The sequence below is a fragment of the Oceaniovalibus sp. ACAM 378 genome (genome assembly GCF_008085915.1).
Lineage (GTDB): Bacteria > Pseudomonadota > Alphaproteobacteria > Rhodobacterales > Rhodobacteraceae > Oceaniglobus.
The window spans coordinates 1-113,822 of record NZ_VSJK01000008.1 but is presented as its reverse complement, the minus strand read 5'-3'; the positions used below and the strand labels follow the sequence as shown (position 1 = coordinate 113,822).

Here is a 113,822-nt window from a genome sequence, read left to right as displayed (position 1 = left end):
CGCTGATCGCTTGGGCCGGTGACGATAGGGTTGCCATGGTCGTGATCGACGGCGCAGGCGACAAGGCTTTCTGCGCAGGCGGCGACATCGCCGAGATGTATGCAAGCGGACGGGCGGGGGATTACGCCTATGGTCGACGCTTCTGGCGCGATGAATATGCGATGAATGCGCGTCTGGCGCGATTCCCCAAACCTGTGGTCAGTTTCCTGCATGGGTTCACCATGGGCGGCGGGGTCGGCCTTGGATGCCACGCCAGCCACCGTATCGTCTGTGAGACCTCACGCATTGCCATGCCGGAATGCGGTATCGGGCTGGTGCCTGATGTCGGTGGGTCGCTGTTGCTGGCGCGGGCACCCGGGCGACTGGGCGAATATCTGGGAACGACTGCGACACGGATGACGGCGGCGGATGCGATATATGCCGGATTTTCAGATTACTTTATCCCGGCAGATGACTGGCCCGACCTGATCGCGCAGCTTGAGGCGGCGGGCGATCCTATGGCGATTGAAAAGGCTGCGCGTGCGCCCGGCGACAGCACGCTTGCGACTGATGCCGCCCAGATTAACCAACTGTTTGCAGCCGAGCGGGTGCAGGACATCCTGAATGCGCTTGCCGCAACCCAAACCGATCTTGCCCATAAGTGCACCGAAGCTCTGGCGCGGGTTTCACCGCTGTCGGCGGCGGCGGCACTGATGCTGGTGCGGCGGGTGCGTGGGCTGGACACCATCGGTCACGCGCTTGAAATGGAGTACCGTTTCACCCACCGTGCGATGGAGCATGGCGATTTTCTGGAAGGTATCCGTGCGGCGATCATCGACCGCGACCGGCTTCCGCAGTGGCGCTTTACGGATCACATCGCAGCGCATGAGGCAGCCCGCGCGATGCTGCGGCCATTGGGTGACGCATCCTTGAAACTGGAGGGACGGGCATGAAGATCGGGTTTATCGGACTGGGAAACATGGGCGCTCCCATGGCGCGAATTCTTGCGCAGGCAGGGCATGACGTGACCGGATACGATGTGGCCGGGGTGACTGTGGACAGTGTCGCAGAGGCCACCGATATCGCGGCAACGGCAGATCAGGCCGATGTTGTGATCACCATGCTGCCGAACGGCGCGATCCTGAGCGATGTGGCGGCTGTGTTGCATCCGGCGATGACTCGCGGGGCCGTGCATCTGGATTGCTCGACCGTCGATGTGGAAAGCGCACAGGCCGTGGACGCATCGGCGCGCGATGCCGGGCTGGCCGCGCTTGACGCACCGGTGTCGGGCGGGGTTGGCGGCGCGGCGGCGGGCACGCTGACCTTCATGATCGGTGGCGATTTGGCCGCCGTTGAAACCTGCGGTCCGCTGTTTGATGCCATGGGATCACGGGCGGTACATTGCGGCGCAGCGGGCATGGGTCAGGCGGCCAAGATCTGTAACAACATGATCCTTGGCGTCACGATGATCGCCACCTGCGAGGCATTCGCGCTGGCCGACAAGCTGGGGCTGGGGCGACAGGCGATGTTCGATGTGGTTTCCACATCCTCGGGGTCATCCTGGTCGATGAATACCTATTGCCCAGCGCCGGGCATCGGGCCCAAGTCACCGTCCGACAACGGCTATGTCCCGGGATTTACTGCCGATCTGATGCTCAAGGATCTGCGGCTCAGCCAACAAGCGGCGGTTGCGGTGGATGCCGATACGCCCTTGGGCCATGCGGCACAGGAGCTCTATGCGCGGTTCGTCGAAGACGAAGACGGTGCCGGGCGCGATTTTTCGGCCATGCTGCCGCGGTTTGAATCCCGTCGTCGCGGCGGCTGATCCCAACGAAAAGGGCCGCCCGAAGGGACGGCCCTGATTGTGTTTTCGACAAGAATTACATGCGCGAAGCGACGTTTTCCCAGTTGACCAGATTGTCGAGGAAGTTGGTCAGATAAGCAGGGCGCTTGTTGCGGAAGTCGATGTAGTAGGAATGCTCCCACACATCGCAACCAAGCAGAGCGGTCTGGCCAAAGCAGACCGGATTCACGCCATTCTCGGTCTTGGTGATCTTCAGCTTGCCACCGTCCTTGACCAGCCATGCCCAGCCCGATCCGAACTGACCGGCACCGGCGGCCGAGAATTCTTCCTTGAACTTGTCGACCGAACCAAAGCTGTCGTTCAGCGCCTTTTCAAGCTCGGAAGGCATCGCGGATTTGCCGGGGCTCATCATTTCCCAGAACTGGTTATGGTTCCACAGCTGGCTGATGTTGTTGAAGATACCATTCTGGGCGACAGCGTTCTTGTCATAGGTGCCCTTGATGATCTCTTCCAGCGACTTGCCGTCCCACTCGGTCCCGGCGATGGCTTTGTTGCCATTGTCGACATAGGCCTTGTGGTGAATGTCGTGGTGGTATTCCAGCGTCTCTTTGCTCATGCCGTTGCCGGCCAGAGCGTCGTGCGCATAAGGAAGATCAGGAAGTTCGAATGCCATGGTGGCCCCCTTCAGGTTCTATGTCATAGGATACCCGATACCTGTGCCAGCATCGGCACGGCGTCAAGGCTCATCTGGTCAACGGGGTGTGGCGGAGGGAGGTTCCGCAATCAGGTGCGAAACAATCCGACCTCGCCGCCCGGGCGCGCCGCGTTGGCCAAAAGATCAAAGACATACTGCGCCACAGACCGAAAGCAGATGATTTCAACCGTTTCCGCGTCGCGCAGGTAAAAAGCGGCCGGCACCTGCCCCAACCGTGTGCGCCGCAGCTGGCCGGAGCTCAGCATGGCAGGCGACACGTCGGCGGGCGTCAGTTTTGCCAGAACCTCGCGCAGCAGTGGGCCGGTCACGCGAAACACCGCCCGGGCGTCCGAAACGTCAACGGCCAGATGATGCGAAGCGGCAAGCGCCGAGGCGATATCAGCCAGCGCGCCCGACACCGCGTCATAGGGCAGCAGCAGCAGCAATTCGTCAGGCGACATCCAGCAACAGGCGGTATAGCCGGTCACCACCACGCCGCCCCGGCTGGGTATGTCGCCCGCGGTCAGCCCGGAGATGACATCGCGCAGCCGCTGCGACAACAGATCGCCACGCAGGGTGATCATCCCCTGGGGGCCGATCTCTTGAACCGCAACATATCCGTCGTATCGCGCATGGTTCAGGGCGGTCACCGGATCAGACATTCTGTTTCGCTCCGTCCTTGTCGAAAAACACCGGGTCGACGATCTGCGCCCCTGTCACCGTGCCATCCAGTTGGGCAAACTCAATCACCTCACCCATCCGGTCAGGGCCATTCAAAACCAGCCCCATCGCGATCCCCTTGCCAAGGGTCGGCGAATGATAGGTCGAAGTGACCCGCCCCTGCACATTCTTCTGGCCATTGGAATTTGTCCCCCCCGAGCAGGCATAAGCGCCATCGGGAAGCACCGAACCATCCGTGGTTTCCAGACCGACCAGTTTCCACCGCCCCGGATCGGTCATATGCGGGCGTTGCTGGGCCCGCTTGCCCAGATAGTCGGCTTTCTTCTTCGAAATCGCCCAGTTAAGGCCCAGATCCTGCGGTATCACCGTGCCGTCGGTTTCATCGCCGATCATGATGAACCCTTTTTCGGCGCGCAGGATATGCAGCGCCTCGGTGCCGTAGGGCGTTGCGCCAAATTCTGCACCCGCGTCGCGCAACGCGTCCCACAAGGCACGCCCCTGCCCCGCAGCCACGGCAATTTCATAGGACAACTCGCCCGAGAACGAGATGCGGAAGGCCCGCACCGGAAGATCGGCCAGCCTGCCCTCGGCCCATTGCATGAACGGCAGCGCGTCTTTTGAGACGTCCAACCCGCCCAGTTTCTCCAGCACCCGCCGCGCATTCGGCCCGACCACGGCGATCTGCGCGTATTGTTCGGTGACATTGGCGGTAAACACCTGCCAATCCCACCATTCGGTCTGCAGCCATTCCTCCATATGCCCATGGATGGTTTCCGCGCCGCCGGTGGTGGTGTGGCACAGCCATGTGTCATCGTCGATCCGCGCGACCACGCCATCGTCGATGAGGAACCCGTTCTCGCTGCACATCAGCCCGTATCGGCATTTACCGGGGGCCAGATTCGACATCATGTTGGTGTACATCATGTCCAGAAACCGCCCGGCATCCGGGCCTTTGACGACGATCTTGCCCAGCGTCGAGGCGTCCAGCAGCCCGAGTGATGCGCGCACCGCCAAGACCTCGCGCTGCACCGCACCTTCGGTTGTTTCACCGCTTTGGCGGTAACAATAGGGCCGGCGCCAATGGCCCACTGGCTCCCACTCGGCGCCGTTGGCTTCGTGCCAGTCGTGCAGGGGGGTGCGGCGCAACGGCTGGAAGATATCGCCGCGCGCATCGCCGCCAATGGACCCCATGGAAATCGGCGTATAGGGCGGGCGGAACGTGGTGGTGCCGACCGAGGGAATATCCGAGGACCGGGCGTTCGCCAGCACGGCAAGACCGTTGATATTGCTCAGCTTGCCCTGATCCGTCGCCATGCCAAGTGTTGTATAGCGCTTGGCGTGTTCGACGGATTCGAACCCCTCCTGTGCGGCCAGTTGCACATCCGTCACCTTCACATCGTTCTGGAAATCCAGCCATGCCTTTGACCGCAGCCCATAGGGCGCACCGTCAGGCATGATCCAGACCGGGCGGATCGGCGCGGTGTCTTGTGCATCGGCGCTCGCCGCTTGGCCACTGCCGCCCAGCGCCATCGCCGCATCGTGGCCCGAGGCAAGAACATCGCCCACTGCCATCGCGCCCGCAGCGCACCCCACGGCGCTGACAAAGGGCGCACCGTCAGCCCCGGTGGGCGCGCGGGAGGGGTCGGGGTGGAACTGTGCCGCGCCTTCGTCCCAGCTCAGTTTGCCGCCGCAATGCGACCACAGATGCACGACCGGCGACCAGCCGCCCGACATCGCCACCACATCGCAAGGCAGCGTTTCCGTCACCGTGCCGCCGCCCGCCATCCGGCACAAGGCAACCCCGGTGACATGACGTCGCCCGACAACCCTGGCGATCCCCATGCCGTTTTCCACCCGGATGCCCGCCGCCCGCGCCTGCGCCGCCAAGGCGCCGCCACCCATGGGCCGCGCATCGACGATGACAGGCACGTCCAGCCCAGCCGCCCGGACCGCCAGCGCGGTGCGATAGGCGTCGTCGTTGTTGGTGACCACGACCACCCGGTCGCCGGGCGACACGGCGAAATCCGAGATATAGTCGCGCACGGCAGACGCCAGCATGACCCCCGGAAGATCGTTTGCAGCAAAGGACAGCGGGCGCTCGACCGCGCCCGTGGCGATCACGATATGCCCGGCGCGGATCCGCCACAGCCGGTGACGCGGTGCATCGGTTTGCGGCGCGTGATCGGTGACAAGTTCGTATCCGGTCAGATATCCGTGGTCATACACCCCCGCCGCCATGCAGCGCAGGCGCAGCGTTACATTGTCCATCGCCGACAGCGCGGCAACGGTTGCTTTGACCCATTCCGCGGCGTCCCGCCCGTCGATCACCGCACCATCCACCGGCGCACGCCCGCCCCAATGAGCGGTCTGTTCCATCACCAGCACGGATTTACCGGACGACGCAGCGGTCTTTGCCGCCTGCAATCCGGCAATTCCGCCGCCCACGATCACCAGATCGTAATGTGCGTACAGATGTTCATACCGATCCGCGTCAGGCTCGGTCGGAGCCATTCCCAAACCGGCGGACTTGCGGATGAACGGTTCATAGACGTGTTTCCAGAACGGGCGCGGATGGATGAACATCTTGTAGTAGAACCCGGCAGGCAGGAACCGCGCCAGATGGGTGTTCACCGCACCAATGTCGAATTCCAGACTCGGCCAGTGGTTTTGTGATCTCGCAGTCAGCCCGTCGAACAGTTCGGTCGTCGTTGCCCGCTGGTTCGGCTCGAACCGAGCACCCTGCCCCATATTGACCAGTGCGTTCGGCTCTTCCGCACCCGAAGCAACGATGCCCCGGGGGCGGTGATATTTGAACGACCGGCCCACAAGGGTCTGACCGTTGGCAAGCAGCGCCGAGGCAAGCGTATCGCCGTGAAAGCCCGACATGGACCGGCCATTGAATTGGAAACGAACCGGGCGGGTGCGGTCGATCAGACGTCCCCCATTGGCAAGCCGGGTGCTCATGAGCTTGGCCCTTTGGCGAAAGTGTCGGCGGCAGGCTGCGGCGGCAAAACGACCTCGCCGCCAGTTTTCCCTGTCAACGCCTCGGGACGTTTCGCCGCGATCCTGTCCAGCAGCTCCCGCGGCGGTTCGGCGGTCTGCGCGGTGTAAGTGCCGAAAACCTCGTGAGTGATGGTGCAACGGGCGGCGTGGAACCATTTGCCGCACCCCATGGAATGCCGCCACCGTTCGAAATGCACGCCGCGCGGGTTTGAACGCAGAAACAGATATCCCTCGAAATCATCCTCGGAGGCGTCAGGACCGAAGCGTTCGAGATGCGCCTGCCCGCCGGGATGAAGCTCGGTTTCGTCAGCGGCTATGCCGCAGTTGGGACAGGTGAGAATCAGCATGGGAAGGGTCCAGATAACAAAAGGCGGACGCCGTGTGGCGCCCGCCTTTTAAGACGTTGAAAAAGTGGAACGGCGTCAGTTGGCGCTGTCAGCCGCAGGTGGAGCAATCTCGGCTGCGGGCGGCGTTGCCTCGGCCGCTGGCGCGTCGGTAGCTGGCATTTCGACGTTGACGTTGGTGTTGCCGCCATCGCCCACGCCACCCCCGTTTCCGTCGAAGCCGCCGTAAAGGAAAAAGCCAACAATCGCGATTGCCACGACGACCCCCCCGAGAATGAAGGCGAATCCACTGATCCCGCTTTTTTCACGAACATGGGTTTCACGAACGGTTGTATTTGTATTGTCAGGCATTTCGCCCACTCCTTGCATTGATGCGTTAACCGCTCAACAAGCAAGGAGCCATACGGGTTCCATCGTCCTGATAACGCGCCCCAATATCGCGCAATTTTCCGCCGATGCAGCGCACCCGGCACGACCGGCAGCGCCTGCGAGGCAAATCTGTTGCCCGATGAACAGACAACAGCCACAGGCCGGGCACCGTCAGGGCCCGACCTTTTCTGCATTCCGGCCCGAGCGCGATCAGTTGCTGGGGGCGGCAGGCGTTTCGGTCGCGGCCGGCTCGACCACGGCGGGTTCAACGGCGGGTGTGCCCATCGAGACATACCAGACAACGCCGATGACAAGAATTGCGACAACGATATAGATGATGGTTTTGCTCGACATGAGGGGGCCTTTCGGGGTCGGGTGTCTGTACTCTTTCCGAGATAATCTATCCCACGCCCTTCGGATAAAGACCTGTCAGCCGTACTGAAAATAGGCTGGAAACCGCCCAATCCGACCTTGCAGACTCGCGCAAAACCGCGCGGCATAAAAATAACGCGCGCCGCCGGGATCGCCGTCATATTCAATGCGCCACACCTGCGGCAACGGATTCGTCGATGAACCGCCCTTCGCGAAACCGCGACAGGCTGAACGGATCAGCAAGCGGCGACGCCCCCGTCGCCATCAACTCGGCCATCGCCCAGCCGGAACCCGGAATCGCCTTGAACCCGCCCGTACCCCAGCCACAGTTGACGAACACGCCATCCACCGGCGTTTTCGACAGGATCGGCGAGCGGTCGCCCGTCATGTCGACGATCCCGCCCCACTGGCGCAGCATCTTCAGCCGGGAAATCATCGGGAATGTTTCGATCAGAGCGCGCACGGTTTCCTCGATATGGTGGAAACTGCCCCTCTGGGTATAGTTGTTGTAACCGTCCGCACCGCCGCCGATCACCATTTCGCCCTTGTCGGACTGCGACATGTAACCGTGCACCGTGTTGGCCATGACAACCACATCCATGCAAGGTTTGATCGGCTCGCTGACCAGCGCCTGAAGCGCGACAGATTCCAGCGGCAGACGAAACCCCGCCATTTCCGCCAGAACGCCGGAATGCCCGGCAACGACAATGCCGAGCCGGTCACAGGAGATGTCGCCTTTTGTGGTGCCGACGCCGGTCACCTTGCCGTTCTCGCGGCGGATCGACTGCACCTCGCATTGCTGGATGATATCCATGCCCATGTCGCTGCAGGCGCGGGCGTAGCCCCATGCCACCGCGTCATGGCGCGCAGTGCCGCCGCGCGGTTGCCACAACGCACCCAACACCGGATAGCGCGGCCCGCCGATCTCCATGATCGGGCACAGCTCCTTGACCCGCGCCGGCGTGATGAACTCGGTCGTCACCCCCTGCAGTGCATTGGCGTGGGCGGTGCGTTTGAATCCCCGAACCTCGTGCTGGGTCTGGGCCAGCATCATCACGCCCCGGGGGCTGAACATCACGTTGTAATTGATGTCCTGACTCATGGTTTCATACAGGCTGCGCGATTTTTCATAGATCGCGGCGGATGGATCCTGAAGGTAATTTGAGCGGATGATCGTGGTGTTGCGCCCGGTGTTGCCACCACCCAGCCACCCCTTTTCGATCACCGCCACATTGCGGATGCCATGATTTTTGCCAAGCCAATATGCGGTGGCCAACCCGTGGCCCCCGGCACCGACAATGATCGTGTCATATTTCTTCTTTGGTTCCGGCGATCTCCAGGCGCGTTCCCAACCGGTGTGGTGACGCAGCGCCTCGCGGGCGACGGCAAAGACGGAATAGCGTTTCAACGGCATCCCCCCGGGACTGTGATCGCGTTACAAACCATGCACGGTAAGGCCCGCTTTATCGGATCAATATCATCACAGGGCAGTGGAGGGAACGGCACCTGCCCGCTGTTTTGCGACATGGGCGGCGGTCCGGCGCGATTTGCATCGCTCCCGGAGCTGTGTTGCTGGCAGGCTAGGCGGGAATTTCAAACCGTTCATAGCTCCGCCAATCACAGATCCGTGCCCCATGCGGCGCGTTGTCGCGCGGCGCTGGTCATCGGCGGCGAATGGCGGCACATAGGGTTCAACACAGGGGGTGCGATGTTCTGGGCAGTTGCGATATTGGTGGCGGGAGCCGTGGCGGCATTGATTGTTCTTGCCTTGTTGGGGCGCGGACAGGACACGCCTGCCGCTGCCTCGGACGTGCAGGTTTACCGCGACCAACTCGATGAGGTCGAGCGTGATCTGGCCAAGGGTATCATTCCCACGGACGAGGCCGACCGCCTGCGCACCGAGGTTTCGCGCCGCCTGATCGAAGCGGCCAAACATGCCGATGCCGCCGAACCTGTCGCAACCGCCCCGAAAGGCGTGACCCGGGTGGTGGCGCTGCTGTCGGTGCTGGTGGTGGTCGGAGGCGCGCTGGGCGTCTACGGCTGGCTGGGCGCACCCGGTTATTCCGACCTTTCAATGGCCACCCGGATCGAAATGGCCGACCGCGCCCGCGCAACCCGCCCCTCACAAGAGATCGCCGAGGAACAGGCCGCTGCGGCCCTGCAAGAGCAGCCCAAACCCACACCAGACCCGGCCTTTGGCGCGCTGATGGAGCGGCTGCGCATGGCGATGGAGCAGCGCCCTGATGACATTCAGGGGTTCCGCCTGCTGGCCCGGAACGAGGCGGGCCTCGGCAACTTCACCGCCGCCGCCCGGGCGCAGACACGCCTTGTCACGCTTCTGGACGACAAGGCGACGGCCAGTGATTTCGGCGACAAGGCCGAATATCTGGTGTTCGCGGCAGGTGGCTATGTCTCGCCCGAGGCTGAAACGGCGCTGGTTCGTGCGCTGAACCTTGACGGCGGCAACGGACGGGCGCGGTATTATTCCGCCCTGCTCTATTCTCAGACCGGTCGCCCCGATCTGGCCTTTCGCCTGTGGCGCGACCTGCTTGAAGCCGGTCCCGAGGATGCGCCATGGATCGCCCCGATCCGCGCGCAGATCGACCGCACGGCAGCACTGGCCGGAGTGCGATACGATGTGCCCGAACCTGCCTTAGACCCCGCTTTTGAACCTGGCCCCTCAGCCGAAGACGTTGAAAACGCTGCCGGGATGGCGCCCGATGACCGTGACGCGATGATCCGTGGCATGGTCTCCGGACTTGCCGACCGTCTGGCGCGCGAAGGCGGCCCGGCGACAGACTGGGCGCGGTTGATTTCGGCCTACGGTGTGCTGGGTGAAACCGAAACCGCCGCCGCCATCCTGTCGGAAGCGCGGGAAACCTTTAAAGCCGATGATACCGCAATGGCCGCACTGCGCGATGCCGCCAGCCGGGCGGGGCTGGAATGATCTGCGCCGATATCCACATCTTTGCCGCCGCCCTGCCCCGTTACGGAGCCATCGCCGGGCTTGACCTTGGCACGGTTACTCTGGGCGTGGCAGTGTCGGACGTGATGCGTTCCATCGCCACGCCGCTGGAAACCATCCGGCGCAAGAAATTCACTCAGGACGCCGAGCAGTTGCTGAAGATCGTTCAGGGGCGCGACCTGAAAGGTCTGGTGCTGGGTCTGCCGCTGAACATGGATGGCTCCGAAGGGCCGCGCGTACAGTCCACCCGCGCATTCGCCCGCAATCTGGAACGGCTGACCGACCTGCCCATCGGGTTCTGGGATGAACGCCTGTCCACGGTCGCCGCCGAACGGGCACTGATCGAGGCGGATACGTCCCGAAAACGTCGCGCCGAGGTCATAGATCATGTCGCGGCTGGGTATATCCTTCAGGGAGCGCTGGATCGGCTGGCGAATCTTGCTGCGGGACGACCATGAAAGATACGGATGACCTTTGGATGCGCGATGAAATCGAATCCCCCTGCATAAAGATCTGCATCGTCCACCCGGCCGAGCGGATCTGCACCGGCTGTCTGCGCAGCTTGGACGAAATCGGCAGCTGGTCACGGATGACACCGGAGGAGCGCCGCGCGATCATCGCCGCCCTGCCCGAGCGAGCCGCCTCGCTTAAGCAACGACGCGGGGGTCGCGCTGCGCGATTGGCACGCGCGGGCAAGCAACCGCTGTAAATGAGCTCAGGCGGCCTGCGCCTCTCCGACCGTCTCCAGCGCCGCTTGCAGCACGCCGATCCCCGCGCCGGGGCGATGGGCGTTTTCCGACAATGTCCGCCGCCAATGACGCGCGCCGGGTTGTCCGGCAAACAGGCCCAGCATGTGCCGCGTCACCTGATTCAACCGCCCGCCCGCCGCCAGATGGCTTTCGATATACGGATACATCTCCTCGACGATCTCGGGTGCTGACCGTCCCGGAAGAGGGCTGCCAAAGATCCGCCGGTCGGCATCCAGCAGGATCGAGCAGGGATCGTGATAAGCCGCCCGGCCAATCATCACCCCGTCCAGCCCCCGCGCCAACAGCGACTCGACCTGCTCCAATGTGGTGACGCCGCCGTTCAGCGATATGTGCAAGTCAGGAAACTCACTCTTCATCGCGACCACCAGATCATGATCCAACGGCGGAATATCGCGGTTCTCCTTGGGGCTGAGCCCCTGTAGCCAGGCCTTGCGCGCATGGATCTGCACCCGTCCCACACCGGCATCGCGGACCCGGCGCAGAAAGTCAGGCAACACCTGTTCGGGCTCCTGATCGTCCACGCCGATGCGGCATTTCACGGTGACCGGAATATCCGCCGGAACCGCGGCAATCATCGCCGCCACACAATCGGCCACCCGACCCGGCGTTTCCATTAGAACGGCACCAAAACTGCCCGACTGCACCCGGTCGGACGGGCAACCGCAGTTCAGGTTGATCTCACTATACCCCTCACCCGCACCCATCACCGCCGCCTGCGCAAGCTCCGCTGGATCCGACCCGCCAAGTTGCAGCGCAACCGGCTGCTCCCCGGGCGAAAACGTCAAAAGATGCAGCGCCCCGCCCCGAACCAAAGCCGGCGCCGTCACCATTTCGGTATAGAGCAGCGCCCGACTGGACATCAGCCGATGCAAAGCGCGGCAGTGGCGATCGGTCCAATCCATCATCGGGGCAACGGATAAGCGAGCAGCGTTAGAAATGCTGGGAGTCTTTGTTTTCACTGAGTTCTTTCTCATCCAACAATATGCCGATTCGCGTCGGCTCATGGCGGCTGTCGCGACAGTCGGGACTGCGATGTAAGCCCAATCAGATTATACATAGTGCCATTTTTTCGGGTTCTACCATGGCCTGCCAGAACGCACAAATACTGCTCGTGGCTTGTCACCGCTCGTTTGCACAAACGCTCGGGGAACGCGAATCCACTGTTTGGAGACCGAGCGGACGAAGAAGCCACAGACGTCGAAAGACGCTGCCGGAAAGGTGGTTAAGAACATCCGCCGCAAGACCCGGCAAACCGGTTCAGCTGAGGACGAGGGACAGGCGTTCCAACGCGGCCATCGGGCAGACGGATATTTTAACGGTGAGGCATTTGAACCGTGAGGTCTGTTGCCACTCAAAAGCTATCGCGCTTTCCATGCACAACAGACCTCACCGAACCTGCGCCTCTCAGAACCGGTTTGCCGGAATCTTGAAGTAGCTGTGGCCGTCGTCCTCTTTGGGCGGCAGAACACCACCGCGCAGATTGACCTGCAAGGCGTGCAGGATCCTGTCTGGCAGGGCGAGCGTCGCGTCACGCTCTTCGCGGGTCTTGATGAAGGTTGCCTTGTCCGTCTTTGCATTGACGTGAATATTCTGCGCCTTGTGCTCAGCGACCGTTGCCTCCCACGCCGGCTCTTTGCGATCGCCCTTGCCGTAGTCATGGCCGACGAACAGGCGCGTGTCATCGGGGCGCGACAGGATCGACTGGATGCTGTCCCAAAGCTCCGCTGCACTGCCGCCGGGAAAATCTGCCCGCGACGACCCGCTGTCCGGGAACATCAGAGTGTCATGCACAAACCCGGCATCTCCGGAAAAATAGCTGATTGAACCAAGTGTATGACCTGTCGAAAGCTCAACGGTCACGGTCAGATTGCCGATATCAAAACTGTCGCCATCCTCGAAGAAGGCATCAAAATGCGGCGCAGGATCAAGATCCGGCAGGTTGTAGTAATCGCGCCAAAGCTGGGCGATCTTCTTTGTGCGCGCACCGATCGCGTTGGGCAGACCCGTCTGCTCTTTAAGCCAGGCCGCCGCCAGCATGTGATCCGCATGGGGATGCGTGTCGAGGATGCGGACCAGTTCAAGCTTTTGTTCCTTGACCAGTTCGAGCACCTTTTCGGCGCTTTCTGTCGAGGTTCGCGCGGATCTGGGGTCGAAATTCAGCACGACGTCGATCAAGGCGGCTTTTTTCGTCTCGGGGCAAGCCATGACATATTGAACGGATCCGGTATCGGCCTCGTAGATGCCCCAGATGTCTGGGGAACCGGATCCGGTTGACGGGCTGTGGCGGGTGAGGTGTTGATAGTCAGACATGACTGGCTCCTTTTGCAGTTGCGGTTTTAGGGTCTGGTGATGCGGACAAGGCGCAGACCGCGAGATGTTGCGACAGGAATACCTGTCCCGACAGTTCTGACAAGAAATGCGACCGTTCCAACCGGTCCATCACCGGGCCTTTGACTTCGCTGAGGTGAAAGCTGACGTTCTGGTCACGCAGCCGCGAATTGATCACCTCAAGGCTTTCCAGCGCGCTCATGTCGATCTCGTTCACAGCGGGACACATCAGGATGACGTGCCGCACGGCGGGTTGACGGGCGACCATGTCATAGATGCGGTCCTCCAGAAAACGGGCATTGGCGAAATAGAGGCTTTCATCGACCCGAAGCGAAATGATGTCCTCGCGGGTTTCGACCTTGTGACGATCGACATTGCGAAAATGCTCGGTTCCCGGAACACGTCCGACCACGGCCATATGCGGGCGCGAAGACCGATAGAGATGAATCAAGATAGATACGGCAACCCCTGCCGATACGCCAGCCTCGACTCCAAGGCCAAGCGTCAGGGCGATGGTGATGAACACAGCAGCAAAATCGGCTTTCGAATAGATCCAAGTGCGTTTGAGGATCGACAGATCCACCAGCGACAGCACTGCGACGATGATCGTTGCCGCCAGCGTTGCCTTGGGCAGGAAATGGATCAACGGCGTCAGAAACAGCGATGCGACCAGCAGACCGGCGGCGGTATAGGCACCGGCGGCCGGCGTTTCTGCACCAGCATCGTAATTCACGACCGAGCGGGAAAATCCGCCTGTGACCGGAAAACCGCCCGTAAGGGCCGCCCCGATATTTGCCGCGCCCAACCCGATCAATTCCTGATCTGGATCGATGCGCTGGCGTTTCTTGGCCGCCAGCGTTTGCGCCACCGATATGGATTCGACAAAGCCGATCACCGATATCAATAGCGCAGGCAACAGCAATGCACCGATAAGATCGGGCGCAAAACTGGGCAGCGTCAAGGGCGGCAACCCCTGCGGGACAGCTCCGACAATCGCCACGCCCCTGTCGCTTAGACCGAATACGGCGGTTGCCCCGGTGGTGACGGCAATGGCAAGAACCGGCCCGGCCTTGGACAAGATATTGACCGCGCCCGATGGCAGACCGGCCTTTTGCAAAAGCGGTTTCAGACCCTTGCGGACCCAGAACAGGAACGCGATGGCACCCGCCCCAAGGATCAATGTCGCAACGCTCAAATCACCGATGTTGCCCGCCAGAGAGGTCAGCATCTCCGGCAGTGCATGCCCGTCACCCCCGATGCCCAGAATATGGCGCAACTGACTGACAGCGATCAGAATGCCCGACGCGGTGATGAAACCGGCGATGACCGGGTGCGACAGGAAGTTCGCCAGAAATCCCAGCCTGAAAATCCCCAAAAGAAGCAGCATGACGCCCGACAATCCCGCCAGCGTCAGGGCAGCAACGGCATAACCGGCAGTGCCCGCCTGCGCGACCTCGCCGATTGCTGCGGCCGTCATCAGCGACACGACCGCAACCGGGCCAACCGCCAGGGCACGGCTGGTTCCAAACAGCGTGTAAAGGACGATTGGCACGATCGAAGCGTAAATACCGGCTTCTGGCGGCAGTCTAGCCAGTAACGCATAGGCCAGCGATTGCGGGATCAACATGATCGTCACAATGATGGCGGCGATCAGATCTCCGCTCAGCTCTGCGCGGCTGTAAGTCGCGCCCCATTTCAGGATGGGCAGATATCTGGACAGGTTCGGCGTCATGTATGTCTTTCAGGCGCTCAAAAAACGCCACAGCAAAATTTTATGCCGCCGGTATCGGCGGTTTTCTCTGGGCTTAGGGCACCGTATCAGCGCGATGGGACGGGGTGGGCCATTTTTTCACGCCCCTTCAGCATCGCGCTGTGTAAATGACAAATCAGGTCTTCGCAGTGGTCGACGCTGCTCCAAGAGATTGCAGGAATTTCGCCAGCCAGATACCGGCGACCATCGCGGTCACGAACAAAACCACCTCCCAGCGACCAGTGCCAAGCGCTGGCAGCGCTCCGCCGGGGCAGAACCCCGCGATGCCCCAGCCAATGCCGAACAGACCAGAGCCGCCGACCAGCCGTGCATCGATCTTGTTGCTTGTGGGCAGCTGAAAGCCGCTTTCGAACAACGGCCCGCGGCGCGCCAGAACAAGGCGATATCCGATGAATGTCACGACGACGGCACCGCCCATGACGAACGCCAGCGACGGATCCCAGGTTCCGGCAAAATCAAAGAAGTTCAGCACCTTGGCAGGGTTCGCCATACCGGAAATCGCAATGCCGACGCCAAAAACCAGCCCGATCAGATAGGTTGAAAAAAGTTTCATGGGTTACGCTCCGATAACATGGCGCAGGACATAAACGGTGCCGGCGGTCGTGATCATAAAGGTCAGCACGGCTATGAAAGAACGTGGTGACAGACGGGCCAACCCGCAGACTCCGTGACCGGACGTGCAGCCCGAGCCGTAGGTGACTCCAACGCCCACGACCAGACCACCAATCAACAGCATGGGAACTGAGACCGGCACCTGAACGGCGGGCATCTGTCCGGACAGTAACAGCACCGCCAGCGGTCCGCTGACCATTCCGAGCAGCAGAGCCAGCCGCCACAGCCGATCTTGGGATGGCCCGGGCGACAACAGGCCGCTCAAGATGCCCGTTGCGCCGAAAACCCGGCCAAGGCTCAGCATCAGCAGGGTCGCGGCGACCCCGATCAAGGCGCCTCCGCCGAGTGACTGCCAAGGTGTGAAAACGGTTTCCATCGCGGCTACCTCTGACATGTGCGAATGCCGAAGATGGCATAGAGCGGACAAGTGCTGATCAGCGCGGTCACCACGAAAATGCCACCCGCCGCGATCATCGTCCAATGCAACCAGCCGCTTGCCCCAAAGTCGGTGGCAAAGGCCGCAATCAGCAGGGCAATCCCCACCACGATCCGCAACCCACGGTCAAAATTTCCCATGTTCTTGGTCATGTTCAGTCCCCTTCAAGAATCAGTGTCAAAAACACGTTATCCGATAGGACAGGATCTCTCGGTGACTTCGTCACCGTTCTCCGGCAGAACGCGCCAGACGATCAAGCGCCGCGCGCCCAACCAACTGGATTTCGCCGCGACGCTGTTCGATCCAGCCGCGCCGCTGAAACTCGGACAGGGTGCGCGAGACGACTTCGCGCGCGGTGCCCAGCTCGGTGCCCAGCACAAGGTGGGTGGCGTGAACTACATCATCCACGGCCAGTTCCAGCAGCCGCGCAGCAAGCCGCACATCCATACGCTGAAAGACGATGTCGTCGATCAAGGTGAACAGGTCGGTGATACGTCGCGAATACGCCTTGAACACGAATTCACGGAACACTGACGACCGCGCCGCCAGATCGTCGAAGGTTGCGCGCGGAATCGCCACAGCGCGCACATCGGTTTCGGCGACTCCGTCGGCCGCGTAGTCCTCGAATGCCAACATGCAGGCGGTGGTCAGAACACAGCTTTCGCCGGCATTGACGCGGTAGAGGAACACCTCGCGTCCGGTGTCCGATTTCTGCTGCACGCGCACTGTGCCTTCGAGCAAAAGCAACAGGTTATCCGCCGATTGTCCGGGCTTGAAGACGGGCGTGCCCTCGGGAACCTCCACCACCTTGCTGCCCGCAACAAGTGCATCGCGCAGATCATTCGGCAAACGTCGCAGACCTTCGAACTGGTCAATCCATTGCGCGCTGTCCGTTTCCATATCGTATCCTTCATTTTCTTGACCAGCACGGGGCTGTCTGCGCGGTTTGCGATACTGCAACCGCGCCAGCACCGCCAAACACCGCAAGGGTAAGCAATCACCCGGGGTCGAAAATCCTGCTACTGTCGGACGTCCTGTTGTCCACTCGTTACTCTGATCGCCACCGATCCAGCCGCAACCAGTGGGTTTTCCGTGCGATACTGTGAATTTTCAGTGCAGATCTTTTTCCGCGCCCGGGTCGTCTTTCTCCCACAGGGCGCGGTCGCTGTGCATCTCAAGCCACATCGCGTTGACGACGGCAAACACCGCTGCCAACGGCAGGCCAAGCATCCAGGCAAAATACCACATGACGTATTCCTCTAATTAGTAGGCAGAGCCAGAGTCGGTCACATCAGACTCGGTGACCTTGCCCCAGAGCACTTTATAAACCCAAGCCGTGTAGGCCAGAATGATCGGCATGAAGATGGCGGTCGAGACGAGCATCACAAATAACGTCTGATGCGAGGATGAGGCGTCCCAGACCGTCAGCGATGAGCGGGGATCAATCGACGACGGCAGGATGAACGGGAACATCGTCAGCCCGACCGAGGAAATCGCGCCAAAAATGCCAAGTTTGGACCACAAAAGGGTCGACCCCTCGCGCCCCGCCCGCAGACCCAGCACGGCCATCACCATGCCGAAAAAGCCCAGTAAAGGCGCCAGCGCGATCCACGGACGCACCGCATAGGCGGAAAACCAACTGCCGGTACGCACGACTTCTGAGTAAAGCGGATTGGACGGACCGTTGGCGACCGCGGGGTCCAGCAACGCATAGCCCTCAATCCCGAAAGCCATCCAAAGCCCGGCCAGCGCATAGCCCGCGATGGTCACAACCCCGGTGACTGACCCGATGGCCCGGGCGCGCGCGGCGACAACACCCTCGGCCTTGAACGACAGCCATGCCGCGCCGTGGGTGGTCAGCATCGCCAGAGACACGATACCCGCAAGCAGGGCAAAAGGGTTCAGCAGGCCCGCGAACTTGGCGTGGAACGCGCCCTCGTAACGGGCGAAAAGTTCCGGGGTGAATTCAAACGGAACACCTTGCAGCACATTGCCCACCGCAACACCGAAGATCAGCGCAGGCACCGCACCACCGGCGAACAGCGCCCAGTCCCATGTTGTCCGCCAGCGCGGATCCTCACGTTTCGAGCGATATTTGAACGCCACGGGACGCACGATCAGCGCCGCAAGGATCAGGAACATCGCTAGGTAAAAGCCCGAGAAACTGACCGCATAAAGCGGCGGCCAGGCGGCAAAGATCGCGCCGCCGCCAAGGATGAACCAGACTTGGTTTCCTTCCCAGACCGGGCCGATTGTATTGATGGCGATGCGGCGCTCGACATCCGTCTTGCCCACAAAGGGCAGCAGAACGCCGACCCCCATGTCGAAGCCGTCACTCAGGGCAAAGCCGATCAGCAGGACACCGAGCAACAGCCACCAGATAACCCGCAGCGCATCGTAAGAGATCAGTTCAAAAAGGATCATGACACTTACTCCGCCGGGGTTTTGGCAAAGGGGCCTTTGCCGTCAGTGGTGCGCAGCCGGTATTCATGGCGCGCCGTCCAGATTTCAGTCTCTTCCACGTCCTCGGTCGGCCCCTTGCGGATATATTTCAGCATCAGCCCCATCTCGACAATGAACAGGACTGTATAGAAGACCATGTAGCCCGTCAGCGTCAGCAACAGATCGCCAACCGACAGGTGACTGACCGACATCGCCGTGGGCAGCACCCCGTCCACCGTCCAGGGCTGGCGACCGTATTCGGCGACAATCCAACCCAGTTCGGCCGCAATCCACGGCGCCGGGATAATCGCAACCGCCCCCCAAAGCGCCCAACGAGGATAGACTTGGCCGCGAAAGCTGGACCGCCAGAAGAAATAGACCATTACGGCGATAAAGCTGAAACCAAGCCCGACCATGATCCGGAACGCCCAGAACAGCGGCCAGACATTTGGCACCGTGTCTTCGGCAGCCTGCTTGATCTGCGTCTCGGAGGCGTCGCGCGGATCGTCCAGATAGCGCCTGAGAAGATAGGCATAGCCAAGGTCTCCGCCGTGATCTTCAAAGGTCTGGCGCACTTCGGGCGTTGTTTCTGCCCGTTGCTCGCGGATCGTCAAGAGCGCGTCATAAGCGATCATGCCCGACCGAATGCGGTCTTCGGATTCCGCCACAAGGTCATTGATGCCGGGAATTTTCTCGGTCAGCGAACGGGTGCCAATCAGGCCCATCAACCAGGGAATCTTGACCGCATAATGCGTCTCGCGCGCTTCCATGTCGGGGAAACCGATCAGATTGAAGGGCGCGGGGGCCGGTTCGGTTTCCCACATGCCCTCAATCGCGGCCATTTTCATTTTCTGGTTATGCGAAACATCATAGCCGGATTCATCGCCCAGCAGCACCACCGACAACGCCGAGGCAAGGCCAAACGACGCGGCAACCGTGATCGACCGGCGGGCAAGTTCGATATGGCGCCCCTTGAGCAGATACCAGGATGAAACGCCAAGAACGAAAACCGCAGCCGTGACATACCCTGCCGAGACGGTATGGACGAATTTTGCCTGCGCGACCGAGTTGAACATCACCTCATAGAAACTGGTCAGCTCCATCCGCATGGTTTCAGGGTTGAATTCGGCCCCGACCGGGTTCTGCATCCAGCCGTTGGCGATCAGGATCCAGAGCGCGGAAAAGTTTGACCCGATCGCGACAAGCCATGTCACGGCGAGATGGCCAACCTTGCTCAGCTTGTCCCAGCCGAAAAAGAACAGCCCCACAAACGTCGCCTCAAGAAAGAATGCCATCAATCCTTCAAGAGCCAGCGGTGCGCCGAAGATGTCGCCGACATAGTGACTGAAATAGGACCAGTTCATGCCAAACTGGAATTCCATCGTGATGCCGGTGGCCACGCCAAGTGCAAAGTTGATGCCAAAGAGCATGCCCCAGAACTTGGTCATCTGCCGCCACATCGGGCGGCCCGTCATGACATAGACCGTTTCCATGATCGCGACGATCACCGACAGGCCCAATGTCAGCGGCACGAAGAGAAAGTGATACATGACCGTCGACGCAAATTGCAGACGTGACAGCTCGACGATATCGAGTTCCATTTTCGGTTCTCCTAGCGACGGGGTGAACGGAATTGGCCGGAGTGCCGACTCAGCCGAAGGTTGATTGGTGCCGTCATACCTGCAAATCCAATCGGAGGTTGGTGACTTCGTCATTTTGCAACGAAAGTTGCCGGGTAAACAGCGGATGATTGGCGCTTCGGTGCAGGGTCGCGATGATTGCCGCCTCAGGCAGTGCGTTGCGCAGTCCCCAAAGCACCCGATTGGCCGTGTCGGCGTCCAAGCCTTCGGTCGGTTCGTCCAGCAGCAAAAGCCGAGGAGATTTCAGGACCGCCCGCGCCAAGGACAGCCGCCGTGCCTGTCCACCGGAAAGCCCTGCGCCGCCCTCATTCAGCCGGGCGTCCAGCCCGCCGCGTTCGCGGATCACATCGCCCAGCGCCACCGCATCCAAAGCGCGCCACATCCCGGCATCTTCGACTTCGCCCGCCAAAGAAAGGTTCTCGCGGATCGTTCCGGCAATCAGCGCGCTGCGTTGTGGCACCATCGTGACAACCTTTCGCAGCGCCGCGTCCGCCCAGTGGGCAGGAGGGCGGCCAAGAATGCTGATCCCGTCGTTGTCAGCAAGCCCGGCAATCTGCATCAGCAGGCTCGTCTTGCCGCTGCCGCTGGGCCCGGTCAGGGCAACGGCGTCTCCGGCCTCCAGTTCAATGCTCAGTCCGCGCTGGCTAAGGGTCAGAACGGGCGTGCCCGCCAGACCGACCTCCTGGCAACCTGAGGGCTGTGGCTTTGTGTCCGTCCCGATGCGCCGGGCAGCACCGATCATCCTGCCGTAATCGGAAAAACCGCGCCGCAGCGGCAGCAACGTTTCAGCCAACGCCAGCGCGACAAAGACACCGATGGCGCCAATTGCGGGCCCTGCCATATCGCGCGCAACCAACCAACCGCCAACCATCAGCGCCAGAGCCGCAGTCGCGGCAACCAGCGCAGACAGCGCCGCACCTGCATTGCGGTCGACCCGGTCCAGCGCCCGCGCGGCCTTGCGGGACTGCGCATCAATCGCCAACAACTCCGCCTCGCGCGGGGCAAGCATCGCGCCAAGGATCAGCGATTGGCGATTGCGGATCATGTCGATAACGCCATGCCGCAGCCTCTGGTCCTGCGCCTCGACTTCGTCCGAGGGCCGGATACTGCGCCGCGCCAGATGCCAAAGGATAATCGCCGCAACGGGGGCATAACCGCCCAGAATGGCCCATGCGACCGGCCATCCCGCCAGCCAGCCAAGTGCCAGAAAGACAACCGCATGGGTGACGAACGCCGCCGATAGGGGCAGCACGAGCCGCAGCAAAACCCCGTCAAGCGCATCCACATCCGACACGATCCGCGTCAGCACCGCCTCACTGCGCAGGCTGGCCAGCTCACGGTCGCCCAACCGGGATTGCCGGCGCAGCAGCGTCACCCGCAGCGCAGCCAGCGCGCGCAGCGTCGCGTCATGGGTCAGGATTCGTTCACCATAGCGCGCCGCCGTTCGGCCAAGCGCCAGAAACCGCACCCCTGCCGATGGACGGAACACGTCAAAGGCGATCCCGATACCAGCAAGGCCAGCGATCCCTGTCGCGGTGATGAACCAACCAGACAGGCCCAGCAGCGCCGCGCCCATCAGCAAAACGATCACCGTAAGCGCCGCCCCTCGCGCCATCGCCCAGGGTGCCGCTGTCAGAAGCAACCGAATGATCGGAACAAGCGCCCTCATGCCCGAACCTCGATGGAACGGTCCATCGCTGCGGCCAGCACTGGGTCGTGGGTTGCGACGATCAGGCTATGCCCGTCGTCCTTCAGCCGGACCAGCGCGCGAATAACCTGCGCTGCGGTTTCGGGGTCAAGATCCGCTGTCGGCTCGTCGGCAAGGATCAATTCGCGCCCGCTCAGGATGGCGCGGGCGATCATCAGCCGCCGCGCCTCGCCGCCCGACACACCGCCGCCGGACTCGCCCAGCCGTGTGTCCAGCCCGGCGCGCAGGCGCTGCACAATCCCCGCGGCCTCGGCTTGTCGCAGGGCGGGCCATGGGTCGGTGCCGCCGCCATCGGGGTCAAGCCAATCGCGCAATGTCTGATCGGGAAAATGCGGCGCTTGCGGGATCAGGGTGATGCGCGCCCGCCAGGCATCTGCGGTGCTGTGATCCAGCGAGTGACCGCAAACGGAAATGGCCCCCGCCGACAGTGGAACCAGCCCCGCGATGGCGGCCAGCGCGGTGCTTTTGCCCGCACCACTTGGCCCGGTCAGCGCCAGCGTCTCCGGGGCCCGCAACCGCAGATCGGGCAGCACAACCTTGCGCCCCGGCAGCGCGACGACCGTACCGGACAGCGCAAGCGCAAGGGGCCCGGTCATCGGGGATGCAGCCTCGGCAAGTCCGACAAAAGCGACCCTGTCGGCGGCGTCCAGCGCGTCCAGATCCGCCACCACGGACAATCCGGCGGCACGGTCATGCCAAGCTGCGGCCAGATCGCGGAACGGCTGAAAGAACTCCGGTGCGATCAGCAAAAGAAATATACCCGCGTCCAGTCCAAGCGGCGTGCCCCAACTGCCGAACCGGATCGCGCCCAAAAGCGTAAATCCGACGAACACGGCGACCATCGCGACACCGACGGCGCTGAAGAACTCCAACACCGTCGAGGACAGAAACGCGATCCGCAGCACCGCCATCGTGCGGATGCGCAACGCTTCGGCCCGGCCGCCGAAATCCGCCGCCGCACGCTCTGCCGCCCCCAACAGCCGGATGTCCAGCATCGCCGACAGCCGGTCCATCAGCATCGCATTCATCGACCCGATCTCGTCCATCTGGCGGCGCGACTCGTCTTCTGCCGCCTTGCCGACAAGCGCCATGAACACCGGGATCAGCGGCCCCGCCACCAGCAGGACCAAACCTGCCACCCATGAATACCAAAAAGTCAAAGCCAGCAGGACAGCGGGCAGCACCGAAACCCGCACCATGGCGACGTGATAGCGAGTGATCCAAGGCTGAAGCAAAGGCAGCTTTTGCACGATCAGCGCCGCCACCTCGGCCGAACTCGCGTTCGCACGCGCGCGTGCCTCACGCCCGATCAGCGCGGCACGTTCGCGGGAGATCGTCTGGTCAGCCGCCTCGAACAAATAGCCGCCGGCAAGGTGGTCGAGCCCGGCACGCAAGACACCGCCGAAGACAAAGACCAGAGCCGCGATACCGGTGCGATCCATGTGGCCCGCCACCCAACCCGAAATAGCCCAAGCCAACGCCGCCGCCTGAAACGGCCAAATCAAACCAGCGATGACCGACAACGCGCCCGCAATGCGCAAAGGCCGCGCAACGGGCATTATGATGCGCGCTTGCGCACGCTGCCGTGCAGTCGGGTTCTCTTGGCGCTGGGTTGTGGTCATTGCCATAATCTTTGCAGTCTATTCTGCGCGCAACCGACCACCCGGAGCGCCCCCTTGCAACCCGCTACAGTGCCGCAGCCCCGATGACCGACGCAGCGCAAGATCGGCGAACACCGCCGAAACGGTCGATGTAAAGGTGACCAGAACCGCAACCTGAATCGAGGTGATGAACGCTCCCCATCAATGACGGTGACGCCGCAACGGACGATCCCCCTGCGATCGATGGATTGGCCGGAGCCTCGATTTCATTCTGACCGGTTGGATGCCGCAGGTCGTCGCGCAAGGCCGTGATACGGTGATTTGTTCACCGGTTTGAGGATAAGCGATGAACGCCAGATACTTGGCGGTGCTTGCCCATGGGCAACAATTTGCATCAGGCGGTTACTGAAATGCTCTCATGTGCGGAAACTGGCCTTTGGCGAGGTATACTTGCTCGGCTGCGGTCGAACTGCGGTTCAGAACTTCATTGCGGTGGGGGTGGCGACCGAATGTGGCAATGATTTTTCGAACGTCGTGGGCTTGATTGACCAAAGAGAGATAGATTGGCCGCAGGGGGATCGGTGCGGTTTCAGCTATTTCTTGCCGCAGATGGATCAACCGGTCGAGACGCTGCAGATGGTCCGGGCCTTCGCAATGGCCCAGTGGCAGGCCATACACAATCTGGAACCACGGAGTCGCCAAAGCGGAAAAATGACCGTTCGATAAGCCCTCTGTCACAAGCGCCAACGCGGACGGGTCTTGCGCATAGGCGCGCGCATCATCCCGCCAGACAGAGCGGGAAAACTGATCAAGGATGATGATCAGCGCCAGTCTTCCGTGCGGATCAATCGCCCAGTGATCAAGGTCACCCTGCGCCGCCCTTTCAGTGAGTTGTGAATAATCCGCCGTGATCTGATCATCCGCGCCGCCCTGCATCCTCCAGTGCCAATGCGCACGGTGCGCCTGCGGATCAACATCCAACGAACGCCCCTCAGGAAACCAGAACCCGAGAACCTCGTCCCATTCCTGCCTCTCTTTCAAATCCGTCATGGCAAGCCCACTTTCCGCAACCGGTCACTTCGCCGTGCCAAACCACCTCGCGAAACCCTGTGACTCGCGAGATGCAGCGTCCCGCTTCACCGGGCGGGCGGGGTTTGAGAGCAAGCGAAGCCCATTCAGCACCACCAGCACCGTGCCGCCTTCATGGCCGACGACCGCCAGCGGCAGTGGCAGATCAAAGAACAGCCCGGCGATGACCAACACCAGCATCACACCGATGGCAAAAATCAGGTTCTGGCGGATGATCCCTGCCGCACGACGGGCAAGGCGGTGTGCATCGGCAAGCTGCCGCATGTCCTCGGACAACAGCGCCACGTCAGCCGCCTGCAGCGCGACCTCCGAGCCTGCGGCCCCCATTGCGATACCGATGTCGGCCCGCGCAAGCGCCGCCGCATCGTTCACGCCGTCACCGACAAAGGCCACCTTGCCGGTCTCGGCCAGCTGTGCGACCGCCTTCACCTTGTCTTGAGGCAGCATTTCGGCGTGGATCTCGTCGGGGGAAAGGCCAAGCTCGGCACCGATGCGCAACGCCACCGGTCGCCTGTCGCCGGTCATCATCACGATCCGGCGCACACCGCTGGCACGCAGGGCGGCCAGCGCCGACGCAGAGCTGGGCCGAAGCTCGTCCGCCACGCTGACCGCACCCAGCACCTCGGCGCCGCGCCCCAGATAGATCACCGTATCTGCACCCTCGGCCAGAACCTGCAGGCGGGGGGCGTCCACGGGCGCACCCATCGCTTTGGCCAGATAGGGATTTCCAGCCCAGACCGGACCCAGAGCGTCATGGCCGGTGATGCCGATGCCCGGACGGGCGCTGACCTCGCTCACCTCGGTCGGATCAAACCCGCGTTTGGCGGCCTCACGCCGGATCGCCGTGGCGACGTGGTGTTCGGAATGCGCCTCGAGCCCGGAGAGCAATGACAGGAACCCCGCCTCGTCATTGTCGAGCGCAACGATCTGCGTCACCGCGGCCTGACCTTTGGTCAGCGTCCCGGTCTTGTCGAAGGCGAAGGTATCAACCGCCGCAAGCGTCTCAAGCGCCGCGCCGCCCTTGAACAACACCCCCCCGCGCGCCGCGGCGGACAGCGCCGACAGGATCGCTGCGGGAACCGAAATGACGATGGCGCAGGGGCTGGCTGCAACCAGCAGCGTTGCCGCCTTGTAAAGCGCGTGTTTCCAATCGCCGCCCAGCCAGTAGAACGCGGCAAAGGCAAGCGCCGCCCCGATCAGGACGGCGACGGTATAGCGCTGGCCAAACCATTCGCTGAAACGCTCTGACGGGGCCTTGGCCGCATGAGCCTCGGTCACCAGCTGGATCATCCGGGCAATGGTGCTTTCGCCGACCGTGCGGGTCACCGTGACGTCCAGCACCCCGTCGAGGTTTACCGTCGCCTCAAAAACCGGCTCGCCCGGACCTTTTGAGACCGGCATGGATTCACCGGTGATGTTGGCCTCGTCAAGCCCGCCGCGCCCCAGAGCAATCGTGCCATCGGTTGGCACCCGCGCGCCCGGGCGCAGCACCACGATGTCACCCACCTCCAACGCTGCGGCCGCGACCTCTTCTACCGATCCCGACGCGGTCTTGCGCAGCGCGGTCTCGGGGCGCAGCGCCATCAGCGCCTCAATCGCATGACGCGCACGGCCAAGCGCACGTTCCTCCAACGTGCCGGCAACGCTGAACAACGTCAACAGAACCGCCCCCTCAAGCGGCGCCCCGACAGCAGCGGCTGCCACGGCGGCAACCACCATCAACAGATCGATATCAAGGACGTGATCCTGCCAAAGCTCCGTCCCGGCACGCCACGCCGCGGGCAGTCCCCCGGCAAGATACACGGTCGCCAGAGCCGGATAGGCAAGGGCTGAAAGCCCGTCACCCGGCCACCACATCCCGGCCATGCCCAAAATCATTCCCAGAACAGTAATCAGCGACAGGACGACCGAGCGGTCGCGCAGCAGCGGCTGGGGCGAGCCTTGTTCAACGTCTCGATTCACGACATCTCTCCACTGACAGCAGCATGCTGATCAGGCTAAGTTCAGTAAATTTCGTTGTGTTAGCGCTTTGGGCCTGACGGTTTCAGTTTCAAACCTACGTCAGACAGTAGCCTCCATAAAGCAAGAAAGGCCAGCGGCGCTGCGTCAAAAACACCTGCGCCTTGCGCAACGCGAGCCCGTCGATGACCCGCCAGAGCTTCAAAGACAGCAGTGACGGCAGGGAACTGGTCACGAAGATGAACCATCAAATGTCGTCAATTCCCCCGCGCATTCTCAGGCCCCCCGCCCCATCCGGAGCGATGCAGGGAACCGGACCGGGCTGCGAACGTTGGTATGCGGGTTCCCTCTCGTTCGGTCCGGGCTTGTCACGCACAGGCATCGGTACTGTGCGCCCGACTGTGCAGCCGTGTCATTGTTCAGGAAAAGAATTGCATAATATGGTAACGATATTCCCATGAACTGGGCCGCGTCATTCAGGCAGCGAACACCGCAAGTCCCGACCGACCTTTCGCCCGTCGAAGATGAGTATTTTTCGGTCGAGCAGTTGGTGGATTGCGGTCGGCGGCTGTCGTCATCGGGTACGGTTGGTAAACCGCGCCGTGGACATCAATTCTTCACCCGCCAGCTTGACGACGATCTGGAGCTGATCTCGAACGCCTATCGGGCAAACCTTGCCGCCAATGCCGCAGGCGACATCGTTCCGCCCGCTGCCGAATGGCTTCTCGACAACTACCTTATGATTGCCGAGAGCGTCGCGCAGGTTCGCCGGGATCTGCCGCCGCGCTTTTACGGCCAGTTGCCCATCGTCCGCAGGGCAAATCACGTCGAAGAACCCCGCGTGATGCAGATCGCGCGCCATTGCGTGCGACACTCGCTGTTCGAGATCACCCAACCGCGCCTGTCTGCAATCGTGAACGGATTTCAGGAAACCAGCCCGCTTGAGATCGGCGAGCTCTGGGCAACTCCGGCGGTCCTGCGCTTTGTTCTGATCGATGAACTTGCCCGCATCGCGCAAGGTATCGAAAACGCCCGCGCGATGCTGGATCATGCGGATGCGATGGCCGATCAACTGGTTCGCGCCCGTCTGCCCGGAGAGGGGCAGAAGATCAGGGCCGAATATGATGCCTATGCGGACGACGATGCCTTTGTCGGACAGCTGCTTTACAGGCTGAGTGGCGAAGGGGTTGAAATTCGTGACACCATCGCGTGGCTGGAACAGCATCTGGACGCCCGCGGAAGTGACACCGAAGAAGCTCTGATCGTCGAGCAGAACCGTCAGACCGCCGCCAACGTGCGGATCGGCAACGTGATACTCAGCCTGCGCACACTGAACGATATCGACTGGTCCGAATGGCTGGTTTCCGTCAGCGTCGTCGATGCACAGCTGCGCGAACGCTCCGATTTTGCCGCGCTCGATTCCCAGTCGCAAAGCCAGTATCGCCGCGTGGTCGAAGACCTGTCTCGCTGGTCGGGCAAGGATGAATCCGATGTGGCGAAGATGGCGCTGGATCTACTTGATCAGGCGCCGGGCGATGCGATTGTAAGCGATGTCGGCTCGTTCCTGATCGGACCCGACCGGGTGCGGCTTGAAACGGCGCTGTCGGCGAAAGTGCCGTGGCGTTTGCGTCTGCGCCGCCGGGTTGGATCTCTGGGCTGGGTGGCGATCGCATTTCCGGTGGCCCTGTTCACGCTGGCGCTGGTCACTGCCGCCTTTGGCGCGTTGGAAAGAGGCCCGGCGGGCATTGCTGGCGCGGCCTTCCTGACGCTGCTGGCACTGCTTCCCGCCAGCGAAGCGGCGACAGGGCTGTTCAACACGCTTGTGACGATGTTCACCGAACCCACCCGGCTTGTCGGTTACGAATACGAAGACGGGATTCCGGCCCGGGCGCGTACAATGGTGGTTGTGCCCTGCCTGATCGGATCGCGCGACGCCATCGACGATCTGGTGCGCACGCTTGAGGTCCATCACCTTTCGAATCCGAAAGGCGAGATCACCTTTGCGCTGCTCAGCGACTGGCCCGACAGCGCCCATGAACGCAACGAAGAAGACGACGCCCTGCTGGACTATGCCCGACATAGGGTCGACGAACTGTCGCGCCGGTATCTTAACGATGGCCAAAGCCGGTTTTTCCTGCTGCACCGCGTCCGGTTGTTCAATCCCGGTCAGGGCGTCTGGATGGGTTGGGAGCGTAAGCGCGGCAAACTGATGGAACTGGATTCCCTGCTGCGCGGCGACACCGACACCACCTTTCTGCCGTCTGACACAGCTTTGCCCGTCGATGTTAAATATATCATGACTCTCGACGCCGACACACGAATGACGCGGGATGCGGTGACCCGGCTGGTCGGCAAGATGGAGCATCCGCTGAATCAACCGCGGATCGATGCCGAAACAGGCAGGGTTCATCGCGGATATGGCGTGATGCAACCCCGCGTCACCGCGTCGCTGACCACCGGCAAAGAGGCTTCGGCGTTCCAGCGGATCTTCTCAAGCAATCGCGGCTTCGACCCCTATGTGTTTACCGTCTCCGACGTCTATCAGGACCTTGTGGGCGAAGGATCTTTCACCGGTAAGGGGCTGTACCATATCGATACTTTCCGCGAGATGGCGGCGGAAGGCATCCGCGAGAACACGGTTCTGAGCCACGATCTGCTTGAGGGCGGGTTGGTGCGCTGTGCGCTGATCACCGATGTCGAACTGGTCGAGGATTTCCCGATCCGATACGAAACCGAAGTGGCGCGTCAGCACCGCTGGGCACGGGGTGACTGGCAACTTCTGCCCTATCTTCGTGGCACGCAACTGCCGCTTTCCGCACTGCAACGCTGGAAAATGTTCGACAACCTGAGACGCAGCCTTGTCCCTGTGGCGTGGCTTGGCGCGTCGATCCTCGGCTGGATCGTCCTTGACCTGAAAGAAGCGATGTTCTGGCAGGCGCTGCTGGTGCTCAGCTTGTTTGTGTCACCGACGCTGGGACTGCTGCGGGACATGGCGGCACTGCCCAAGGGCACTGGATGGCTGGCGCATTTGCTCTGGCTGGCCGATCAGTTTGCCTCGAACACGGCGCAGGTGGTTTTGCGCATCATCCTTATCGCGCATACGGCCACCGTCATGATTGACGCGATATTCCGGACGTTTTACCGGCTTTTCCTCAGCCGTCGAAACCTGCTCGAGTGGCAGGCGGCCAGTGCGGCACCACGGATCGTCCGCACCTCTGCCTTCGCGTATTGGTCATCGATGCGTTGGTCCGTCGCGATCAGTCTGACGGCCGTTGCGGCGACGCTTGCGCTTGGCGGGGCCTGGCCGGTTGCGGCTGCTTTTGGCATCCTGTGGACCGCCGCCCCCTTTATCGCATGGTCGGTCAGCCGGTCCGCCGAAACCGAGGATCAACTGATCGTCTCAGCGGCGGACCGGACCGCGCTGCGTCAGATCGCACGGCGCACCTGGAGCTATTTCGAAGTTTTCGTCACCGAAGAGCACAACTGGCTTCCGCCGGATAACTTTCAGGAAATCCCGACCCCCACGGTTGCCGCGCGCACCTCGCCCACCAACATCGGGCTTTACCTGTTGTCGGTCGTCGCGGCGCGGGATTTTGGCTGGATTGCCCTCAGCGCCACGGTGACCCGGCTTGAGCGGACGATTGCGGCAATGGCCGGTCTGGACACTCATAACGGACATTTCTTCAACTGGTACGACACGCGCCGGGCGGCCCCCCTTGATCCGCGCTATGTCTCGACGGTGGACAGCGGCAATCTTGCCGGGCACCTGATCGCGGTATCGGCGGCCTGCTCTGAATGGGCCGAAGCCCATGTGGCCCATCTGTCGGGTGGCTTTGACGGGCTGCGCGATTGTCTTGGTGTGCTGGCCGAAGAGATCGAAACCATCCCCGATGACCGCCGGACACTGCGCCCGCTGCGCCACCATCTGACCGAACGGATCGCCGATTTCCATCGCGCGCTGCGCACCATGGACGAGCAACCGGAAATGGCCTCGGTCCGGGTGATCGGCCTTTCGGTGATCGCTGCGGACATCGAAAAGCTGACCCGCGACTATGACGCCGAAATCGGCACCAAGGTCAGCCGGTCTGCAATTGTTTGGGCGCAGGCACTGGGACGCGCCTGCGAAGCGCGGATCGCCGATACCACCATGTCGCGCGACGCCCGTGATGAATTGCGCAACCGGCTTGAAGTCGTGGCGCAAAAAACCCGCGAGATGGCGTTCAAGATGGATTTCGGGTTTCTGCTGCACCGCGACAGGTTGTTGTTGTCGATCGGTTACCGCGTCGATGACGATACGCTTGATGAATCCGCCTATGATCTTCTGGCCTCCGAAGCCCGGCTGGCCAGCTTTTTCGCCATTGCCAAGGGCGATCTGCCGACCGAACACTGGTTCCGCCTTGGCCGTCCGATCGTTCCGGTCGGAGCCCGCGGATCGCTCATGTCATGGTCCGGGTCGATGTTCGAATACCTCATGCCGACACTGGTGATGCAAGAACAGCAGGGCGGAATCCTGAACCAGAGCAACCGGTTGTCGGTGCGCCGCCAGATACATCACGGACGCAGGCGCGGCTTTCCCTGGGGTGTCTCGGAAAGCGCGTTCAACGCCCGCGACCCTGAGATGACCTATCAGTACATGACATTCGGCGTGCCCTCGCTCGGGATAAAACGCGGGCTGGCAAGCCAGGCTGTCGTTGCTCCCTATGCCACGATCCTCGCCAGCCAGTTCCAACCTGCGGCGGCTGTCGATAACCTTGCACGGCTGCGCAAAATGGGCGCCATGGGGCAATACGGGTTTTATGACGCGGTCGATTTCACCCCGGCCCGCGTCCCCGAGAATGAAACCTACGTTATGGTGCGCAACTTCATGGCCCATCACCATGGCATGTCGATCGCTGCCATATCCAACGTCGTCCATGAGGGCCGTCTGCGTGAACGGTTCCATTCCGATGCGGTGATCGAAGCGGCAGAACTTTTGTTGCAGGAGCGTGCGCCGCGCGCCGTGCCACACAAGATCGCCCGCATCGAAGCGGAGCCTGTCCGGGGGCGCTCGGATTTGTCGGCGCGGGAAAATACGATCATCGACAATCCCGCTGCACATCCGAATGCGGCGGCGTTGCTGTCCAACGGTCACTATTCGCTGCTGTTGTCGTCACGCGGATCAGGGCGCGCGTCGTGGAACGGTCAGGCCGTCACCCGCTGGCGTCCCGATCCCGTCGAACCGGGCGCCGGACCGTATCTGTTCCTGCGCGACACCGGAACCGATCAGTGGTGGTCAGCGACGGCTGAACCGGTCCGCGTCGCCGACGAACACACGCAGACGGTCATTTCCGACAGCAAGGTCGAGTATCACAAGCAGGTTGGCACCCTGCGGTCCCGGATCGATGTGATCGTCGCCAGCGACCGCGACGCCGAGGGCCGCTGCCTGACGCTGACCAATACCGGATCGCGCGACAGGTTGATCGAAGTCACATCCTATTCAGAACCGGTGATCGGGCCTGCCGATGCGGATTTCGCCCACCCGGTCTTTTCGCGGATGTTCGTGCACACCGAGATTTCGCGCAACCGGCAGGTGATCCACGCCCGGCGCAATCCGCGCCGCCCGGATGAACCTGCCATGCGCGTCGCGCACATGCTGGTCGATTTCGGCGCGGGCGTGGGTGCCGCCGAGGCAGAAACCGACCGACGCCGGTTCATCGGTCGGGGCCGGACGCTTGCCGATGCCGCAGCCTTTGATCCCGGCGCGACGTTCGAGGGCAGCGACGGGTTCACACTTGATCCAATCTTCGCGCTGCGCCGGACGTTGCTGGTTCCCGCCGGTGGCAAGGCGCAGCTGATCTTCTGGACCATCGCTGCCCCCGCCCGTGAAGACATCGACGCGGCAGTGAACTATTTCAGCCACGCCGAGAATTTCGTCTATGAGGCGATGCAGGCCTGGACCCGGTCGCAGATCCAGTTGCGGCACGCCAACAGTGACCTGACCGAGGCGGCGCTTTTCAAACGTCTGGCGTCTTATCTGATCTGGCCGGACCCGACGCTGAAAATCGCGGGCGAAAGCGATTTGTCGGCACCGCAGTCGGCGCTTTGGCCGATGGGCATTTCGGGCGATCATCCGATCATGGTGTTGCGGATCGACTCTGCCGACGACATCGCCGTCGTCCGCAAGGCGATCCGGGCGCATATCTATTACCACAGTCGCGGGTTGATCACGGATCTGGTGATCATCAACGAGCGTGCGGCCTCCTACATTCAGGATCTTCAGTCGACGATCGAGGGGACCGCCGAAATCACCCGCGCACGCAGCCAGGTTCCAGCTTCGCGCGATCACATCTTCACCCTGCGCCGCGACACGCTGGCCGATGTCTCCTATGACGCGCTGCTGGCAGCGGCGCGGGTCGTTCTGCACGCACGCAACGGCACGTTTTCGGCACAGATCGACCGCGCCGAGACACTGGTCGATCTTCACTTCGGCGCGACCCTGACCGCCGGTTCGCCACCTGCCCCGCGCCGCATGCCGTTGCCCGCCATCCGCACCAAACCGGACCAGCCAAAAGATTTGCAATTCTGGAACGGCTACGGCGGTTTCTCAAAAGACGGGCGCGATTATGTCGTGCGTCTGGGCACCGGCGAGGCAACCCCGCAACCCTGGATCAACGTGATCTCGAACGGCGATTTCGGCTTTCACATCTCTGCCGAGGGCGCGGGTTTCACCTGGAGCCGGAACTCGCGCGATCACCACCTGACGCCGTGGTCCAATGATCCGGTGACAAACCGCCCGGGTGAGACGATCCACCTGACCGATCTTGACACCAACGAGGTTTTCACCCCCTTCGCCGCGCTGTCCAGCAGTCCGGGCGCAAGGTTCGAGGCCACCCATGGTGCAGGAATTTCGCGTTTCATCTGCATCGATGGCTCGCTGCGCCTAACGGCGACGCAGATCGTCGATCCCGTTGATCCCGTCAAAATCACACGGCTTTCCGTCACCAACTCGGGCGCGAAAGCCCGGCGGTTGCGGCTTTATTGCTATGGCGAATGGGTCATGGGCAACAATCGCGACAAGACCGCACCGATGCTGCGCACACAGGAAAGCGACGGCATCCTGATGGTCGAGAATCCGTTTTCAATCCAGTTTCCCGGCCGCACGGCGTTCCTGGCCAGCGATGCCCCCCTGTCTTCGTTCACGGTAAGCCGGGGTGCTTTTCTGGGCATGGGATCAACCCTGTTGCCCGATGCCGTGGCGCGGGGCGCCGGGCTTTCGGGCGACGCGGCAGTGATTGGCGATCCTTGCGCCGCGCTGGCGATCGATCTTACCCTTGCGCCCGGAGCAACCCGCACCGTCACGCTTTTGCTGGGCGATGCGGCGGGACGCGACGCAGCGATTGCCTTGGCGCAAAAGCATCGCAAGGGCACGTTTGAAGGCGCACGGGATGCCACCGCCCGCCAGTGGGACGATTTCCTGAATGTTCTTCAGATCAAGACCCCCGATCCAGCCTTCGACATCATGGTCAATCGTTGGTTGCCCTATCAGACGTTGTCCTGCCGGATTCAGGCACGTTCGGCGTTTTATCAGGCAAGCGGCGCCTTCGGGTTCCGCGACCAGCTTCAGGATACCCTGTCGCTGTTGCTCCACGATCCCGCACTTGCCCGCGCCCAGATCCTGAACGCGGCGGGCCGCCAATTCCCCGAAGGCGATGTGCAGCACTGGTGGCTGCCCGAAACCGGCGCGGGCGTGCGGACGATGATTTCCGACGATGTGGTGTGGCTGACCTATGGCATCACGCAATACATCGATTGCACCGGTGACGCGGCGATACTGGACGAGGTTCTGCCTTTCCTGACCGGTCCGCAACTGGAGCCGGGCGAACATGACAGCTTTTTCCAACCCAAAACTTCGGACGAGACGGCAAGCGTCTATGACCATGCGGCCCGCGCTCTGGATCTGGCCATCGCACGCACGGGCGAGCGGGGCCTTTCACTGATCCTTGGCGGCGACTGGAATGACGGCATGAACCGCGTGGGCGAAGAAGGCCGCGGCGAAAGCATCTGGCTCAGCTGGTTCCTGGCCCATGCCTTGGACGTTTTCGCGCCCGTGGCCGAGGCGCGCGGCGACACGGAACGCGCGGCACAGTGGCGCGAACATCTGGGCAACCTGAAAAGCGCCATCGAAAGCGCAGGCTGGGACGGCGACCATTACCGGCGCGGATATTACGACAACGGCACCCCTCTGGGATCGCTGGAGAGTGACGAATGCAAGATCGACTCGATCGCGCAGTCGTGGAGCGTGATGTCAGGTCAGGGCGATCCCGAGCGGCAGAACGGCGCGATGGATCAGGTCTTGCACCACCTCGTCGATGACGAAGCCCGGATTGTCCGCCTGTTCACCCCGCCGTTTTCCGATACGGTCCAAGAGCCGGGATACATCAAGGGCTATCCCCCCGGCGTGCGGGAAAACGGCGGCCAATATACCCATGCGGCCACATGGACGGTCTATGCGTTGGCGATGTTGGGGCGCGGCGACGATGCAAAGGCCTGTTTTGACATGCTGAACCCGATCAATCACGCGCTGACCCGCGCCGCCGCCGACCGCTACCGGGTCGAACCCTATGTCGCCGCTGCCGATGTCTACGGCGCCGATGACAAGGCCGGGCGCGGCGGCTGGACATGGTACACCGGATCGGGTGGCTGGCTATACCGCGCGGCGGTCGAGGCGATTCTGGGCATCCGCAGACGTGGCGACCGGTTGTTCGTCACCCCTGCCCTGCCGACCGATTGGCCCGGCTTCGAGGCCACCGTGACACTGGACGGCAAGTCATTTCGGATCGTCGTCACGGGTGCCGAGATCACCATCAACGGCGAGGTGATTGATCCGCAAAAAGGCGTGGCGATATGACCGCAGGGTCGATGCAACGCCGCGAAAAAGCCCCACCCTTTCGCGGTGGTCGGGCGGTGGAGCAAGGGGCGAGCATTTGAATCTTGCCGATCTTGCCGATGACCCCTTGCTGAATACCCTTCAACGTGCCGCGTTTGACTGGATGCTGGACACCGTCAATCCGGTTAACGGACTGGTGCCTGACAATTCCGACGCCGGCGCACCCGCCAGTATCGCCGTCGTCGGCTTTGCCCTGTCATCCTGGCCGGTGGGCGTTTCACGCGGCTGGATCAGCCGCGAACGGGCGCTTGCCTTGACCCTTTCGGCGCTGCGGTTTTTCGCCAACTGTGAACAGGGCGGCGATCAGACCGGCACCGGGTACAAGGGATTTTTCTATCACTTCCTCGATATGGAAACCGGCAGGCGGGTCTGGAACTGCGAACTTTCGCTGATCGACTCCGCGTTGTTATTGGCCGGGTGCGAAACGGCGGCCCGTTACTTTGACTCGAACACGCCCGAGGAAATCGAACTGCGCACCCTGTCCCGCGGGCTTGTCGCATCCGTGGACTGGACCTGGGCGCTGGCCGATGGTGGGACATTGTCGCAGGGCTGGCACCCTGAAACCGGCTTTATCCGTTATGACTGGGAAGGCTATTCAGAGGCGCTGATCCTCTATGCATTGGCGCTGGCGTCAGACACCCATCCAATTCCGCCCGACAGTTACCGCGCATGGCGGCTTACCTATCAGTGGGAAAATATCTATCGCCACGACACACTTTATGCCGGACCGCTGTTCATTCATCTTTTCTCGCATATCTGGCTGGATTTCCGGCAGATCGCGGATGGGTTCAACCGCGACCATGGGATCACCTATTTCAAAAATTCCACCCGCGCGGTGCAGATCCAGAGTGATTATGCCCGGCTGAACCCGCGCGGGTTCGAAGGCTATAGCGCGGATTGCTGGGGCTTTACGGCATGTGACGGACCGATTGGAGCGATGCACACCGCCGACGACACCGGCCGGCAATTTCTGGGATACACTGCGCGGGGCGCGCCGTTCGGGCCGGACGACGGAACCATCGCGGGATGGGCACCGGCAGCCGCCCTGCCCTTTGCCCCCGTGCCCGCAATGGCGGCGCTGCGTCACATGCTGCGCGGCTATCCCGGCATGTTGCGCGACCATCGGTTCCTTGGCTCATTCAATCCCAGCCTCCCGGGCGGTGGCCCCGAAGGTTGGGTCTGTCCACGGATATACGGGCTGGATCAGGGGTTGCTGGTCCTGATGATCGAAAATCATCGCAGCGGCATGATCTGGGATTTGATGCGCGATTCCCCGGTCTTTCAACAGGGACTGCGGCGCGCGGGATTCAAAGGGGGCTGGCTAGATGAATGAGGCGATTTTTGACCACGACACAACAGATCCCCGGCGCGAAATCGAACGCAATCTGCGGCCAGAGGACTGGTGCAATCCTGTCCCCGATGGACGTTATAACCTTGCGGTGATCGGTGCGGGCCCTGCGGGCCTTACGGCGGCGCGGATCGCGGCGGGGCTTGGCGCCCGCGTCGCGCTGATCGAAGCAAACGTCCTTGGCGGCGACTGCACCAACATCGGCTGCGTTCCGTCCAAGGCGATCATCCGCAGCGGACGATTGCATGCCGATATGGCACGTGCGCGCCACTTTGGCGGTGTGGCGATCGAAGCAATCCCCGATCAGGCACTTGCGCTTGATCGGGTGCGCAAGGCGCAGGCGCGGATCAGCCGATCGGAAACCGCTGCGTTGCTTCGGGCCGAAGGGATCGACCTTTATTTCGGCAAGGCGCGCTTTGCCGATCACCGCTCGCTGCGGGTTGGCGATACAACCATCCGTTTCGCGCGCGCCATCGTGGCGACGGGTGGCACCTTGCTTCCCCCCGACGTGCCCGGACTGGCGGAGATAGGCCATGAAACCGTTGAAACGCTGTTCAATCGCGACACCCTTCCACGCAGGATGATGGTGATTGGCGGCGGGCCTCTGGGCTGTGAAATGGCGCAGGCGTTGTGCCGTCTGGGGGTCGAGATCATCCTTGTCCAGAACACCCCAAAGTTCCTCCCGCGTGAGGAACGGGACGCAGCACAACTGTTGTCGGAATCGCTGGCCCGGGATGGTATCCAGATCCACCTGAACACCACGGCGACCAGGGCCCGCCGGACGGCGCAGGGCAAGGAAATCGCGCTCAGCACCGGCGGCGATACCTTTGCCATCACAGTGGACGAGGTGCTGACCGGGGTGGGTCGGATGCCGCGGATCGCGGGTCTTGATCTGGACGCGGCGGGTATCAAAGCCGATCCGGTAACCGGGATTGCGGTGGACGATTTCATGCGCACCAGCAACCGCCGGGTGTTTGCCGCAGGTGACGTCTGCGGCGGTTATATGTTCACCCATGTGGCCGATGCGGCGGCGCGTCTGGCCGTGCAAAACGCGCTGTTTTTCGGGCGAAAACGGTTCAGCCGCCTGACCATCCCGTGGTGCACCTTTACCGATCCTGAAATCGCCCATGTGGGGCTTTATGCCGATCAGGCGTTCAGCAAGGGCATCGCGATCAAGACATATACCGTCCTCATGCACGAGGTCGACCGCGCGATCACGGACGGCGAAGAGACGGGCTTCGTCAAGATCCACACCGCTCAGGGAACCGACCGCATCGTTGGCGCAACAGTTGTCGCGCGTCATGCGGGCGAGATGCTGAACGAAATCACACTGGCGATGGAGCGTCGGATCGGGCTGCGCGCATTGTCGGGCGTGATCCACGCCTATCCGACACAAAGCGCTGCAATCCGCTCGGCCGCCGATGCCTGTGTTGCCGACCGCCTGACCCCGCGTCTGAGACGGGTTTCGGGCTGGTGGATGTCGGCGCTGCGCCGCGCCGGTTAGCCCGCCCTGTCATCCGTGCGCCCTCTCCCAATCCTTTCGCTCGGGCAGAATGTCGAACGTGTGTTCCGGCACCGGCGACGGCAAGGTCCATTCCAGCGTATCGGCGTAATCGCCCCAATAATTCGGCCGTGTCTCGCGTTTGCCGGCCAACAGGGTGTAGAACACGATCCCGATGAACAACAAAAACGAGGCAAAGGACAGGAATGCCCCCCAGCTCGACACTTGGTTCCACAGCGCGAATGCGTCGGGATAGTCGATATAGCGGCGCGGCATCCCCTGTCGTCCCAGAAAATGCTGCGGAAAGAACGTCAGGTTCGCGCCGATGAAGAACATCCAGAAATGCAGCTTACCCGCCCATTCGGGATACTGCCGTCCCGACATCTTGGCGAACCAGTAATATATCCCGGCAAGCAGGGCAAAGATCGCTCCGAGGCTCATGACATAGTGGAAATGGGCGACCACATAATAGGTATCGTGATAGGCTCGGTCGACGCTCGCCTGCGCCACGACCACGCCAGTGACACCGCCCACGGTGAACAGGAAGATAAAGCCAAAGGCGAACAGCATCGGCGTCTTGAACTCAACCGAGCCACGCCACATCGTCGCGATCCAACTGAAGATCTTGATACCCGTCGGCACGGCAATGGTGACCGATGCGATCTGGAAAAAACTCTGTTGCGTGATCGACATGCCGACGGTGAACATGTGATGCGCCCAGACTGCAAAACCCAGACTGCCGATGCCGATCAGCGCCCAGACCATGGGCAGATAGCCAAAGATCGGCTTTTTCGAGAAGGTGGAAACCACATGGCTGACGATGCCGAACCCGGGCAGGACGACGATATAAACCTCGGGGTGGCCGAAGAACCAGAACAGATGCTGATATAGCATCGGATCGCCCCCGCCCGCCGGATCAAAGAATGTCGTGGCAAAGTTGCGATCGACCAACAGCATGGTCACCGCCCCCGCCAGCACCGGCACCGCCATCAACAGCATCCATGCGGTGACAAAGATCGACCAGGCGAACAGCGGCACCTTGAACAGGGACATTCCCGGCGCGCGCATGTTGAGAAATGTGGTGATCATGTTGATCGCGCCAAGGATCGAACTTGCCCCCGACACATGGACGGCGAAAATCGCCAGATCCATCGAATACCCGCCGTCGCGGACCGAAAGCGGCGCATACAGCGTCCAGCCGACGCCCGCCCCGTGTGAGCCATCCCCGCCCGGAGCAAAAAAGGACGCAATGGCAAGTCCGGTGCCCGCAAGGAACAGCCAGAAGCTGAGGTTGTTCAGCCGCGGAAAGGCCATGTCGGGCGCGCCGATCATCAGCGGCATGAAATAATTGCCAAAACCGCCGAAAAGCGCCGGAATCACGACGAAAAACATCATCAGAACACCGTGATAGGTGACCAGAATGTTATAAAGATGCCCGTCGGGCGTGCATTCCCCCGAGGGCCAGAACCGCATGCCTTCGGCGCACATGTATTGCACGCCCGGCTCCATCAGCTCCAACCGCATGAACACCGACAGCCCCGCCGCAATCAACCCGACGGCGGCGGCCGTAAACAGGTAGAGGATGCCGATGTCCTTGTGGTTGGTCGACATGAACCAGCGGGTAAAGAACCCGCGCTTGTCCCCGGTATATCCCTGCGTCGCGTCGGTCATCTTGGCCTCCATCGTCAAGGGTGGTCGCGGTCAGTCCTGCATCGCCATCTCATAGCGCGGAAAAAGAACGTTGTTTTCCAGATGGATATGCTCCATCAGATCCGCCTTGGAACGCCCGGCCTCGGAATACAGCGCCTGCCACGATGCACAGGCATCCGTCGGCGCGCAAAGATCTTCGGTCAGCCGCGCGATCTGATCGAGGAAGAAAGCATGGTCGTTGTGATCGTGGCGCAATTCCCGCAACGGATTGCCCAGCCGGTCCATCGCCTTTTGCCGCATGGCCGGAAAGAGGATCAGTTCCTCCTTCTTCATGTGCACTTCCATCTCGCCCATGAACCGCGTCAGCGTCTCGGCAAGTCCGGCGGGGACCTGCGGATGGTTTACATGGGCCGTCTCGACCCTGTGTGAAAGGTCGATCAGATCGGGGATCTGGCGGCGATGCACCGCGTGATACCGCGTCTGAATGTGATCGATCAGGGCTGTCGTTTCCCGCGGAGCTGACGGCGTCGCCGCCGGGTCAAGCGCGCCAAGCGTGGTGTCGATCACTCCTAGGTCCAGATTGCGGCGCGCGGCGGCATCAATCAGCGTTACATGGCCCTGACAGCAGTAATCGATGCCAAATTCGCGAAAAACGCCCGACGCGCCGGGCAGATGTGCGGCGATGTCGCCGACGTTCTGGTTGTGCAACGTGTCTACGCTTTGGGCCATGGAACGCATCCTTCAGTTCCCTGCGGATCGCGCGATTGGCGCCGTCACCGCGAAGGGCCGACAGACTCTGACGTCGAATTTGAAATACCGCGGCGACGCGACGATCGTTCGAATCCGAGGTAATTGGTATTTATGATGCGTATTCTCTCCCTCAATATTACGCCTTGTCAATACCAATTAACCAATGCGTCGCTCTTCAGCACTTTCAGGATGAGGTCTGCATTCACGTCCGTCGTCCAACGCCGCGATCCTGCCCAACGGCCTTCGGCTTGGGCGACCGGCCCAACCGATCACTCTGGACAAGGTCCTGCGCTATCTCGACGGCTTGAGATGAAATTCGAATACCAAAAGGCCCGCCAGTTTGCGGGCCTTTGTCATTCAATGACCGCCTTAGGTGCGGCTTTGCGCGCTTACGCGACCGATTGCCCGATCACTCAAAGGTGCTGTCGCGTCCGCCCGGATGCACCGTTTCGTAATATTCGAGAAGGGTCAGACGGGCGGCGGAATCGCGATCAAGGATCACCGTGGCATGGGCATGAAGCTGCAACGCCGAGGCGGGGCACATGGCGGTGACTGGGCCTTCAACCATGCCCGCGACCGCATCGGCTTTGGACCCGCCGGTGGCCAGCAGCAGACAGTGCCGGGACTCCAGAATGGTGGCCACGCCTGTGGTGATGGCAAAGCGGGGCGTGTCGTCGAAGGATGCGAAATACCGCTGGTTGGCGCGGCGGGTGCTTTCGGTCAGCGTTTTAACCCGGGTGCGCGAACCAAGACTGGCGGTGGGTTCGTTGAACCCGATATGGCCATTCTCTCCGATCCCGAGGATTTGCAGATCAATGCCCCCCGCCGCCGCGATCAGGGCTTCATAATTCTGCGAAGCGGCCTGTGGATCGGCGGCATCGCCCTTGGGCAGATGGGTGCGCGCCGGATTGATATCGACGTGCTGAAAGAACGCGTCCTGCATATAGCGGTGATAGGAACAGGGATGATCCGGTGCCAGACCGATATATTCGTCAAGGTTGAAGCTGGTGGTTGCGGCAAATGACAGCCCTTCGTCGCGGTGTCGCCGGGCCAGTACGTCATAGACCGGCAGCATGGTGGCCCCAGTGGCAAGCCCCAGCACCGCATCGGCCCGGCTGCGCACACAGCGCCCGATAAAATCTGCGGCCCGTTGAACGGCAGCTTCGGCGTCGGGCAGGATCAGAACCTTCACAAGATTTCCTTTCTCAAGTGGGCCGCCAGCGCGCCGATCAGGGGTGCGTCATGGCCCAGTTCGGCAGCAACAAGATGCGGGCGGAACAGCTTGGGTTCATCGCTCAGCGCGTCGCGGATGCGGTCAATATATCCCGGAGCAAGACCGATACTGCCACCCATGGCGACGGTATCAAGTCCAAGGATGGCGGCCAGATCACCGATCAGCGTCGCGACGGCCTTGGCCGAGATGGCAATGATCTGTTCGGCCCAGTCCTGGCCATCGGCGGCGGCGGCAAATACCGCGCGGGCGTCCGCACCATCGTGACCGGCGGCCGCAGCGGCGGCAGCGATTCCACGCCCGCCCGCAATGCTTTCCACGGTTGCCCTGCGCCCACTGCCACAGGGGCCACTGGCGTGGGGGCTGGAGACAAATCCGACGTGTCCGGCCAGCCCGTTGGCGCTGGAAATCAGCCGGTTGGCGATGACCAACCCGCCGCCGACCCCGGTGGAGACTGTGAGATAGGCAAAACTGTCGCTCGAACTTCCGGCGCCGAACAATCCTTCGGCAAAGGCGGCGGCAGCGGCATCATTCAGACAGGTCGCCGCGCCAAGATCACCCGCCAGCCTGTGTTCCAGAGGAAATCCAAGGATCGCGGGCAGCGTACCACGGTTGACGGCATGCCACGCACCTGCGCTATCGACCCGCCCGGTCACTGCCACGCCAAGTGGTGCGCCCGTGGTGTGGCCCAAACGCTCCAGCAAGCCACGGATCACGACGATCTGCGCCTTGGGGTCGGCGGCGGCATCGGTCTGGGTCTGAAGCCGTTCAACGATTGCGCCCTGTTCGATACGGGCGGCGGCGATCTTGGTTCCGCCCAGATCGGCGGCAAAACCGGTCAAATCGGTGCGCGGCAGATCCTTCATCACCTCGCCTCGACCGCCCGGGCGACTGCGTCCTGAAACCAGCCGGTGACATGTTCAAGCCGGGTCAGTGCGGTTCCGACTGTGACCGCATCGGCCCCCGCAGCCATCGCCTGCGCCGCAAGCTCGGGGGTGTTCACGCGCCCTTCGGCCATCACAAAGCCGCCAAGATCCCGGAACGCGCCGATCAGCGCGAGATCCACGCCTTCGGCCCGGCCTGCGGTTTCATCGGTATAGCCCGATAAGGTGGTGCCAAGGATCGCCGCACCTTCGGCAAGCGCCCGTTGGCCATCAACCAGTGTCGCGCAATCGGCCATCGCCAATGCGCCCGCCGCCTTGATTGCCGCGAGGATTGCAGTCGTCGTCTCGGGCCGGGGCCGGTCGGTGGCGTCATAGGCGATGATATCTGCGCCAGCCTCGGCCAGAGCGCGCACGTCCTCCACGAACGGCGTGATGCGCACCGGACTGTCGTCAAGATCGCGCTTGAGGATGCCAATGATCGGCACCGAGACCCGCGGGCGAACAGCGGCAAGGTTCGCCGCTCCCTCGATCCGCAAACCATTTGCCCCACCCGCCACTGCAGCAGCGGCCATGGCGGCAACGATGTCGGGGTGATCCATCGGGCCGTCATCGACAGGCTGACAGGACACGACAAGGCCGCCGCGCAAAGTGTTGAGTACATTCATCAAATCAATCCATCAGGCTGGGCAGACCGGTTGAGAGGATCGGAAAGGCGCAGACCAGAAACAGAACAACGAAAGGCGGTATAAGCCAAGGCAGGATCGCCCGCGCCAATCGGTGATAGGGGATTCCCCCCACCTGTGCCACCACGAACAGGGCCATGCCCATGGGCGGGGTCAGAATGGAGATCATCAGGTTCAGAACCGTGATGATCCCGAAATGCACCGGATCGATACCGAACCCCATGGCGACGGGCACAAGGATCGGCACAACGACGAGCAGGATCACCAGCGCTTCGATAAAACAGCCCAGAACGAAGATCATCAGGTTGACGGCAATCAGAAATGTGACCGGGCTGTCGGCAACCGACAAAAAGAAGGTCGCGATCTGCTGCGGCGCCTGTTCGCGCGCCATGATAAAGCTGAGCAGCCCGACACCGGCAACGATCGTGGCAATCGAGGCCGAGGTGACGGTGGTCTCGTAAAGCGAATCCCAAAGACGGCGAAAGGTCAGTTCGCGATAGAAGATCAGGTCGATCATGATGGCATACAGAACAGTGACCGCCGCCGCCTCGGTTGGCGAAAACAGGCCCGAAAAGATACCGCCGACAATGACCACGGGGGTGAACAGCGCGGGAAGCGATTTCACGAACAACGCACCGATTTCACCTGCACTGCGGCGCGGATCGCGGGGATAGTCGCGTTTGCGGGCAATGAACCAAACCATGACCATCAGCGCGCCAGCACACATGAACCCTGGAACGATCCCGCCAAGGAACAGCTTGCCGATGGAGACGTTGGCGATCACACCGTAAAGGACCATGGTGATCGATGGCGGCACCAGCGGGCCGATCATCGACGAAGCGGCGGTCACGGCACCCGAGAAATCATCGTCGTATCCGGCCTCGCGCATGGCTTCGATTTCCATCTTTCCCAGCCCGCCCGCATCGGCGAGCGCCGAGCCGGACATGCCCGAAAAGAACAGCGAGGCCAGCACGTTGACATGCCCCAATCCGCCGGTGACATGGCCGACCAGGCTGCGCGCAAAGCCAAACAGATGGTTGGTGATCCCGGCCGAGTTCAGCACGCCGGCGGCAAGGATGAACAGCGGCACCGCCAGCAGGGGAAAGCTGTTCAGCCCATCGATCATCCGCTGCATGGCAAAGCTGATGCCCATGCCGGTGAAATAGAAATAGCCCATCGAGACAAAGATCATCGCGATGCCGATGGGCACGCCGATCAGCACGAAGAGCAGCCAGAGAATACCGACGGCGGCAAGGATCATAGCGACGGCTCCCGCGTTACGGACACATCCCGGCGGCCGATCAGGCGGCGCACGATCCGGTGCAATATGAGGAGAGCGGCGACAAAGCCGGACGCATAAAGCAGCGCGTCGGTGGTCGGCAGTGTGACGGTGACATTGTCCCAGGTGCGCAACACGGTCTTGTAACCGATCCAAGCCAGATGTGCCATAATCCCCAGATAAACCAGATCGATCACGGTATAAAGGACGCGGCGTGACCCTTCGGGCAAGAGGTCGGCCAGAAAGGCCATTCTAAGCTGCCCGTCCTGACGCTCAACCTCGGCGATACCGATGAACGCCATCCAGACCCAAAGCCAGCGCGCCGCCTCTTCGGTCCAGACCGGACCACGAAACAGTGGCGTTCGCCCAAACACCTGAATCAGCACGACTCCGATCAGGACGATGAAGATCACTGATGCGACGGTGCCTTCGATACTGTATTTGCGCGGCTGTTTCATTGCCCCTCCCCTTGGTTCAGATCAGCTCCGCGGACGCCAAAGCGCCCGCGAAGCGACGGATCAATCGCCGCGAACGCGAGCGATGGAACCAGCCCCGAACTGCTCTTCCAGCGTGTCATAATACGGCTGCATCGCCGCGCGGAACGGCGCCAGATCGGGGCGGGTGATGGTCAACCCACGCCCTTCAAAGGTGGCGATCAGGTCTTCCTCGGCCTGATTGGTCAGGCTATTGTTCAGCTCACCACCGACCGCGACCGCTTCCTTGATCCAGCCCTGTTCTTCTTCGCTCAGGCTTTCCCACAGATCGTCGGAAATCTGCACCGCAGACGATGCGACGAAGTGGTTGGTCATCGCCACATGCGACTGAACCTCATAGAACTTCATCGCCTCGATGGTCGGCAGGGGATTTTCCTCGGCGTCGACCTGATTGGTCTGAAGCGCCAGATAGACTTCGGCAAAGGCAACGGGCGCCGGGGTGGCACCGACATTTTCAGCATAGGCGATCAGGAAGGGAACGTTGGGTGTGCGCAGGCGCAGACCGGCCATATCCTCGATGGATTCGATGGCGCGGTTCGAGGTGGTCTGACGGGTGCCATAATACCAGACATCCAGCAGTTCGACGCCTTTTTCTTCGAACTTGCCTGCCATCTCCTGCCCCCATGGACCGGCGATGATCTTTTTCAGGTGGTCGAAATCGTCGGCGACATAAGGCGCACCGACAAGGTTCAGCTCGGGGATGATATAGCTCATGTCGGGATAGCCGGTGATGACCATGTCCAACTCGCCCGCCTGAAGCTGTGCAACCATCGCCTTGAAGTCGCCAAGGGTCGAGGACGGGAACAGGTTCACGGTCAGTTCACCGCCCGAGAGTTCAGCCAGCTTGGAGGCGAATTCCTGCGCGCCCTTATAGACGTTCGAGGCTTCATTGTCTTGCAGGCCGAAGGTCAGTTCGCGTTCGGCCATGGCCGGAGCGGCCAATGCCAGGGTCGCCGCGCAGGCGAGAAGCGTTGTTGTCAGTTTCATCATATCCTCCTTGATGTTCGATGAATTTCAGTTCGTTCTGCCGGGCGTCAGGTTTTCCCTTGTTGCGGGGTAAGGCGCGGTGCCTTCAGCCGGGCGCGATAGGACCGGGCCAGATGCCGGTCCATCACATCGGTCGCGGTCATCACATCGCTGTCCAGAATCGCCTGATAAATCTCACGGTGTTCATCATAAGCGATCCGGTCATAGCGTCCGGCGTCGTCCGTCGGCGGGCGGTGCGAGATCATCGTGCTGACGAACATATCGTGCAGCGTCAGGATGACCGGGTTGCCCACAACCGATACCAGAACGCGGTGAAACGCGATGTCGGTCGGCGGGAATTGCGCGGTTCCGATAGCGTCGAAATTACGCTCCAACGCGCCTTGCAGTTTGCTCAGATGGAGGGTGTCGGCGCGTTTCGCCGCCTCGCGCGCTGCGCCGGTCTCGATGAACTGGCGCATCTGTTCCAGATGGGCACCGCTTTCGGCATCACCAAGAACGTCGCGGATATCGTCGCCGGTGGCCTGCAAAACGGTGGCAATTGACGGCCGCGCGGCCCGAGGCCGTTTCCCGGCACCGGCGGTTAAGTAACCGCGCATCTGCATCTGGGCCAGCGCCTCGCGCACTGTGGGTCGAGACGCGGAAAAACGTTCGCAAAGGTCACGTTCGGTCGGCAGTGGCGCGTCCAATCCGATCTGACCACCCCGAATTTCGGCGATCAAAGCGTCGGCGATCAGATCCGGCGCGCGCCTTTGCGCCTGACTGCTGTCCATGTCTTGCACGATTATGCCCCCCTTGTGGTTCATTTGGTATTACCACAACTTTCTCTTGTCAAACAAAAACGAAATCATATAGTCACAGCCGCAAGAAGTGCCGTGCTTCTGTAAGGTTGACCGAAATTTCGGCGATCATTCCGACACGGCCAGATCTCAAGACGGCACATCAAAGGATGATTTTACGATGACTGAAAAATTGACAGGCATGTACGCCGCGCTGATGACGGGGCTGGACGACACTGGCGCGTTCGACGAAGCGCGCCAGCGCAAGCTGACCGCCTATGTGCTGGGTCAGGGTCTGACCGGCCTGTATGTCGGCGGCAGCAGCGGTGAATCCGGACTTTTGGGCGTTGACGAACTGGCGGTGCAGCAGGGTGTGGTGGCCGATTGCGCCAGGGACAGCGGTGCAAGGTTGATCGCCCATGTGGGTATGCCAAACCTGCGCGATTCGATTCGACTGGCGAAACAGGCGTCGGATCTGGGATATCACGGGTTATCCGCCCTGCCGCCGCATTCCTATCCGTTCAGCGACGCCGAAATCGAAGGCTATTATCGCGATCTGGCTGCTGCCACCGATCTGCCGTTGATCGTTTACGAAGTTCCGGTGCGCACTGGCCGCCCAATCGGGTTGGACTCGCTTGAGCGTATTCTGGACCTGCCGAATGTCACCGGGATCAAATTCACCTCGACCGATCTGTTCAAATTCTCGATGCTGCGCCGCCGCCGCCCCGACAGCAGCTATTTCTTCGGTTTCGATGAAATCTATCTGACCGGTGGCGTGTTGGGCGCGGATGGCGGGATCGGCACGACCTATAACATCCTCGGCAAACTTTATGTCGCACTGGATGCCGCCTTGCGCAAAGGCGACCTTGCCCTCGCGCAGGAATTGCAGGACGCCTCGCAGATCTTTGTCGAGGCACTGCTGGACACCGGCGTTCTGCCCGGCATGAAGGCCGCATTCCGGGTGATGGGCATTGATTGCGGCAAGACGCGTGCGCCGATGACCCTGCGGATGTCCGACAAGGATGCCGAAACACATATGCGCGCGGTTCTTGAGCGTCCCGAGATCAAGGCCTGGCTCGCCTGAACGCGATTGTCCGCGCTGCCCGTCAAGATCGCAGCGCGGATTGCCCCTGTGCACGGTACGCAGCCCTTGGGGGGCCTTGAAGATTGTCACCAAATCAGGCGGCTTCGGCACACCCGGCCTGCTGCGCAGCATCGTCGGACAGCCCATCGCACAAGGCACCGAAAACGGCGCCGGATAACTGGCTATGGCAAGGGTCGCCGCAGGACAGGTTGATCCAAGCATGATAACCCGACGCATGAAACCGCCCCAGAGACGACAAAGCCGCCGTTTGTGCAAACGGCGGCTTTCATCGTGATCGGGGAAACTCCTGCCCCCGGCCAAACCCAGGTTTGCCCTAGGCAGGGCGGATGAACATGCGTTCGGAGTCGCCGTGTTGCCGGTCAACGGGGCGCAGGGCGCGATAGGCATGCCATGTGCCGTGGCCGAGCAGCGGGAAAATCACGATCAGACCGATGAACGCCGTGGCCACCGACAGCACAAAAAGACCAAGCACGATGGTGCCCCAGGCGATCATCACCGGCAGATTATTCCACACCGTTGCCATGCTGATACCCAAAGCCGAGAGCGCATCGGTACGTTCTTCCAGCAACATCGGCACCGCGAAAACGCTGATCGCAAAGGAAAACGCCGCAAACAGCGCGCCAACCGATCCACCGACCAGCAGCAAAGCCCACCCTGTCGGCGTCGTGAACAGCATCGGCAGAATCTCGTCCGTGCCGGGAAACGGGTTGATGCCAAAGAACAACGCCCAGATCAGAACCGCCGCCCGCAGCCACAACATCAGCAGCCCCAAAAGCATCACACCCATGAACCATGCCTGAGCGCCGGATTTGGGCCGCACAAACGCCATGCGCAAATATGACGGCTTCTCGCCCGCCTCGATCATCCGGCTTTTTTCATACAGACCGTTGGCGATCATCGGCCCGACAACCATGAAACCGGCCAGTGCGGGAAATAGGGCGTATTCATAGTTGAACAGGAACATCGCCCAGACAATCGCCAACGAAACGACAAACACCCCGATACCATAGAGCAGGCTGGGAATCGGATGGTTCCAAAGATCCGACCACCCTGCCCGCAACCAGCTGAACGCCGTGCGCCAGGGCAAATTCTGCGCCCGCTGGTTCTCACGGGGCAGCGGCGGCACAACCTTGGGGATGCCGTCTGACTCAGGATAGGGATCGGGGGCTTGCAGGACATCGGGGTCGTTTGTGCGATCACTCAGCATGATGATTTCGCCGGCCGATAAGATGCGGCGCCTTCCGTTTGGGGTTGCAGGACACAATCGGGTTTCGACGCAAACGCGACCGAGATCAGATGAACGTTGGCGCCGACAAACAGCGCCAACCCGGAAATCACAGCGACAAGCGCGAAAATACGCCAGCCGGACCAGAAACGCACCGGCGGAGCGCCGTCCGGGCGGGTCGGCGCGATCATTGGGTCGCCTCCTGCCCCAGACGCGCAAGATAGACGGCAAGGGTTTTCCGCTCGACCTCGCTCAGGCGGGTTTCCCACGACGGCATCCAGCCTTGCCGACCGTTCCAGATCGTTTCGAACAATGCGTCTTTGTCGCCGCCATAGATCCAGGCCTGATCGGCGAGGTTCGGTGCGCCCTGTTCCATGTCGCCGGTTCCATCGTCGGCGTGGCAGGCAGCACAGTTGTCGAGATAAATCTCTTCCCCGGCAGAGATGCGTTCCGGCGAAACCGGCGTGTCGGAGGGTGCGATACCGGACAGGGATTGGACATAATCAATGACGATCCGGATATCTTCCCGCCCGAGCATGCCATCGCGACCGAAGGCCAGCATCTGCGAATATCGCGTATCAGGGTGGGTCGAGTTGATGCCGACGCGCAGGGTCTCCATGATTGCATCGGTGTCGCCACCCCAAAGCCACGCATCGTCGATCAGGCGGGGAAAGCCCGGGCCACCGGCCGCATCGCGACCGTGACAGGCTGCACAGTTGTCCCCGAAAATCTGATGCGCGGTCGCGTTGACCCGGCTCATCAGAACGGTATCTCCAAGTATCTCATCGGTGGGCATGGTGACAATCTGGTCGGCCCAGTCCGCCCGCGCCACATTCGCCGCGACGACCTGCTTGGCGACCTGCTCATGCTGATCGATTCCAAGGATACCCTTGGTATAGGTCGTCACCAGTGGCCATGTGGGAAGCAAGATCCAGGTGACCAGCGCATACAGATGTGTGACGATGACAAAGAACCAGATGGCGCGTGGCACCCGGGTGTTCAGCTCGGTGATGCCGTTCCATTCATGACCCGTCGTCTGATGGCCCGTCAGCGGATCGTGTTCTTTTACCGACATGGCGTATCCTCCGATTTGATCTCTTGAGCCGGTCCATCCTCATCATCCAGAATGCTTTTCGCGGCCCTGTCAAAACGCCCGCCAAGGGACGGCCAATAGGCATAGGCCGTGATCCCGATCGACAGGGCGATCAGGTAAAACAGGCCAAAAGACTTGGAAAATCCGACAAACCATTCATGAGAAATATCCATGATCTATTCCTCTGCCTGCGGTTGACTGGTCTGCGCCAGATCCGTCAAATTTCCGAGGATCTGAAGATAGGCGACAACCGCGTCCATTTCCGTCACGCGGTCGCGCCGCCCGTCAAAGAACCGCACTGCCGTATCATCGCCGTATCTGTCCATCACGGCGTCGGCGGCTTCGGTCTCGGGGCGGGCCTGCCCTTTCATGTCATTTTCCGCGTTCTCGATCATCTCGTCGGTATAGGGAACACCGACCGCGCGAAGGGCCGCAAGACGCCCGGGCATGTCGCTGGTCTTCAGCTCTGTTTCGAGCAGGAAGGCGTATTGCGGCATCACGGATTCCGGCACGAGATTGCGCGGGTTCACCAGATGGCGCACCTGCCAATCGTCGGAAAACTTGTCACCCACCCGGGCCAGATCGGGGCCCGTGCGTTTTGATCCCCACAACATCGGGTGGTCGTATTTCGATTCCACCGCCAGCGAATAGGGCCCGTAACGCTCGACCTCGTCGCGCAGACTGCGGATCATCTGCGAGTGGCACGCATAGCACCCCTCGCGGATATAGATGTCCCGCCCCGCCTGCTCCAGCGGGGTATAGATCCGCATGTCCGGGACGTCCTCGACCGTGTCATCGATCGAGAACAGCGGGGCGATTTCGACAAAACCGCCGATGCTTGCCGCAACGATGATCCCTGCGGTCAATGCCATCGAATGCCGTTCCATCCGATAATGGGTACGCGCCTGAAAATCGAACAGCTTGGCGAAAGGTTTGAGAATGGTTTTGAACATTGGATTACTCCGCAGCCGGCAATGCCGGCTCCATGGCTTCGGAGGAGGTCGGATAGTCGAGTTCGGGTGCCTTTTGCGGAACATGAAGGATCGTCATGACCACGTTCCACAGACAGATGCAGGCACCGGTCAGGAACAACAGCCCCCCGAACGCACGGGCGATATAATAGGGATGCATCGCAACCAGACTATCCACAAATGAGAATTTCAGCGTCCCCGTCTCGGTATAGGTGCGCCACATCAGCCCCTGGATGATCCCGCTGTTCCACATGGAAAAGACATAGATCACGGTCCCTGACAGGGCCAACCAGAAGTGCCACTCGACGGCCTTCCAAGAATACATCGTCTCACGCCGCCACAGGACCGGTGTCAGAGCATAGATTGAACCGAAAGTGATCAGTGCCACCCAGCCCATTGCCCCCGCATGCACGTGTCCCACGGTCCAGTCGGTGTAGTGCGACAAGCCGTTGACCGGCCTGATCGCCATGAACGATCCCTCGAAGGTCGACAGGCCATAGAACACCGCCGCCATCATCATGAAGCGCAGCGTGGCGTCATCGCGCACCTTGCCCCAGGCGCCGTTCAGCGTCATCAGCGCGTTCCCGGCCGAGGCCCAGCTGGGCACCAGCAGCATCACCGAGAAGGTCATGCCCAGGGTCTGCACCCAATGGGGCAGCGCAGTATAATGCAGGTGGTGCGACCCGACCCAGATATAGAAGAACACGATGCCCCAAAAGCTGAGGATCGACAGGCGATAGGAATAGATTGGCCGTCCGGCGCGTTTGGGCAGGAAATAATACAGCATGCCGAGAAACCCGGTGGTCAGGAAAAAGGCCACCGCATTATGCCCGTACCACCACTGCGTCATTGCATCCTGCACGCCCGAGAACAGCGAGTAACTTTTCGCGCCGGTCCAGGACGCGGGCACTGCCAGGTTATTGACGATATGCAGGATCGCCACGACCAGAATGAACGACAGGTAATACCAATTGGCGACATAGATATGCGGCTCGTTCCGGCGGGAAAGCGTGCGCATATACAGGATAAAATAGACCACCCAGACGACGACCAGCCAGATGTCGGCGTACCATTCCGCCTCGGCGTATTCCTTGGACTGCGTGACGCCCATGACATAGCCGCTGGCGGCAAGGATACAGAAAAGGTTGAACCCCAACAGCACGAACCACGGTGAAATCTGCCCCGGCATCCGCGCGCGACTGGTGCGCTGCATGATGTGATACGATGTGGCGATCAGCGCGTTACCGCCAAAGCCGAAGATCACGCCCGAAGTGTGCACCGGGCGCAGCCGCCCGAAACCGGACCATGCACCTTCAAAGCGCAGGTCGGGCCAGGCCAGTTGCGACGCAACCCAGACGCCCATGAACATGCCGACCACGGCCCAGATCAGGGCAAGGATGATCCCAACCTTGGTCGGATCGTCATAATAAGAGAGGGCGCGGTCTTCGACCGGTTCGGGGCTGTAAAGCGCGCTGGCGACGATAAAGAACAGCACCCCGAAGAACGCCAACACGATCCAGCCATGCACGCCCATCGGATCGCCATGGCCCGCCGCAGCCATGGCCAGACCGATCAAGGCTCCGAAACCGGCGATTGTCATCGCGGTGGTGCGTTCGGCACCGGTCAGGTTGGACATCATTTCGTGGTCTCCTTTGTCGCGACCGGTGGACGCGGGGTATGTGCAGGCACCAGCGGTGCGTCGTCGTCGTGCAGGATGCGTTCTGCATCACCTGACAGGTCTTCATACTGGCCGTGGCGCAGGCTCCAGAAGAAAGCCGCCAGACCGATGGCCCCCATGCACAGCGTCACGGGTATTAGGAACGTAAGGATGCTCATGCAGAAACCTCCTGCACGGTGATTGGTGCTGCCCGGTGCGTCGGATGCGATTTGCCTGTCCGGTTCAAACGCAGGGCATTGGCAATGACCAGGATCGAAGACCCCGACATTGCCAGCGCAGCGACAAGCGGGGTGACCAGACCGGCAACAGCCAGCGGTATTGCGATGCAGTTATAAGCGATGGCAAGCCCGAAGTTCTGGCGAACGATCCGCGCCGTATCCCGCGCGACCTGCCATGTGGCCGAAACGGATTCGAGATTGTCGCGCAGAAAGACGAAATCGGCGGCTGTCCTGCCCGCATCGGACGCACTCGAGGGCGCCATCGACACATGCGCCGCAGCCAAAGCGGCGGCATCGTTCAACCCGTCGCCAACCATCAGCGTAAGGTGACCATCACGGCGCAGGGTTTCCAGCGTTTCGATCTTGTCTGCCGGTGTCGCACCATGCCGGACGTCGCCAATGCCCAATTCGCCCGCAACACGCCGTGCGCGACTTTCCATGTCGCCCGACAGCATGGAGACGGGAATTCCTGCCGCAGTCAGCGCGGCGACAGCCTGACCCGCGCCTTGGCGCAGGGTTTCGGACAGATCGAAGGAAACCGCCGTTCCGCCCGCAAAGGCAAAGGCGGGGCTGGCGGCGTTTTGCGAAATATCTGCAATCTCGCCCACCCAATCGGCGCGGCCCAGTCTGGCGCGGCGGCCGTCAACCATGGCTTCGACGCCGAAACCCGGCACTTCGGTTTCATCGGTGACCAGCCCCGGCAGATCGGTCAATCGTGCGGCAATGGCGCGGGCCGCCGGATGGACCGAGCGCGCGGCCAGCGCCCGTGCCCCGGACCGGATCGCAGCATCATCCGGCACCGAAACCACTGCGGGCATGCCGGTCGTCAGCGTTCCGGTCTTGTCGAACACGGCGCGGTCAATCTCAGAGAGCCGTTCCAGCGCCGAACCGTCCTTCATCAGAACACCCTCGCGCATCAGACGCCCTGCGGCGACCACATGGGCCACCGGAACTGCCAAAGCCAGAGCGCAGGGACAGGTGATGATCAGAACGCTGATCGCCACAAAGGCCGAAGTCTGCCAGTCGCCGCCGGTCGCCAGCACCCAGCCAATAAAGGTTGTCAGCGCCAGCAAATGCACCACGGGCGCATAAAGCCGCGCGGCGCGATCGGCGATGCGCACATATCTGCCACGCCCGGATTCCGCCGCCGACTGCATCTCGATCATCCGAGCCAGAAACGATTCGTCGGCCGCACGCAGCGCCTCGGCCTCGATCACACCGGTCAGGTTCAGCGTTCCCGCCTCAAGCGTGTCACCCGGCCCGGCTGCCATCGGCATCGCCTCGCCCGTCACAAGCGACCGGTCGATATCGGTTCCGCCCGACACGATCCGCACATCCACCGGAACGCGTTCATTTTCAGCAATGGAAAGGATCGCGCCGGGGCTGACCGATGCAAGGGCCGCATAGGCAAGTGATCCGTCGTTCTGCCGGATCATCGCGCCCTTTGGCGAAAGACGGGCCAGTCCGGTGACGGCACTGCGCGCCCGCTCACGCATCAGATGATCTAGATACCGGCCAACAAGCAGGAAGAACAACAGGGTGACAGCGGCGTCAAAGAACACATGCTCGCCCCCGCGCATCGTTTCGAACAGGCTCAGAACAAGGGCAAGAGTGACCGCCAGCGCGATCGGCACATCCATGTTCAGCCGCCCCAGACGCAGGGCACCGAAGGCCGAGCGATAGAACGGCTGCCCGGCATAAGCCACGACCGGCACCGCAATCAGCGCGGAAACAAGATGAAATGTCTCGCGGGTCTGCCCATCGGCGCCTGACCAGACTCCGACGGAAAACAGCATGATATTCATCGCCCCGAACCCGGCAATCGCCAGCGAACGCAGCAGGTTCTTGCCAACCGGATCGGCCTTGTCGTCTGCGGTGCCGATTTCGGCGGGGGTCGCCGCATAGCCCAGTTTGGCCAGCGCCTCGATGATTGGCATCGGGTCGCTGTCGGGATCAAGAAGCGTGATATTCGCCTGCCTCAGGGTCAGGTTCACCCGCGCTGCGACAACATCCTCGCGCTGTCTCAGCGCGCGCTCGATCGTCGCAACACAGCCGCCGCAACGGATGCCGGGCACCGACAGGATGACGGTTCCTCGCCCCTGCGCGTTCGCGTGTACGGACGCGCGGGTCTGGGCGCGATCCAACGGGCCCGACGCGACCTGAACCGCCCCTGCGACTGCCGATGTACCACTTTGCGTCGTCGTACCCGTCACTTTGCCTGCCCTTGCATTCCGGTCTCAATCTCCAACCGCGCTATCCGCACCAGCCCCAACCGCGCTATCCGCGCCAGCCATCAGCGCGGTACCCGCGCCAGTTCCGTCTCCGGGTGCCATGAAAGGCTACCCCGAACTTTGATCCAGATCAAAGGCCCATGGAGATTTCCGCCATATGGTTCTCGTGACCTTGAAATTCCGCCATTTGGCGCTGTCCGCATCGGAGGGAGACTGCCTTGCACGTGCCGTCCAACATCCCGCCCGCGCTTGCGCCGTCCGGCATGACCTTGTGGAACACGATGGTTGTTGTAGTTCACCCATGCTCCCGGCGCGAAGCGCGGCATGGACCGCGACAGGCCGTCTGTGCGAATTCATCCACACGACAGGCTCTGTGGCGGCATCCGGTCTTGGGGCGAAACAGAATTGCACCGCGCCCCTGTACGGGACCGATAAATGCCCGGCTAAAGCGCCGCTGCGGTTTCCAGCGCAGTGAAATCAAGCACCGCGATACTGCGATTTTTATGGATCGAAATCACCTCGGCCTTGCGCAGGCTGGACAGTTGGCGACTGACGGTTTCAATCGTCAGGCCAAGAAAATCGGCGATATCCGCGCGCGTGAGGGGAATGTCGAACCTATCCGAGTAGCCGTCAACATAGGGATCAATATGGCTGCTCAGGTGCAACAGAAACGACGCAACCTTTTCCGACGCGGATTTCTGGCCGAGGATCATGATCCATTCTCGCGCCTCGTCCAGTTCCCGCAGCGCCTGCGCGTAGAGCCGTTTCTCAAGCGCGGGCAACCGCCGCACCATTCCTTCCAGCACAGACTGGGGAAAGGCGCACAAACGCACCGTGCTCGCGGCCTCGGCGCTGATTTCACTTCCCTTGGCAAAGGGTCGCCCAAGAAAATCAGGGGCGAACTGAAGCCCGACAATCTGTTGCCTTCCATCGGGCATCAGTCTGGTCAGTTTCACAACCCCGCTAAGGATATTGGCATAACCCTCGGCCTGCACCCCCGCAGCAATCAACTCGGTTCCCGGCTCGATCTCGCGCCGTCGGGTCTGACGCCCCAGATGCACCAGTTGTTGCGGTTCCAGTGCACCACAGATTCCCCCGTGCCGCGCCTCGCAGGCCTGACAAAGCGCAGGTACTTCGCTATTGTGGATATCCATCCGCATGTCGCAGGTCCTTCCGCCGGTTCCGATTGGTCGTAAAGCCGAAATCGTCGGCCATTAAGTAAAGATAGCCATTTATCTAACTTTTTCAAACAATTAACAACCGCAGCGACAAAACTGGCAAGCGACGTACAAGGTCAGCCACCCTGCCCCGGCAGCTTTGGCGCACAGCGTTTCGGTCAAATCGATCAGCATGGCAAGAGCGTCTTAAGGCGCCGAATAATGCCGGCCCGGTCGCCGGTTCCGAGATCCGACATTGGCTGTGGCAGGTAACGCCCGAAAAACACGCATGAATCTCGTCTTGACTGCAATCCACGCAATTGACCGGTTCTGCCCGGCCTCCGCCGCGCGACAGATTGTCATAGGCACTACGTCAGCTTTTGCCGTCCGGGCCGAAAAACCGGAAGTGGCCATCGCAACATTCGTGATATCGAAGAGAAAACGGTGGTGCTCGCACCAGGATTCGAACCTGGGACCTTCGCCTTCGGAGGGCGACACTCTATCCAGCTGAGCTATGCGAGCCTGCTTTTCCCCGCCATTCGTCAGAACAATCAACTTGCTCTGCCTCGTGACAGGGATCCTTGTCCGTCCGTACAAAATCCTTGATTGGATGTCCACCGGATTGAAGGGGCCGCGCCAAAAGCCGCCATCCCCGATTGCCGATAAGCAACCTTTGTACGACGGCGGTTGTGCCGCGATGGCGCAGAAAACTCAAGTCCGAAAAACTGCGGTGTGACGACGTTTCTGCGCGACGTGGCTATAATGGCAGGTCGGTGGTCGATTTCAGTTCTTCCATCGACAGCAATGCAGTGACGTTGAAGATCCGCACCTCCGAGATCAGCGCCTGATAAAACTCGTCATAGGCGCGGGCGTTCCTGACCCGCACCTTGAGTATATAATCGATGTCGCCCGCCAGACGGTGCGCCTCTTGCACTTCGGGGCGGGCGCGCAGGGTCGCCAGAAAACGCTCCTGCCATCCGGCCTCATGCTCGGATGTCCGGATCAGCACAAAGAAACAGGCCTCGAACCCCAGCGCCTCGGCGTTGAGTTCAACCGTTTGGCGCCCGATTACCCCGGCAGCCCGCAATTTGCGAATCCGGTTCCACACCGGGGTCTTCGACGACCCCACTTCACGCGCAATATCGTCCAGTGAACGGCTGGCGTCCTGTTGCAGCGCAGTCAGTATTTTCCGATCCATACCGTCGATCCGGACAGACATCCGCAATTCCTCCCCCGGTCAGTAATAATGTTCTATCTGAGCCGACAGTCGGCACATATGTTCTTGTTTGCAAGCGCATATGGCGCTGATGCGGAATATTGTTCTATAAATATCTCAGAACAAGCGAGGCCGTACCATGAAACACTTTCCAATTTTTATTGCCGTCGAAGGCCGCAGGATCGTGCTGTCGGGTGGCGGCGAAGCGGCTCTGGCCAAGCTGCGGCTGTTGCTCAAGACCGAAGCGAAGATCACGGTCCTTGCCGCCGATCCGGCGCCGGGAATCACCGCATGGGCGCATTCCGGGCGGCTGACGCTGGAACTGCGCGCAATGGCGCCCGGCGACGCGAAAGGTGCCGCCCTGTTCTATGCCGCGAACGAGGACGCGGCTGAAGATGCCCGTGTCGCTGCCTTGGCCCGGCGCGATGGCGCACTGGTGAACATCGTCGACAATCTCGCCGACAGTGAATTCATCACCCCCGCCATTGTCGACCGTGACCCCGTGACCGTCGCCATCGGCACGGAAGGTGCGGCACCGGTACTGGCCCGCGCGATCAAACGCGATCTGGAGGACCGCCTGCCGCAAGCTCTGGGAACTCTGGCGCGGATCGGCAAGGCGTTCCGCGCCCGGGCCGATGCGCTGCCCTTTGGTGCGGCGCGGCGGGAGTTCTGGTCTGAATATTACTTCTCCGCAGGCCCACGCGCCATGGCAACCGGGGGCGCGCCCGCCCTGCCCGCCGCTTTGGACGCCCTGATGAGCCAGCATCTGAACACAGCACCCCGCGCCGGGCGGGTGGAATTTGTCGGTGCCGGCCCCGGCGATCCCGACCTTTTGACCCTGAAGGCCCGCCGCGCGCTGGACGAGGCCGATGTTGTGATCCACGACCGTCTGGTGACACTCGAAATCCTTGAACTCGTCCGGCGCGAGGCAGTGCTGCTAGACGCCGGTAAGGAAGGGTTTGGCGCATCCATGGCACAGGGCGACATCAACGCGCTGATGATCCTTCATGCGCTTGGTGGTGCCCATGTGGTGCGGCTGAAGTCCGGCGACCCGACGGTGTTCGGGCGGCTGGATGAAGAGATCGAGGCCTGTGACGCCGCCGAACTGGACTGGTCCGTCGTGCCGGGGATCACCGCCGCCAGCGCCGCCGTCGCCGGGATTGGGCAGAGCCTGACACAACGCGGGCGCAATTCTTCGGTGCGGTTCCTGACCGGGCACGACATGAAAGGCTTTGCCGATCACGATTGGGCGGCGCTGGCCCGCCCGGGCGAAGTTGCCGCAATCTATATGGGCAAGAAATCCGCCCGCTTCATTCAGGGGCGATTGCTGATGCACGGTGCTGATCCATCAACGCCGGTGACCGTGGTCGAAAATGCCTCGCGCGCCGATCAGCGGATCGTCAGCACCACATTGTCCCAGCTTGAACCCACGCTGAGCCGCGCCGCGATGACCGGCCCAGCCCTGACTCTGTTCGGTCTGGCGCCCCGCGTCGCCGAAGCCGCCCTTGCCACCCCGGACCTGCTGAAGGAGGCCCTGTCATGAGCCGTGAATTCACTCCCAAAGTCGTCACCGCAAACGACCTGATCGAAGGCGACGCGATCTGGCTGACCGAAGATGACGGCTGGACCCGCGACATGGCACAGGCGGAACTGATCGAGGATGAGGCCCATGGGCAGTTGCGCCTGTTGCACGCGCTGTCCCAGCACTCGGTCGCTGTGGGCGCCTATCTGGCAGATGCGCAACTGGGCGAGTGCGGACCGCAGCCTGTGCATTTCCGCGAGATCTTTCGCACCCGGGGGCCATCGAACCACGCCCACGGGAAACAGGAATCCGCCTGAGACAAAGCAAGCTTTTGCAAGAAAGCCGCTTCAGTTGAGAAAAAGCGAGTTTTTCTAGGAAAAACTCAATGCAATTCTCCAAGAGAATTGCGGCCCCCGCAAGGAGCAGTGCCATGTATCACTATAACGACTTCGACACAGCCTTCGTTCGTAACCGCGTGGCACAGTTCCGTGCGCAGGTGGGACGTCGGATCGACGGCAGCCTGACCGAGGACGAATTCAAACCCCTGCGCCTGATGAACGGGCTTTATCTGCAACTCCACGCCTATATGCTGCGGGTTGCGATACCCTATGGCACGCTGAATTCGCGGCAGATGCACCAGCTTGCGATGATCGCTGACCGGTGGGACAGGGGTTACGGCCATTTCACCACCCGGCAGAACATCCAGTACAACTGGCCCAAATTGCGCGATGTGCCCGACATGCTGGAAGCACTGGCCGATGTGGGAATGCACGCGATCCAGACCAGCGGCAACACCATCCGCAATGTGACAGCCGATCATTTCGCCGGTGCGGCGGCGGATGAAGTGGCCGACCCGCGCCCGGTGGCCGAACTGCTGCGCCAATGGTCGACGGATCACCCGGAATTTCAATTCTTGCCGCGCAAGTTCAAGATCGCCGTGACCGGGGCCAAGGCCGACCGCGCCGTGATCCGCTCTCATGACATCGGCATTCAGATCATCGAGAAGGATGGCGAAACCGGATACCGAATCATCATTGGCGGCGGGCTTGGTCGCACGCCGATGGTCGGCAAAGTGATCCGCGATTTCCTGCCCAGCGCTGATCTGCTGCCCTATGCCGAAGCCATCGTCAGCGTCTATAATCAGCTTGGCCGGCGCGACAACAAGTTCAAGGCACGGGTCAAGATCACGGTGCATGAACACGGCATCGACGAGATCCGGCGTCTGGTCGAAGAGCGTTTCGCACTGATCCGGTCCGGGTTTTCGGGTGTGGATCAGCAATTGCTGAACGGGATCGAGGCGGCCTTTGCGCCTCCGGCCTTTGATGCCGCTCCGATTGGGCCATACGCCGCAGCCTATGGTGCCGATCCGGTGTTCCGGTCCTGGGCCGACACCAACCTCAGTCGCCATCGCGCACCCGGTTACGCCATCGTTTCGATATCGCTAAAAAAACACGGCGCAACCCCGGGCGATGCATCATCTAAGCAGATGCGCGTGATGGCCGATCTGGCCGAACGCTTTGGCCACGACGAGTTGCGGATCAGCCACGAACAGAACGTGATCCTGCCCCACGTCAGGCAGGGCGATCTGCCAGCCGTGCATGCCGCACTGAAGGCCGCCGATCTGGCCACGGCGAACATCGGCCTGATTTCCGACATCATCGCCTGCCCCGGCATGGATTACTGCGCGCTGGCCACCGCACGCAGCATTCCGGTGGCGCAGGAGATCGCGACACGGTTCGACGAATTGAAACTGGAGCATGAGATCGGGCCGCTGAAGATCAAGATCTCGGGCTGTATCAATGCCTGCGGCCATCATCATGTGGGGCATATCGGGATTCTCGGGCTGGATCGCGCAGGGGTCGAGAATTATCAGATCACGCTGGGCGGCGATGGCACCGAAACCACCGTCATCGGTGAGCGGGCCGGGCCGGGGTTTGCGGCGGATGCGATCGTGCCTGCCGTCGAGCGTCTGATCCGGGCCTATCTTTTCCTGCGCAGCGGACCGGGCGAAACCTTCCTTCAGACCTATCGCCGGTTGGGCCTGTCACCGTTCAAATCCGCGCTTTATGATGAGGTACGCGCCGATGCCGCTTGAATTTCCCCATGCCCCGGTCGCCGAACGGGTGGCCGATCTGAACCGCCGCCATGCCCATCACGGCGCAGTCGCGGTTCTGGAACATGCGCTGGTCGACCCGTCGGTCGGGGGTGTCGCCATGGTGTCATCCTTTGGGGCGGAATCGGTCGCGCTTTTGCACATGCTCAGCGTCATCGACCGCAGCCTGCCGGTGATCTTTCTGGATACCGAAATGCTGTTTCGTGAAACCCTGAGCTATCAGACCGCCTTGTCCGAGACTCTGGGCCTGACGGATGTGCGCATTGTGCGCCCCGACCGCGACCAGACCTTTCTGCGCGATAACGACGCGATGCTGCACCGCACCGATCCCGACGCCTGCTGCGCCCTGAGAAAATCCGAACCGTTGCAACGCGCGCTGGATCCGTTCGATGCCTGGATCACCGGGCGCAAGCGGTATCAGGGCGGGACGCGCCTGTCGCTGGAGTTCTTCGAGAGGGACGGTGCGCGGATCAAGGTAAATCCACTGGCCCACTGGAATCCGGACGATGTGCGGGACTATATCATCAACAATCGCCTGCCCCGGCATCCGCTGATCGCACGCGGGTTCGGTTCGATCGGCTGCACGCCCTGCACCACGCGACTGCAACCGGGCGAGGATGAGCGGGCCGGCCGCTGGCGGGGCCTGGATAAGGCCGAATGCGGCATTCATCTGATTGACGGCAGAATGGCGCGGGTTTCCGCGAAGCCCTGAATCTTTGGCTGGCGGCGGAATTTGAGTATTTTTACAAAGAAGAAGCCAAAGGGTTTCGGAAAGCGGGGAGCGATGGGTGTCATCGTCACGGACAGCGGATTTGGGCCTGAGGATTGGAAAAGCGGATTCCACTCCAGCAACGGGTCGGGCGAAAACGATGCAGCAGGGGATACCGGGGTCGATCTTGCATCGTCGGACGATCCGGTTATTTTAAGCGGGCACTTGGATCGGATTGCGATGATCCGCGTCGACTTTCCGTCTTTCACGGATGGGCGCGGTTTTACCATTGCCCGGCGGCTGCGGCAAATGGGGTTCACCGGACGGTTGCGGGCGCGGGGTCATGTGATAGCCGATCAATATGCGATGGCGAGGCGTTCGGGGTTTGACGAGGTCGAGATTGACGATGCCCTTGCCGCCCGCCAACCCGAGGACCAGTGGCGCGCCCGTGCCGACTGGACGGCGCATGACTATCAGGCGCGAATGCGTGGCTGACGGCCTTTGGCACCTGATCGATGATCGGGGCTTTCGGGATTTCCATTTGAATGCTAACGAAAAGGGGCGGCGCATCCAGTTCGCCGAATTGCCATGAACGAACGTATGACCATGACCACTGCCACAGCCGCCCTGCCCGATAGACAGCCGGACACACAGACAGTGACCGCCGTGCGCCATTGGACCGACCAGTTATTCTCCTTTCGCGTGACCCGGCCCGCGTCGCTGCGGTTCCGGTCGGGCGAATTCGTGATGATCGGGCTGCCGGGCGATCCGGACCCAAAAACCGGCAGGGCCAAGCCGCTATTGCGCGCTTATTCCATTGCCTCGCCGTCGTGGGACGACGAGCTTGAGTTCTATTCGATCAAGGTGCCTGACGGTCCGCTGACCAGCCGGTTGCAGAATATCGAAGTCGGCGACCAGATCATCCTGCGCCCCAAACCCGTCGGAACCCTGGTGCATGACGCGTTGTTGCCGGGCAAGCGGCTGTGGTTCTTTGCCACGGGCACCGGCATCGCTCCCTTTGCCAGTCTGATCCGCGAACCACAGACCTATGAAGATTACGATCAGGTGATCCTGACCCACACCTGTCGCGATGTTGCTGACCTTGCCTATGGCAGGGAGTTGGTCGAGGCGCTGGAAGATGATCCGCTGATCGGCGAGTTGGTCGACGACAAGTTGCTGTATTATCCGACCACGACCCGTGAAAGCAGTGCACGCATGGGCCGGGTGACCGACCGTTTGCGGTCTGGCGAGATTTTTACCGATCTGGGGATCATGCCGATCTCTCCGCAGACCGACCGTGCCATGGTTTGCGGGTCCATGGGGTTGAACACCGACTTGAAGGCAATCCTTGAGGGGTTCGGGCTGCGCGAAGGGGCCAACAGCGATCCGGCGGAATATGTGGTCGAAAAGGCTTTTGTCGGCTGAGGCCTGTTTCAGGGATAGTTTAAATCGAGGCTGATGAATTTGGGCCTGCCGCCGACATGTGCGGCAGGCCCTTGATCGGTTTACTCCAGACCCATCGCATCGCGGATCCGCGCAAGAAGGGGCTTCAGCGCATCGGGATTGTCGCGGGCGACGTCCAGAGCAGCTGCTAGCGTGGTTTTCTGCATCGCGCCAATTTCGGAGTCGGCGATTGCGTCTTTCACCTTGTCATAGTCGAAACCGTCAACCGTCAGCAATTCGGCCAGCGCCGCAGGATCTTCGGCAGGCCCAGTGGCATCATCGGTGAGCGTTGGTGTTTCTGAAAAAGTTTTGGCGGTTTCCGCGCCGGTTGCCGCATCGGTTTCGGTGGCTGTTTCGCCGGCCTCGACCATATCGGCGATCACGCTCTGTGCCTTATCCGCAGCCTTGTCCGTCGCCGCCGCCGCCGCTTGCGACAGACGCTTGATCTCGGCATTGGCCTTGTCGCCTGCTTCTTCGGCCAGACGGGCGGCTTCGGCTGACGCAGCTTTCATTCTTTCCTCGGCCAAGCGGGCTTTCTCGGCCATTGCCGCCTCGCGCTCTGCCGCCTCTTCGTTGGCCAGACGGGCCTTTTCGGCCGCCGCCGCTTCCAGTTTCGCAGTCGCTTCCTCGGCCTGACGGGCTTCGGCGGCCACCTGCGCCTTCATCTTTTCCGCTTCCTCGTCGGCCAAACGCGCTTTTTCTGCGGCTTCGGCATCGGACCGTGCTTTTTCGGCATCAGCCAAGCGTGCTTTTTCGGCCACCTCGGCTTCGATTTTCGCTGCCTCGGCGGATTTCCCCTCATCCGCGGCGCCGGCATCGCTCAGTGCTTCGGGCTGAACCACGGTTCCGGTCGTGGTTGTCTCTTCGGCTTCTGGCTTGTCCTCTTCCCAACAGGCGGCGGTGGTCATGGCGATTGCCACAAAGGCCGCGGTCGTGGTGATGCGAATGCTCATCGGGTTCTCCGGTTCTTCTGGTGTCCCGGTACGGAATACACCTGCTCTTTCGGTATTCCCGCATGAAACACCGTTGTCCTCTGGGTGTTCTTCGGCGGAACACACTTGGCCTGCGGTATGTTCCGTGACATGACCGTTCTCAAGAGGAAAATGGCCAAACGCACGCCCGACGTCAAACGCTGCTTGAACCAAAGCGTTGCGACAGCTATTTTCCGCTATACGCAACAGTCAAAGGATGACTCCCATCGCTCGCAGACCTCACAACGCCCCGCCGGTGCGCGATACCGGCCCCCGGATCAACGACCGAATCCGTGGCTCTGACATCCGCTTGATCGGAGCGGAAGGCGAAAACATCGGCGTCGTGACGCCCGAACGCGGCATGGCACTGGCCCAGGCTGTCGGTCTGGACCTTGTCGAGATTTCGCCCAACGCATCGCCTCCGGTCGTAAAGATCATGGATTTCGGCAAGTTCAAGTACGAGACCCAGAAGCGCGAAAGCGAAGCCCGCAAGAAGCAGAAGACCATCGAGATCAAGGAAGTCAAATTCCGCCCGAACACCGACACGCACGACTACGACGTCAAGATGCGCAACGTGTACAAGTTTCTTGAAGGCGGCGACAAGGTGAAGGTCACACTGCGGTTCCGCGGGCGCGAAATGGCGCACCAGAACCTGGGTCGTGAACTGCTCGAACGTGTCGCCGAAGACACCAAAGAAATTGGCAAGGTCGAGAACTTTCCCAAGATGGAAGGTCGGCAGATGGTCATGCTGATCGGTCCGCTTAAATGAACCGGACCAAATGAGACGCGGCGGCGCGGCGGGATGACCGGCGCGCCCTCACCCTCTCCCGGCGCTGGCCCGACCTCGGGCCACAGCGCCGGATATTCCCCCGCCACAGTCGCAAGCACGCCTGACGGACGGCTGTTTTCACGGGTTGTCCCGCGTAACGGACCGCCCTTGCTGGTTGCGCTCGCGCCCTGGCTGGCCGGGCGTGTGGGGACGGTTCTGGAAATCGGCTGTGGCACCGGACAGCATGCGGCATCGTTTGCGCTGGGATTTCCGGCGCTTGACTGGTGGCCCTCGGATCCCGATCCGGTGCACCGGCAATCCGCGGCAGCATGGGCGGCAGAGATGCGTGTGCCGCCGCGCCCGCCGCTGAGTCTGGATGCAGCCGATGACTGGGCGCGGGACGGTGCCGTCGTCGCCCTTGGGCCGCTGACGGCGGTTATTTCAATGAACGTGATCCACATTGCCCCCATTGCGGTGGCGACCGGGATCGTGGCCGGTGCCGCCCGAACGCTTTCGCCCGGCGGGCTGCTGATCTTTTACGGCCCGTTCAACGAGAGCGGCAGCCATACCGGCCCCGGCAACGCCGCCTTTGATGCGGGCCTGCGGGCCGACAACCCGGATTGGGGCCTGCGCGATGTCGACAATATCCGCGCTCTGGGCGCGCAGGCCGGGCTGGACCTTGCCGCGCTGATCTCTATGCCCGCCGACAACCGGTTGTTGATCCTGCGGAAATAAATGCCGCCACCGGGCCCGCTGTCTGATCGCCCGCTATGGCTCATCCGGAAGCGGGCGATTCGTTACCAGCGGCATGTCATCGCGCAGCGGTACCGTCTGACGTTCAATCATCCGGTGCACCCGCTCGCCTTCGGGAGCACGGTTCAGCGCGTTCAGCCGGTCGGACAAGGCAGCGTCGGCTTGGGTGCGGCGTTCGTTGTGGCGGATATATTCCGTCCAGGTCGGCACATGATAGCCCTCGCTCCAATGCGTCGGATGTTCAAGATCGCGCAACAGCACCCACTGCTGCGCCCCGTCCCGGATCCGCATCCGGCGGCGCAGGGCCATGCAGGTCAGGAATTCGGATACATCGGCCGGATCAATCTCATAGTCGACCATCACCATCACGGGCCCGCTGCGCGGTGTCAGCGCAAGCGCCAGTGGCGGCGCGCGAAACCGATTCAGCGGGTCCAAATTCGCGCCACCGAATTGTGGCAGGGGCAGGCGCAATCCGGTCAGCGCGCCGATGCACATGATCAATGCCCCACCGATCAACGCCCATTCGGCCCCCGCCGCGCTGGCCAACTCGCCCCAGATCCAGCTGCCGATGGCCATGCCGCCAAAGTTGCAGGTCTGATACAGCGCCAGCGCCCGCCCGACGACCCAGCGCGGTGTCGACAGCTGCACCGTCACGTTGAACATCGACAGCGCCAACACCCAACATGCCCCGCCCGCCAGCAAGGCAATTCCGCCAATCACCGGATCGGGCACCAATGCCAGCACCACCGCGCAGAGGGCGAAGACGCAGAACGCTCCGCGCGCGATCCATTCGTTGGAAAACCGCGCCCGCAACTTTGCGCTCGCCAGTGCGCCGCCCACCGCGCCTACGCCGAAACAGCCCAGCAACACACCATAGAGGAATGCCGATCCACCCATCAGATCACGCACGACGACCGGCAACAGCGCCAGCACAACCACCGCCGCCAGCCCGAACTGAAACCCGCGCAGGTTGACCCGCAGCAGGTTGGGCGACATGGCGACATAGCGCAGCCCGGCAGAAAACGCGCTGCCGAAAGGTTCGCGCGGCAGATGAAGATCGCGCGCGGGCGGCTTCCAGCGGAGCAACGCGCCAATGATCGCGACATAACTGACGGCGTTGACCGCAAAGGCCGCCGCCGCCCCGGCCAGAGCGACAATTGCACCGCCCGCCGCCGGTCCGACACAGCGCATCATGTTGAATCCCATGGAGTTCACCGTCACCGCCGAGGCAAGTTCGTCGCGCGGCACGATATCACCCATGCTCGCTTGCCAGCTGGGCCCGTGCAACGCGGTGCCACAGCCGATCAGGAAGGTGAAGCTGAGCAGGGTCCAGGGTGTCAGCAACCCCTGATAGGCCATGACTGCCAGCGAAAGTGACATGGAGAACATGAACACCTGTGCCGTGATCATCACCTTGCGGCGGTCAAAATTGTCGGCAAACACCCCGGCCAGTAGGGAAAACGCCATCAGCGGCAATGAAACCGACCCCTGAACCAGCGCCACCATCTGCGGGGAATCGGTCAGGCTGGTCATCATCCAGGCCGCGCCCACGGCCTGAACTAGACCGCCAAAGTTCGACGCAAGCGATGCAATCCACAATGTACGGAACGTCGGGTTCCGAAACAGCCCAAGCGTTGACCCTGGCCCGGTGAATTGTTTGGCGACGACCATATATTGCTCCACCCTTGCCCAAGGAAATACGCGGCCCCCGGTCCAAGGGCAAGGCTCGCAACGGGTACGGCACCGGCGATCTTGCCTTTGCCAGAAATTGACGAAAGGGTGCGACAAAAGCGGAGGCGTGGCATGACAAGACCGGCAAGGCGCAGTTACGACGTGGTGATCATTGGCGGTGCGATCATGGGCGCATCCACCGCGTGGTTTCTGACCGACGACAGCACCTTTGACGGGTCGGTTCTCGTGATCGAGCGTGATCCGACCTATGCCACCTGTTCGACGACGCATACGAATTCCTGCATGCGCCAGCAGTATTCCACCGGGTTGAACGTGCGGATATCGCAATTCGCCGCCGATTTCGTGACGAACCTGCGCGCCCGCATGGGAGGAGACACACGGGTTCCGCATCTGTCGATCCGCAACTTCGGCTATCTCTATCTGGCCGATAATGAGGGATTTGCCGCCACGCTGCGCGCCAACTGCGCGGTTCAACAGGCCGCAGGGGCCGCCACCCGCCTGTTGTCACCCGAGGATATCCTGCGCGACTATCCGTTCTATAACGTCGATGATATTCTGCTGGGGTCAATCAACACAGTGAACGAGGGGTATTTCGACGGCGCCACGGTGTTTGACTGGTTCCGTCGCCAATCCCGGGAACGCGGCGTCGAGTATATTACCGGCGAAGTTGCGGCGATCACCCGCAACCCTGCGGGCAACCGGGTCGACAGCGTGACCCTGACCGACGGTCAGGTGATTGCCTGTGGCGCGATGGTCAATGCCACCGGCCCGCGCGCCGCAAGGACCGCCGCCATGGCCGGGATTGCCGTGCCCGTCGAGGCGCGCAAACGGTTCACCTGGATCTTTCGCGCCGAACGCCCGCTGGACCGCGATCTGCCGCTGACCATTGATCCGTCGGGGGTGCATGTGCGCGAAAACGGCGGCGGCACCTATATGGCCGGCGGCCATTCCATCCCCGACCCAAGCGTGGATTTCGATGATTTCACCATGGACCATGCCCTGTGGCAGGATCACGTCTGGCCCGCCATCGCCACCCGTATCCCGCAGTTTGATGCAGTGCGGGTGACCCAGGAATGGGCCGGACACTATGCGATGAACGTTTTTGATCGCAACGCCATTGCCGGACCGCACCCCGATGTGGCCAATTTCCTGTCCCTGTCGGGGTTTTCCGGCCACGGGCTGCAGCAAGCTCCGGCGATGGGGCGCGGCACGGCCGAATGGCTGACCCATGGGGCATACCGCACGCTGGACCTGTCGGAATTCCACATTGACCGGGTTCTGGCGGATCGGCCGATTGTTGAACGCGCGGTGATCTGAAAGACAGGCCCGCGGCGTGTCACCGCCCGGTGCGCCAGAAATGTTGATGAACGGCGATAATCACGCGCCGATCACGCCTTTCTTCAGAATAATATTGCCATAGAGCCGCGTTTCGCCAGTCTGCACGATGGCAAAGGCGGTCTTGGCGCGTTCGTAAAAGCTGAACCGCTCAAGTTTTCCGAGAGTCGCGGGGTTATCGGCGCATTCGGTGATGATATTCTGAAATTCGACCACCACAGGTGGAGTGGCGTCCGGATCACCGACAACCTCCATCACCAGTGCAGGGTCGGGCACGAAACTGTCCAACGGGAGCACCGACAGAACGGCCTGCATCACATCTGTTGCGCTGAGTCCGTCAAGCCGGTGACACCGACTGCCCATGGCAGTTCCGGGGAAATTGGCGTCGACTATGACAATCTCGTCGCCGTGCCCCATGGCACGCAATGTCCACAAAAGATCGGGCGACAGGATGGGGGGGATGTTACGAAGCATGTTCAGTCTCCTCAGCTCGGGCGAAAATATCCGGGATGTTGGCGCTGTAACGGAACGATACGTTCAATCAACTGGCCCAGATGCATTGAAACGGCCTGCCCCGCGGCGGCAGGGTCTTTGGCGCGAATGGCGTTCAGGATCGAGTGATGTTCCGCCAGAGCCTCGGCCGGGCGGCCCTCTTCTGGCAACAAAAGCATCCGGGCACGGCGCAGTTGCAGCGACATCTGCCCGGCGGCTGCGACAACTTTGGGAAACCCGGTAAACCCCAGGATCAATTCGTGAAACTCGACGTCTGCTTCGAAAAAGCCCTGAAAATCCTTGTCGTCAATCAACAACTCCTGAAGCCGCAGGTTGCGCGTCAGGCGGGTCAGCTGATCCTCGGTGCGCTCCGCGGCAACCTTGACCACCGCTGCAACCTCGACCGCCTCGCGCAGGAAGCTTTCTTCGCGCAGCTCGACCAACGAAAACTGTGAAACCCGGGTGGCGGATTGCGGGATGATATCGACCAGCCCATCGGACGACAGCCGCCCCAGGGCCTCGGACACCGGCGAACGGGACACACCCAACTGCTCGCAAAGCGCGCCTTTTCGCAGGATCATTCCCGGCTCGAACGTAATATCCAGAATGGCGTTGCGCAGCGCAGCATAGATCCGCTGGCCCAGAGGCCCCTCAAGTCTGTCTATATACAGTGCCAGCGTCGGGTTGGGCATATTCACGCCTCCAACTGGCATGTTAGTTGACAGAAAGGCCAAGTCAATCTAGTCCTCAATGTGCTGAAACGGCCGGTTGCCGGCCAGAGGAGAGACTCTGATGGCCGATAAACCCCGCATTCTGACCCTGCACCCGCAAGACAATGTCGCGATCGCATTGGCCGACCTTCCGGCAGGCGAGGTCTGCGGCCCTGCTGGCACAACGCTGCTGCAATCGGTGGGACAGGGCCACAAGATCGCCGTGGCACCGATCCGGGCCGGGCAGAACGTATTGCGCTATGGTCAGATCATCGGTCAGGCGACCCGTGACATTGCCCTCGGCGAACATGTGCATGTGCAGAACCTCGGAATGGGCGAACACACCCGCGACTATGCTTACGCCAGCGAGGCGAGACCGCTGGAGCCCGCCACCGATAAGCGAACCTTCGACGGCTATCACCGCGCTGACGGACGTGTCGGCACCCGCAACTACCTTGGCATCCTGACTTCGGTGAACTGCTCAGGCTCGGTCGCCAAATTCATTGCCGAAGCCGCTGAAAAATCGGGGCTTCTGGATGACTTTCCCAATATTGACGGGATCGTGCCGATCACCCATGGCACCGGCTGTGGCATGTCCGGCGAAAATGAGGGCTATGCCACGTTGTTCCGGACACTGGCGGGGTATGCCCAGCACCCGAATTTCGGCGGCATCCTTCTGATCGGTCTTGGGTGTGAGGTGATGCAGGTGTCCGCCCTTGTGGGGGGCCGCCCGATCCGTGCCGATGGCGCGTTGCGTTACATGACGATCCAGCACGAGGGCGGCACGCGCAAGACAATTGCGAAAGGGCTGGAAGAGTTGCGCGGCATTGCCGAGATGGCAAACACCGCAACCCGCAAACCCGCGCCGGTTTCCGAGCTGATGGTGGGGATGCAATGCGGCGGTTCTGACGGCTATTCCGGCATCACGGCGAACCCGGCACTTGGCGTGGCGTCCGACCTTGTGGTGCGTCACGGAGGTACGACGATCCTGTCGGAAACCTCGGAAATCTACGGCGCCGAACATCTGCTGACCCGCCGTGCCATCTCGGCCGAAGTGGGCGAAAAGCTGATCGACCGCGTCCGTTGGTGGGAGGATTACACCGCCCGCAACCTTGGCGAGATGGACAACAACCCCAGCCCCGGCAACAAGCGTGGCGGGCTGACGACGATCCTTGAAAAATCGCTGGGTGCCGTCGCCAAAAGCGGCAGTGCACCCCTGAGCGAAGTCTATCTGTTCGCCGAAAAGATCGATAAAAAGGGGTTCGTCTTCATGGACAGCCCCGGATTCGATCCCTGCTCGGTCACCGGACAGATCGCATCGGGCGCGAACCTGATCGTATTCACCACCGGACGCGGGTCGGTATCGGGCTATATGCCGACGCCCGGCATCAAGGTCGCCACCAACTCGGAAATGTATCGCCGCATGGCCGATGACATGGACGTCAACTGTGGCGACATCATCAATGAGGGTGCGAGTCTGGAAGACAAGGGGCGCGAGATGTTCGAACTGTTTATCCGCGTCGCTTCGGGAGAGCAGACGAAAAGCGAACAACTGGGCTTTGGCGGGGTCGAGTTTGTGCCCTGGCAGATTGGCGCGGTTATGTGATTTGGAGTGACCGCGCAGCGTCATTGGCTGCGGCGATCACCCGCCCTCTTCACAGCGCCGCACCGACAGCGCGGCCTTGCGTGCCGTCCAGCAAAAACCTCTGAACGATTTCACGACGTGACGCGGAAATCAGCGAGATCCCTCCTTTTGCGCGGGGTCTTCGCGCCGACCGGACAAAGCCTGCCGCAGCTCTGACGGACCACTGGTCCAGCGACCCGAACGGGGATAACGCCCATCGGCTGCACCCGATCACCACTGGCGAACCCGCGTGCCGGCAGTGACCTGCTGCACGCGTACCCCGTCCCCACACCCCATTCGCCAAGATCCGCCAGTTGTGAGTCAGCCGCTCTTTGTGCGCTTAACGAACGGCCCGACTGCCCTGTCTATCGCGCAAACCCGTATCTTGCCGTTGAATTTTCTTGCCACGCTCATAGTTATATCGCTATAACTAAAAAGAGCTGATCTCATCTTTGCGAGAAAGGAAATCTCGATGAAAAATCTGGATAACACCTCAGGCAGACGCCCCAAATGGATGATGGCAGTTGCTGTTCTCGCGGCGGTCTTCGGTGTGCTGACAGTGTTTTCCGGCGGCAGCGTGCTGTTCGGGCCAACGCAAGCGCAGAAGGCCGCGGGCGCCATTGTTCCTTTTGTCGTGTGGTTCAACTTTCTGGCTGGATTTGCCTATCTCGTTACCGCTTTTGGCATCTGGATGATGCGCGATTGGGCGCTGGGTCTGTCGGTTTTCATCGCGGTGGCGACGGCGGGTGTGGCGATGGTCTTTGGGTATCAGGTGTCGCAGGGCATAGGGTTCGAGATGCGCACCGTTGGCGCTCTGGCCTTTCGGTTTGTTGTCTGGGCGGCGATTGCACTGGCGCTTTTTCGGGCCGGGCGGCCTGAATGAGGGTTCGCAAATCCGCAGAAGACCGCAAGGCCGAGATTGAAAGCGCGACGCTGGCGCTGGCTTACGAGCATGGGCCAGCGCAGGTCACGACGACAATGATCGCCGAACGTCTGGGCATGACGCAGCCCGCAATTTACAAACATTTCCCCAATAAGACAGAGCTTTGGCAGTCCATTACGCGGACCCTCGGCGCACGGATCGCGGACAATATCGCAAACGCGCGGGCCGAAGCGGCAACACCGCTGGAGCAGTTGCGCCATTTGGCTCTGGGGCAGTTACGGCTGGTGCATGACACTCCGGCACTGCCCGAAATCATGTTGATGCGCGATCGAACGGTGGCGCAGGAGGCTGTCAGACAGGAAATCCACGCGAATATGGGGCGGTTTCAGCAAGCGATGGTTGAGATGATTGTTCAATCGCAAAAAGACGGCTTGCTGCGCCGTGACACCGCGCCAAGCGATGTGGCTGCATTGATCATGGGACTCATCCAGAGCCTGATACTGAGGTCATTGGTTTCGCGTGATCCGACCGTATTGCTCCGGGATGGCGACCGGTTGCTTGATCTGCAACTTTCCGCCTTTTCGCAGCAGGAGACACGGGGATGAAGGCCGGGTTCAAACTGTTGTTCATCACCCTGCCCGTGGCGGCCATCGGTGCCGGGGCGCTCGCCTTTGTCGTGTTGACAAGCGCGCCGCCCACTCAGACCCCGCTGACGGAACGGGCGACAACGGTGCGGGTCATTTCCGCCCGGGAACGCGCGATCACCCCCGAGATTACAGGTTTTGGACTGGTCAGCCCCGCGCGCACCTTCGAGGCGATTGCGCAAGTGAGCGGCACTGCCGACTATGTCAATCCGGACCTTCGCAAAGGCGCGATCTTGCCTGCGGGCGCCATCATTTTGCGCCTGTCGCCGGTCGATTTCAATCTGGCGATTGCACAGGCCAAGGCCAACATCCGTGCAGCAGAGGCCAGATTGGCCGAACTGGCCGTGTCGCAGGCCAACCAAAGCGCCGCACTCTCGATTGAAACCGAAGCACTTCAATTGAAGCAAGGCGACCTTGCGCGTGTTGAAACGCTGTTTTCCGGCGGCACCGTTTCGCAAAGCGCCTTGGATACCGTGCGCAGCGGGGTTCTGGCGCAGCGTCAAAAAGTGCTTTCAATTCAAAGTACGCTTGCCCTTGTGCCAACCCAGAGAGAGGTGCAGCAGGAACAGATTGCCGTCTATCGGGCGAGTTTGGAAACAGCGTCGCTGAACCTTGCCCGCACAGAGCTGAAACTGCCCTTTGCGGCCCGCGTGGCGACGACATCTGTGGAAACCGGCCAATATGTGCGTGCCGGTCAGACCGCAGCGGTGTTGAACGGTGTCAGGATGGCCGAAGTGGAAGCGCAGGTTTCGCTCGCCGCCATGCGCGACCTGATGCATTTCAACAATCCTGATGCCAGCCTGTTTTCCGGCGACCCAACCTTGATAAAAGAGGTCTTGCGCCAACTCGGGCTGGTGGCGGAGGTGCGGCTTTCGCTTGGTCAGGACACACTGATCTGGGACGCCCGTGTGGACCGTATCAGCGACACGATTGATCCGCAGGCCGGAACGCTCGGAGTGATTGTGCAGGTTGAATCAGCCTATTCCGGGGCCGAGCCCGGCACCCGCCCGCCGCTGACCAAAGGCATGTTCGTTGAGGTCGCGTTAACCGCAGCGCCGGTGCGGGGCATGGTTATTCCGCGCAGCGCATTGCACAATGGCGAAGTGCTGGTTGTTGACGCGGACAATCGGCTGGCGACGGTACCGGTCACGCCCTATCTGGTTCAGGATGCGCGGGTTTTGATCGCCGAAGGGCTGACCGAGGGCCAACAGGTTATCGTGAGCGACCTCAGTCCGGTCATTCAGGGGATGCTGCTCACCGCCATTCTGGACGATGCGCTGATGGCGGACCTTGCCAAATGATCCGGTTCTTTGCAGGGCACGCGACCATTGCCAACCTTCTGATGGTCCTGTTCCTGAGCGCGGGCCTGTTCGTGGCCCCTACCCTTTTGCGCGAAACTTTTCCGCGCGCGACCCCCAGTCAGGTGGAAATCACGGTGCCCTATCCGGGTGCGCGCCCCGAAGACGTGGAAAGCGCGATTTGTTTGCGGATCGAGTCGGCGCTGGATGCGGTGACGGGGGTTGATCATCAATCCTGCGAAGCGCGCGAAAATTTGGCCCGGGCCGAAGTTACAATGCGCGAAGGCGACGATTTTCAGGCGTTCGTGGCCGATGTAAAGTCCGAGATTGACGCGATCACCGATTTCCCTGCGCGGGCGGAAACCGCGCGGGTCAAGCCGCTGGGGCTGACCGATTTTGTCGCCTCGGTTGCAATCACCGGCCCGACCTCCCGGCCCGAGCTTGAGGCATACGCAGACCAAATTCGCACGCGCATGTTGCGTTGGGGCGGTATTCCCAAGGTGGATATGCGGGGGTTCTCGACGCTCGAGCTGCATATCAACCTGCGCCCCGAAGCTTTGCGGCGGTTTGGAGTCTCGGTGTCCGATATCGCACGGGTGGTTGGCGCGGGCAGTCTGGATTTGCCCGCAGGAACGCTGGACACGTCATCGGAAAGCCTGCTGATCCGGATTGCCGAAGAACGGCGCAGCGTTGCGGAACTGGAAGGCCTGATTGTCCGCTCGTCCGCGCAAGGCGGGCAAGTGCGGCTGGGCGACATTGCCGAGGTCAGCGAACAGTTTGCCCTGGACGATGACGTGATCGAGTTTGATGGTCGTCCCGCCGCAATACTGGACATCACCAAGACCCGCGCCGAAGACAGCCTGCGCATCATTGATGCCTTGCAAGCGTTTCTGGCAGCCGAACGGGCACAGGCCCCGCCGGGTGTCGTCATGGAAATCACGGCGGACGGGGCGTCGGTTGTGCGCGAACGCCTGACGCTGGTTGTGGTGAACGGGTTGCAGGGTCTGGCGCTGGTGTTTGCGGTGCTCTGGCTGTTCTTCGGCTTTCGCTTTTCGTTCTGGGTGGCGATGGGCCTGCCGGTTTCGTTCATGGGCGGCGTCGCACTGATGGGGCTGGTTGGCTATTCGCTGAACCTGATGACAACGCTGGGCCTGTTGATCGTCATCGGATTGTTGATGGACGATGCCATCGTCATTGCCGAAAACATTTCCCGCCTGCGCGAAAAGGGCCGCAGCGCAATGGACGCCGCCGTCGAGGGCGCCGCGCAGGTGTTTCCCAATGTGCTGGCGTCATTCGGAACGACTGCGATGATCTTTGGCTCGCTGGCGTTTTTGTCGGGTGATCTGGGCGCGGTGCTGCGCGTCGTGCCTGTGGTGATGCTGTTCGTGTTGTTGGTGTCTTTGATCGAAGCGTTCCTGATTCTGCCGCACCACCTGATCCGCAGTCTGGAACAGCCCCAAAGCGACAAAGGTGTCCGCGCCCGAGTCGAGGCCGGTATGAATTGGACCCGTGACCGGATTGTCGGCCCGGTGGCGGATGCGGCCATTCGGTGGCGATATGCCGTCACCGGGTTGAGCATTGCGGTTTTTCTGGTGTCCGTCAGCATGATCGCGGGCGGATACCTGAAATTCACCGCATTTCCCGAGTTGGACGGCGATACCATCGTCGCGCGGGTGTTATTGCCGCAGGGAACCCCGCTGTCGCGGACGCAAAGCGTAGTCGCCGAACTTGAGCGGGGATTGGTCGAGGTCAACACCCGCCTTTCGCCCGAACAGCCCGAAGGCGCAGACCTGATCCGACATGTCAGCGTGACATACGGCGTGAACCGTGATGCGTTCGAAACCGGCGCGCATGTGGCCACGGTCAGCGCCGATTTGCTGCCCTCAGCCGAGCGTAACAGTCGCCCCGATGCGATCATGGCGGACTGGCGCGCCGCCGTGGGTTCGGTGCCGGATGTGATCAGCCTGAATTATGCCGAAAGCACCATCGGCCCCGCCGGCATTGCGATTGATATGCGTCTCAAGGGCGATGATCTGGACATGCTGAAGGCGGCATCGCTGGAGTTGCAGGACTGGCTGTGGCGCTATGACGGAGTGACCTCGGTTCTGGACGATCTGCGGGCGGGCAAACGCGAATTGCAGGTCACCCTGAGGGATGCGGCAGGACCGATGGGGATCACGGCTGCGGTTCTGGCCGACCAGTTGCGCGCGGCCTATTACGGCACCACGATCAGCGAGATTCAGATCGATGGCCGCGTCGTCGAAGTGACGGCCCAATTCGCCAGCGCGGATCAGGGCAGCTATCGCGCGTTTGACGATTTTCTGGTGACCCGCGCCGATGGCACCTCGATTCCGATTGATCTTGTGGCGGATGTGGCCATTGGACAGGGGGTCAGTCGGATCAACCGCGAAAACGGCATGCGGACCGTGACCATACAGGGCACGATCGACACCCGAACCGCCAATGCAAATGCCATCGTCAGCGATACGATGACCCGGTTTCTGCCGGATCTGCTGGACCGTTACCACGGGATTATACTGGATGTGGAGGGCCAGCGCGCCGAAGCGGCCAAAACCCAGCAATCGATGCTGAAAGGCTTTCTGATCGGTCTGCTCGGGGTTTTCCTGCTGCTCAGTTTTCTGTTCCGCTCCTATGTCGAACCAATCGTGGTGATGCTGGTGATCCCCTTATCGCTGGTCGGTTCAATCTTTGGCCATATGGCGATGGGATTGGATTTTTCGATGCCCAGCATGCTGGGGTTTGTCGCGCTTGCCGGTGTGGTCGTAAATAACTCGATCCTGCTGGTCGATTTTGTGAAACGCGAAAGCGAAGGCTCGGAAACCGTGGCAGAGGCCGCCTCAAAAGCGGCCCGGGCGCGATTTCGTGCAATTTTTCTGACAACCACAACCACCGCAGCCGGGCTTTTGCCGATCCTGACCGAGACAAGCCTTCAGGCGCAGATCTTGATCCCCCTTGTGGCCAGCCTTGTCTATGGCCTGCTGGCTGCCAGCCTTGTGGTGCTTTTCGTGCTTCCGGCGATCTATGCGATTCTTGACGATTTCGGCCTGAGCACGCTGGCGCATGAACGAAAAGCCAAGGCAAAGGAGCGGCAGACCGCCAACCATCAAGCCGGAGTTATGAACTAGAGCCTGCGGGGTTTCACCGACGGTTCAGCAAAGCGCCAGACAGGCTGATCATGGCCTGCATTGCCGGAGTGCTGATGAAATCATCGGACACAGCCCCCTCACCAGACGACACCTCCCGCTAGCGATCTTTTTCTCGCAGGTCTTCAGTCGAAGTAGCGCACCAGCTGGCTGGCAGGGCGAAAGATCTCGACCAGCAGATCAATCACGTCGTCGTCGAGCAGGAGGGCGTCCGGCAAGTCTTTGCGACACCCCAGACCGACCATTTTCAGATAGGGATCAACAGGACCGCCAGCTTCAAATCCGTCCGGCACAGCGCCCAACGCCTTGCGAGTGACCAAACCGTCTGGGAAGGTCGATTTGAACTCGGGGTCGGTCAATACCGCCTTTAATCCCTGTGGATCATCGACCAGACGCTTGCGCAACCGTGCGAGCGCCTCTTTGGACGGTTTGAACAGCGCGGCACCTGCATGGCAATTTCCCGGTTCGATATGCAGGTAGTATCCGAAATCCTCGGACGGATGACCGGCATTGGCAAATACATCCACGTCCGCGCGGTACAGGGCACGTCCGATCCGGTCACGCGGATCCTGAAAGAACTTGGTAAAGCTTTGCTTTGGTTTGATCTTCGCATCGGCCACGACATGATCGAAACGGTCGGCATAGTCGTGCAGAGTCATCGCGATGCCCGTAAAATTGCGCAGGGCGTCGTCCCGCTCATCGCGGTGCTCGTCCATCCAAGCCTTGCGGTTGTTCGCTGCAAGATCTGCAAGGAACTCAAATGTTTCTGGCTCTACCATGACAGCAACTCCTGTTTCGCAGCCGCCGCGTGGCGTGTCTGCGCTCCGATACCGGACTTGTAGGGTTAATACAGAACTCCGGCCATGGGTGTTCTGGCGCGGTGTCCGAAGCCCGGCAGACGCGGTCAGTGCGCCGCAAGCGGGGCGTGGAGGTCAACCGGCCAAGCTTTGAATAGTCTTTGTATGTTTCACACAAGAGCGTTGTTGTCTTCTGTCGATCTGGTCAATTGTTTTTGCGGAATCGGCTAAATAAGCTCTGATGGAGCGGGCTTGGCCCCTCTGGTCTGTGCAGCGTATTCGCCACGGACCGATTTTCATCGGGGAGGATACAATGAACTGTAACCATGGGATCAAAACGGCCTTGGCGGCTGCAACACTGCTGCTGACTGCGGGCGCTGTTCATGCCGAAACCGTGCTGCGTTTCGGACATCCGAATATTCCCGGTGAATATTCGAGCCAACTCTATGATGAATTCGCCGCACGGGTCGAAGAGCGGACCGGTGGTGAAGTCAAAATGCAGATTTTTCCGGGCGAACAGCTTGGCAAGGAAGTCGAACTTGTCCAGCAGGTGCGCGACGGTGTTCTCGACATCACCGGCGCATCAATGCCCGCGACAAGTACCCTGGTTCCGGCGCTGGAAATCCCCAGTACGCCGTTCCTGTGGCGTGACTGGGACGAGGCGCAGGCGATCATCACCGGCGAGGCGATGCAGCCCGCCTTTGATGAGTTGGAGGAAAAGCACAACATCATCCCGCTGACCAAGATCTGGTACTGGGGCTGGCGCAACTTCACCTTCTCGGACAAGGAAGTGCGCACGCCCGCCGACATGGAGGGGCTGAAGATCCGCGTGCCGGAATCTCCGGTCTGGGTGGAAATGATCCGCGGTATCGGCGCCGCACCGACCCCGATTCCGTTCAGCGACGTCTATACAGCGCTTCAGCAGGGCACGGTTGACGGACAGGAAAATCCGATCCCGACCATCTTTGCGCGCAAGTTCTACGAAGTTCAAAAATATGTCGTGATGTCCCGGCACATGCTGCAGAACAACATGCTTTTGATCAACAAGAACACGATGGCCAAGCTTGATCCCGCCCATCAGCGCATCCTGCTGGAAGAGGCCAACGCCGCCGCGGCCAGAATGACACTGCTTCAGCAGCGTGCCGAACGCGAAATGCTTACAGAAATCGCTGCATCCGGAAAAGTGACGATCATCGAAGATCCCGACCGCGAGGCCTTTGCCGAGAAATCGACCGATGCCGTGTTTACAGCACTTGCCGACCGCTGGGGCCAGGATGCCATTGACCGCGTCCGTGCGGGCATCGAGACGATCCGCAACCGTTAAGGCCAATGCAGGCTCCGGGCGGGCCAGGGGAGAATAGTGTGAAGAAATGGATCCTTAGAGTCGATGATGCGGTTAGAATGATCGAACATCATCTGTTATGGATGCTCTTGGGAACCATTTTCACCGTCCTGACAGCGACGGTCTTCTTCCGCTATGTCCTTGGCTCGCCCATCACCTGGACTGAAGAACTGCTGACGATGGTCTTCACCTGGATGGTTTTCATCGGGTCCAGCGCGGCGCTTGCCACCCATCAGCACATCCGCATCGACATCCTGTTGCGCGTTTTGCCCAAACGACTTGAACTTTTGGCGGCTCTTGCTGCTGTTCTGGTATGTCTGGGGGTCTTTGCGGTCGCCACCTTTTACGGCTTTCGCTATGTGCGCACCACATGGGGCGATCTGACGCCAATGCTGGGCCTGACCTTTGGAATTTATACGCTGGCGCTGCCTGTCACCAGTCTTTGCGCCGCCCTGCACGTCCTGCGCAACAGCGTCGACAGCGGATTGCGCGGCGCCCTGATGAGCACGATCGAAATTCAAGCCGAAACCGAGATGGCGTCATGATCGTCACTCTGCTGTTGTTGCTGGTCCTGTTCCTTCTGATCGGTGTGCCAACGGCTTTTGCGCTGGCCGCTTCGTCGATGGCTGTAATCTGGCTTGAGGGAATTCCGCTGACCATTGCCGTGCAGCGCATGACGGCCGGGGTCCAGTCGTTCCCGCTGCTGGCAATCCCGCTGTTCATCCTTGCCGGGTCACTGATGAACGCCTCGGGGATTTCCGAGCGCCTGTTTACCCTGACCGGCGCGCTTGTCGGCCATATCCGGGGCGGTATGGCCTATGTCAATGTGCTGACCAACGTGCTGATGGCGGGGATTTCGGGGTCGTCCTTGGCCGATTGCGCGGCGACAACACGGGTGTTCGTGCCGCAGATGGTGAAGGCCGGCTATGACAAGGGGTTCAGCGTCGGCTTGACCGCATCCGCAGCGGTGCTGGCGCCGGTGATCCCGCCGTCAATCCTGCTGATCATCTATGGCTGGCAGGCCAATGTCTCGATCGGGGCGCTGTTCCTGGCCGGTATTCTGCCCGGAGTGGTGATTGCCACAGCGCTTGTCCTGACCGTGGCCTATATGACCTGGCGCCACGGCTATGGGCGGGGCGCGGACTTTTCGTGGCGCGCATTGCGGCGGACATTTTTCGGGGCCTCCTGGGCGCTGTTGATGCCGGTGATCATCATCGTCGGGTTTCGCATGGGTATTTTCACCGCGACCGAGGTTGCGGCCGTCGCTGCTGCATACGCCTTTGTCGTCGGCCTGTTCGTCTATCGCACGCTGAATATCCGCGAACTGCCGGCGATCTTTTCTTCTTCGGCCCGCGACACCTCGTCGATCCTTGTGATTGCCGCGACGGCCGCGCCCTTCGGCTGGATCCTGTCGGTTGGGCAGGCGCCTCAGCAGTTGCTCGCGTTGCTGACCAGCATCACCGACGATCCGATGCTGACCTTTCTGCTGATCAACATCATCCTGCTGGTGCTGGGCACCTTCATGGAAACACTGGTTCTGATCATCATTCTGGTGCCGATCATGATGCCGTTGATCAACACCCTGGGGATCAACCCGGTGCATTTCGGCATCGTCATGGTGGTGAATCTGGTGATCGGTCAGCTTACGCCGCCGCTGGGGGTGCTGATGTATGTGGCCTGCGGTATTTCCGGCACCAGCATCGCCGAGTTCATCCGCGCCATCAAACCGTTCCTGATTGCGTTGATCATTGCCCTTCTGGTGATCACTTATATTCCGGCGCTGGCGCTCTATCCGGCGTCCTGGATGCACTAGGATTGCGACCTTTGGAGGGAGGGATCTGCCGATCCTGCATCCGAAGGAGAGCCAAGGCCAGATCGTATTGCAGCCTGATGCCCGGCGTCATTACGTCATGGCCAGTCAGTTTCCGGATCATCTGCATCCGGTAGCGGATTGAGTTGTGATGAATATCCAGCCTTTCGGCCGCCTTTCTGTGATTGCCATTGGTTTCCAGATAGGCAGCCAGAGTGGCGACAAGCTGACTGTCCCTGCGGGCATCGTGATCGGTCAGGATTGACAGCCAGTCCTCAACGAAATTATGCGCTTCGGCCTGAATTGCCGGATGCAAAAGCAGGCGTAGCAGCCCGACTTCCTCGAACCAGTGGATGGCGCAAGGGGATTGTGCGCCCTCTCCAAAACGGCGCGCCTGCTCGGCCTGGACGAACCCACCCGGCAGCGCGGCGGGATCAGCCAACCGGTGACTGACGCCGCACGTCAGCCGCAGTCCGGGAACCTGCGCCGCAAGCCGACTGTGCAGATCGGTCAGCAGCGCCACCACATCACCCTGGGTCATCCGCTCGCACCGGCTCACGATGAGCGTGGCAAGCCCTGGGTGCGGAAACCCGATCAGGATGTCCCGACGGTCGATCAGGTGGACATGCGATGCCTTGATCACCTCGTACATGCGGTGCTGTGCCACGTCTTCTATCCGGCAGGTGATCACGATGTGCGGCCCGTCCAGCCCGTGTCCGGCCTCCTGCGCCGCTTGCACGACCTTGCGGTGTTCGCTGCGGTTGCTGAACGGCGTGACCAGAGCCGACAGCAGATCGCTTTCGCGGGTGCGTTGGACCTGTCGCTCGGCAGACAGTTGCAACACCTTGATCGAACAGGCCTTCCTGGCATGTAGCAGGCAGTCTAGATCGCTGTCGTTGAAGGGGCGGTTCTGTTCGAAGATCGCGATATGGCCGCCGCCCACCTCGTCTGCCAGGGATGCGCAAACCAGCGATCCGGCGCGCGCATTGTGCCGTTCGACGCGATGCGCGGCGTTGAGGCTGTGACCTTCGCACCCACGGGTCTCACGCAGTCGCGCCAGAAGGCCGCCCGCCCCCAGCGCAGTGTCGGACCACGCGGTGATGCCTTCGGCCTCGCAATCGATGACGACGGGGTTTCCGACCATTTCCGCCAGAAGACGCGCCAGATCGTCCAGTCGCGAACTGGATATCAGGCTGTCGGTAAAGCCGCCATAGATCGCTTCGGATCGCCGCAGTTGGTCGGCCCGTCTGGACAGCGCATTGGTCAAAATCGGATTGATCAGGTCGACCCAAGGCATGTGGTCAGGCAGCGAGACGATGGGAAAGCCCAACCGATCCGCCGCGTCCAGCACCGGTTGCGGCAATTCCTTCATATAGCGGGTCAGTTTCACGCCCAGTCCCGATATTCCGCGTGCCGCCAGATCGACAATCAAGGGCTCAAGTTGTGGCCCAAGGGCAGCCAGCGGAAAGGTGGAGGTCATGAGGAACTCGTATTCGCGGGTCCACTGTGTGCCGTCGGGCGCGTCGATGACGGTTGCCGAGCGGACTTCGCGTCCCAACCCCTTGGCGCCCGCAAGCACCTGCGCGCCTGTCATGGCTTCAAGTTCAAGCATTTCGCGGACCGTCAGGGATGGGCCGGCAGATGCGTCCGGATAGGTATTTGTATGAATCATACAAATACCAAACTCACAATTTCGATTCTGGTCAATAGTTCGCCTTTTGCCAAAGTGCTATCCTTACCTTGTCAGCGACAGAGGGGACGTTTCATGCGCCGAGCCGACAGACCGCAGTTCGCCGCGGCAGATGAACCCACCGCGGCGATGGCGCCCGGCCCTCCCGATCCAATCGCTTTCCTGCAAGAGGCGGTGCGCTGCGATACAGTGAATCCGCCCGGCAACGAGGCAGTGCTGGCCCGCATGTTGTGCAGGGTTCTGGATCAGGCCGGGATCAAAACCGATCTGCGTCTTTGCCGCGACGGACAGGCCAATCTTGTGGCGACTCTTCAAGGCAACCGGCCGGGGCGCCGCCTGGTCCTGAGCGGTCATCTGGACACCGTCCCTCTGGGCGAGAGCGAATGGACCCATGATCCGTTCTCGGCCACCATTATCGACGGGCGGATGTACGGGCGCGGCACTGCCGACATGAAGGGTGGCCTGCTGGCCCTGCTTTTCGCCTTTCTCGCCTTCAATATCCGGAACCAAGGCGATTTCGCCGGTGAAGTTGTCTTTGCCGCCAGTTTTGCCGAAGAAACCGGCTCGCACGGGGCGCGGCAGATGGTCGATGACGGGCATCTGCCGCCCTTCGATGCGATGATCGTCGCCGAGCCCAGCTCGAACCAGCCGATCAACGCCCACAAGGGGGTGCTCTGGGTGCAGGTCGATGCCACAGGCCGGACCGCGCACAGTTCCGCCCCCAGCGAGGGCGTGAATGTCATCGACCTGCTGGACCGTTTTCGCGGGGATCTGGGTCGTTTGCCGCTGGCCACTGACCCCAATGGCCATATGACGCCCGCCACCATGGCCGTGACCCGGATCGGTGCTGGAAAAGGCAACAATGTCATCCCCGACAAGGGGTTCATGGTGGTCGATTTCCGCACCCTGCCGGGCCAGGATCACGGTGCGCTTCTTGGGCGTCTGAATGCGATGGCGCGCAACATCGCCGATGCCCGACAGGGCGGCACCCTGACCATCACGCCGCTGCTTGATCTGCCCGCGGTCGAGACAGCAGCCGATGCCGCCATTCTGGACGCTGTCCGCCAAGGGCTGGCCGCGGTGGGGCGCAATGGCGCGCCGCCGGGCAGCGCGAATTACTTTACCGATGCCTCGGTCTTTCAAGAGATCGGCCAGGATATCGTGATCCTTGGGCCGGGGCGGGCCGATCAGGCGCATCAGACGGACGAGTTCATCGAGATCGCGGAATATCTGGCGGCGATCGATATCTACACTGCCGCGATCGGCGCCTACCTCAACACCAATGACCCCGACAATCGGGGCACCCAACCAGCAGAGCGAGAGAAACAATGACGAAAACCATATCCACAATGACCTTCATGAAAGCCACCGTCGCCGCGGTTGCCCTAGTCGCAAGTGCCGGCATCGCCGCTGCGGAAACCAAGTTGAAGGTGGGTCATGTCTTTGCCGCCGACCACCCCTGGCAGATCGCGTTGAACGGTCTTTCCGAGGACGTGAAGGCCGCCACCGATGGCGAGGTCGTGATCGAAGTCTATCCCAGCAGCCAGCTGGGCGGCGACCGCGAAGTGGCCGAAGGTTTGGGCCTTGGCACGGTCGAGATGGGTCTGTTCGGCACCGGCGCGCTTCAGGTTCTGGACAAGCGGTTGATCGTCGAGGAACTGCCCTATGCATGGCCGACCCGCGAAACCGCCTATGCCGCGCTGGACGGCGAGTTGGGCGAGGCGCTGGCCGATATCCTTGCGGAGCATGACATTGTAGCGCTCAGCTGGTGGGAAAGCGGCTATCGCCATATCACCAATTCGGCCCGCCCGGTCGAGACCCCGGCCGATCTGGCCGGCATGAAGCTGCGCGTCCCCGAGGCCGAATTGCGCCTTGATACGTTCCGCGAACTGGGCGCCCTGCCCACACCGATGGCGTTTTCCGAAGTGTTCACCGCGTTGCAGCAGAACGTGGTGGATGGTCAGGAAAACCCGCTTGCCACGATCTATGCGTCGAAGTTCCACGAGGTGCAGGACCATCTGGCTCTGTCCGGCCATATCTGGGGCTCGGCGGTGCTGACCGTTTCGCAGGATGCCTGGGACGATCTGACCGAGGAACAGCAGACCATCGTCATGGAAAAAGCGGCGATCTGGCGCGACAAGGAACGGGCCATGATCCGTGACGGCGATGACGAGATCCTGAAAAAGCTGGAAGAGTCGGGGATGAAAGTCACCCGCCCCGATGCCGCCGCTTTCCAGGAGGCTGTGCAGCCGGTCTGGACAAAATACGAGGGCGTGTTCGGCGAAGACTTGCTGGGTCTGGTGCGCAAGTATTCGCAAGGCCAGTAACCCCTGAACAATCCCGGCGGCCGTATTGCGCCGCCGGGAACCTGCCACGTCCTGTCATCGCGCCGGAGAATATCCTGAATGCATGCGATCACCGCTACCGTCGCCATCGTCCTGCGCTGGATCTTGATGCTCATGGTCTTTGCCATGACGCTGGTGATCCTTGGGCAGGTCATCTGGCGCTATGTTCTTGAGACGCCGTTTGTCTGGTCCGAAGAACTGTCCCTGCTTTTGATGACCTGGATGACCTTTCTCGGTTCGGCGCTGCTGATGATGCGCTATGAGCATCTGGCAATCGACGTTTTTGTCGACACGCTGTCGCCCCGCTGGCGACATGCCGCCAACATTCTGGGCCGGGCGCTGATCTTCGTCTTCTGTTTGTGCCTGATCTACGGCGCCTGGATCCTTGTCGGCAAAACCTACAAATCGATCACCCCGGGCCTGCAGATCTCGGTCGCCTGGCAATACGGCGGCGCATTGGTCGGTGGATTTCTGATGGCGCTGGTGTCTTTGGAACAGTTGATAAATACCCTGTTGGGTCGCAGCGAAGGGGCTGACAGCCAATGATGACCGCGTTCATTTTCGTCACGCTTCTGGCACTGATCGGGCTGAACGTGCCCATCGCCTTTGCCATCGGCGCGGCCTGCATGGGCTATCTGTGGATCGAGGGTATCAACATCGCTCTGATCGCGCAGCGCACCACCCAGGGGTTGTATTCCTATCCGTTTCTGGCGCTGCCGATGTTCGTCTTTGCCGGCGTGCTGATGGAGCACGGCGGCATCACCCGGCGGATGATGCGTCTGGCCAACGCGCTGATCGGCCATATCTCGGGCGGTCTGGCCGGAGTGACAGTGGTCGGGTCAACCCTGTTCGGGGCGCTTTCGGGTTCGGCCATCGGCGATACCGCCGCCATCGGGTCAATCATGATCCCGGCGATGAAGGCCAAGGGCTATGCCGCAAGCTTTGCCGCCGCCCTTCAGGGGTGCTGCGGGGTTCTGGCCTCGCTCATCCCGCCCAGCCTGACCATGGTGATCCTTGGCGCGACCGGCAACATCTCGATCGCCGGGCTGTTGTTGGCCGGGTTGATCCCCGGGGTGCTGATGGCGCTGTCGCTGATCGTGATCTCGGTCATCATCAGCCGGCGCCGGGGCTATGGCGGCGGCGATCGGGCAAGCCTGCAAGAACTGATCATGGCCACCTTTGGCGCGCTGCCGCCGCTGATGCTGCCGGTGATCATCCTTGGCGGCATCATCCTCGGCATCGTCACAGTGACCGAGGCCGCCGTGCTGGCCGTGGCCTATGCCTTTGTTCTGTCCGTCTTTATCTATCGTGAAATCCCGCTGAAGGCGCTGCCCGAGATCGCCTTTCAAGTGGTGCGGATCACGGTGCCGGTCCTGCTGATCATCGGAGTGTCCAACCTGTTCGCCTGGATCATCACCACCGAACGGGTGCCCCAGCAACTGACCGAGTTCTTTTCTGCCGTCGCGCCCAACGCGCTGATATTCCTGCTGATGGTCAATATTCTGCTGTTGCTGATCGGCACCTTCATGGAAAGCAACGCGTTGATCATCATCCTGATCCCGATCCTGATGCCGGTGGTGAACGGGTACGGCATTGACCCGCTGCACTTTGGGGTAATGTTTGTGGTCAACCTTTGCATCGGGGCAAACACCCCGCCGCTGGGGGTGACGTTGATGACAGCCTCGCGGATCGCCGAAGTGCCATTTGCGCAATCCTCACGGGCGGTATTGCCGTTCCTTGGGGCGATGGTCGTCGTATTGCTGCTTACGATCTTCTTTCCCGGTCTTTCGACCTTCCTGCCCGGAATCCTGCTGTGACGCGTTCCGTATCAACGAAAGGGGCTTGAACCCATGACCTCCGCCATCCAGATTCGAAACACCGATACCGTGGCCACGGCCGTGGGCGACCTTGCGCAGGGCGAAATGGTGCAAATCACCGGCGCGCGGACGGGCGCCGAAATCGCCGTGGCCGAGGCTATTCCGCGTGGTCACAAGATTGCACTGCGCGACATCGCAGAGGGCGAGCACATTCTGAAATACGGCGAAGTCATCGGCATGGCGACCAGTGATATCGCGGCGGGTCAATGGGTCCATGTACACAATTGCCGTGGCCTCAAGGCGCGGCGGCACGAATAGGCACAACGGAAAGGACAGGGCGATGAATACAACCTTCAAAGGCTTCCGCCGCAAGGACGGTGGCATCGGCATCCGCAATCACGTTCTGGTTTTGCCGACGGTATCCTGTGTGAACCGTGTGGCGCTGGACGTCGCGATGAAGACCGGCGCAATGACATTCAGCCACCCCTATGGCTGCACCTTCGACGCGATCGAGAACACTACCACCGAAGATACGTTCATCGGCCATGGGCTGCACCCAAACGTCGGCGCGGTTCTGGTGCTGTCGCTGGGCTGTGAAACAGCTTCGGCCCAGAGGATCGCAGACGCAATCGCAAAGTCGGGCAAGCCGGTGGAAACGCTGGTCGTGCAACTGGGTGGCGGCGCCCGGGCGACCGGGCAGACCGGAATCGCAAGGGTGCGTGCCTTCCAGGAGGCGCTTGAAAAGGAACCACAGGACGACGGCGATCTGTCCGAACTGCTGATCGGGCTTGAGTGCGGGTCATCTGATGCGTTCTCGGGGCTGACCGCGAACCCGGCGGTCGGCGAGGCGGCGGATATCATCGTCGGATATGGCGGTACGGTCATTCTGTCGGAAATCACCGAAATGGTCGGCGCCGAACATGCGCTGTGGAAACGTGGCAAGACCGAGGAAGTGCAGCGCAAGTTGATGGCGCTGATCAAGGAATACGAGATCGAACTCTCGATGACCACCGAGGACGACAGCGGCATTTTCATCTCGCCGGGAAACATCAAGGGTGGGCTGACGACGATCGAGGAAAAATCGCTGGGTTGCATTCACAAGGCCGGGACGACTCCGGTGGTGCAGGTGGTTGGCTATGGTGAAAGACCGACAGAAAAGGGCGTGGTCATCATGGATACGCCCGGCTTTGACATCTCGTCGGTCACTGGCAAGGTGTCTGCGGGCGCGCATATGGTGCTGTTCACGACGGGCAAGGGAACGCCCACCGGTTCGGCAGTAGCGCCGGTGGCCAAGATCAGTTCGAACAACGAAATCTTCCGCAGCCTTGCCGACGACATTGACCTCAGCGCCGGCGATATTCTGGACGGCAGCAAGACCCTGCCCCAGGTCGGTCTTGAAATCGTGGATCTGGTCATGCGCATCGCCCGTGGCAGCGAAGTGAAGGCCGAGTATTTCAACGTTCAGGAATTTGCCATCCCGAACGTCAGCGTCCTGCGCAAAGAGGTCATTCACCGCAAGTTGGCTGAACTCAACGATCTGAGGTTCATGAAATAATGAAAATTGCATATATGTATGCCACCCCCGATGTGATCCACGACAAGGTCACTGCGATCCGGGGTGACATGGCACCGGTGCTGAACCTGATCCGAGAGACGGGATATGACGGTGTCGAGCTTTTGGTGGCCGATCCGGCACGCATCGACCGGGCCGAACTGCGCCGTGCGGTGGCCGACAGCGGCCTTGATTTGCCTGCAATCTGCACCGGCGAAGTGTATGGTCAGGACAAGCTCAGCTTTGCCGACCCCGCGCCCGAAATCCGCCAGCAGGCCCGCGACCGGATGCACGCTGCCATGGATCTGGCCGCCGAATATGGCGCGATGGTCAACATTGGGCGACTGCGCGGGCGGTATGTTGAAGGCGTTGCGCGCCAGCAGACCGAAGACTGGATCGCCGAAGCCATCCGCGCCGCCCTGGACCGCACGCCCGGTGTGCCCATCCTGCTTGAGCCGGTAAATCACGAATATGCCAACTGTCTGATGACTACCGGAGCGGCGGTCAAATTCGTGCGCGATCTGGCATTGGACAACCTTGGATTGATGCTTGATGCCGCGCATATCCTGATCGAGGGCGAAGACGTGGCAGAAGCCTGTGCGCTGGCGGGCGACCTGTTCTGGCATTTCCACATTACCGATTCCGACCGGCTGCCGGTGGGTGACGGTATGTGGGACATCGCCGCGATCATGGCGGCGGTGCGCGCCAGCGGTTTCAACCGTTACACCACGGTCGAGACATTCCAGATCCCCGATGCGAGCCATTCCATTCAGGCAAGCTGGCAAGCCTGGAGGGCGTCAGGAGCTTGATGCGGCCGTGGGCCGAAATCGTATAATCTCAGAGTTGAAGATACCGCCGAAAAGTTGGAGGCTTGGCGACGAGACTACAACGAAGAACGATCGCACAGCGCAATTGGGAACGAGGTCCCGGCAGCGCTGATAAAATCACCAGACGCATCCAGCCCGTCTGCGTGATCAAACTGCGGAATTTCCGGCCCCAACCGGGAACACTTTGGTTAGCGCATCAAAAACCCAAGGACTCTCGTTATGAACGAGGGACAGTCCAGGGGGGGCAGGTCAGTCGCTTGCAGGAGCATGCCGGCGCGCCAATTGGTCGAGTCTTCAGAAATAACTGCGAACCAAGGCACCCGAAATCAATGTCCACCCATCGGCGACAGCGAAAAAGGCGAGCTTGAATGGCAATGATACGATGGCTGGCGGCACCATCATCATGCCCATCGACATCAAGATAGCCGCGACCACCAGATCGATGATCAGAAACGGCAGAAAGATCAAAAATCCCACCTGAAACGCCCGTTCGATCTCGGAAAGCAGAAAAGACGGCACCATAAGCGACAGCGGTGCCGCAGGCGAAAGCTCGGCACCCGCAGCATCGGGGCGAAGGCTGACCAAGGCCTCGAACGTCGACGGATCGATCCGTCCGGTCATGAAAGAGCGAAACGGCTCCAACGCCCGAGGGATCGCGACATCGGGTGTGAGTACGCCGTCGACCAACGGCCCGATCCCGGTGTCCCAAGCCGATTGGAAGACCGGCTCCATCACGAAATAGGTCAGGAACAGCGCAAGTGTGACGATCAGCATGTTCGGTGGCGATTGTTGCAGGCCGATTCCCTGTCGCAGAATCGACAGGACAGTCACGATGAACGGAAAGCATGTGATCATAATCGCCAGCCCTGGCACTAGACTGAGCAGCGTGATCAACGCGAGAAGTTGAACTGATCTGCCAGCCAGCGAGGTGTCACCGCCAAGGTTAATTGCAATCTCCTGGGCCGAAGCCGCCCCGCCGAACAGCAGTGCGGCGGCCAGCCCCCCCCAGAAAAAGCGCATTTTCACAATCCGTTCTTCAGATCGGCCACTTCGGTCAGGCGCACGGCAAGCTGCCCGGCCTGGTCACCGTCAAGTTCGTGCAGTTCGCCCCGTGCAATCAGGCGGTCGCCTACAAACAACTCGACCGGATCGTCGACCCGGGTATCGAGCGGCAGGATCGCATCTTTGCCGAGACGCAGGAGATCACGCAACACCGGTCGGGCCTTGCCGACGGAGATTGTGATTTCGATAGGCACCTGGGTAAACGGGTGCGCCGCGGGCGTGAAAATGGTGTCATCCATGGACGGACTCCTTACGGTTGAGCGAATCCAACCCATTCAGAGCCGCGCTGATACTGTCGAGCGCACCCGAAAGATCGATTTCACGTTCGGTCAGTCCAAGTCGGAGGAAAATCTGTCCTTCGGGCACCGTTGCTTCCTCCACGACGCGCAGAGGAAGTTCGGTGATCCGTCCGATGATCGTGCGCAGATCGTCGGCACCCGCCGGCGCGATCAGCAGGTCTATCGGGGAATCCGCCGATTTGTCCGCAATCCCGTCGATTTCTTCGATTATCCGCGCGCCCAGCGTGTCGCGGATCAGGCGGGGCAAAAGCCGGGTCAGCATGCCTGACACCAGTGGGGTGAGCGAACGCATGACATGCGCGCGGGCCTCTTGATAGGTAAAGCCAAGATCTTGCAGCGACTGCGCAACAGCGGTTTTGGATTGCTCCTGCTCCTGTCGCGTCGCCTTTGCGGCGTCTTCCCATCCCGCAGCATAGCCTTTGTCAAAAGCGGCAAGCGCGTCCTGTTCGGGCGGCGTCGTCAAGCTTTCAAGGTCGGGCAAGCCGGTTGTACGCCCCGGCCCATCGAATTCTTCCAGTCTAAAAGGTGATGGCATCAAGCGGGCTCCTCGGTGTCTTCCATCCAGCTTTTCAATATCTCAAGCGATTCTTCCTGACGTTCGTCGATCAGCTTGCGCAATCTGGCAACGGGATCGGCCGCCGGATCGCCATTGCCCTCTTGCCTTGCGGCCAGTTGCCGTATCCCGTCCGGTCCGGGATCCGAGTCATCGGCTATCACCCCAGTCAGGGCCATCAGCGCCGTGTCGCCGGGCGCGGGCGGCACAAGGGCAAATGGGTCTTCGCGGCGGGTGTTGGTCAATATCGGGCGCACAACAAACAGGCCAAGCAAAAGCAGGACGATTCCCAGCACGCCCAATTGCGCAAGACGCATCGCGTCAAAGACGATCGGGCCGAACAATCCCTCGCTCGGCGGCGTGCCTTCACCGTTGACCGGTTCGAACTCCATGGTTTTCAGTGTCAGACTGTCACCGCGTTCTGCATCGAACCCGATCGCCGCACCGACCAACTCACGCAGCGCCAGCATCTCGTCCTCGGGGCGAGGCGCCCAGGATTCTGTGCCATCCACGTCGGTCGTCCGGATTCCATCCACCAGTACCGCCACGGAGACACGCTTGATCGCACCAGGGACCTTCAGTATCTCGCGCTGGGTTTCCGACACTTCATAATTCACCCGCTCGCGGGTCTGGGAATTCTCGGATTGCGACGTGTCACCCCCCTCTGCGGCATCGCCATCGGGGAGGTTGCTGGCCACGGTCACATCCGCACTGCCCTTGTCGCTGCTGGTGGTCGAACTTTCCTCGGTATCTGAACTGATCGCGACACGTCCTTCAGGATCGAACCTCCGCTCGGTGATCTGTTCGCGGTCGGTCACGGTTTCCACGACCACTTCGACAACCGCCTTACCGAATCCGACCCGCGCCTCGAGCAGACGTTCTACATTGCGGCGGATATCTGCCGCGCGGTCCTGGCCGGTGTCGGGAACGCGCGATTCCGAATCGCCCGCCAACACGACACCACCCCGGGCATCGATCACCGATACATCCTCAGCCGCCAGCCCGGCCACAGCCGATGCCACAAGAAAGCGCAGCGCACGGGCATGCCCCGCCGACAACCCGCCCGAGGCGGTCGTCACGGTGACAGACGCCGTAGGCGCAACATCTCGTTGAAACGGGCGCGATCCGGGGTTCGCAATATGGACACGCGCGGTCTGGATCGTCGGGCTGGATACGATTGTGCGCGCCAGTTCGCCTTCCTTGGCGCGCCAGTAAGCCGCATCAAACATCTGCGATGTTGTGCCAAACCCCGTCAACGAATCGAGCAATTCGTACCCCAGCGCATTGCCCGTGGGCAGACCTTCAGACGCCAGCGTCAGACGCAATTCATCGCGTTGGGTGCTGTCGACAAAAATCGATGACCCTCGGATCTCATAAACGATCCCCCGCGCTTCAAGCGATTGCACGACCTCGCCCGCGGCACCGTTTTCCAGCCCCGCGTAAAGGAGCGTCATCGACGGTGTGGTTGCCATCCGCACAAGCCCGACAGAAGCCACGATCATCGCCAGCGCCGCCAGCACCGCCACGACCTGACGCTGTACCGACAGGCCGGACCAGACTCCGAAAAGTTGCTGCAAGACCATCCTCCTGATGAATTGGGCTCTTGCCCTGTCCTGTCGGGACATTGCGCCGGTGCGGATTAAGATTCGGTTAGTGGTCACGGGGTTAAGAAGGATTCGTCGGACAGAACGGGAATCCATATGACCACCACAGATACAGGACAGAACGCTGGGGCGGCGCCCCGAAAAACGGGAAAGCCGGGTATGCTGATCGGGCTGTTTCTGGCTTTGTTGCTGGGCAGCGGTGGTTTTTACGCAGTGTGGTCCGGAATGATCTTCGAGGATCGATCATCAGAGAATGACCCCCCCGTCGCTGTTGTTCCCGGACTGCCGGATTTCGCCTTTGTACCGATCAGTCCGATCATGGTGTCGCTCAGTCCGGGGACGAATGCGCGCCACCTGCGGTTTCAGGCACAGCTTGAAGTGGCAAAGGCCAACGAATCCGAAGTTACCGCGCTTTTGCCGCGGGTTATCGATGTCCTGAACAGCTATTTGCGCGCCATCGACCCTGCGGAATTGGAAAAGCCAGGCGGATTGACGCGGCTGCGCGCACAGATGTTGCGACGCGTGCAGATCGTCACGGGCGACGGCCGTGTGCGCGATTTACTGATCATGGAATTTGTATTGAGCTGAGGGAAAGTGATGACATTGATTTCAGATATCCTGCTGATTGCCGGAGCCTTGGGTGTCGCGTTCTATTGCGTCGTCCTGTCGCGTCGCCTGACACGGTTCACCGACCTGGAAAAGGGCGTCGGCGGTGCCATCGCAGTACTGTCGGCGCAGGTCGACGACATGACGCGGACGCTGAAGTCTGCCCAGGCGCAGGCCAGTGATTCGGGCGGTTCTCTAGCCGATCTGACGGCGCGGGCCGAAGATGTCGCGCGTCGGCTTGAACTGCATGTGGCCGCTCTCCACGATCTCGACGAAGCGGACGCGCCTGCCGCGACGACGCCGGTTTCGCATATCGCATTTCGCCGACCCGAACATGCGCCGCCGCCACCCAGCCAAACAGTCCCCGTGACCCTGGGCAGCCGGCCAACCAAATCGTTTTTCGCCAGCAACCGCCAAGATATTACGGAACCAGTGCAATGACGCGCCCTCACACCTCCGGCCGTTGGAAGAAAACCATACCTTCCATAAAGGGTCCACTCAGCGTGTTGGCGCTGATTTTGTGCATCTCGGTCGTTTTACGGCTGATGGGCGGACCCGGCCAGGCGATTGCCCGGGAGATGGGTGACATCGGCGCGTCGGCACCCGAAACCAGTGGTTTGTGCACACCAGCGCCGGACGTCGCCACCGTTTTGGCGGCGCTGGACGAGCGTGAAAAGCGCATCGACCAACGCGAAAAATTCAACGCCGACCGAACTACGGCCCTGGCACGGGCAGAACAGGATATCACGGCCCAGTTGGCAGCCCTGACCGAAGCCGAAACAGATCTGGAAAACACTCTGGCTTTGGCCACCGGCGCCGCCGAAAATGACGTGACACGCCTGACGGCCGTTTACGAAAACATGAAACCGAAAGAAGCGGCAAGGCTGTTTGAGGCCATGGCGCCCAGTTTTGCCGCCGGGTTTCTTGGAAGGATGCGCGCTGATTCCGCTGCCAAAGTCATTCAGGGCATGTCTCCCGACGCGGCATATACGATCAGCGTTATCTTGGCCGGGCGCCATGCCAACGTGCCGAACGAGTAATTGGCCGGGACAAACTCTGAGATCTTCGGACGATTTTAACTCGACTCAGTAAGAGTCGGCGCGAGAGCGCAATACAGAATACAAGGATGGACCATGCTTGGACTTATCGGAATCGTGGTGATCTTTGTCATGGTGTTTGGCGGCTATATCGCAGCCGGCGGCAAGATGGGCATCATCATGAAGTCCCTTCCGTTCGAATTGGTGATAATTGGCGGTGCCGCCGTCGGTGCCTTTCTGCTGTCCAATGACATGCCTTCGGTCAAGCGCACGATCAGAGATATCGGTAAGGTTTTCAAAGGACCCATTTGGAAACCCGCGGATTTCCGGGACCTTCTTTGCCTGCTGTACGAATTGATCCGGTTGGCCAAACAGAATCCTGTCCAGCTGGAAGGACACATTGAGGCGCCGGAAAGTAGCGATATTTTTGGACGTTACCCGCGGATTCAGGCCGATCACGAAGCGATGGCGTTGATCTGCGACACCCTGCGTTCAGCTTCGATGAACTATGATGATCCACACCAGGTGGAGGAAGTTCTGGAAAAGCGCATAGAGGCGAACTTCCACCACGCCATGCACTCCAGCCATGCGTTGCAGACGATGGCCGATGGGCTGCCCGCGCTTGGAATCGTAGCCGCCGTGCTTGGAGTGATCAAAACAATGGGGTCCATCGATCAACCGCCCGAAGTGCTGGGCAAAATGATTGGAGGCGCATTGGTGGGTACTTTTCTTGGTGTCTTTCTGGCCTACGGCTTGGTTGGGCCGTTCGCCGCGCGGGTCAAGACCGTGATTGAGGAAGACGCGCATTTCTATCAGCTGATCCGCGAAGTTTTGGTTGCAAACATGCACAATCACACCGCCAGCATCTGCATCGAGGTCGGACGCCAGAACACCCCCCACACAATGCGCCCGGGCTTCAGTGAGTTGGAACAGGCGCTTAAGGGCGCCAAAGCCGCATGAAGCCGCTTCTAGCCAAGTTTTTTCCGGGCATGACATTGTTGCTCTTGGCGACAACCGTCTGCGCCCAGGACGTGCCGGTTCGCACCGGGGATCACCCCGGCTTCACCCGGATCGTTATCGATTTTCAGCAGCAGCCAGACTGGCAGTTGGGGCGCAGCGGTGCGGCGCATGAACTACGAGTGAACGCGCCTGAACTTCGGTTCGATCTGTCAGATTCTTTCCGGCGAATCAATCAAACCAGATTGCGCGGACTTCGTGATCTTGGCGGAGGTCGCCTTCAAATCGATACCGCCTGCGCCTGTCGGCTTAGCGTCGAACGCCTGCCCAATCAGGGGCTGGTGATTGACATCCGCGACGAAAGACCCGACCAAAATGACCGATTCGAGATTTCTTTGTCGGATCTACCGGAAGTTCCGAGTTCTGGTCCTGATCGCGTACCCGCCCCGCTGCCCGGTGTTTTGCCGGTGATTTTTCCCGATGCTCCACGCCCCCCCCGACTTGGACCGTTGGCGGCCAATTCCCCAACCGGATTGCCCGACGCGGAAGTATTGGCTCGGGGGCACGGGGCCAGAACCGCATTAATGGAACAGGCCGCGCGCGCCGCATCCCAAGGTCTGATCACCTTTGATTCCGCCCAACAGGATCGGATTCGTGCCGCAGATGAACGCAGCACGTTACCCCATAGGCCAGAGCTCGAGATGCCTCACGCGACAGATGCCCGGATTGACGCGGCAGATCACATTCGCATTGAATCGCGGATCGACCGCGATATGAGCGGCCCAGTCAGAGGCCGCCAGTCCGAACAGCCCTGTCTACCCGCAGATATGGTGGATATTGGCACATGGTTTGCGCCCGAAACACTCGGGGACGGTCTTGGCGCAGAACGTATGGCGCTTATCGATCCCCACGACCGACCAGACGGCACGGCCTATGCCGAATTTGCCAAACGACTGATCTATTTTTCCTTTGGAGCCGAAGCCAAAGCGCTGATCGATGGATTTGAGGGCGAAATCGCAGATCGTGGAATCCTGCGGGAATTCGCCATGCTGATCGATGGGGAAAAGACGATCCCGACCGGGCGTTTGGCGACACAACTGTCGTGTCAGGGGGCCGGCCCGCTTTGGGCAGTGCTTGCTGTCGGATCAACTGCCCGCTTGGCCGATCTGAATGCCCAGTCGGTTGTCCGCAGCCTATCAGGTTTCCCACCTCACCTGCGGGCACACCTTGGACCGCGCCTCGCCGACCAGTTCTTGGCCCAAGGCGACCAAGCCTCAGCCTTATCAATCCGTAACGCAATTCTACGCGGGCGCTCCACTGACGATCCGACCGGCAATCTGATCACCGCACAAATCGATCTTGCCGCAGGGGATCGCCGTAAAGCCGAACCCAACCTTGCCAAGGTCGCAGCGTCGCGGTCAGTTGAGGCTGCTGACGCTCTGGCCAAGCTGATCGAAGCGCGGATCGACGACACTTTATCTGTCGATCGGCAATTACTTGACGACGCTGTCGCCCTAGTGTTCGAAATAGAGGGAACTGAAGATGCGCAGAACCTGACAGTTATGATCCTGCGTGCCATGATCCACGAAAGACGTTTCGATGACGCGCTTTTATTGGCCCGCGCCTCAATGAGTAATGACGCGTCGGATCATGAGACATTCGCGGCCTATCGCGTCCAGACGCTCGACACGCTCGCCCGGGAAGGCGACGATGAAGAGTTTTTGCGGATCGCACTTCGTGAAATCGAGATGACACCACTCTCCGATCCCGCGCGCCTTTCAGTGGCCGCACGACTCGCGCAGCTTGGCCTGTCACGGCAAGCGCGGGAAACCTTGGGCAACAGGGCAGACATCCCTGACGCCGACGAACGCCGGGTTCTGGCTGAGATTGCGTTACTCGACGGTAAACCACTGATCGCTGAAAGCTATTTAGCGGGTCTAAGCGATAAGGTTTCCGAGAATCTTCGTGGGCGAGCCAGGGACATGAACGCGTTGCCAGAGGTTGCTACCAAACTAGAATCGAAAGCCGAAACCACCACAGCGATCGGCGCAGGCACCTTGGCCCGCAACCGCGAATTGCTGAGCGAAAGTCGCGCCGTCCGAGAAAACTTGCGCGCAATACTTGGCAATGGCGGATGACATCGCACAGTTACGATTTGTAAAGGCCACCGCACTATAATCACATTTGTCACAGAATGTGATTGTGAAGCGGGAATCGCGAATGACCAGACAATTGAGCAAACGACTCGGGACATCGCCATCTTTAACAGCGTTAATGCCAGATTTCGCGATCTTGAATGCCTGTTATGTTTTTAAATACTACGATTTCACGAATATTTCACACGGTGTGAGTGATCGTTTCAACAAAGGACAACAGCCACTGCACAGCGAACCGGAATACGCATTCCTTTCGACGTGTGACAGGGGTCTGCGATGCCCGGTCTGACACTGCGTACTTTCTTTCAACCGACAATCTTGCTGGCTTTGGCCCTGATGGCAGTCATCGTCATGATGATCCTGCCGATGCCAGCCTGGGTTCTCGACATCGGACTGACGGCATCTTTCGGACTGGCAATCTTGATGTTCACGGTAACGTTGTTCATCGAGCGACCGCTTGATTTCTCGGCGTTTCCGACCATTCTCCTTGCGTCTTTGATGCTGCGCCTGTCGCTGAACGTATCGTCGACCAAGCTTATTATCGGTGAGGGCCACACAGGGACATCCGCCGCGGGCGAGGTGATCGAGGGGTTCGCGATGTTCGTCATGGGCGGGAGCCTGTTTCTGGGTCTTGTCGTATTCGGCGTACTGCTTATCGTGAACTTTGTTGTCATCACCAAAGGCGCAACGCGCATGGCCGAAGTCGGCGCGCGATTTGCATTGGACGGGATGCCGGGAAAACAGTTAGCCATCGACAGCGACATGAGCGCGGGTGCCATCGACCATACCGAAGCCAAAGCCCGACGCGAACGCGAACAGCAGGAAACCACATTTTTCGGATCGTTGGACGGGGCATCGAAATTCGTCAAAGGCGACGCCGTCGCAGGGCTGTTGATCACGCTGCTGAACTTGGTGATGGGGCTGATTATTGGCATCGTTGCCCATGACATGCCGATGGGCCGCGCATTCGAAACCTATGCGATTCTGACTGTGGGTGATGGTCTTGTCAGCCAGATTCCGGCGGTGATCATCTCGATCGCTTCAGCGTTGTTGCTGGCACGCGGCGGAAACACCGGATCGACCGATCGGGCGCTGTTCGCCCAACTCAGCCGGTATCCCGCCGCGCTGGCCACAGTCGCGTCCTTGATGATTTTGTTCGCCTTGTTTCCCGGCCTGCCATTCCTGCCCTTCATGACGGGCGGGATCGCTTTGGGCGTCGCCGCATTCTTTGCCGGGCGCCGGGCCCGCGCCGAAGCGGCGGCGCAGGTCCACCCGCCCGAGGCGAGCGAACCAAAGACTGATACGATGATGGGGGACATTCTTGACCTTGACGATATCCATCTGGAATTTGCCCCCGATCTTGTCCCGATGGTCCTGGACCCTGCGACCGGACTGGACGCACGGATCGGCAATATGCGGCGGCATGTCGCCTCGGTCTATGGCCTGATCCTGCCCGAAATACGTCTGACCGACGATGCCGCGCTGCCACCCGGCACTTATGTCATGCGCATTCATGGGGTGGAACAGGTGCGCAACCGGTTGGAGCCCCACCGCATCCTCGCACTGATCTCGGATGGAGAGACCGACCTGCCGCCTGGAGAAGATGTCAGTGAGCCGGTTTATGGCGCGCCTGCCCGCTGGATCGCACCGGACGCACAGGATGCAGCGGCACTGGGAGGTCTGACGACCGTCACCCCGACCGAAGTTCTGGCCACCCACTTGCTCGAGATAATGAAACAGAATTTTCCGCGCCTGATGACGCTCAAGGCGCTGCGCCGTTTGCTTGACGAATTCACCCGCCTGTCGGACACCGCCCGCTCTGATGCGAACCGGCGCCTGCTTGATGAACTTGTCCCCGACAAGGTGCCGGTCGATCTGTTGCTGTCCGTGCTCCGGTTGCTGCTTGCCGAACGGGTTTCGATCAGGAATTTGCCGCTTATTCTCGAGTCGATCGCAGAATCACGCGGCGCGCGTTCGACCGCCGAATCTATCTGTGAACACGTGCGGCAGCGGTTGGGATTCCAACTGGTGGCCGAGCTGCGCCGCCCTGACGGCACACTGCCCCTGCTGCAACTCGCACCGGAATGGGAAGACGCCTTTGCGGCGCATGAGGTTCCCACCGAGACCGGCATGGTCGACGTTGCCCTTCCGCCTGACACGTTCAACAGGCTGGCCGGTGCGATTTCGGAAAAGATCGGCCAAGTGGGCGAAACAGGCATATTTCCTGCCTTGATCACATCATCTCGAAGACGGCGCTTCCTGCGCATGGTGATGTCAGCCCAGGGCATCGCCAACCCCGTTCTGTCCTTCGAGGAAATCGGAACCGACGCGCGTCCGTCCCTTGTCGGGATGGTTGGCGCATGATGGACTTGGCCGAGCAGACGTTGACTCAGGTGCAGTCCTGGCTGGCCGCAGGATTTCTGGTGCTGTTGCGGGTCGGTGCAGCGGCGGTCGTGCTCCCCGTTTTCGGAGAACAAGTGGTGCCAATGCGTGTTCGGCTGGTGCTGGCGCTTTCCTTGACGGTGATCGTGGCACCGGGTGCCTTGGCGCGAATGCCCGAATTTGACATTCCGCCCAGCCCCGGCTTGCTTCTGGCCACCGAAACCGTTGCCGGACTGGCCCTGGGGGGCGCTCTTCGTCTGTTCATTCTGGCGTTGCAGATGGCGGGATCGATGGCGGCGCAAGCAACCTCACTGGCGCAGATTTTTGGCGGCCATGCCGCAGATCCGCTGCCCGCCATCGGGCATATCATGGCTGTCAGTGGTCTTGCACTGGCTGCGATGCTGGGGTTGCACGTGAAACTGGTGATGCTGTTTCTGCTGTCTTATGACATCCTGCCGCCGGGGCAGTTTCCGAGCGCAGGTGATCTTATGCCATGGGGTGTTGCGCAGGTTGCCCGGGCATTTTCGTTGGCGTTCTCGCTGGCTGCGCCGTTCATCGCGGCCGCGCTTGTCTATAATCTCGCGCTGGGGGTCATTAACCGGGCGATGCCACAACTGATGGTTGCCTTCGTAGGGGCGCCGGCGATCACGGCAGGCGGACTTGTCTTGATGGCGTTGGCGATGCCGTCGATCCTGTCAGTCTGGTCCGGCGTCTTTGACGGCTTTCTTGCCGATCCGTTCCGGCCTTTGCCATGAGCGGAGACGAGGACGACGACAAGCAACACGAGCCGACCGACAAAAAGTTGGACGATGCACGCCGCAAGGGCGAAGTGCCCCGATCCACTGATCTGATCACCGCCGCCGCCTATGCCGGCTTTGTCCTCGCAGCGACGACATTGGGTCCGGGCTCACTGTCGCATTTGGCGCAGACATTATCGTCGTTGTTGTCCCGTGCCGACGGTCATGCACATCAGATGTCTGCTGGCGGCGGACTGGCCCTGATGGGCAATATTCTGGGCGATCTTGCCGTGGACATGGCACCTTGGGCGATTTTTCCCGCAACCATGGCCATTCTGGCCGTCGTCGCACAGCGCAGCTTTACCGTGACACTTTCCAAGGTTCAGCCAAAGCTGAACCGGATATCGCCACTGGCCGGTTTCAAGAACAAGTTCGGGCGCAACGGGCTGTTCGAGTTTGCCAAGAGCTTTGTCAAGCTGGTCATCTACTGCGTGATCCTTGGGGTCTTTCTCTATGACCGGCTGCCCGAGATCCTCGGATCGGTCGCGTTGCACCCCAATCTGGTGGTCACTCTGTTTCTTGAACTGTCGCTCCGGTTTTGCCTGCTGGCGGTGCTGGTCGCGTTTTGCATCGGCGGCATTGATGCATTGTGGCAGCGGGCAGAACATCTGCGAAAAAACCGCATGTCACACAAGGACTTGACCGACGAGTCGAAAGAATCCGAAGGCGACCCGCACATGAAACAACAGCGGCGGCAAAAAGGGTATGACATCGCGACCAATCACATGTTGGCAGACGTGCCCAAGGCGGATGTGGTGATAGTGAACCCCACGCACTTTGCCGTCGCCCTGCAATGGGATCGTGCAAAGGGGCGGGCGCCGCTGTGCGTGGCCAAGGGCGTCGATGAAATCGCTGCCCGCATTCGCGAACGCGCGGTCGCATCCGGGGTTCCCTTGCACAGCGATCCGTCTACAGCCCGGTTGCTGCACGCCCTGATGCGGGTCGGGGACGAGGTGCAACCCGATCACTATGCCGCCGTCGCCGTCGCAATCCGATTTGCCGAGACTATGCGCGCAAAGGCACGGAAGCGATGAACCGCGGCGATCTGACCCGCCTTGCCACGCTGGCTGCAATGAAGCGCGACGCCGATCTTCAGGGGCTCAGCGCGATCGCCGCACGCATGGCCACGATCCAGGCCGAAATCGACCGGGTGCGCGCCGAGGCAAGTCTCCGCGCCGGTTCGGCCGAGCTTGATCCGTCCCGCATGTCGGGATCCGATGTGATGTGGGAGCGTTGGATTGCCGGGGTCTTGGTACGGCTGCAACGGCAGATGGCAGATCTGGCCGTCGCCCGTGAGGCATATCTGCAACGCGCGCGCCAATCCTTCGGCCGGGCCGAGGCGTTGCGCACGCTGGAGGAACGTCACGACAGGGACAAGAAACGCTGACGCGGTTCAGTTGTCCTGTCGGTTGATGTCCAGAATCAGAACGTCGATCAACGCCATGCCCAGATCCTCCCGACCCTTTTCCAGAAGCGCATTGCGTAACTTGTCCATGGAGCTGTTGGCCGTGAAGGCTCCGTTGAACCCTCCCGAGTTGGCGTGATCCAGCAGGACGCGCAGAAACCCGTCGCGCAGTTTGGGTTCACGTAGGTACACCGCATCGGTCTGACCCGGAGTAACCTCAAGTGTCAGGGACAAGACAACCAGCGCCGCGACCGCGCCACCTTCAACCAAAGGAAAGACGAACTGATTGCTCAGATTGACAAACTCCCCGTTGATCTTGGCCTTTTCCGGTGCTTGCGCGGGCATGGCCGCCGCTGTGGGATCGCCACAGGGATTGTCCGCCGCCTTGTCGTGCGCCGGTTCATCATGGGGACGCAGTGCAATTCCCGCGCCGACTCCGGCACCCAATCCCGCCACCGCCAGTACAATCGGTATCAGTTTCCCAAGCATCATGGCCCCTCAGAACGGAAGAAGAATATCGGCGACCTGCTGGCCATAGCGTGGCTGCTGCACATCGGTGATCTGGCCGCGCCCGCCATAGGAAATCCGCGCCGCCGCGATCTTGTCATAGGTAATTTCGTTCTGACGCGAGATATCCTGAGGACGGACATAACCGGTGACAATCAATTCGCGCAGTTCGAAATTAACCCGCACCTCCTGCGAACCCTGGATTTGCAGCACGCCGTTGCGCAGCTCGTTCACCACGGTTGCCGCGACGCGTAGTGTAAGCTTTTCACGTCGGCGCACCGATCCGTCGCCGCTGCTGGCGCTGCTCGAGGTGGCCGATACCGCATCGGCCATCGACGCGCCCGCTGGCAGGCGTTCGTCGATCCGTTGTGGAAGACCGAACAGGGACGGGACGCCAAGGCTTTCCGTTCCGCTGCGCGATCGTTCACTGGAGTTGGAAATTTCGGCGCGATCATCGATCTCGATCACGACGGTTAGGATGTCGCCCCGGGTTTCGGCGCGGCGATCGCCCAGCAGCGATCTGCGCCCGCTGTTCCAAAGCGAGGCCTGATCAATCTCGCGCGGAATCTCGACGGTCTCGGGCAGGCCGGGATTGGCCATCGCGCTGACCTCGTATCCTGTTTCAACCGGTTTGAATTCGGGCGCTCGCCCGACGTCTTCAAGGCGTGCGCAGGACGCGGTCAGGACAAGAAACAGGATCATGGAATGGCGCATGGGTCGTCCTCGGAGAATGGCGGAATGGATCATTGCAACAGATCGGTCATTTCAAGGCGGCCATCTTCGGTGACGACGCCGCTGATTGTGGAGCGTGAACCCAGGTTCATCACCCGCAACCGGTCCCCGACCGCGCCGCGGGCCAGCGCCCGACCCTCCATCGCGATCATCACCGGCCCGTTGCGATAGTGGACGACCACAATCTGGTTGCGCTCAATCACGGCCGGAGCGCCTAGATCATTGGCGCGAATTGGCCGCCCCGCGTAAAGCATCACACGCGCCTCAAGCCCGAGCGCGTCGGCGGGGTCGCCCAGCGCACCCAATACATCACCAGAAATCAGTGCCAAATCTTCAGGCATGATAACCGACTGTGCCCGGATTGCGCGCGCAGCGACCAAAGTGTCGGCAGCGACCGGCGCCGCGGCCAGGGTGGAGAGAAGCAGAAGGCGGATCATCGGATCTGCGTCGTTGCGCCCAGCATCTGGTCGGCGGCGGTGATCACCTTGGCATTCAATTCGTACCCGCGCTGCGCCTCGATCAGCTGTGTGACCTCGCGCACCGCATCAACCGAGCTGTTTTCCAGATATCCCTGACGCAGCGTACCGAGCCCATCAGTCCCCGGTTCTCCGACCAGCGCCGGGCCAGAGGCGGGCGTTTCGAGAAACAGGTTCGAACCCATCGCTTCCAGACCTTTGACGTTGGTAAACGCAGCAAGGGTGAAACTGCCGAGCAGTTGTGGTTCGACCTGATCGTTGAAATAGGCATATACTTCGCCCGCGCCGTTTACTGAAATCGCGCGCGCATCGGCAGGAATCGTGATGTCAGGCACCACAGGAAACCCATCCGAGGTCACGATCAGACCGTCACCCGACCGCTTCAGACCGCCATCGCGGGTATAGCCGGAAACGCCAGACGGCAGCGTGACCTCAAGAAATCCGCCACCCTCGATGGCAACGTCAAGATCGCCGCCCGTCTGGGTCAGCGAGCCTTGAGCCACATTCATGCTGACCGAGGCCGGCCGAACACCTAATCCCAATTGCACGCCTGTGGGCAATTGCGTTCCGTCAGCGGCATTGATCGTGCCCGCACGGCTGAGTTGTTGATAATGAAGATCGGCAAACTCGGCGCGGCGGGCATTGTATCCCGTCGTGCTCATGTTGGCGAGGTTGTTGGAAATCACCTCAACCCGCATCTGCTGGGCACTCATCCCGGTGGCGGCAATCTGCAAGGCGCGCATGTCGTTTCTCCTTTCGGCTTCGGGGTCAGCGACCCAGAGTGCTCAATACGTTGCGGATCCGCTGATCCTCTTTGTCCAGAAATCCCTGGCCCAATTCATAGGCGCGCTGAACCTGGATCATTCGTGAAATCTCGGCCACGGCGTTGACGTTCGATGCTTCGACAAACCCCTGAAGGATCTTCGGGTTTTCGACCGGCTCGGGTGCTGCGGTAAGCGTGAACAACACGCCGTCGCGCCGCGTGACGTCTCTTTCATTGGCCGGTTGCCACAGGCCGATCTGCGACAATGGCTGACCATCCGCGCTGAGCGTGCCGTCGGGCGAAACGGCAACGTCGCGCGAACCGGGAGGAACAAAGACCGGTGCACCGCCGCCGTCGAGCAAGCGATAACCATCAAAGGTCACCAGTTCGCCTTCGGCTGATGGCGTGAAACTGCCTGCCCGGGTCAATGCCTGACCTTCGGGAGTCTCGATCAAGAAATAGCCCTCGCCTTCGATTCCGAAATCAAACACACTGCCGGTCTGGCTCAGCACGCCCTGCAACTGACTCGTGGTACGGACACGGGCCGCGGCCATCGACAGGGACGGATCGCCTCGGTCAAGGCGCTCGACGAACTCCGAAAACACGACGCCTTCCTTGCGAAAACCGGTTGTCGACAGATTGGCGATATTGTTTGCCACCAGCTGCATCTCGCGCATCAGCCCGGATTGCCGGGTCAGGCTGGTGTAGACCGCATTTTCCATCTCACACTCCCGAAATCATCGGCACGATGCGGGTGTCAAAGAACGACACCAGCGTCTGGGTCATGAAACCCATCGTCATCCAGAACACGATCACGATCGCAATCAGTTTTGGCACGAACGTCAGCGTCATTTCCTGGATCGAGGTCAGGGCCTGAAATAGCCCGACCGTCAGTCCGGCCACCAGAGCCACCGCAAGGATCGGGGTCGAAACGACCACGGCCACCCAAAGACCCTCACGCAACGTGTCGAAAAAAACGGCTTCGTCCATGGGCTTACACCGGCATCCGGAGGATTTCCTGATAGGCCTCGACCACTTTGTTGCGTACGGTCACCGCGGTCTCTATCGCCAGTTCCGTCTGGGCAAGCGCCTGAACCATCGAAACCGGATCGGCACGGCCGGTCATCGCAGAGATGGCACCCTGCTCTCCGGCCTGCATCGTTGTCAGAAAATCCTGTGCCAGTGCAGCAAAGGCGCCGCTGGCACCCGCGGGATCGGGCGATGTTGCCGGGCGGGCCGAGGCATAGGACTGGGCTGCGCCCAACGCATTGATTTCCATTCTGGATATCCTTTTTGGTTAAATTGGTTTCGGCCGGTTTTACCGGCGGAGCAGATCGATCAAGCCCTGCGACATCTGCCGCGCCTGATCGAAGACTTTAAGGTTTGCCTCATAACTGCGTTGTGCCTCACGGGCGTCCGCGATTTCTATTATCAGATCGACGTTCGATCCTTCGTAGTTGCCACTGGCATCGGCCAGCGGGTGATCGGGGTCGAAAACCTGTACGAGTGCGGACTGGTCAAGCCTGACTTTACCTACCTCGACCATCCCGTCGACCGGCCCGCGCAGGGCGGTTTCGAAACTGATCGTTTTTCGCCGGAATCCCGGTGTATCGGCATTGGCAATATTTTCAGAGACATGGCGCAGTCTAGTTGCCTGCGCCTGCATGCCGCTGGTCGAGAGGCTGAGCGTTTGGAAGAGATCGTTCATCGACCCGCCCCCCTCAATTACCGCGACCGATGCTGGCCCGCAGGATGTCGCGCGCCTTGGCAAAGATCGCCATTGCCATGTCGTGCTGCTGACGCAGTTCGACCGATTTGATCATCTGATCCTCAAGAGACACCGTGTTTCCACTGGGAGAGGCTTCGGCACCCGAATCGATGCTGTCGAACCCACCCTGGCGTTCCGCAGGCACAAGATGTGCCGCCCGCGTGGTGAGTAACGCGGTGGAAGGCCCCGACACACGATAGGTTTCGGCGAAATCCACCAAATCACGGGCGCGAAATCCCGGCGTGTCCGCGTTGGCCACATTGCGTGCCACCAACGTCTGGCGTTGCGCCGCATGGCGCGCCATCGCCTGGGACATCTGCATTAATTCTAGTTTCTGAAACATCGGGGCTTCTCCCTCGTCGGTGCTCACAAAGGCTTAACCCTGATTCCTTTACAAAGAGTTCGCAGCATCAAACGGAGGTCAGAATGGCCGGCATCGGATTCGAAAATGTTCTGAGCGTGGTTGAGACCACGGTTCTGTCGCGCCCGCTGGGCCGGATCGTCGCAATTGAGGATGGACGCATCATTGTTCGCGGCCTATCGGCAAATGCCGCGATGGGCGATCTGGTGCGTATAAACGGAATCGACGGCCCGATTCGCGGTGAAGTACTGCGACTTGACGGTGACAGAATGACGGTGCTGCCCGATGCCACACCCGAGGGGTTGAGGTTGGGCACCGCCGTCGCGCTGCTGGGTGCGGCCATGCTTTCGCCCGACGACAGCTGGATCGGACGTGTGATCGATCCCTATGGCGAACCGCTGGACGACTTGCCGATTCTCCCCGGTCCGACCGCCCGACGTCTATCCGCCCGACCGCTGAACCCAACGCGCCGCCGCGGCCTGGGTGCCCGATTGAACACCGGGTTACGTGTGTTCAACACTTTGCTGCCCCTGGTGCGCGGCCAGCGCATCGGGCTGTTCGCCGGATCTGGCGTAGGCAAATCGACCATACTTGCGTTGCTGGCGCAGAATTTGACCGCGGACGTTGTGGTGATCGCAATGATCGGAGAACGCGGCCGCGAGGTGCGCGAATTCATCGACCGGGTTCTGGGTCCGCAGGGGATGGCACGCAGCGTGATTGTCGCCGCAACGTCTGACCGCTCTGCCGCGCTGCGGCGGCGCTGTGCCTACGCGGCAATAACCGTGGCCGAGCATTTTCGCGATCAGGGCAAGAATGTGCTGCTGCTGGCCGATTCTATCACTCGGTTGGCCGATGCGCACCGAGAAATTGCACTGGCTGGCGGCGAAGAGGGAAGCATGCGCGGTTTTCCTCCCACGACTTCCTCAGTCATTACGACGCTTTGTGAACGGACCGGACCCGGTATGGGCGAAATGGGTGACATCACGGCAGTTTTCACCGTTCTGGTGGCCGGATCGGATATGGATGAACCGGTCGCCGACATCCTGCGCGGCGTTCTTGACGGCCATATCGTTCTGGATCGTCGGATCGCAGAACGTGGGCGGTATCCGGCGGTGGATGTCCTGCGTTCAGTGTCGCGCGCCCTGCCAGTTGCGGCCAGCGACGAGGAAAACTCCCTGCTTGGCGAGGCACGGCGCCTTCTGGGTGCCTACGAACGGGCCGAACTGATGATCCAATCGGGGCTCTATGCCGCCGGATCGGATCCGCAGATCGACACGGCAATCAAGGTCTGGCCGCAGCTTGACGCCTTTGTGACAGAGCGTGAAAACGATGGAATTACTGCCAGTTTCCGACGTCTGGCGCAGATTCTGACCGTGGTGCATCCACGCGCCGGCGGTGCAGTACTGCAAAGTAGAGGTGCCGCAGGCGGACAGTCCGTTGACAGGCAGCATGCACGGCCCGGATGAGGGGGCGGCACAGCGCGAAATCCGGCGGGCTCTTACGGCTCAGCCGAAGGTTTGACCAGATTGCAAGATGGCCAGCGCCGCACTCTGTGGGCTCATCCCGGTACTGCCATTGGTCAGTTGATCGTGCGTCAGATATCGGGAAATCAGCTTTTCACGCATCTCGGGGGTGTTGAAATCGCTCACTTCCGAGATGCCAAAAAACCGTTCGGATCGGGTGCGGAACTCGATCAGTTGCCGATCAAGGTCAAGCGCACCGACACTGGCCGGCATTCCCAATGCACCTTCGAATACGGCGCGTACCGGGGACGTTGCCATAACTGTAAACCATTTGGCGTTGTCCGACATCTGCCGCTTTGCGATATCGCCCAGATCACGCTCCAACCCCAGCGCCATGCGCATAGCCGGTGCCGTGTCACCCAGAGCAATTTCGAATTGCCGGTCGCGATAGGCAGAAACAATTTGTTCGTCGAAATCGACATAGCCGTTGCGAGGCCCCAGGACATCGCCGAAGCCGAAAGCCTTGGCCATCGCCAGATATCGCTTGTCCGACAGACGGTTGGCAAGCGAGCCAGTATCGGTCGTGCTGGACGTCAGAATACGTTCGATGAAGTATTTATTGTTGATATCCTCATCCAGCCCGAAAGCGCCCAGCGCGACCTCAAGCAGCCGACGGTCTTCGACCAGGTCCTCTGCGCTGGTGATACCGGCGATCTTATCGCGAAAGTGATCAACGTTTCGCGTGAGGCGGGCCGACCCTTCAAAGACCTGTTGCTGGAGATCGCGGGTGCGTTGCAGAAACGACCAGCCTGCGACGCCAGAGAACGGAACGACCGGCTGAAACGTCATGACACGGCCACTGCCATCAATCGCTCTTCCCGTGGCAACAGCATGCGCAGATGTTTGAGCACAAAATAATGTTGGCTGGCCAGCACGGAGTCCGTCGCGTGGCTCAGATGTTCGCGGCTCTCCTCGTCCGTCAGAACCTGACTCAGCTGTTCAATTCCGCGTAACAACTGCGGACGCGCATCGGCTGCATCCGCCTCGCCACACAGAACAAGTTGAGCGATGTAACAGACCCGGCGTACCGGTGTGTTCACCTCATCAGGGTGAAGCGCGTCGCGCAAACGCAGGATGCTTGCGCCGGGCGTAACGATATTCAGCCGTCCGCGCCGGTTGCCGTTTTCGATGACCGCACCGTTGATCAATACCCGCTCGTTCGGGCCAAGCTTGAGAACCAGACCGGACATCAGATCTCACGCTGTTGGCGCAGGCCACCCATGATGGCGGCGTTGATGTCGATCAGCGCATCGGTCGTACCTTTGCCATTCAGAACCTTGCGGCTGTGCTGATCAGTGAACTCGGCAAGATAGAATATCTGGGCGCGCAGGGCCTTTGGCAGCTGGTTGTCGCCATCCGCAACGTCTGCGGCCAGAAGCGTCCAAAGACTGCGGTTGTCGTGAATTGCCCGGACGACATCGTGGTGGGCAGTGGCCTGTTTCAAGGCCGATGTCACCTTGACGAATGCGTCGTATTCGTTGGTCTGGGCGCTGCGAAGCGGTGCATGCACGGGGGCATAGGCCGTTTTGGCAAGTTGAAAGGCGTTCAAGTGATGTCCCTTCCCGGGCGGGCTGTGTCAGGGGCCGAAATTCCGGCGATGGGGCGAAGGCGCCATTGTGGCGCCTCCGCCGGTTTCGCGTTTACCGGAACAGCGACAGGATCGACTGCGGTGCCTGATTGGCGATCGACAGCGACTGAACGCCCAACTGCTGCTGCACCTGAAGCGCCTGCAACTTGGCCGAAGCTTCTTCCATGTTGGCATCGACAAGGGTGCCAATCCCGGCCTTCAGTGCGTCGGTCAGGCCACTGACGAATTTCGCCTGGGTTTCGATCCGGCCTGCGACAGAGCCGAAGGAAGCCGCCGAGTCGACTGCCGTCTGGATCAGCGATTCGATTCCGACCAGTGCCGCGCTGGCACCTTTGCCAGTGGTCACATCGAATTCACTCAACGCATGAAGACCGCCGCTGGTGGCGCCGCCAGCGTCCATGTCGAGGTTGCCCACAGCCGCTGCCACCATTGCGGTGGCGGTATTGTTGGTCACACTGACTTTATTGCCGTCCACCGAAACGGAATAAGAATTCTCCAGCCCCTGCTCGGCCAGACGGAACTGCATCATTTCAGCCATACCCTTGGCCACATCCGCCGTGGTGTCGCCGTCCTTGGCCACATACAGCGCTTCCTGCTTGGTGGCTGCGGCGAGGGCGAAGGGTGTTCCGTTGCCGGCGTTGTCGAAGATCGTCATCTGAAAGGCATAGCTGTCGCCCGCCATCACGGCCTTGGTCCGTCCGAGCGTGGTCGTTTCGCCATTGATGGTATAAGTGGCCGATGCCGCGCCGTTCGCGGTTGCGGTGCCGGCTGCTGTCATGGCTGTGGCGGCGAGAACCAGCGCACCCTTGGTCCCCACCTTGGTCGACAGATCTTGCTTGTTCACTGCGATATCGCTGGACTTGACCGATTTCCCGGACCGATCAATCGACGACAGTACGTTTACAACACCCGTATCGTCGACGCGTCCCGCAGCGGTATAAGTGGACGTGGTCTTGTTGTTGGACAGCAGGTTCAGCCCGTTGAACTGTGCGGCACCCACGACTGAACCGATCTGATCGCGCAGGGCCGTGATGTCAGCCTGGATCTTGTCCCGGTCGACGTTGGCTTCCTGAGACGCGACGATTTTGTCTTTCATCTTTGTCAGTAGGTCGGTGACCGTTTCAGCGGCTTGGCGGGCCACCGCGACGGTGGATTCACCCAGTGACAGGCTGCTCGCAATCGCCTTGAACCCCTGAACGTCGGATTCCATGACTTTCGAGATTGCCCAGATCGCCGAATTATCCTTGGCGTTGGATACGGATTTGCCGGTCGAGATTTCGTTCTGCGTCTTCAACAGACCCGAGTTGATCGATTTGAGGCTTTGCAGCGCGACCATTGCGCCGATGTTGGTCAGAATGCTGGACATCATTGTTCCTTGACTATGTCGGTGCTTTTGCACCCGGGAGCAGGGCCGTTCCGGAATGGACCGGCGGATGAAATGTCGTTCTGACGATACCCGGCCATGTGCGAAGCAATCCCGCGGGCCAAGTGATCACCTTTCTGGTGACAAGGGCACATTGGTCTGTAATGCTCTAACAAGTTCCTAACTCAAGAATTTGAAATCACCGGGATTTTATGCGAATTTCGCCTGTTGTCCCGGACCGGCTGCGGATCACGCCCGCCGCTGGAGAGTTTGCACCGGGCGGGCGATCTGAATCTTCTCTCCCGTCCGACTGTATGTGCCCACCGGCGTTCCCCGGGCAATTTGATCCAACCGGGTACGCGCCGCGCCGATGCCGCGCTGGGCCGCCTGCAACAATGTCTGATTTCTGTCGGATAAGGCACGCAGCCGCGCAATCCCCGGCCGATCATCCGGCCCCGTCATCAGGGCGCGCAGCAATTTCTCCTTGCGTGGAACCAACGGGCCCAGACGCTGCAGATCGCCGCGCAACAGAAGAATTCGTTCCTCCTGCAACAACCGTTCCAGCCGAGCGACCGCGCGGTCAACTGACATGTTTGTCCCCTTTCAAAGCCTGAAACAATCTTTCGGCCAGACCGATCCCCCCGGCCTGCACCATATGATCGGCCTGGGCTGTGCGCAGAAATGATGCGAAGTGCTCTTCTCCGGCGCCCCCTCCGAATGCCTCGCGCGATTTGCCCAGTCCGGCGGCGCCCAGCATTTCTGATAGAAACGCGGATTCAAGCTGTTCTGCCGCTCGTCGCAGGGCAAGGTCACGGCCATTTTGGGTGGTTACACCGGGCAAGTGTGTCGGGTTTTGGATCGAAAGTGTCATGTCGCCTCCTTTGGAATCTCTCGTCAGAAAACATGATCGCGGTAAACATACGGTAACCAAAAGCGGACATAACAGGGGCCGAGCCGCAATCAGAAAGGCACGTGATGGAGAATCTAGTTCTGTCCGCCATACCCGGATCCGCCGGCAAGCAAGCGCTCCGTGCCTTGCCCATGATGCAGGATTCGGTCGGGTCAACGCGGTTCGGTGCCGTACTGGCCGCACTCGCAAATCCAACGGGCGGCGCTGTGCGAAACGGGTCGGACAGATCCGGGCGCCCGACCGAAAACGCCTCGCATGGCAGCGACGAAAGTTCACATGAACCACCCAAATCCGCCGATAGTAATCGCCATCCTGCTGCTCTGGATGAGACCACTTCGCATCCGCCCGAGATCGGACCGGAGTTGCAAGCCAGATCCCCGAGTCCGACCCACCGGACCGAGCCATTTCTGGTCTTCATGCCCAAGGCTGCCCGATCGCAGAACAACGATGTCCCGGCCGCCAAACCGGCCAGCACGCATCCGTCAGATGGGCTCACCCAAGGCGTGGAAACCCCTGAAACTCCAGTTGTTGCGTCCGCCGATACCGACGCAGCCTCGCCCAATGCTGTTACCCCCCCTTCCGTAATGGGGCATTAATTGTCAAGCGCATTGAAACAACAGAAAAGCAGCGCGATACCGATGGCATATCGCGCGACCAAGGTGTTGGCGCTGCGGAGACATCGTGGATCGTAGCGGCGCCAA

107 protein-coding genes, 1 tRNA gene and 1 pseudogene (1 of these 109 running past the window's edge) are annotated in these 113,822 nt (G+C 61.0%); 44 read left to right on the top strand and 65 right to left on the bottom strand.

What is annotated here, in order from left to right; translation table 11 throughout:
• Together FQ320_RS12420 and mmsB are read left to right on the top strand one after the other, a co-directional pair.
• On the top strand, positions 1–932 hold the 3' portion of the coding sequence (locus FQ320_RS12420; protein WP_148472686.1) for an enoyl-CoA hydratase/isomerase family protein. The gene continues 109 nt to the left of window position 1, outside the view; only the last 932 of its 1,041 coding nucleotides appear in the window; its start codon lies beyond the left edge, outside the window; the stop codon is at positions 930–932.
• On the top strand, positions 929–1,804 hold the full coding sequence (gene mmsB / locus FQ320_RS12415; RefSeq protein WP_148472684.1) for a 3-hydroxyisobutyrate dehydrogenase: 876 nt from the start codon (positions 929–931) through the stop codon (positions 1,802–1,804). The genes FQ320_RS12420 and mmsB overlap by 4 nt, the downstream gene beginning before the upstream one ends.
• A gap of 55 nt (positions 1,805–1,859) precedes the next feature.
• On the opposite strand, the gene FQ320_RS12410 is transcribed toward mmsB, so the two are convergent.
• The 7 genes from FQ320_RS12410 to FQ320_RS12385 form a co-directional block, all read right to left on the bottom strand.
• Positions 1,860–2,456 (bottom strand): superoxide dismutase, encoded by a 597-nt coding sequence (locus FQ320_RS12410; RefSeq protein ID WP_148472682.1) that lies wholly within the window; start codon positions 2,454–2,456, stop codon positions 1,860–1,862.
• 110 nt (positions 2,457–2,566) lie between these two features.
• A complete protein-coding gene (locus tag FQ320_RS12405) occupies positions 2,567–3,139 on the bottom strand; it encodes a sarcosine oxidase subunit gamma (RefSeq protein WP_148472680.1) in 573 nt (190 codons plus the stop codon).
• Positions 3,132–6,122, bottom strand: a complete 2,991-nt coding sequence (locus FQ320_RS12400; protein WP_148472678.1) for a sarcosine oxidase subunit alpha family protein — start codon at positions 6,120–6,122, stop codon at positions 3,132–3,134. The genes FQ320_RS12405 and FQ320_RS12400 overlap by 8 nt, the downstream gene beginning before the upstream one ends.
• On the bottom strand, positions 6,119–6,508 hold the full coding sequence (locus FQ320_RS12395; protein WP_148472676.1) for a sarcosine oxidase subunit delta: 390 nt from the start codon (positions 6,506–6,508) through the stop codon (positions 6,119–6,121). Before FQ320_RS12395 ends, FQ320_RS12400 begins: the two co-directional genes overlap by 4 nt.
• 75 nt (positions 6,509–6,583) lie before the next feature.
• Positions 6,584–6,856, bottom strand: coding sequence for a hypothetical protein (locus tag FQ320_RS12390; RefSeq protein WP_148472674.1), 273 nt, complete (start codon positions 6,854–6,856; stop codon positions 6,584–6,586).
• A 228-nt stretch (positions 6,857–7,084) separates the two neighbouring features.
• Complete coding sequence (locus tag FQ320_RS25660; RefSeq protein WP_187393883.1) at positions 7,085–7,228, bottom strand: hypothetical protein; 144 nt, start codon at positions 7,226–7,228, stop codon at positions 7,085–7,087.
• A 181-nt stretch (positions 7,229–7,409) separates the two neighbouring features.
• Positions 7,410–8,654, bottom strand: coding sequence for a sarcosine oxidase subunit beta family protein (locus FQ320_RS12385; protein WP_148472672.1), 1,245 nt, complete (start codon positions 8,652–8,654; stop codon positions 7,410–7,412).
• A gap of 300 nt (positions 8,655–8,954) precedes the next feature.
• Between FQ320_RS12385 and ccmI the strand changes: the two genes are divergently transcribed.
• From ccmI to FQ320_RS12370, 3 genes are read left to right on the top strand one after another with little or no spacing between them, the layout of a single operon-like run.
• Complete coding sequence (gene ccmI / locus FQ320_RS12380; protein WP_148472670.1) at positions 8,955–10,193, top strand: c-type cytochrome biogenesis protein CcmI; 1,239 nt, start codon at positions 8,955–8,957, stop codon at positions 10,191–10,193.
• Positions 10,190–10,669 carry a Holliday junction resolvase RuvX gene (gene ruvX, locus FQ320_RS12375; RefSeq protein WP_148472668.1) on the top strand — a complete coding sequence of 160 codons (480 nt, stop codon included), beginning with the start codon at positions 10,190–10,192 and terminating at the stop codon, positions 10,667–10,669. The genes ccmI and ruvX overlap by 4 nt, the downstream gene beginning before the upstream one ends.
• Before the next feature lie 20 nt (positions 10,670–10,689).
• A complete protein-coding gene (locus FQ320_RS12370; protein WP_255509483.1) occupies positions 10,690–10,920 on the top strand; it encodes a DUF1289 domain-containing protein in 231 nt (76 codons plus the stop codon).
• A 6-nt stretch (positions 10,921–10,926) separates the two neighbouring features.
• Here the strand turns inward: FQ320_RS12370 and dusA are convergent, their stop codons facing one another.
• The 14 genes from dusA to FQ320_RS12300 all read right to left on the bottom strand — a co-directional run bounded on the left by dusA (position 10,927) and on the right by FQ320_RS12300 (position 26,486).
• Complete coding sequence (dusA, locus tag FQ320_RS12365) at positions 10,927–11,955, bottom strand: tRNA dihydrouridine(20/20a) synthase DusA (RefSeq protein WP_148472665.1); 1,029 nt, start codon at positions 11,953–11,955, stop codon at positions 10,927–10,929.
• A gap of 430 nt (positions 11,956–12,385) precedes the next feature.
• Entirely contained in the window at positions 12,386–13,291 is a 906-nt protein-coding gene (locus FQ320_RS12360; protein WP_148472663.1) for an MBL fold metallo-hydrolase, read from the bottom strand.
• Positions 13,284–15,041, bottom strand: coding sequence for a SulP family inorganic anion transporter (locus FQ320_RS12355; RefSeq protein WP_148472661.1), 1,758 nt, complete (start codon positions 15,039–15,041; stop codon positions 13,284–13,286). The genes FQ320_RS12360 and FQ320_RS12355 overlap by 8 nt, the downstream gene beginning before the upstream one ends.
• A 154-nt stretch (positions 15,042–15,195) precedes the next feature.
• Entirely contained in the window at positions 15,196–15,633 is a 438-nt protein-coding gene (locus FQ320_RS12350; RefSeq protein ID WP_148472659.1) for a DUF6691 family protein, read from the bottom strand.
• A gap of 3 nt (positions 15,634–15,636) precedes the next feature.
• Positions 15,637–16,068, bottom strand: coding sequence for a YeeE/YedE family protein (locus FQ320_RS12345; protein ID WP_222861610.1), 432 nt, complete (start codon positions 16,066–16,068; stop codon positions 15,637–15,639).
• Positions 16,069–16,073: 5 nt separating this feature from the next.
• Complete coding sequence (locus FQ320_RS12340; protein ID WP_148472655.1) at positions 16,074–16,280, bottom strand: DUF2892 domain-containing protein; 207 nt, start codon at positions 16,278–16,280, stop codon at positions 16,074–16,076.
• A 70-nt stretch (positions 16,281–16,350) separates the two neighbouring features.
• Entirely contained in the window at positions 16,351–17,028 is a 678-nt protein-coding gene (locus tag FQ320_RS12335; RefSeq protein WP_148472654.1) for a Crp/Fnr family transcriptional regulator, read from the bottom strand.
• A gap of 210 nt (positions 17,029–17,238) precedes the next feature.
• Complete coding sequence (gene cydX / locus FQ320_RS12330) at positions 17,239–17,376, bottom strand: cytochrome bd-I oxidase subunit CydX (protein WP_148472652.1); 138 nt, start codon at positions 17,374–17,376, stop codon at positions 17,239–17,241.
• Between the two features lie 15 nt (positions 17,377–17,391).
• Positions 17,392–18,552, bottom strand: coding sequence for a cytochrome d ubiquinol oxidase subunit II (cydB, locus tag FQ320_RS12325; protein ID WP_148472650.1), 1,161 nt, complete (start codon positions 18,550–18,552; stop codon positions 17,392–17,394).
• A gap of 5 nt (positions 18,553–18,557) precedes the next feature.
• Positions 18,558–20,171: a cytochrome ubiquinol oxidase subunit I gene (locus FQ320_RS12320; RefSeq protein WP_148472648.1), complete on the bottom strand. Its 1,614-nt coding sequence runs from the start codon at positions 20,169–20,171 to the stop codon at positions 18,558–18,560.
• A 73-nt stretch (positions 20,172–20,244) separates the two neighbouring features.
• The gene (locus tag FQ320_RS12315) at positions 20,245–21,879 is read right to left on the bottom strand and encodes an amino acid ABC transporter ATP-binding/permease protein (RefSeq protein ID WP_148472646.1); all 1,635 of its coding nucleotides are present in this window, start codon (positions 21,877–21,879) and stop codon (positions 20,245–20,247) included.
• Positions 21,876–23,540: an ABC transporter ATP-binding protein/permease gene (locus tag FQ320_RS12310; RefSeq protein ID WP_148472644.1), complete on the bottom strand. Its 1,665-nt coding sequence runs from the start codon at positions 23,538–23,540 to the stop codon at positions 21,876–21,878. Before FQ320_RS12310 ends, FQ320_RS12315 begins: the two co-directional genes overlap by 4 nt.
• Before the next feature lie 381 nt (positions 23,541–23,921).
• On the bottom strand, positions 23,922–24,569 hold the full coding sequence (locus FQ320_RS12305; RefSeq protein WP_148472642.1) for a DUF924 family protein: 648 nt from the start codon (positions 24,567–24,569) through the stop codon (positions 23,922–23,924).
• Between the two features lie 24 nt (positions 24,570–24,593).
• Complete coding sequence (locus tag FQ320_RS12300; protein ID WP_148472971.1) at positions 24,594–26,486, bottom strand: cation-translocating P-type ATPase; 1,893 nt, start codon at positions 26,484–26,486, stop codon at positions 24,594–24,596.
• 538 nt (positions 26,487–27,024) lie between these two features.
• Here FQ320_RS12300 and FQ320_RS12295 point away from each other — a divergent pair.
• From FQ320_RS12295 to FQ320_RS12285, 3 genes are all read left to right on the top strand, one after another.
• Positions 27,025–35,454, top strand: a complete 8,430-nt coding sequence (locus tag FQ320_RS12295; protein WP_148472641.1) for a GH36-type glycosyl hydrolase domain-containing protein — start codon at positions 27,025–27,027, stop codon at positions 35,452–35,454.
• Positions 35,455–35,530: 76 nt separating this feature from the next.
• Positions 35,531–36,826: a glucoamylase family protein gene (locus FQ320_RS12290; protein WP_222861609.1), complete on the top strand. Its 1,296-nt coding sequence runs from the start codon at positions 35,531–35,533 to the stop codon at positions 36,824–36,826.
• Positions 36,819–38,345, top strand: a complete 1,527-nt coding sequence (locus FQ320_RS12285) for a mercuric reductase (protein WP_148472640.1) — start codon at positions 36,819–36,821, stop codon at positions 38,343–38,345. The genes FQ320_RS12290 and FQ320_RS12285 overlap by 8 nt, the downstream gene beginning before the upstream one ends.
• 9 nt (positions 38,346–38,354) lie before the next feature.
• On the opposite strand, the gene ctaD is transcribed toward FQ320_RS12285, so the two are convergent.
• From ctaD to FQ320_RS12240, 9 genes are all read right to left on the bottom strand, one after another.
• The gene (gene ctaD / locus FQ320_RS12280; protein WP_148472638.1) at positions 38,355–40,013 is read right to left on the bottom strand and encodes a cytochrome c oxidase subunit I; all 1,659 of its coding nucleotides are present in this window, start codon (positions 40,011–40,013) and stop codon (positions 38,355–38,357) included.
• A 30-nt stretch (positions 40,014–40,043) separates the two neighbouring features.
• Entirely contained in the window at positions 40,044–40,721 is a 678-nt protein-coding gene (locus FQ320_RS12275) for a DUF542 domain-containing protein (protein ID WP_148472636.1), read from the bottom strand.
• A gap of 430 nt (positions 40,722–41,151) precedes the next feature.
• Positions 41,152–41,934: a glucosamine-6-phosphate deaminase gene (gene nagB, locus FQ320_RS12270; protein WP_148472634.1), complete on the bottom strand. Its 783-nt coding sequence runs from the start codon at positions 41,932–41,934 to the stop codon at positions 41,152–41,154.
• Positions 41,931–42,839, bottom strand: a complete 909-nt coding sequence (locus tag FQ320_RS12265; protein WP_148472633.1) for an ROK family protein — start codon at positions 42,837–42,839, stop codon at positions 41,931–41,933. Before FQ320_RS12265 ends, nagB begins: the two co-directional genes overlap by 4 nt.
• On the bottom strand, positions 42,839–43,522 hold the full coding sequence (locus FQ320_RS12260) for an N-acetylmannosamine-6-phosphate 2-epimerase (protein WP_148472631.1): 684 nt from the start codon (positions 43,520–43,522) through the stop codon (positions 42,839–42,841). Before FQ320_RS12260 ends, FQ320_RS12265 begins: the two co-directional genes overlap by 1 nt.
• A gap of 4 nt (positions 43,523–43,526) precedes the next feature.
• Entirely contained in the window at positions 43,527–44,801 is a 1,275-nt protein-coding gene (locus FQ320_RS12255) for a TRAP transporter large permease (RefSeq protein WP_148472629.1), read from the bottom strand.
• The gene (locus FQ320_RS12250; RefSeq protein ID WP_148472627.1) at positions 44,798–45,277 is read right to left on the bottom strand and encodes a TRAP transporter small permease; all 480 of its coding nucleotides are present in this window, start codon (positions 45,275–45,277) and stop codon (positions 44,798–44,800) included. The genes FQ320_RS12255 and FQ320_RS12250 overlap by 4 nt, the downstream gene beginning before the upstream one ends.
• Positions 45,278–45,337: 60 nt before the next feature.
• Entirely contained in the window at positions 45,338–46,300 is a 963-nt protein-coding gene (locus tag FQ320_RS12245; protein WP_148472625.1) for a sialic acid TRAP transporter substrate-binding protein SiaP, read from the bottom strand.
• A gap of 47 nt (positions 46,301–46,347) precedes the next feature.
• A complete protein-coding gene (locus tag FQ320_RS12240) occupies positions 46,348–47,103 on the bottom strand; it encodes an FCD domain-containing protein (protein ID WP_255509482.1) in 756 nt (251 codons plus the stop codon).
• 154 nt (positions 47,104–47,257) lie between these two features.
• On the opposite strand from FQ320_RS12240, the gene FQ320_RS12235 reads away from it, so the two are divergent.
• Positions 47,258–48,160, top strand: coding sequence for a dihydrodipicolinate synthase family protein (locus FQ320_RS12235; RefSeq protein ID WP_148472623.1), 903 nt, complete (start codon positions 47,258–47,260; stop codon positions 48,158–48,160).
• A gap of 334 nt (positions 48,161–48,494) precedes the next feature.
• Here the strand turns inward: FQ320_RS12235 and FQ320_RS12230 are convergent, their stop codons facing one another.
• The 10 genes from FQ320_RS12230 to FQ320_RS12180 all read right to left on the bottom strand — a co-directional run bounded on the left by FQ320_RS12230 (position 48,495) and on the right by FQ320_RS12180 (position 57,973).
• Positions 48,495–49,388: a DUF2189 domain-containing protein gene (locus tag FQ320_RS12230; protein ID WP_148472621.1), complete on the bottom strand. Its 894-nt coding sequence runs from the start codon at positions 49,386–49,388 to the stop codon at positions 48,495–48,497.
• 205 nt (positions 49,389–49,593) lie between these two features.
• On the bottom strand, positions 49,594–50,481 hold the full coding sequence (gene ccoP / locus FQ320_RS12220) for a cytochrome-c oxidase, cbb3-type subunit III (protein ID WP_148472617.1): 888 nt from the start codon (positions 50,479–50,481) through the stop codon (positions 49,594–49,596).
• Positions 50,472–50,672 (bottom strand): cbb3-type cytochrome c oxidase subunit 3, encoded by a 201-nt coding sequence (locus tag FQ320_RS12215; protein ID WP_148472615.1) that lies wholly within the window; start codon positions 50,670–50,672, stop codon positions 50,472–50,474. Before FQ320_RS12215 ends, ccoP begins: the two co-directional genes overlap by 10 nt.
• Positions 50,673–50,675: 3 nt before the next feature.
• Positions 50,676–51,452, bottom strand: a complete 777-nt coding sequence (gene ccoO, locus FQ320_RS12210) for a cytochrome-c oxidase, cbb3-type subunit II (protein WP_187393882.1) — start codon at positions 51,450–51,452, stop codon at positions 50,676–50,678.
• Between the two features lie 4 nt (positions 51,453–51,456).
• On the bottom strand, positions 51,457–53,106 hold the full coding sequence (ccoN, locus tag FQ320_RS12205) for a cytochrome-c oxidase, cbb3-type subunit I (protein WP_370513054.1): 1,650 nt from the start codon (positions 53,104–53,106) through the stop codon (positions 51,457–51,459).
• Complete coding sequence (gene ccoS, locus FQ320_RS12200; protein WP_148472611.1) at positions 53,106–53,306, bottom strand: cbb3-type cytochrome oxidase assembly protein CcoS; 201 nt, start codon at positions 53,304–53,306, stop codon at positions 53,106–53,108. The genes ccoN and ccoS overlap by 1 nt, the downstream gene beginning before the upstream one ends.
• Complete coding sequence (locus FQ320_RS12195) at positions 53,303–55,579, bottom strand: heavy metal translocating P-type ATPase (protein ID WP_148472609.1); 2,277 nt, start codon at positions 55,577–55,579, stop codon at positions 53,303–53,305. The genes ccoS and FQ320_RS12195 overlap by 4 nt, the downstream gene beginning before the upstream one ends.
• A 461-nt stretch (positions 55,580–56,040) precedes the next feature.
• Positions 56,041–56,757, bottom strand: a complete 717-nt coding sequence (locus FQ320_RS12190; RefSeq protein WP_148472607.1) for a Crp/Fnr family transcriptional regulator — start codon at positions 56,755–56,757, stop codon at positions 56,041–56,043.
• Between the two features lie 442 nt (positions 56,758–57,199).
• Positions 57,200–57,276: transfer RNA gene (locus tag FQ320_RS12185), tRNA-Arg, on the bottom strand.
• Between the two features lie 235 nt (positions 57,277–57,511).
• A complete protein-coding gene (locus tag FQ320_RS12180; RefSeq protein ID WP_148472605.1) occupies positions 57,512–57,973 on the bottom strand; it encodes an Lrp/AsnC family transcriptional regulator in 462 nt (153 codons plus the stop codon).
• 136 nt (positions 57,974–58,109) lie between these two features.
• Between FQ320_RS12180 and cysG the strand changes: the two genes are divergently transcribed.
• The 6 genes from cysG to FQ320_RS12150 all read left to right on the top strand — a co-directional run bounded on the left by cysG (position 58,110) and on the right by FQ320_RS12150 (position 63,739).
• Positions 58,110–59,513, top strand: a complete 1,404-nt coding sequence (gene cysG / locus FQ320_RS12175; RefSeq protein WP_148472603.1) for a siroheme synthase CysG — start codon at positions 58,110–58,112, stop codon at positions 59,511–59,513.
• Entirely contained in the window at positions 59,510–59,809 is a 300-nt protein-coding gene (locus tag FQ320_RS12170; protein WP_148472601.1) for a DUF2849 domain-containing protein, read from the top strand. Before cysG ends, FQ320_RS12170 begins: the two co-directional genes overlap by 4 nt.
• Before the next feature lie 113 nt (positions 59,810–59,922).
• Positions 59,923–61,587, top strand: coding sequence for a nitrite/sulfite reductase (locus tag FQ320_RS12165; protein WP_148472599.1), 1,665 nt, complete (start codon positions 59,923–59,925; stop codon positions 61,585–61,587).
• Positions 61,577–62,317, top strand: coding sequence for a phosphoadenylyl-sulfate reductase (locus FQ320_RS12160; RefSeq protein ID WP_148472597.1), 741 nt, complete (start codon positions 61,577–61,579; stop codon positions 62,315–62,317). The genes FQ320_RS12165 and FQ320_RS12160 overlap by 11 nt, the downstream gene beginning before the upstream one ends.
• Positions 62,318–62,389: 72 nt before the next feature.
• Positions 62,390–62,809 (top strand): DUF934 domain-containing protein, encoded by a 420-nt coding sequence (locus FQ320_RS12155; protein WP_148472964.1) that lies wholly within the window; start codon positions 62,390–62,392, stop codon positions 62,807–62,809.
• 93 nt (positions 62,810–62,902) lie between these two features.
• Complete coding sequence (locus tag FQ320_RS12150; RefSeq protein WP_148472595.1) at positions 62,903–63,739, top strand: ferredoxin--NADP reductase; 837 nt, start codon at positions 62,903–62,905, stop codon at positions 63,737–63,739.
• 80 nt (positions 63,740–63,819) lie between these two features.
• On the opposite strand, the gene FQ320_RS12145 is transcribed toward FQ320_RS12150, so the two are convergent.
• Positions 63,820–64,710, bottom strand: coding sequence for a hypothetical protein (locus FQ320_RS12145; RefSeq protein ID WP_148472593.1), 891 nt, complete (start codon positions 64,708–64,710; stop codon positions 63,820–63,822).
• Between the two features lie 235 nt (positions 64,711–64,945).
• On the opposite strand from FQ320_RS12145, the gene infC reads away from it, so the two are divergent.
• Both infC and FQ320_RS12135 read left to right on the top strand, forming a co-directional pair.
• Entirely contained in the window at positions 64,946–65,497 is a 552-nt protein-coding gene (gene infC / locus FQ320_RS12140) for a translation initiation factor IF-3 (RefSeq protein WP_148472592.1), read from the top strand.
• A 33-nt stretch (positions 65,498–65,530) separates the two neighbouring features.
• Positions 65,531–66,232: a DUF938 domain-containing protein gene (locus FQ320_RS12135; protein ID WP_148472591.1), complete on the top strand. Its 702-nt coding sequence runs from the start codon at positions 65,531–65,533 to the stop codon at positions 66,230–66,232.
• Between the two features lie 33 nt (positions 66,233–66,265).
• Here FQ320_RS12135 and FQ320_RS12130 read toward each other — a convergent pair whose 3' ends face one another.
• The gene (locus tag FQ320_RS12130; RefSeq protein WP_148472589.1) at positions 66,266–67,921 is read right to left on the bottom strand and encodes an MFS transporter; all 1,656 of its coding nucleotides are present in this window, start codon (positions 67,919–67,921) and stop codon (positions 66,266–66,268) included.
• A 132-nt stretch (positions 67,922–68,053) separates the two neighbouring features.
• Here FQ320_RS12130 and FQ320_RS12125 point away from each other — a divergent pair, with 132 nt between their 5' ends.
• The gene (locus FQ320_RS12125; protein ID WP_148472587.1) at positions 68,054–69,259 is read left to right on the top strand and encodes an FAD-binding oxidoreductase; all 1,206 of its coding nucleotides are present in this window, start codon (positions 68,054–68,056) and stop codon (positions 69,257–69,259) included.
• A 60-nt stretch (positions 69,260–69,319) separates the two neighbouring features.
• Here the strand turns inward: FQ320_RS12125 and FQ320_RS12120 are convergent, their stop codons facing one another.
• Together FQ320_RS12120 and FQ320_RS12115 are read right to left on the bottom strand one after the other, a co-directional pair.
• Positions 69,320–69,751 carry an RbsD/FucU family protein gene (locus FQ320_RS12120; RefSeq protein ID WP_148472585.1) on the bottom strand — a complete coding sequence of 144 codons (432 nt, stop codon included), beginning with the start codon at positions 69,749–69,751 and terminating at the stop codon, positions 69,320–69,322.
• An 11-nt stretch (positions 69,752–69,762) separates the two neighbouring features.
• Positions 69,763–70,461: a GntR family transcriptional regulator gene (locus FQ320_RS12115; protein ID WP_148472583.1), complete on the bottom strand. Its 699-nt coding sequence runs from the start codon at positions 70,459–70,461 to the stop codon at positions 69,763–69,765.
• 100 nt (positions 70,462–70,561) lie between these two features.
• Between FQ320_RS12115 and FQ320_RS12110 the strand changes: the two genes are divergently transcribed.
• The 5 genes from FQ320_RS12110 (at position 70,562) to FQ320_RS12090 (ending at position 78,074) form a co-directional block, all read left to right on the top strand.
• Positions 70,562–72,085, top strand: coding sequence for a UxaA family hydrolase (locus tag FQ320_RS12110; RefSeq protein ID WP_148472581.1), 1,524 nt, complete (start codon positions 70,562–70,564; stop codon positions 72,083–72,085).
• A gap of 490 nt (positions 72,086–72,575) precedes the next feature.
• Complete coding sequence (locus FQ320_RS12105) at positions 72,576–72,986, top strand: hypothetical protein (RefSeq protein ID WP_187393881.1); 411 nt, start codon at positions 72,576–72,578, stop codon at positions 72,984–72,986.
• Entirely contained in the window at positions 72,983–73,591 is a 609-nt protein-coding gene (locus tag FQ320_RS12100; protein WP_148472579.1) for a TetR/AcrR family transcriptional regulator, read from the top strand. Before FQ320_RS12105 ends, FQ320_RS12100 begins: the two co-directional genes overlap by 4 nt.
• Positions 73,588–74,931 carry an efflux RND transporter periplasmic adaptor subunit gene (locus FQ320_RS12095; RefSeq protein WP_148472577.1) on the top strand — a complete coding sequence of 448 codons (1,344 nt, stop codon included), beginning with the start codon at positions 73,588–73,590 and terminating at the stop codon, positions 74,929–74,931. The genes FQ320_RS12100 and FQ320_RS12095 overlap by 4 nt, the downstream gene beginning before the upstream one ends.
• The gene (locus tag FQ320_RS12090) at positions 74,928–78,074 is read left to right on the top strand and encodes an efflux RND transporter permease subunit (protein ID WP_148472575.1); all 3,147 of its coding nucleotides are present in this window, start codon (positions 74,928–74,930) and stop codon (positions 78,072–78,074) included. The genes FQ320_RS12095 and FQ320_RS12090 overlap by 4 nt, the downstream gene beginning before the upstream one ends.
• A 143-nt stretch (positions 78,075–78,217) precedes the next feature.
• Here FQ320_RS12090 and FQ320_RS12085 read toward each other — a convergent pair whose 3' ends face one another.
• On the bottom strand, positions 78,218–78,871 hold the full coding sequence (locus FQ320_RS12085) for a DUF2461 family protein (protein WP_148472573.1): 654 nt from the start codon (positions 78,869–78,871) through the stop codon (positions 78,218–78,220).
• A 331-nt stretch (positions 78,872–79,202) separates the two neighbouring features.
• Here FQ320_RS12085 and FQ320_RS12080 point away from each other — a divergent pair, with 331 nt between their 5' ends.
• The 3 genes from FQ320_RS12080 to FQ320_RS12070 are packed head-to-tail and all read left to right on the top strand — an operon-like array spanning position 79,203 to position 82,044.
• Positions 79,203–80,213: a TRAP transporter substrate-binding protein gene (locus FQ320_RS12080; protein WP_148472571.1), complete on the top strand. Its 1,011-nt coding sequence runs from the start codon at positions 79,203–79,205 to the stop codon at positions 80,211–80,213.
• Between the two features lie 38 nt (positions 80,214–80,251).
• Positions 80,252–80,776 (top strand): TRAP transporter small permease, encoded by a 525-nt coding sequence (locus FQ320_RS12075; RefSeq protein WP_148472569.1) that lies wholly within the window; start codon positions 80,252–80,254, stop codon positions 80,774–80,776.
• Positions 80,773–82,044, top strand: a complete 1,272-nt coding sequence (locus FQ320_RS12070) for a TRAP transporter large permease (protein WP_148472567.1) — start codon at positions 80,773–80,775, stop codon at positions 82,042–82,044. Before FQ320_RS12075 ends, FQ320_RS12070 begins: the two co-directional genes overlap by 4 nt.
• On the opposite strand, the gene FQ320_RS12065 is transcribed toward FQ320_RS12070, so the two are convergent.
• A complete protein-coding gene (locus FQ320_RS12065; protein WP_187393880.1) occupies positions 81,995–83,653 on the bottom strand; it encodes a PucR family transcriptional regulator in 1,659 nt (552 codons plus the stop codon). The genes FQ320_RS12070 and FQ320_RS12065 overlap by 50 nt on opposite strands.
• Before the next feature lie 153 nt (positions 83,654–83,806).
• Between FQ320_RS12065 and FQ320_RS12060 the strand changes: the two genes are divergently transcribed.
• The 8 genes and pseudogenes from FQ320_RS12060 to FQ320_RS12025 form a co-directional block, all read left to right on the top strand.
• Positions 83,807–85,063, top strand: a complete 1,257-nt coding sequence (locus FQ320_RS12060; RefSeq protein WP_187393879.1) for a M20 family metallopeptidase — start codon at positions 83,807–83,809, stop codon at positions 85,061–85,063.
• On the top strand, positions 85,060–86,058 hold the full coding sequence (locus FQ320_RS12055; protein ID WP_148472561.1) for a DctP family TRAP transporter solute-binding subunit: 999 nt from the start codon (positions 85,060–85,062) through the stop codon (positions 86,056–86,058). Before FQ320_RS12060 ends, FQ320_RS12055 begins: the two co-directional genes overlap by 4 nt.
• A gap of 78 nt (positions 86,059–86,136) precedes the next feature.
• Positions 86,137–86,622 carry a TRAP transporter small permease gene (locus FQ320_RS12050; RefSeq protein ID WP_148472559.1) on the top strand — a complete coding sequence of 162 codons (486 nt, stop codon included), beginning with the start codon at positions 86,137–86,139 and terminating at the stop codon, positions 86,620–86,622.
• Positions 86,619–87,893, top strand: a complete 1,275-nt coding sequence (locus FQ320_RS12045) for a TRAP transporter large permease (protein WP_148472557.1) — start codon at positions 86,619–86,621, stop codon at positions 87,891–87,893. Before FQ320_RS12050 ends, FQ320_RS12045 begins: the two co-directional genes overlap by 4 nt.
• Positions 87,894–87,926: 33 nt before the next feature.
• Positions 87,927–88,211, top strand: a complete 285-nt coding sequence (locus FQ320_RS12040) for a UxaA family hydrolase (protein ID WP_148472556.1) — start codon at positions 87,927–87,929, stop codon at positions 88,209–88,211.
• Between the two features lie 22 nt (positions 88,212–88,233).
• The gene (locus FQ320_RS12035; RefSeq protein WP_187393878.1) at positions 88,234–89,448 is read left to right on the top strand and encodes a UxaA family hydrolase; all 1,215 of its coding nucleotides are present in this window, start codon (positions 88,234–88,236) and stop codon (positions 89,446–89,448) included.
• The gene (locus FQ320_RS12030) at positions 89,448–90,254 is read left to right on the top strand and encodes a sugar phosphate isomerase/epimerase (protein ID WP_148472552.1); all 807 of its coding nucleotides are present in this window, start codon (positions 89,448–89,450) and stop codon (positions 90,252–90,254) included. The genes FQ320_RS12035 and FQ320_RS12030 overlap by 1 nt, the downstream gene beginning before the upstream one ends.
• Before the next feature lie 27 nt (positions 90,255–90,281).
• A pseudogene (locus tag FQ320_RS12025) lies at positions 90,282–90,419 on the top strand (integrase core domain-containing protein); the annotation flags it as partial.
• A gap of 147 nt (positions 90,420–90,566) precedes the next feature.
• On the opposite strand, the gene fliP reads toward FQ320_RS12025, so the two are convergent.
• From fliP to fliF, 4 genes are read right to left on the bottom strand one after another with little or no spacing between them, the layout of a single operon-like run.
• Complete coding sequence (gene fliP / locus FQ320_RS12020; RefSeq protein WP_148472548.1) at positions 90,567–91,292, bottom strand: flagellar type III secretion system pore protein FliP; 726 nt, start codon at positions 91,290–91,292, stop codon at positions 90,567–90,569.
• A gap of 2 nt (positions 91,293–91,294) precedes the next feature.
• A complete protein-coding gene (locus tag FQ320_RS12015; protein ID WP_148472546.1) occupies positions 91,295–91,573 on the bottom strand; it encodes a FliM/FliN family flagellar motor C-terminal domain-containing protein in 279 nt (92 codons plus the stop codon).
• Positions 91,566–92,168, bottom strand: a complete 603-nt coding sequence (locus tag FQ320_RS12010; protein WP_148472544.1) for an ABC transporter ATP-binding protein — start codon at positions 92,166–92,168, stop codon at positions 91,566–91,568. Before FQ320_RS12010 ends, FQ320_RS12015 begins: the two co-directional genes overlap by 8 nt.
• On the bottom strand, positions 92,168–93,769 hold the full coding sequence (gene fliF, locus FQ320_RS12005) for a flagellar basal-body MS-ring/collar protein FliF (protein WP_370513053.1): 1,602 nt from the start codon (positions 93,767–93,769) through the stop codon (positions 92,168–92,170). The genes FQ320_RS12010 and fliF overlap by 1 nt, the downstream gene beginning before the upstream one ends.
• Positions 93,770–93,886: 117 nt before the next feature.
• On the opposite strand from fliF, the gene fliL reads away from it, so the two are divergent.
• The 9 genes from fliL to FQ320_RS11960 all read left to right on the top strand — a co-directional run bounded on the left by fliL (position 93,887) and on the right by FQ320_RS11960 (position 103,112).
• Positions 93,887–94,378: a flagellar basal body-associated protein FliL gene (gene fliL, locus FQ320_RS12000; RefSeq protein ID WP_148472541.1), complete on the top strand. Its 492-nt coding sequence runs from the start codon at positions 93,887–93,889 to the stop codon at positions 94,376–94,378.
• A gap of 9 nt (positions 94,379–94,387) precedes the next feature.
• Positions 94,388–94,837: a hypothetical protein gene (locus tag FQ320_RS26425; RefSeq protein ID WP_255509481.1), complete on the top strand. Its 450-nt coding sequence runs from the start codon at positions 94,388–94,390 to the stop codon at positions 94,835–94,837.
• Positions 94,838–94,899: 62 nt separating this feature from the next.
• Positions 94,900–95,436: a MotE family protein gene (locus FQ320_RS11990; RefSeq protein WP_255509480.1), complete on the top strand. Its 537-nt coding sequence runs from the start codon at positions 94,900–94,902 to the stop codon at positions 95,434–95,436.
• Positions 95,437–95,529: 93 nt separating this feature from the next.
• The gene (gene motA, locus FQ320_RS11985; protein WP_148472537.1) at positions 95,530–96,393 is read left to right on the top strand and encodes a flagellar motor stator protein MotA; all 864 of its coding nucleotides are present in this window, start codon (positions 95,530–95,532) and stop codon (positions 96,391–96,393) included.
• A 698-nt stretch (positions 96,394–97,091) separates the two neighbouring features.
• Entirely contained in the window at positions 97,092–98,528 is a 1,437-nt protein-coding gene (locus tag FQ320_RS11980; protein ID WP_148472535.1) for a lipopolysaccharide assembly protein LapB, read from the top strand.
• A gap of 294 nt (positions 98,529–98,822) precedes the next feature.
• Positions 98,823–100,910, top strand: coding sequence for a flagellar biosynthesis protein FlhA (gene flhA / locus FQ320_RS11975; RefSeq protein WP_148472533.1), 2,088 nt, complete (start codon positions 98,823–98,825; stop codon positions 100,908–100,910).
• On the top strand, positions 100,907–101,683 hold the full coding sequence (locus tag FQ320_RS11970) for a flagellar biosynthetic protein FliR (protein WP_187393877.1): 777 nt from the start codon (positions 100,907–100,909) through the stop codon (positions 101,681–101,683). The genes flhA and FQ320_RS11970 overlap by 4 nt, the downstream gene beginning before the upstream one ends.
• Positions 101,680–102,759 carry a flagellar biosynthesis protein FlhB gene (locus FQ320_RS11965; RefSeq protein ID WP_148472531.1) on the top strand — a complete coding sequence of 360 codons (1,080 nt, stop codon included), beginning with the start codon at positions 101,680–101,682 and terminating at the stop codon, positions 102,757–102,759. Before FQ320_RS11970 ends, FQ320_RS11965 begins: the two co-directional genes overlap by 4 nt.
• Positions 102,756–103,112, top strand: coding sequence for a hypothetical protein (locus FQ320_RS11960; protein WP_148472529.1), 357 nt, complete (start codon positions 102,756–102,758; stop codon positions 103,110–103,112). Before FQ320_RS11965 ends, FQ320_RS11960 begins: the two co-directional genes overlap by 4 nt.
• Positions 103,113–103,118: 6 nt before the next feature.
• Here FQ320_RS11960 and FQ320_RS11955 read toward each other — a convergent pair whose 3' ends face one another.
• The 9 genes from FQ320_RS11955 to FQ320_RS11915 are packed head-to-tail and all read right to left on the bottom strand — an operon-like array spanning position 103,119 to position 107,719.
• Positions 103,119–103,619 carry a flagellar basal body-associated FliL family protein gene (locus tag FQ320_RS11955; protein ID WP_148472527.1) on the bottom strand — a complete coding sequence of 167 codons (501 nt, stop codon included), beginning with the start codon at positions 103,617–103,619 and terminating at the stop codon, positions 103,119–103,121.
• Between the two features lie 9 nt (positions 103,620–103,628).
• Entirely contained in the window at positions 103,629–104,351 is a 723-nt protein-coding gene (flgH, locus tag FQ320_RS11950) for a flagellar basal body L-ring protein FlgH (RefSeq protein ID WP_148472525.1), read from the bottom strand.
• A 29-nt stretch (positions 104,352–104,380) separates the two neighbouring features.
• Entirely contained in the window at positions 104,381–104,803 is a 423-nt protein-coding gene (flgA, locus tag FQ320_RS11945) for a flagellar basal body P-ring formation chaperone FlgA (protein ID WP_370513059.1), read from the bottom strand.
• Positions 104,803–105,588 (bottom strand): flagellar basal-body rod protein FlgG, encoded by a 786-nt coding sequence (flgG, locus tag FQ320_RS11940; protein ID WP_148472522.1) that lies wholly within the window; start codon positions 105,586–105,588, stop codon positions 104,803–104,805. The genes flgA and flgG overlap by 1 nt, the downstream gene beginning before the upstream one ends.
• Before the next feature lie 25 nt (positions 105,589–105,613).
• The gene (locus FQ320_RS11935) at positions 105,614–106,330 is read right to left on the bottom strand and encodes a flagellar hook-basal body complex protein (RefSeq protein WP_148472520.1); all 717 of its coding nucleotides are present in this window, start codon (positions 106,328–106,330) and stop codon (positions 105,614–105,616) included.
• Between the two features lies 1 nt (position 106,331).
• Positions 106,332–106,598, bottom strand: coding sequence for a flagellar biosynthesis protein FliQ (gene fliQ / locus FQ320_RS11930; protein WP_148472518.1), 267 nt, complete (start codon positions 106,596–106,598; stop codon positions 106,332–106,334).
• Between the two features lie 4 nt (positions 106,599–106,602).
• Positions 106,603–106,887: a flagellar hook-basal body complex protein FliE gene (gene fliE, locus FQ320_RS11925; protein WP_148472516.1), complete on the bottom strand. Its 285-nt coding sequence runs from the start codon at positions 106,885–106,887 to the stop codon at positions 106,603–106,605.
• Between the two features lie 39 nt (positions 106,888–106,926).
• Positions 106,927–107,316: a flagellar basal body rod protein FlgC gene (gene flgC / locus FQ320_RS11920; RefSeq protein WP_148472514.1), complete on the bottom strand. Its 390-nt coding sequence runs from the start codon at positions 107,314–107,316 to the stop codon at positions 106,927–106,929.
• Between the two features lie 13 nt (positions 107,317–107,329).
• Positions 107,330–107,719 carry a FlgB family protein gene (locus FQ320_RS11915; RefSeq protein ID WP_148472512.1) on the bottom strand — a complete coding sequence of 130 codons (390 nt, stop codon included), beginning with the start codon at positions 107,717–107,719 and terminating at the stop codon, positions 107,330–107,332.
• A gap of 83 nt (positions 107,720–107,802) precedes the next feature.
• Between FQ320_RS11915 and FQ320_RS11910 the strand changes: the two genes are divergently transcribed.
• Positions 107,803–109,203: a FliI/YscN family ATPase gene (locus FQ320_RS11910; RefSeq protein ID WP_148472510.1), complete on the top strand. Its 1,401-nt coding sequence runs from the start codon at positions 107,803–107,805 to the stop codon at positions 109,201–109,203.
• Between the two features lie 39 nt (positions 109,204–109,242).
• Here FQ320_RS11910 and FQ320_RS11905 read toward each other — a convergent pair whose 3' ends face one another.
• From FQ320_RS11905 to FQ320_RS11880, 6 genes are all read right to left on the bottom strand, one after another.
• On the bottom strand, positions 109,243–110,049 hold the full coding sequence (locus tag FQ320_RS11905; RefSeq protein ID WP_148472508.1) for a DUF1217 domain-containing protein: 807 nt from the start codon (positions 110,047–110,049) through the stop codon (positions 109,243–109,245).
• A complete protein-coding gene (gene flbT / locus FQ320_RS11900; protein ID WP_148472506.1) occupies positions 110,046–110,450 on the bottom strand; it encodes a flagellar biosynthesis repressor FlbT in 405 nt (134 codons plus the stop codon). Before flbT ends, FQ320_RS11905 begins: the two co-directional genes overlap by 4 nt.
• Positions 110,450–110,809, bottom strand: coding sequence for a flagellar biosynthesis regulator FlaF (gene flaF, locus FQ320_RS11895; RefSeq protein ID WP_148472504.1), 360 nt, complete (start codon positions 110,807–110,809; stop codon positions 110,450–110,452). The genes flbT and flaF overlap by 1 nt, the downstream gene beginning before the upstream one ends.
• Positions 110,810–110,900: 91 nt before the next feature.
• Complete coding sequence (locus tag FQ320_RS11890; RefSeq protein ID WP_148472502.1) at positions 110,901–112,214, bottom strand: flagellin; 1,314 nt, start codon at positions 112,212–112,214, stop codon at positions 110,901–110,903.
• 246 nt (positions 112,215–112,460) lie between these two features.
• Entirely contained in the window at positions 112,461–112,802 is a 342-nt protein-coding gene (locus FQ320_RS11885) for a hypothetical protein (protein WP_148472500.1), read from the bottom strand.
• A complete protein-coding gene (locus FQ320_RS11880) occupies positions 112,792–113,082 on the bottom strand; it encodes a rod-binding protein (RefSeq protein WP_148472498.1) in 291 nt (96 codons plus the stop codon). Before FQ320_RS11880 ends, FQ320_RS11885 begins: the two co-directional genes overlap by 11 nt.
• Positions 113,083–113,822 lie beyond the last annotated feature (740 nt).

What these genes read in the sequence shown, in the direction of transcription:
- FQ320_RS12240 (WP_255509482.1), bottom strand. Translation starts at nt 47,103, where the DNA reads ATGAACCACAAGGGGGGCATAATCGTGCAAGACATGGACAGCAGTCAG.
- FQ320_RS12265 (WP_148472633.1), bottom strand. Translation starts at nt 42,839, where the DNA reads ATGAAGGATCTGCCGCGCACCGATTTGACCGGTTTTGCCGCCGATCTG.
- FQ320_RS11880 (WP_148472498.1), bottom strand. Translation starts at nt 113,082, where the DNA reads ATGACACTTTCGATCCAAAACCCGACACACTTGCCCGGTGTAACCACC.
- FQ320_RS12135 (WP_148472591.1), top strand. Translation starts at nt 65,531, where the DNA reads ATGACCGGCGCGCCCTCACCCTCTCCCGGCGCTGGCCCGACCTCGGGC.
- FQ320_RS12105 (WP_187393881.1), top strand. Translation starts at nt 72,576, where the DNA reads ATGAAAAATCTGGATAACACCTCAGGCAGACGCCCCAAATGGATGATG.
- FQ320_RS25660 (WP_187393883.1), bottom strand. Translation starts at nt 7,228, where the DNA reads ATGTCGAGCAAAACCATCATCTATATCGTTGTCGCAATTCTTGTCATC.
- flgC (WP_148472514.1), bottom strand. Translation starts at nt 107,316, where the DNA reads ATGAACGATCTCTTCCAAACGCTCAGCCTCTCGACCAGCGGCATGCAG.
- FQ320_RS12410 (WP_148472682.1), bottom strand. Translation starts at nt 2,456, where the DNA reads ATGGCATTCGAACTTCCTGATCTTCCTTATGCGCACGACGCTCTGGCC.
- FQ320_RS12335 (WP_148472654.1), bottom strand. Translation starts at nt 17,028, where the DNA reads ATGGAAACGGACAGCGCGCAATGGATTGACCAGTTCGAAGGTCTGCGA.
- FQ320_RS11915 (WP_148472512.1), bottom strand. Translation starts at nt 107,719, where the DNA reads ATGTTTCAGAAACTAGAATTAATGCAGATGTCCCAGGCGATGGCGCGC.
- FQ320_RS12065 (WP_187393880.1), bottom strand. Translation starts at nt 83,653, where the DNA reads ATGCTTGAACTTGAAGCCATGACAGGCGCGCAGGTGCTTGCGGGCGCC.
- ccoN (WP_370513054.1), bottom strand. Translation starts at nt 53,106, where the DNA reads ATGTCCAACCTGACCGGTGCCGAACGCACCACCGCGATGACAATCGCC.
- FQ320_RS12165 (WP_148472599.1), top strand. Translation starts at nt 59,923, where the DNA reads ATGTATCACTATAACGACTTCGACACAGCCTTCGTTCGTAACCGCGTG.
- FQ320_RS12315 (WP_148472646.1), bottom strand. Translation starts at nt 21,879, where the DNA reads ATGAGGGCGCTTGTTCCGATCATTCGGTTGCTTCTGACAGCGGCACCC.
- FQ320_RS12100 (WP_148472579.1), top strand. Translation starts at nt 72,983, where the DNA reads ATGAGGGTTCGCAAATCCGCAGAAGACCGCAAGGCCGAGATTGAAAGC.
- FQ320_RS11890 (WP_148472502.1), bottom strand. Translation starts at nt 112,214, where the DNA reads ATGTCCAGCATTCTGACCAACATCGGCGCAATGGTCGCGCTGCAAAGC.
- FQ320_RS12015 (WP_148472546.1), bottom strand. Translation starts at nt 91,573, where the DNA reads ATGGATGACACCATTTTCACGCCCGCGGCGCACCCGTTTACCCAGGTG.
- FQ320_RS12405 (WP_148472680.1), bottom strand. Translation starts at nt 3,139, where the DNA reads ATGTCTGATCCGGTGACCGCCCTGAACCATGCGCGATACGACGGATAT.
- FQ320_RS12395 (WP_148472676.1), bottom strand. Translation starts at nt 6,508, where the DNA reads ATGCTGATTCTCACCTGTCCCAACTGCGGCATAGCCGCTGACGAAACC.
- FQ320_RS12080 (WP_148472571.1), top strand. Translation starts at nt 79,203, where the DNA reads ATGAACTGTAACCATGGGATCAAAACGGCCTTGGCGGCTGCAACACTG.
- FQ320_RS12125 (WP_148472587.1), top strand. Translation starts at nt 68,054, where the DNA reads ATGACAAGACCGGCAAGGCGCAGTTACGACGTGGTGATCATTGGCGGT.
- FQ320_RS12045 (WP_148472557.1), top strand. Translation starts at nt 86,619, where the DNA reads ATGATGACCGCGTTCATTTTCGTCACGCTTCTGGCACTGATCGGGCTG.
- ruvX (WP_148472668.1), top strand. Translation starts at nt 10,190, where the DNA reads ATGATCTGCGCCGATATCCACATCTTTGCCGCCGCCCTGCCCCGTTAC.
- FQ320_RS12390 (WP_148472674.1), bottom strand. Translation starts at nt 6,856, where the DNA reads ATGCCTGACAATACAAATACAACCGTTCGTGAAACCCATGTTCGTGAA.
- FQ320_RS11955 (WP_148472527.1), bottom strand. Translation starts at nt 103,619, where the DNA reads ATGCTTGGGAAACTGATACCGATTGTACTGGCGGTGGCGGGATTGGGT.
- FQ320_RS12275 (WP_148472636.1), bottom strand. Translation starts at nt 40,721, where the DNA reads ATGGCCCAAAGCGTAGACACGTTGCACAACCAGAACGTCGGCGACATC.
- FQ320_RS12305 (WP_148472642.1), bottom strand. Translation starts at nt 24,569, where the DNA reads ATGACGGATTTGAAAGAGAGGCAGGAATGGGACGAGGTTCTCGGGTTC.
- FQ320_RS12115 (WP_148472583.1), bottom strand. Translation starts at nt 70,461, where the DNA reads ATGCCCAACCCGACGCTGGCACTGTATATAGACAGACTTGAGGGGCCT.
- FQ320_RS12190 (WP_148472607.1), bottom strand. Translation starts at nt 56,757, where the DNA reads ATGCGGATGGATATCCACAATAGCGAAGTACCTGCGCTTTGTCAGGCC.
- FQ320_RS12170 (WP_148472601.1), top strand. Translation starts at nt 59,510, where the DNA reads ATGAGCCGTGAATTCACTCCCAAAGTCGTCACCGCAAACGACCTGATC.
- flhA (WP_148472533.1), top strand. Translation starts at nt 98,823, where the DNA reads ATGCCCGGTCTGACACTGCGTACTTTCTTTCAACCGACAATCTTGCTG.
- FQ320_RS12030 (WP_148472552.1), top strand. Translation starts at nt 89,448, where the DNA reads ATGAAAATTGCATATATGTATGCCACCCCCGATGTGATCCACGACAAG.
- FQ320_RS12070 (WP_148472567.1), top strand. Translation starts at nt 80,773, where the DNA reads ATGATCGTCACTCTGCTGTTGTTGCTGGTCCTGTTCCTTCTGATCGGT.
- ccmI (WP_148472670.1), top strand. Translation starts at nt 8,955, where the DNA reads ATGTTCTGGGCAGTTGCGATATTGGTGGCGGGAGCCGTGGCGGCATTG.
- FQ320_RS12010 (WP_148472544.1), bottom strand. Translation starts at nt 92,168, where the DNA reads ATGCCATCACCTTTTAGACTGGAAGAATTCGATGGGCCGGGGCGTACA.
- FQ320_RS12130 (WP_148472589.1), bottom strand. Translation starts at nt 67,921, where the DNA reads ATGGTCGTCGCCAAACAATTCACCGGGCCAGGGTCAACGCTTGGGCTG.
- cydB (WP_148472650.1), bottom strand. Translation starts at nt 18,552, where the DNA reads ATGATCCTTTTTGAACTGATCTCTTACGATGCGCTGCGGGTTATCTGG.
- FQ320_RS12245 (WP_148472625.1), bottom strand. Translation starts at nt 46,300, where the DNA reads ATGAAACTGACAACAACGCTTCTCGCCTGCGCGGCGACCCTGGCATTG.
- FQ320_RS11965 (WP_148472531.1), top strand. Translation starts at nt 101,680, where the DNA reads ATGAGCGGAGACGAGGACGACGACAAGCAACACGAGCCGACCGACAAA.
- FQ320_RS11935 (WP_148472520.1), bottom strand. Translation starts at nt 106,330, where the DNA reads ATGGAAAATGCGGTCTACACCAGCCTGACCCGGCAATCCGGGCTGATG.
- infC (WP_148472592.1), top strand. Translation starts at nt 64,946, where the DNA reads ATGACTCCCATCGCTCGCAGACCTCACAACGCCCCGCCGGTGCGCGAT.
- FQ320_RS11910 (WP_148472510.1), top strand. Translation starts at nt 107,803, where the DNA reads ATGGCCGGCATCGGATTCGAAAATGTTCTGAGCGTGGTTGAGACCACG.
- FQ320_RS11980 (WP_148472535.1), top strand. Translation starts at nt 97,092, where the DNA reads ATGCCTCACGCGACAGATGCCCGGATTGACGCGGCAGATCACATTCGC.
- FQ320_RS12310 (WP_148472644.1), bottom strand. Translation starts at nt 23,540, where the DNA reads ATGACCACAACCCAGCGCCAAGAGAACCCGACTGCACGGCAGCGTGCG.
- motA (WP_148472537.1), top strand. Translation starts at nt 95,530, where the DNA reads ATGCTTGGACTTATCGGAATCGTGGTGATCTTTGTCATGGTGTTTGGC.
- fliE (WP_148472516.1), bottom strand. Translation starts at nt 106,887, where the DNA reads ATGGAAATCAATGCGTTGGGCGCAGCCCAGTCCTATGCCTCGGCCCGC.
- FQ320_RS12035 (WP_187393878.1), top strand. Translation starts at nt 88,234, where the DNA reads ATGAATACAACCTTCAAAGGCTTCCGCCGCAAGGACGGTGGCATCGGC.
- FQ320_RS12160 (WP_148472597.1), top strand. Translation starts at nt 61,577, where the DNA reads ATGCCGCTTGAATTTCCCCATGCCCCGGTCGCCGAACGGGTGGCCGAT.
- FQ320_RS12355 (WP_148472661.1), bottom strand. Translation starts at nt 15,041, where the DNA reads ATGACGCCGAACCTGTCCAGATATCTGCCCATCCTGAAATGGGGCGCG.
- dusA (WP_148472665.1), bottom strand. Translation starts at nt 11,955, where the DNA reads ATGAGAAAGAACTCAGTGAAAACAAAGACTCCCAGCATTTCTAACGCT.
- FQ320_RS12370 (WP_255509483.1), top strand. Translation starts at nt 10,690, where the DNA reads ATGCGCGATGAAATCGAATCCCCCTGCATAAAGATCTGCATCGTCCAC.
- FQ320_RS12120 (WP_148472585.1), bottom strand. Translation starts at nt 69,751, where the DNA reads ATGCTTCGTAACATCCCCCCCATCCTGTCGCCCGATCTTTTGTGGACA.
- flgG (WP_148472522.1), bottom strand. Translation starts at nt 105,588, where the DNA reads ATGCGCGCCTTGCAGATTGCCGCCACCGGGATGAGTGCCCAGCAGATG.
- fliL (WP_148472541.1), top strand. Translation starts at nt 93,887, where the DNA reads ATGACCACCACAGATACAGGACAGAACGCTGGGGCGGCGCCCCGAAAA.
- cydX (WP_148472652.1), bottom strand. Translation starts at nt 17,376, where the DNA reads ATGTGGTATTTTGCCTGGATGCTTGGCCTGCCGTTGGCAGCGGTGTTT.
- flbT (WP_148472506.1), bottom strand. Translation starts at nt 110,450, where the DNA reads ATGTCCGGTCTGGTTCTCAAGCTTGGCCCGAACGAGCGGGTATTGATC.
- FQ320_RS12155 (WP_148472964.1), top strand. Translation starts at nt 62,390, where the DNA reads ATGGGTGTCATCGTCACGGACAGCGGATTTGGGCCTGAGGATTGGAAA.
- ccoO (WP_187393882.1), bottom strand. Translation starts at nt 51,452, where the DNA reads ATGTTCAAAACCATTCTCAAACCTTTCGCCAAGCTGTTCGATTTTCAG.
- FQ320_RS12085 (WP_148472573.1), bottom strand. Translation starts at nt 78,871, where the DNA reads ATGGTAGAGCCAGAAACATTTGAGTTCCTTGCAGATCTTGCAGCGAAC.
- cysG (WP_148472603.1), top strand. Translation starts at nt 58,110, where the DNA reads ATGAAACACTTTCCAATTTTTATTGCCGTCGAAGGCCGCAGGATCGTG.
- FQ320_RS12230 (WP_148472621.1), bottom strand. Translation starts at nt 49,388, where the DNA reads ATGCTGAGTGATCGCACAAACGACCCCGATGTCCTGCAAGCCCCCGAT.
- FQ320_RS12360 (WP_148472663.1), bottom strand. Translation starts at nt 13,291, where the DNA reads ATGTCTGACTATCAACACCTCACCCGCCACAGCCCGTCAACCGGATCC.
- FQ320_RS26425 (WP_255509481.1), top strand. Translation starts at nt 94,388, where the DNA reads ATGACATTGATTTCAGATATCCTGCTGATTGCCGGAGCCTTGGGTGTC.
- FQ320_RS12255 (WP_148472629.1), bottom strand. Translation starts at nt 44,801, where the DNA reads ATGATCCTTGCCGCCGTCGGTATTCTCTGGCTGCTCTTCGTGCTGATC.
- FQ320_RS12150 (WP_148472595.1), top strand. Translation starts at nt 62,903, where the DNA reads ATGAACGAACGTATGACCATGACCACTGCCACAGCCGCCCTGCCCGAT.
- FQ320_RS12110 (WP_148472581.1), top strand. Translation starts at nt 70,562, where the DNA reads ATGGCCGATAAACCCCGCATTCTGACCCTGCACCCGCAAGACAATGTC.
- FQ320_RS12145 (WP_148472593.1), bottom strand. Translation starts at nt 64,710, where the DNA reads ATGAGCATTCGCATCACCACGACCGCGGCCTTTGTGGCAATCGCCATG.
- FQ320_RS12180 (WP_148472605.1), bottom strand. Translation starts at nt 57,973, where the DNA reads ATGTCTGTCCGGATCGACGGTATGGATCGGAAAATACTGACTGCGCTG.
- FQ320_RS12090 (WP_148472575.1), top strand. Translation starts at nt 74,928, where the DNA reads ATGATCCGGTTCTTTGCAGGGCACGCGACCATTGCCAACCTTCTGATG.
- ccoS (WP_148472611.1), bottom strand. Translation starts at nt 53,306, where the DNA reads ATGAGCATCCTTACGTTCCTAATACCCGTGACGCTGTGCATGGGGGCC.
- FQ320_RS12320 (WP_148472648.1), bottom strand. Translation starts at nt 20,171, where the DNA reads ATGGAACTCGATATCGTCGAGCTGTCACGTCTGCAATTTGCGTCGACG.
- FQ320_RS12250 (WP_148472627.1), bottom strand. Translation starts at nt 45,277, where the DNA reads ATGAAACAGCCGCGCAAATACAGTATCGAAGGCACCGTCGCATCAGTG.
- FQ320_RS12350 (WP_148472659.1), bottom strand. Translation starts at nt 15,633, where the DNA reads ATGAAACTTTTTTCAACCTATCTGATCGGGCTGGTTTTTGGCGTCGGC.
- FQ320_RS11970 (WP_187393877.1), top strand. Translation starts at nt 100,907, where the DNA reads ATGATGGACTTGGCCGAGCAGACGTTGACTCAGGTGCAGTCCTGGCTG.
- FQ320_RS12285 (WP_148472640.1), top strand. Translation starts at nt 36,819, where the DNA reads ATGAATGAGGCGATTTTTGACCACGACACAACAGATCCCCGGCGCGAA.
- FQ320_RS12345 (WP_222861610.1), bottom strand. Translation starts at nt 16,068, where the DNA reads ATGGAAACCGTTTTCACACCTTGGCAGTCACTCGGCGGAGGCGCCTTG.
- FQ320_RS12095 (WP_148472577.1), top strand. Translation starts at nt 73,588, where the DNA reads ATGAAGGCCGGGTTCAAACTGTTGTTCATCACCCTGCCCGTGGCGGCC.
- FQ320_RS12260 (WP_148472631.1), bottom strand. Translation starts at nt 43,522, where the DNA reads ATGAATGTACTCAACACTTTGCGCGGCGGCCTTGTCGTGTCCTGTCAG.
- FQ320_RS12215 (WP_148472615.1), bottom strand. Translation starts at nt 50,672, where the DNA reads ATGGATATTTCTCATGAATGGTTTGTCGGATTTTCCAAGTCTTTTGGC.
- FQ320_RS12300 (WP_148472971.1), bottom strand. Translation starts at nt 26,486, where the DNA reads ATGATTTTGGGCATGGCCGGGATGTGGTGGCCGGGTGACGGGCTTTCA.
- flgH (WP_148472525.1), bottom strand. Translation starts at nt 104,351, where the DNA reads ATGCGCCATTCCATGATCCTGTTTCTTGTCCTGACCGCGTCCTGCGCA.
- ccoP (WP_148472617.1), bottom strand. Translation starts at nt 50,481, where the DNA reads ATGTCGGTAAAAGAACACGATCCGCTGACGGGCCATCAGACGACGGGT.
- fliQ (WP_148472518.1), bottom strand. Translation starts at nt 106,598, where the DNA reads ATGGACGAAGCCGTTTTTTTCGACACGTTGCGTGAGGGTCTTTGGGTG.
- FQ320_RS12060 (WP_187393879.1), top strand. Translation starts at nt 83,807, where the DNA reads ATGCGCCGAGCCGACAGACCGCAGTTCGCCGCGGCAGATGAACCCACC.
- FQ320_RS12295 (WP_148472641.1), top strand. Translation starts at nt 27,025, where the DNA reads ATGAACTGGGCCGCGTCATTCAGGCAGCGAACACCGCAAGTCCCGACC.
- FQ320_RS12340 (WP_148472655.1), bottom strand. Translation starts at nt 16,280, where the DNA reads ATGACCAAGAACATGGGAAATTTTGACCGTGGGTTGCGGATCGTGGTG.
- mmsB (WP_148472684.1), top strand. Translation starts at nt 929, where the DNA reads ATGAAGATCGGGTTTATCGGACTGGGAAACATGGGCGCTCCCATGGCG.
- FQ320_RS12040 (WP_148472556.1), top strand. Translation starts at nt 87,927, where the DNA reads ATGACCTCCGCCATCCAGATTCGAAACACCGATACCGTGGCCACGGCC.
- ctaD (WP_148472638.1), bottom strand. Translation starts at nt 40,013, where the DNA reads ATGACCGACGCGACGCAGGGATATACCGGGGACAAGCGCGGGTTCTTT.
- FQ320_RS11905 (WP_148472508.1), bottom strand. Translation starts at nt 110,049, where the DNA reads ATGACGTTTCAGCCGGTCGTTCCGTTCTCTGGCGTCGCAGGCTGGTCG.
- FQ320_RS12235 (WP_148472623.1), top strand. Translation starts at nt 47,258, where the DNA reads ATGACTGAAAAATTGACAGGCATGTACGCCGCGCTGATGACGGGGCTG.
- FQ320_RS11885 (WP_148472500.1), bottom strand. Translation starts at nt 112,802, where the DNA reads ATGTCAGTTGACCGCGCGGTCGCTCGGCTGGAACGGTTGTTGCAGGAG.
- FQ320_RS12050 (WP_148472559.1), top strand. Translation starts at nt 86,137, where the DNA reads ATGCATGCGATCACCGCTACCGTCGCCATCGTCCTGCGCTGGATCTTG.
- fliP (WP_148472548.1), bottom strand. Translation starts at nt 91,292, where the DNA reads ATGCGCTTTTTCTGGGGGGGGCTGGCCGCCGCACTGCTGTTCGGCGGG.
- FQ320_RS12055 (WP_148472561.1), top strand. Translation starts at nt 85,060, where the DNA reads ATGACGAAAACCATATCCACAATGACCTTCATGAAAGCCACCGTCGCC.
- FQ320_RS11960 (WP_148472529.1), top strand. Translation starts at nt 102,756, where the DNA reads ATGAACCGCGGCGATCTGACCCGCCTTGCCACGCTGGCTGCAATGAAG.
- fliF (WP_370513053.1), bottom strand. Translation starts at nt 93,769, where the DNA reads ATGGTCTTGCAGCAACTTTTCGGAGTCTGGTCCGGCCTGTCGGTACAG.
- FQ320_RS12400 (WP_148472678.1), bottom strand. Translation starts at nt 6,122, where the DNA reads ATGAGCACCCGGCTTGCCAATGGGGGACGTCTGATCGACCGCACCCGC.